Raw genomic sequence first — 87,052 nt, forward strand, 5'->3', positions numbered from 1 at the left:
AGTTTATCAAATAAAATCAGCGATATTAATAGCTTGTATAATTTGTTCTAAATTAACAATTTACAATCAAACTAACAACTTTTTTTCATTATTTCGAGCATTTTTTTAACTTCGTAAAGTAGAATTAGGTAAAACAAAAAATAAAAAGGAAATAGTTAATCTATATAATGACTTATCTGCAGAGATGCTGAATCAATGTTCAGATTCTGCATTATATTATGCGGAGAAAGCCCTGCAACTATCAAAAACATTAAAATATAAAAAAGGCACTGCATATTCATATTTGTCTTTGGGAAGCGTTTCAATTGTTGAGGGTAAGCTTGATAAGTCTTTTGATTGTTTTATGAATGCGTTAAATATATTTGAAAAAGATAATGATTCAATAGGTATAAGTAAATCATATTTAAAACTTGGCTATACATATTATCACCTTAAAGAATTTACAAAAGCACAAAAATATAATATGCTTTCGTTACAATTTTTGAAAAGCAGCGATTATAAAGAACTTCAAAACACATACAATAATGTCGGTTTGGTATATTCATCATTGGATATGCCTGATTCTGCACTATACTACTATCAAAAATCAATTAGTTCTTCAAAGAATATAAACGGCAGAAAAAATATCTTCTATGAGTTAGGAAACATTGCAAACCTTCACTTAAACAAGGGAAATTATAAAAAAGCATTAGAAACCTATTTGGAAGTTAAAAAGATGTCAGAGGAATATAGGGATAAAAGTTCTGTTTCAATTTCATTTTGTAATTTATCAGAAGTTTATTTTTTAATGGCTGAAAAAGAGCAAATTATTAACAAGAAAAAAAACTACAACCGGCTGTCTGTAAGTTATGCCGATTCTGCATTAACTACGGCCAAGTCTGTTAATTCTCTGATTTTAATAAATTATTCTTATGAGCGATTATTTCAATCATATAAAGGATTAAATGATTATAAAAATGCTTTTTTATATTTGGATTCATTTGTAACTGTTAAGGATAGTTTATTCGATATAAGTAAAATTTCTGAATTTGAAAAATTAGAGAACAAATATCAAACAGAGAAACAACATTTAGAGATAGAAAGTTATAAAAAAACTGAAAACCTAAACGAAGCGATAATAAAAAAGCAAAACCAAACAATTTTGTTCGGAATTATTTCAATAGTCATTATTCTTGGTCTTTTTTTATTCTTGATATTATCATACAGAAAAAAACTTAAAACCAATAAGGAAATCAATGAGAAAAATAAGGCAATATTAAATCAACGTTCTGAAATTGCTGCTCAAAGAGATAAAATGAGCGAATTAGCTTTTGAATTGAAAAGAGCAAATAAGAAAAAAAATAAAGCCAATAAGCGTTTGAGTGAATTGAATGAATCTGTTATAAAACAGAGAAAAGAAATTGCTTCACAAAGAGACAAAATGAGTGAGTTAGCCTTTGAATTAAAGAAATTAAACAAAACAAAGAATAAGTTTATTTCTGTGCTTGCCCATGATTTAAAAAACCCTTTTCAGTCAATTTTAGGTTTCTCCGAGTTAATTAAAGAGCAAACACTAAAAGGTAAGTTTGATAAAGTAAACATGTTTTCCGATTATTATTTATAATACAGCTGCCGGCACATATAATTTACTTGAAAATTTGTTAGATTGGGCAAAAGCACAAGCCGGAATTATGAGGTATAAACCCGAAAACATTTTATTATATGATATTATTAAAGAGAGTATTTATATAATAAGAAATTCGGCAGAAGCTAAAAATATAGATTTAAAAGTGCTGTGTGATAAATCAACGGAAGTATTTGCCGACAAATCTATGATAGCTGCTGTTATAAGAAATTTGGTTACTAATGCGATTAAATTTACTGAGCGAAACGGAGAAGTTATTGTAAGTTCAGAAAAAAATAATCAAGATGTAATAATAACAGTTAAAGATACCGGAATAGGGATTAAAGAAGAAAAATTTTCAAAGTTATTCAGAGCTGATTTTGATTTTTCAACTTTCGGAACAGAAAATGAAAAAGGCTCAGGTTTCGGCTTGTCTGTTTGTAAAGATTTTATACAAAAAAATGGCGGAACAATTAAGGTAAAGAGCAAACAGGGAGAAGGAAGTTCGTTTATTATAACAATACCGCTTTCAAAACAAAACTAAGTTTTCTATGTTTTGAATAGATAGTCTTTACAATATTATTCTCTTTGATAATAAACTTTCCTTATTAAAAACAGATTATATTAATTAAAATTTAAAATCGCTTTAAATCATCAAAACTGAAAGTCCATTCCGGAGTATTTAATTCTCCTGATTCTTTCAATTTATACCAAGGAGATAAATTCTCATCATTCGGGTTTTTTAGTATATGAATATCCTGTGCCGGCATATAACTTTGCGATAACATAAAAACAATTTCTCCTGTATCATTTTTTGCAACATCCATAACGCTAACAGCATGTCCGTAAGGATTTCCTTTTTGTATAAAAACATCTCCGATTTGAATATTTCTCGGCGACTCCACTTTTTTAAGCTCCTTTTTCAAAGATGCAGTATTAGCATAAGAAAAAATATAATCCATATACTTTCTGAATTTTTTATGAGAAAAATCTCCTTTTGCATAAGTGCTGAAAAATCTCGGTTTTCCGTCAGACAAGAAATTAAAATGAATGTCAGAATATCTTTTTTGCCCAAATAAATATTCTCCTCTTAATCGCATTACGGCATCTGCACATTGTTGCAAATCTCTTGTTCCTGCATCAATTTTCAGTACGGCAAATTGTACCGATTGATTATATTTCGGAATTATAAATTAATTGGGTTAATTGCTTTTTTTAGTTGTCATGCTTAATTTTACTAATGTTTCAAACATATCATCATCTTTACGATTATTGAATTTAAAGACTGTTTCTGCAACATACAAATGTAGTTTCTTTTTTGAAACGTGATGATGTTGCCCCATTATCTGCCTTTTTATAAAAGCCCAAAAACTCTCTATAGTATTTGTGTTAATGCCTCTGTATGAATACATTTCAGAATGTTCAATTTTAATATGTTCTATTATTTTGCTAAACTGGCTATACCCTTTAAATTCATCAGTTATAACAAGGGATTCATCTTTATTCTTAACATGCTTTTCGACTAATTGCTTTAATTCTTTGTATGATAATTTTTTCATTACTTCAGCAACAACATTTCCGTCTCTCTGTACTAAACCAACAACCGGTATTTTCTTTTGAGAGCCTCTGCCACGTTTTATATCTTTATCACATGCAACATAACGCTTTGATTTTGTTTCAAAATTAAAACCTTCTTTTTTATATTCTTTGATTTTTTCATCTAATTCTTTTCGCTCTTTTGGTTCTAAACATTCATCGTTTGACATCGGACGTGGTTTGCCTCCGACAAATGTTTCATCTTGTTCTAAAATTCCTTCTAATTTAACTTCGTTGTTTTCTAAAATCATCATTTCCCTTATTTTATGATAACTATTAAGGGCAGTTGGATAGCTAATATCAAGATTTCTTTGAAGTTGTAATGCTGATAATCCTTTTTTTGCATCTGATATAATACTAAACATAAAAAGCCACTTTTTTAATGGTATTCTTGTATCGTGCAAATATGTATTTGTAGTAACAGAGAAAGATTTTTTACAATATGTACATTTAAACCTTTTGTCTTTATTTCGGTTTCCTTTATGCAGTTCCCCACAATAAGGACATTTACGTTTATTTTTCCAACGAAATGATTCAAAATATTCAACTGCATCAATGTCAGTAGTAAATTTTTCTGTTATTTGGATAATGTTCATTTTATAGTTTTTCCTTCATATATCGTTTGTACTAATTTTTTAATTTTAGATGGTTTTTCATCTAAAATATTTGTTGCCAAATTTTCAACATCCTTACATTCTAATTCAAGATAGTTTTTATATTTTTTATTTATAAATTCTCTCCTTTGTTCTTCGTTTGCAAAATCAAGACTGTCTAAATCAGATTTAAATAAATTTCTATTTCTAATATCATATATAATTTTTGTTATTTTTAATTCTGTTTTTAACTTTTCAATTTTGTAGATTAAAAAGTATGCTAATAAAAATATTCCAATAGCACTTATAGCCTGAAATATCCAGTATGTTTGTCCATCTATTTGAATTATTTCCATTTCTTGATTATTTATTGTTAAATTGAATAAAGACCATAAGGATTCTATTTTTGTTAGAATTACAATTACTATTGATGCTTTAATTGTGAAATTTTTCATAGCTTTGGATTTTAGATTAAAACCACTAAATTAGCTATAAAAACACTAACGCCCAATTAATTTATAATTCCGTTATATTTTAATTCTCCGGTATATAAATACACTATGTTATCTTCGGTTTTTAATTCAAGATTTCTTAAATATTTCCCATAAGAATCGGAACCAACTTCAATTCTTGTGTACCCTTTAGGAACAGGTATTGATTCAACATTCGTGTATTTTGCTGTTTCCTGCTGTTCAATGGTGTTAAAAACAACTTTTTCAATAATCAAAGTGTCTTTTGTCTCTTTTTTATTGTCAGAATTTTGCGAATTACAAGAAATTGTTATTGTGCCGGCTGCGAGCAGAATTAAAATAATGTTTTTCATATTAAAAAATGCTAATTGGAATAATTCTGTTTTATACAAAACTAAAATTTATTTTAAATATTCTTTGTGTTTTAATAAATTTTACGGTCAATCAAATTGAAAGAGTTTTGTTTTTTTATTTACATTTGTGTTATAATCAGTATTTAAAATGAATAAAAAATACATCCTCGCATTAGACCAAGGAACAAGCAGTTCCAGAGCAATAATTTTTAACAAAGAACAAAACATTGTAGGTGTTGAGCAACAAGAATTTAAACAATTTTATCCGAAAGCGGGTTGGGTTGAGCATAATCCGCACGAAATTTGGGAAAGCCAATACCTTACAGTAAAAACACTAATAACCCGCTTAAAAATTAATCCCGAAGAAATTGCCGGAATAGGTATTACAAATCAAAGAGAAACAACCGTAATTTGGGATAAAAACACCGGAGAGCCTGTTTACAACGCAATTGTTTGGCAAGATAAAAGAACTTCCGCTTTATGCGAAGATTTAAAAAATAAAGGTCTTGAAAATTATGTAAAAGAAAACACCGGATTGTTGTTAGATTCATACTTTTCCGGAACAAAAATAAATTGGATTCTTGAAAATGTTGAAGGGGCAAAAAGCAAGGCGGAACAAGGCAATTTGCTGTTCGGAACTGTCGATACTTGGCTTATTTGGAAGCTTTCAGGAGGTAAACTTCATATTACAGATTATTCAAATGCATCGCGAACTTTAATCTACAACATTAAGAAATTGCAATGGGATAAAAAAATGCTTGAAATTTTAAATATTCCGGAGGTAATTCTTCCCGAAGTTAAAAACTCAAGCGAGATTTACGGAACAACAACAAAAGAACTGTTCGGTTGCGAAATTCCGATTGCCGGAATTGCCGGCGACCAACAAGCTGCACTTTTCGGGCAACAATGCTTTTCGGAAGGCGAAGCAAAAAACACATACGGAACAGGTTGTTTTATGTTGATGAATACAGGCAAAAAACCGGTTAGTTCAAAATCGGGCTTGCTTACAACAATTGCATGGGGATTAAACGGAGAAGTGACTTATGCACTTGAAGGCAGCGTTTTTATTGCCGGTGCGGCAATTAAATGGCTTCGTGACGGAATAAAAATTATAAACTCTGCTCCCGATACGGAAAACATGATTAAAAAAACAAATTCAAGCGAGGGTATTTATTTTGTTCCCGCTTTTGCCGGACTCGGAGCTCCGTATTGGGATATGAATGCAAGAGGAATAATTACGGGACTTACGCAAGGAGTAACAGAAAATCATTTTGTGAGAGCAACTTTGGAATCATTGGCATATCAAACAAAAGACATTCTTGATGCAATGTCATCCGATTCAGGAATAGAACTGAAAGAACTGAACGTTGACGGCGGAGCATCCGTAAATAACTTCTTAATGCAATTTCAGGCTGACATTTTGAATGAAACCGTAATAAGACCCGAAGTTGTTGAAACAACTGCTGCCGGTGCCGCATCTCTTGCAGGACTTTCAACCGGTTTTTGGACAGAAAAAAACTTAATGGTAAAACGAAAAATTGACAAAGAATTTAATCCGAATATGGAAGATTTAAAACGTAATGAACTTTATGCCGGTTGGAAACTTGCGGTTCGGAGGTGTATGTTGAAATAATTATTTTAAAATGAAAACAAGCCAAAAAAAAGCATACATATACGCAATATCTGCCGTTTTACTTTGGTCAACAGTTGCCGTATCTTTTAAAATTGCTTTAAGGTATGTAAATTTTTTGCAACTTCTGTTTTTTGCATCTGCTGTAGCTTTATTTACTTACCTTATAATAAGTTTACTTTCCGGAAAAATAAAAACGCTTTTTACAATAACGAAAAAAGAATTGCTGTATTCCTCATTTATAGGGTTTTTAAACCCCTTTTTATATTATGTGATTTTATTTAAAGCATATTCCTTGCTGCCGGCACAAATTGCACAACCCCTAAACTATCTTTGGCCTGCAATGTTGGTGCTTTTATCAGCTCCTTTACTGGGGCAAAAACTGAAAATAAAAAGTTTGCTTTCTGTTTTTTTTGGTTTTTTGGGAGTATATGTAATTGCTACTCAGGGTAATGTGTTTGATTTCAAAGTTGAGAAACCTTTCGGAGTTATTCTTGCAGCCGGAAGTTCTGTTATTTGGGCATTATCTTGGATATTTAATCAAAAAGATAAAAGAACAGGCGAAAAAAAGTTGTTTTGGGCATTCTTTTTCGGCTTAATTTATATTTCAATAAGTATATTCTTTTTTTCAGAATTTAAACTTCCGAAATTAAATGGAATTTTAGCAGTAATTTATGTTGGTTTATTTGAAATGGGAATTACTTTTTTCTTATGGTTAAAAGCACTACAAATAACAGACAGAAACGACAGCATAAGTAATCTTGTGTTTTTTTCTCCTTTTTTTGCTTTAATATTTATTCATTTTATTCTCGGAGAGAATATATATTACACAACTTTTATAGGTCTTATTTTTATTATATCAGGAATTTTTATTCAACAAATTAAAAAAAAACAAAGAAAATAAACATCTTTATCAAAAAAATAACGATTGTCAGAAACTAAAAGCATATTAGGAATAGATCCCGGAACAATTTTTACGGGTTGGGGGGTAATTAATATCGTAGGGAAAACACCCCAACTAGAAAGTTTTGGTTATATTGATTTGTCAAAAATAAAAGACCCTTATGAGAAGTTAAAACTGATTTTTAACAGAACAGTTCAACTAATTGATGAATATAATATTTCGGAAATGGCAATTGAAGCACCTTTTTTCGGAAAAAATGTACAGTCGATGTTAAAATTAGGCAGAGCACAAGGCGTATCCATTGCTGCGGCACTTTCACGAGATATTGCTGTTTTTGAATATGCACCCCGAAAAATAAAAATTGCAGTAACCGGAAACGGAAATGCCTCAAAAGAACAAGTTGCAGTTTTTCTTCAAAACATATTAAAATTTAAAGAAATTCCTAAAAAACTTGATGCAACTGATGGTTTAGCGGTTGCCCTTTGTCATAATTATCAATCAAAAATAATAGGTGGCGGTTCATATAAAAGTTGGAAGGAATTTATAAACAAAAATCCCGGAAGGGTTAAAAAGAAGTAATACGGTTAATTTAAACAATAAAAACCGGTTGAAAAGTTATTGTTTAAATATTATTTATTAAGTTTGTATTAGAAATATGTAAACAGTGCATTAAAAAAAGACAAAATTTACATACAAAATGTTATTTCCGGCAAAATAATTGTTTGCTATATAAAGTATTTATTTAAAAACCATAATATTATGAAGTTTACTAAGATTTTATTTATCGGACTAATCTTTTTTCTGTTTTCGGGCGGAGTTTTCGGACAAGAGTTAACTTATTCAGCTGCAGAAGGTTTGTTTAATGAATCTCAAAAGAAAGTATTAGAAAAAGCAGAAAAGTATATTGAAAAAGGAAACAAAAAAATAAAGCAAGCAGAAACAATCGAATCAAAATATAAAAAGCCGGAAAAGAAAAAGAAGAAAAAAAAGAAAAAGAAGAAAAAAAATAAAGCAAGTAAAACTGATAAAAAAACTTGGGAAGCAAAAAAACTAAGAATTCAAGCAGAAAAAGACTATCTAAAAGCATACCAAGATGCAACAACAGTTTATTCCGAAATAATTGTAGGAGCAGATTTTTTTGATGACGGAGACCACACAGAAGCACAAGCATTAAATGATGATGCCGTCAGCTTAATAGAAGATGCCGATAAAAAAATGGCGAAATACAATAAAAAAACCGGAGATAAGAAAGCATTAAAGAAAATGTCTTCTTCCAAAGTTAAAGGAGCAATAGGCGATGCAAGAAGATTAAAAGAAGATGCTTACGACAAACAAAAAGAAGCCTTAGATATTGTTTTAAACCAAGGGCGAAAAAAAGAATCTGTTGAAAAAGATAAAGCAGCATGGGCAAATGCTCAAAGCATTAATACAATTGCAGCCTATGAAGATTATATAGATAACTTTCCTTCAGGAAAATATGTAAGCAGTGCAAGGTCAATGATACGAAAATTAAAAGCTGAAGAAGAAAAAAATAAGCAACCCGTAATTAAATCAAACTATATTTTTAAAGTACAAATTGCAGCTTCAAAAGTGGCATTGTCAAATTATGAGTTAGCTTCTAAATACAGTAATACTGCAGAAATTGAAAAAGTATATGCAAACTATTATTATAAATACAGAGTCGGTTCATTCTCTACTTATTCACAAGCAGCAAGCCTAAGAGACAGGCTGTTACAATCTTCTGTTTATGATGCATTTATAGTTGTATTTGATAAAAACGGAAATCAAATTGAAGTTACTGATGATATGAAAAAATAAACTTCTGAACATTGTTTAAAAATATTTTAAAAAAAAGATTGTCATTAAAGGCAGTCTTTTTTTATACTTTTACAATAAATTTAACTTTATTATGGCAAAAATACTTGTAATTGACGACGAAAAAGCAATCCGAAACTCCTTGAAAGATATTTTAGAATATGAAAAACACGAAGTTATTCTTGCAGAAGACGGAAAACAAGGCTTAAAAGAACTTGAAAATAATGAATTTGAAATAGCCCTTTGCGATATTAAGATGCCAGGGATTGACGGTATTGAAGTTCTCGAAAAAGTTATTGAAAAAGGAATTGATGTTCGATTTATTCTGATTTCAGGACACGGAACGGTTGACACGGCAGTCGGAGCAATAAAAAAAGGTGCTTTTGATTTTATTGAAAAACCCCTTGATTTAAACCGCTTGTTAATTACAATTAAAAATGCTTTGGAAGTAGGTAAATTAGTTACCGAAACAAAAGTTCTGAAAAAACGTGTAAGCAAAAAATACGAAATGGTGGGCAATTCGGAAGCTTTACAACATATAAGAGAAATGGTTGACAAAGTTGCCGAAACTGATGCTCGTGTTTTAATTACCGGCAATAACGGAACCGGAAAAGAATTAGTTGCACATCGTTTGCACGAAAAAAGTAAAAGATGTAAACAGCCTTTTGTAGAAGTTAATTGTGCGGCAATTCCTTCGGAACTTATTGAAAGTGAGCTGTTCGGGCATGAGAAAGGTTCTTTTACTTCGGCACACAAACAAAGAACAGGAAAGTTTGAACAAGCTAACGGAGGCACAATTTTTTTGGATGAAATCGGAGATATGAGCCTTTCGGCACAAGCCAAAGTTTTAAGGGCTTTGCAGGAAAACAAAATTTCACGTGTAGGAAGTGATAAACAAATTAAAGTTGATGTAAGAGTTATTGCAGCTACAAATAAAAATTTAAAAGACGAAATTGCCGAAAAAAGGTTCAGAGAAGATTTATATCACAGGTTAAGTGTAATTTTAATTCATGTTCCTGCATTAAACGAAAGAACAGAGGATATTCCGTTACTTGCTGAACATTTTATGACACAAATTACAAAAGAACATGGTACTGCAAAATTAAAATTTGATAAAGCTGCAATAAAGGAACTTCAAAAAATAAATTGGACAGGAAATATTAGAGAATTCAGGAATGTTATTGAACGTTTAATTATTCTTTGTGATGAGAAAATAACAGCAAACGATGTGAAAATGTTTGCACAACCTATCGGGAAACAGTAAAACAAACCTGACAGGTGTTTAAAACTTGTCAGGATTTGAGCTTAGTGAATAAACCGATAAGATATTTTTATTAAAAATACATCAAGGGCATTTACCTTAAACATATCTTTTAAATTGTTGCCTAAATTAAATGCTCCGTCAGAACTGAAACCGGTTTTATCTTGCGACCAAACAATATATAATAAAGACCCCGGTTTATATTCCCACCTTAATACTAAATTTGAACGAAATTGCTGATAATTAAAATCCGGTTTTCCGATATAATAATCATAAATACCGTTACCGTTTTCAGATATTCCGAATATCTCATCATTTAACAAATAGTTTATTTCATTTTCCGGAAATGTATAAAACCTATCTTCATAATTGCTGTTTCTTGAATCTGTAATCTTTTTATAGTCAGAATATAAGCCTGCACTTATAAAGGGAGCACCGTAATATTGAACAGTAAAATCCGGTGTAAGATTAAAATTAATTCTAATTGTTGCAGAGAAAGTTTTTTGATTTATCGTACCGAATAAATACCTATCTTCGCCATTATAATTTTCGGTAGAAATATATTGAAGTTCGGTATTATTATAATTATACCTCGGAGATATTGAAACAGACAGCACATTTATCGGTTGATAGCGTATATTGGCAAATATTCCGTAACTTCTCGATGACTCGTCTTGTCCGTAATTATCCCAAAAACGAGTGTTAATGGTAAGTTTCTTTGTAGAATTTGTTCCGAGTCCGAAACTGTAATTGAAACCTCCCGGTGTAATCATTGCCGGACCTCCTCTTAAAATAGAATTGTCAACATTCTTTCGTTCAAAAGTAGCATTTAAACTTAACGTCCAAAAGTTTTTAAATTGCAACCAACTGCCTAATTGCCCGCCGAGAAATGTGCTTGTTCCGCTGTAATCCCAACCCGACCATTCGTTAGCATTTAGTCCTACTTGATTGAAAATTGAAAAAGGGTCGGTTATTTTATAACCTGCCCAAACATATTGAAACAATGTGTTTGCCCTTCTCATATATCCGATGTCGTTTAATTCAATTCCGGGAGAACGCCAAGTAAAATTTGCAGCATATCGCAAGCCTTTACTTGCTTGTTTTCCGAAGTTAATATTTCCGCCGTAACCGGATAAAACTGTTCTTGTTGAATCATAATTCATGTAATCGGCATCAGGTCTTTGAAAATATCTTCGAGAAGATAGCTGCTGCTCGGAAATGGCTGTTGTACTTCCTTCAATTCTGCTTCCTGCAAATTTTGCCGAAAAATAGTATTTTTTATTCTTGAAAAATTGCATAAAATCTAAACCGCCGGTTAAAGCTGATGAATTTAAGAAATCTAAATTTTTGTTATCAATAAATCGATATGTTGAAGTCATCATTCCTCCGAAAATTGTATTTCCGTCATTCATATCTTTTTGTAATCTTGCAGCTAAAAAATTTGTATATGGTTCAACTTCCTCGTTTCTTTCAATTCCGTTGAGGTTTATTTTTGCAAATTCTCTGTTTGTTAAACTTTCTATAATTCCTATTGAAACTCCGGACTTTGTTTTGCCGGTTAATTTAAGGGCTCCTATAATTCTTGTGTTTTCAGGCATTTTTACATATTCATCCCTGGATGTTTCCGGATAATATTTAGGGTTTGAACCCAACCTTCGCGAATAAAATAGATTATCTCTCGACCAAGGACTTCCTCCGGGTGTAATTTGATAATCAGTTATATTATTTCCTTCAACAAAAAACGGTCTTTTTTCGCTGAAAAATGTTTCAAATGCCGTTAGATTTACCTCCGAAGGGTCAGCTTCTACTTGTCCAAAATCCGGATTTACGGCAAAATCAAGTGTGAGGTTATTTGTAATTCCGATTTTTCCGTCAATTCCGGCATTAAATATTAAATCTTTTCCGTCGGCATAAGGGTTTCCGTATTCTTTTTCATATAATTCAAGTTTTGTTGAAAAATAAGGAGAAATCTCGATTTGCCTTTTCGGACTTAAGTCGTGAATACCGTTTAGTTCTCCGAAGTTACTTGTCCAACTTGATGATTCTTTCGGAATATATTGCCATATACTCCACTCTTTATTTCGGAATATATATCTTACAATTTCTAAACCCCAGGTTTGATTTTTCTTATTGCTGAAACGTAGCTGACTCAGAGGTATTTTCATTTCAGCTGTCCAACCGTTTTTTGTTTTTGTAGTTTTTGTTATCCATAGAGGATCCCATGTGTCATCTGTGTCTTCAATGTTGTCATTAACAGAAACAGCATCGGATCTAACACCCGAAGCACTAACGGCAAAAATAAATGCTGTTTTTTTATCATTATAACTGTCAATTTGAATTGCAACCAAATCTCCGTCCCAACTATCTCGCCTCGACATTCTTTTTTCAATTTTTTCGGGTTCGGAATCTAATGCATTAATTGCAACATATAAATTGTTATCGTCATATAATATTTTAAATTCTGTTTTTTGTGTCGGGTTATCAGCTTCATTTGGTTCAAGTTGAGTGAAATTATTTCCCCAACTGACTTTTTCCCATTCGTTTTCATCAATAATCCCGTCAATTTTTATTGATGATTTGTGTATTTTTTCAGTAGTGTATGATGACTTTGTTTGCCCCGAAACAGAGACATATAAGATACTGAAAATATATAAAAGGAATATGCATTTTTTCATTTTGGTTAAAGTGTTTTAAAAGTTAAGATGTTTTATTAATTATGCCAAATATCGTATTTTATCATTAATAATATAAAAGAATGTGCCAAACAAATTTTATGAAATAACAAACAGCGATAACAGATAAATATAAGCAGTTCGTTGTTCTTAAGTTTGTGTTTGTAATATAGAAAGCGTCTTTTCGGGAATATAAATACATCCGTAATTATTTTTAAGTTAAATTTGTAAAAATAATTGTTTTCGTGACGTTTTCAGAAAAAATAAAAAATATTGACTATAAAAGAATTGCATACCATATATTGTTTTGGTCTGTAGTTACTGTTTCTTATGATGCGGTTTCGTCTTTTATTTATGACAGACCTTTTCTGCAAACACTATTGCATGATATAAAATATTATACTCCGACTGATATGTTGGGAGTCTATTTTATGTTGTATTTTTTAATACCGAAGTTTTTATTGAATAAAGAATATTTAAAATTTTCTTTATTTTCTTTTCTGTTTTTTTTCATTTTAATATTTATTGCAACTCTCCCTTTTCAATACTTCGGGCATTTTGTTGATTATACCGATTTTTATTTAGCCGAGGGGAAACCGTTTCCTACATTTGAATCGTTTGTTTATAAGAACTTTGTGCAAGCCCTGACTGTTAAGTTGATGTTAGTAGGAATTGCATCCTCAATTAAAATAGCAAAAGTTTGGGTAAAGTCTCAAAAAAGACAACAGAATTTATTAAAAGAAAAACTGGAAATAAACCTTCAATTAAAAGAAGCCGAGTTAAAGTTTTTGAAATCACAAATAAACCCCCACTTTCTTTTTAATTCTTTAAATAATTTATACAGTTTAACACTTGAAAAATCCCCGAAAGCACCTGAGGTTGTTTTGAAAATTTCATCATTGCTGGATTATATGTTGTATAAATGCAATGTGCCGAGTATCGAGTTAGATAATGAAATTGAAAATATAAGAAATTATATTGATATTCAAAAAATAAGATACGGGAACGATACAAATATTGAAATAGACATAAAAGGAGACACCTCAAATATTAAAATTGCTCCTTTGTTGATACTGCCTATTGTAGAAAATGCTTTTAAACACGGCTTGGATAAAAATGTAGGGAGAGGTTATATAAAGATTCTTATCGAGGTTGCTGAATATAATGAATTTCATTTATCTGTCAGAAACAGCTTAAGGGGCGAAAATAATCACAACGGAGAAGGTATAGGAATGAAAAATCTTAAAAAAAGGCTTGAGCTGCAATATCCCGAGAAGTTTATTTTATCAGTTAAATTCTCTGATAATGAGTATAAAACAGTAATGCGTTTAAATCTTACATAGACTTTTAAGAAAAAGAAACGGTTTACGTTAAAAATTGTTAAAAGATTTTAATGTAATTATTTATCTATTTTGTTGAAGGTTAGATGTTAATCATTTTTAATCCTATTAATATCTTATTTGTTTAAATGCAGAAAAGCACGAATAATTTTGTTTTTTTTGGAGAATTAATTTTCTTTGCAAATTACAAATTAAACTTATTTATTAATTAAAATTTAGTATTATGTCAGACATTGCCTCAAGAGTTAAAGCAATAATTATAGACAAATTAGGAGTTGAAGAAAGTGAAGTAACATTAGAAGCCAGTTTCACTGATGATTTAGGTGCAGACTCACTTGACACTGTTGAATTAATCATGGAATTTGAAAAAGAATTTAATATTGCAATTCCGGATGATAAAGCTGAAACTATTGCAACTGTCGGTAACGCAGTAAGCTATATCGAAGAGAATTCAAAATAAATGTATTGTTTGAGGGTTATGTTTTTTTAAGAATATAGCCCTCACTCTCTTTTTATTAAAAAACAATTTATGGAATTAAAACGAGTTGTTGTAACCGGTATCGGTACAATTAATGCTTTGGGTCATAATCTCAATGAAACTTGGGAAAATATGATTAAAGGAGTTAGTGGTGCAGGACCGATCACAAATTTTGATGCAAGCAAATTTAAGACAAAATTTGCATGCGAAGTTAAAAATTATGACCCGCTTAAATATTTTAAAAAACCAGTTGCTCGAAAATTAGACAAGTTTACTCAATATGCAATTATTGCTGCCGATGAGGCAGTTATAGATGCAAAATTTGATTTTGAAAAAATTAATTTAGACAGAGCAGGTGTAATTTGGGCATCAGGGATAGGCGGTCTTCAAACTTTCAGAGATGAAATTGTTGAATATACTCAAAGAGACTTTGACCCAAAATTCAATCCGTTTTTTATTCCGAAAATGATTGCAGATATTGCAGCAGGTCATATTTCAATTAAATATCAATTCAGAGGCCCTAATTATGCAACAGTTTCTGCTTGTGCGTCTTCTTCTCATGCACTTATTGATGCTTATAATCTTATTCGATTAGGTAAAGCAGATATTTTTATTTCAGGAGGTTCAGAATATGCTGTGACAGAAGCGGGTGTCGGAGGGTTTAATGCCATGAGAGCACTTTCAACCAGAAACGATGATCCTAAAACTGCTTCCAGACCTTTTGATGCCGGAAGAGACGGGTTTGTTATCGGTGACGGCGGAGCAGCTTTAGTTCTTGAAGAATATGAACATGCCGTGAAACGCGGAGCCAAAATTTATGCAGAATTTGCAGGCGGCGGAATGACGGGAGATGCCCATCATATTACAGCTCCGCATCCTGAAGGAAGAGGAGCAACAATGGTTATGAAAGCAGCTATTGAAGATGCCGAATTAACCCCGGAAGATATTGATTATGTAAATTTACACGGCACATCTACCGGTTTAGGCGATATTGCTGAAACTAAGGCAGTTGCCAATGTTTTTGGAGAGCATGCTTATAATTTAAGTATCAGTTCAACAAAATCAATGACAGGTCATTTGCTCGGAGCAACAGGAGCAATTGAAGCTATGGCATCTATTATGGCTATTAAAACAGGAGATATTCCACCGACTATTAATCACTTTGAGTTAGAGCCGCAAATTGATTCTAAACTTGATTTTACCTTTAATAAATCAAAACATCGTGAAGTAAGAGCTGCATTGAGTAATACATTTGGATTCGGGGGTCATAATGCATCATTAATTTTTAAGAAATTTGAATAATCAGGTTTTGTGACGGGTTCTTCTAAAAAAAGTCCTTGTGTTAACAGAAGATTTATAAAATCTTTAAAAAAACTTTTAGGCTTTAAACCTAAGGATATTAATTATTATGTCTTAGCATTTACACATAAATCTGCTGATTTTAACGAATGTTATGAAGTTTCTCTTCAAAACAATGAACGTCTTGAATTTTTAGGAGATGCAATTTTAGATGCAGTGATAAGTGAATTGCTTTATAAAAGATTTCCTACTGCGAATGAAGGTTTTTTAACTCAGATGAGAACAAAAATAGTTAACGGAAAAAAGTTAACGGAACTTGCTAAGAAATTAAATATAAACAAGCTGCTATTTGTAAAATCTGAAAAAAGCATTTCTGAGAGGATATATGAAGATGCTTTTGAAGCTCTGATAGGAGCAATATATCTTGACCGAGGATTTAAATATGCGAAACAGTTTGTGTCTCAGAAAATTATGGTTGAACATATTGATTTGAATAAACTTAAATTTGTTGATACAAATTATAAGAGTAGAATTATTGAGTGGTCGCAAAAACATAAAATTGAAATAGAGTTTTGTACAGATTTTATTTCGGAAGTTTCAAAAGACTTTAATTCGCAACTAAAAATTAACGGAAAAATAATAGGAGAGGGGAAAGCATATTCAAAAAAAGAAGCTGAACAGTTTGCATCTAAGCAGGCACTTGAGAAAATTAAAGAAGGATCGTTTAATCTAAAACCTTGAAAAAAATAAGATTTAAGCCGGAAATTATTCAAAAGAATGAAGTTATCGGGATTTCATCTTTATATGCCGATTATAAAATTGCTTGGTCTTTGAATGATACTCTTAAAATTAGCTTGTCAAAAGTTGAGGATATCTCTGTTGAGATGAAAAGAAATGAAAAAAACGAAATTTTGAATTTTTCTTTGTTTTCATTTTTTAATTCTGATGAAGATGCTTTTTTATTATTGTCAAACCAAGATAAGGGAAAAAAATTATCTTTAAAATACAAAAACATTGATTATTTTCTTTTCGTTAAAACTGATTCTGTCCAAATGAGAGAGATACTACAAAGAATTAGTAATTCCGATTTTATAAACGGCAGTTTTATACTGCAAGCAGATAATGTTTTAAAAAAGATAATGAGCAAAATATTTGAAGTTTAAAATAACTTTCGAGGAAAAAATCAGACTTAGTTTAATATTTCAACACTTTTTAAAACCATAACATCTTCATACTCGTCTGCAAGACCTATGTATCTATTTTCTATTTTCCAGAATAACTTAAAAACTACATCTTTAATTTCCGGATTAGAAACTAATTCAGGAAAAAATGAATCTTCAACCTCTTTATACGAAAATAAACCCTCCTCAACAGGATCAATATCAGAATAATAAAAATCAATGCTTTTCTCTGTATCTTTTTCAATAAAATGTAATCCTATTTCTCCCTCAACCATACTTGCACTGATAAAATTTGCAAGATAAACACCGTAATTTTTAGTTTCTACGGGCTTACTAATATAATCTTTTTCTGATTCAATAATTATTTCTTCATTCTTTGTGTCATTTGCCGAGTCAATATTATTTTGTTCATCCTCAACATTAATCGGAACAGTATTTACTGCAACTTCCGGTTCGGATGTGTTCTCTTCTTTATTCTCAGTATTGCAAGCAACAGAAAACAATAAAATTATTAACAAACAGATAACTGAATTTTTCATATTTTTTGGTTTTCACAAATTTAAGTTATTAAAATCATAATTTCAAATGAAATTTATATTTAGCCTATCCGCCCCAACTATCCCTGTCCAAGCTTCTGTATTGGATAGCTTCGGCAAGATGTTCCGATTTAATTTTTTCGGAAGATGCCAGGTCTGCAATTGTTCTGGATACTTTTAATATTCTGTCGTAAGCTCTTGCTGATAGTCCGAGCCTTTCCATAGCATTTTTCAATAATGCTCCTCCTGCCCCATCAATTCCGCAATAAATACGCATCATTTTCGGAGTCATTTGTGCATTACTGTGTATCTCTTTAAATTCTTCAAAACGTTTTTCTTGAATATTTCTGGCTGCAATAACTCTTTTTCTTACCATTTCTCCGCTTTCTCCCGGTTCTGCATCATCTAATTTTGAAAACGGAACAGGAACAACTTCTATATGAATATCAATCCTGTCAAGCAACGGTCCTGAAATTCTGTTTAAATATTTTTGAACAGCACCGCTTCCGCAAACACATTCTTTTTCCGGATGATTATAATAACCGCAAGGACACGGGTTCATAGAAGCAACCAACATAAAACTTGCAGGATAGTCAACCGTAAATTTTGCTCTTGAAATTGTAATTTTCCTGTCTTCCAAAGGTTGTCGCATAACTTCCAGAACAGTTCTTTTAAATTCAGGCAATTCATCAAGAAATAAAACACCGTTGTGTGCCAAAGAAATTTCACCGGGTTGTGGAAACTGCCCTCCGCCCACAAGAGCAACATCACTAATTGTATGATGCGGAGACCTGAATGGTCTTTGAGTTATAAGAGAAGCATTTTTTTCTGTTTTTCCGGCAACTGAATGGATTTTGGTTGTTTCTAAGGCTTCTTGTAAAGTCAAAGGAGGCAATATTGTAGGTATTCGTTTTGAAATCATTGTTTTTCCTGCTCCGGGAGGGCCTATCATAATAATATTATGTCCGCCGGCTGCGGCAATTTCAAGAGCACGCTTTACGTTTTCTTGTCCTTTTACATCTGAAAAATCTAAATCGGGAAGTGCTGTGTTCTCATAAAATTCCTTTCGTGTATCAACAATCGTTTGCTCTAATTTTACTTTCTCATCAAAAAAATCAATAACTTCCTTTATATTTTCAACACCGTACACTTCAAGATTATTAACAACTGCAGCTTCTTTGGCATTTTCTTTCGGAAGAATAAAACCTTTAAATTTCTCTGCTCTGGCTTGGACTGCAATCGGCAAAACTCCTTTTATCGGTTGTAATGTGCCGTCAAGGGAGAGCTCTCCCATTATAACGTATTTATGAATTTCATCTGATTTTATTTTTTCATCTGCAGCAAGTATTCCTATTGCAAGGGTCAAATCATAAGATGAACCTTCTTTGCGGATGTCTGCCGGTGCCATATTTATTACAACTTTTTTTCCGGGTATTTTATAACCGTGAACCCTTAATGCAGATTCAATTCTTTGTTGGCTTTCTTTAACTGCAGCATCGGGCAAACCGACTAAATAAAAATTTGCTCCTCTTGAAATATTAACTTCAACGGTAATAGTTGTTGCATCAACTCCTTGAACAGCACTTCCGTATGTTTTTACAAGCATTTTATAGAGATTATCATAAAGTGTGAAAGTTAATAAGAAAATATTAAACCAAAAAACAACGGTTAAGAATACCGTATAATTTACAAAAATACATTCTTAGTTTACGTTTGGTATAATTTATGTTTAATTCTAACTAAGCAAATCAATTAAACATCAAAAAATTAAATATTTATACTTGGTATGCTTTTTGATTTAGTAAAAAACATCAATCTATAAGAATGGAAAATACTATACGAGTAGAAAGAGCAAAAAAAAGAATCACACAGGCTGAGTTGGCAAAGCAAGTTGAGGTTTCACGACAAACCATTCATGCTATTGAAACAGGCAAGTTTGTTCCTTCAACGGTTTTAGCTCTTAAAATTGCACAATATTTCGGAATAACACTTGAAGATCTTTTTAAATTAGAAAATTCTGATTTTAAAAATAAATAATTCTCGCAATTCTATGAATCCGGTCATCTATGAATTCAAAATTAAAACGAAAACTATATGATATAGTTTTTGAAGCAGATACTCCCGCCGGAAAGGCTTTTGACATTTTCCTTCTTTTTGCCGTACTTTTAAGTGTTTTTGCTGTTATGCTTGAAAGTATTGATAGTTTTAGCGGTAAATACCCCCAATTTTTAAAAGTTTCAGAATGGTTTTTTACGGTAATTTTTACAATTGAATACATTATAAGAATAGCAATTGTAAATAAAAAGTCAAAATACATACTTAGTTTTTACGGAATAATTGATTTGTTTTCAATATTACCGACCTATGTAGGAATAATTATTCCCGGAAGTGCACACAGCCTTGCTGTAATACGTTCTCTCAGATTATTACGTGTTTTCAGAATATTCAAACTTTCTCGTTATGTAAATGAAAGTCAATCTTTAATGAAAGCATTAATTGCAAGTAAACAAAAAATCGGCGTTTTTTTCTTCTCAGTAATAATGATCGTTATATTACTCGGAACAATTATGTACCTTATTGAAGATAAAGAAGGTGGTTTTACGAGTATTCCGCAAAGTATTTACTGGGCAATTGTTACTTTGACAACCGTGGGGTACGGAGACATCGCTCCTGTTACTGATTTTGGAAAATTTATTGCAGGTGCGGTTATGATTCTCGGTTATGCAATTATTGCAATACCTACCGGAATCATTACTTCTGAAATGAATAAAGTAAATAAAAGCAAGGGGATAAGCACACAGGTTTGTCCGAATTGTTTGAAAGAAGGACACGACCCTGATGCTGTACATTGCAAATTTTGCGGAACAGAAATTAATCCGGATATTATTCCTTAATTTCAAATATTATCGTATATTTATGTTTTATAATACAAAATGTAAGATATGAAAAATCCGAATATTGCAGATAATAAACCTTTGATGTTTGAAACAGAAGCCGGAAAGAGTTATGCGTGGTGTTCATGCGGATTAAGTAAAAAAGAAGGCGGAGCTTTTTGTGACGGTTCACATATAGGAACAGATTTTACTCCGCATATTTTTGTTGCGGAAAAAACCGGTAAAGTTGCAATATGTATGTGTAAACATACCGGGAATAAGCCTTTATGCGACGGAACACATGCAAAATTATAATTAAAGCGATACCATTATTGCAATGTTTATTTTACGTTTTGAAAAGGTCGTTAATAATCATGTCTTCAACCAAATTAGGAACAGTAACTTTTAAATCGGGAGTTCTTTCCATTTCCCTTTTTAGAGCAAATAATGCTTCTTTATTTCTTGCCCAGCTTCTTCGAGCTATTCCGTTATTTACATCATAAAATAACATTTTTTTCAGTTTTGTTTCTGCTTCCTGTGTTCCGTCAAGCAGTATCCCGAATCCACCGTTTATAACTTCTCCCCAGCCGACTCCTCCGCCGTTATGAATTGATACCCATGTTGCTCCTCTGAAACTGTCTCCTATAACATTTTGTATAGCCATATCAGCTGTAAATTTACTTCCGTCGTAAATGTTTGAAGTTTCCCTGTAAGGCGAGTCTGTTCCGCTTACATCGTGATGGTCTCTTCCTAAAACAACAGGTCCTATTTTTCCTTCGGCAACAGCATTATTAAAAGCTTCGGCAATTTTAATTCGACCTTCGGCATCAGCATATAAAATACGAGCTTGCGAGCCTACAACCAGTTTGTTTTTTTTTGCATTTTTAATCCATTTAATATTATCTTGCATCTGCAATTGAATTTCTTCGGGAGAATTTTCCATAATTTCTTGCAGAATGTTCATTGCAATTTCATCGGTTTTGTTTAAGTCTTCCGGTTTGCCCGAAGTACAAACCCAACGAAAAGGACCGAATCCGTAATCGAAACACATGGGACCGAGTATGTCTTGCACATAAGATTTGTATTTAAAATCAATATTGTTTTCATCCATAACATCAGCTCCGGCACGTGATGCTTCTAAAAGAAACGCATTTCCGTAGTCGAAAAAATAAGTTCCTTTTGCAGTATGTTTATTTATTGCAGTTGCATGCCGACGTAAACTTTCTTGTACTTTTTCTTTAAAAAGTTCCGGTTTTTTTCGAATTAACAAATTTGATTCATCGTAAGTAATGCCGACAGGGTAGTAACCTCCTGTCCAGGGAATATGCAATGAAGTTTGGTCTGTGCCCACATGAACAAAAATATTTTCCTCATAAAAAGCTTCCCACACATCAACAATATTTCCGATATAAGCAATTGAAACAACTTCATTGTTTTTCTGTGCCAGCTTTACTCTGTTTATTAAATCTTTCATCTTTTCTGTTAAAACATCAACCCAAGCTTGTTCATGTCTTTTTTTTGCTGCTTTCGGGTTAACTTCGGCACAAACAGTAATACAGCCGGCAATATTCCCTGCTTTCGGTTGGGCCCCGCTCATTCCTCCGAGCCCGGCTGTTAAAAAAATTTTTCCTGCCGGGGTTTCATTTTTCGGAAGTATTTTTCTGAAGGCATTCATTACGGTAATGGTTGTTCCGTGAACAATTCCTTGCGGTCCGATATACATAAATGAGCCTGCGGTCATTTGCCCGTATTGTGTAACTCCGAGAGCATTAAATTTTTCCCAATCGTCAGGTTCAGAATAATTTGGAATCATCATTCCGTTTGTAACAACAACTCTCGGAGCATCTTTCGAAGAGGGAAACAATCCCATCGGATGCCCCGAATATAAATTTAAAGTTTGCTCATCTGTCATTATTGACAAATATTGCATAGTTATTAAATATTGTGCCCAATTTTGAAATACGGCACCGTTTCCTCCGTAAGTTATCAGTTCTTCGGGGTGTTGTGCAACTGCAGGGTTCAAATTATTTTGAATCATCAACATAATTGCAGCAGCTTTTTGAGATTTTGCAGGATATTCATAGATAGGACGAGCATAAAAATCGTAGCCGGGTTTAAAACGATACATATATATTCGCCCGAAATTATTTAACTCTTGTGCAAATTCTTGTGCAAGTTCTTGGTGCCATTTTTTTGGAAAATAACGTAAAGCATTTCTTACGGCAAGTTGTTTTTCTTCTTTTGATAATATGTCTTTTCTTTTCGGAGCCCTGTTTATTCCTTCGGGATATTTTCTTTTAGGGGGTAAGTTTTTCGGAATTCCTTGTTGAATTTGTTCTTTAAAAGTCATTGTCATTATTTGTTAAATCTATTTTTATTCCTATCTCAGATATTTTCGGAAGGTCTTTTTCTCTCATTCCGTGCATAAGGTTAAAAGTATAGATTCCTTTTTCCGGAAACCTTATGTTTGATTTGTATAAGAACTTATTTTTTATGATTTTTCCGCTTTTGGTGCCGTACCATTTACCTGTTTCATCTGCAATATAATATTGTAATGTGTCATTTTGGGTATTGCCGGAAGGAGATTGTGTGCGAATAAAAAGCCATAAGTTGTTTGTTAAAAAGTCTTCATTAATATTTATTTCAATATAAAAATTACAAAATTTGTTAATATCAGTAATTTCTGCTTTAAATTCAATATCTTCGTCAATTTCCCATATCTCCGATTCAACTTTTCTATTTTCAGAAATGACAACATTGTTATTGCATGAAGCAAGTGTTAAGAATAAAGCGGAAATCGTAATAAAAAGAGTTTTCATTTTAATAAATTAATCATTGTTGTTTCTTGGTTTTCGGTTTGAGTTTCCGGGGTATTTATTTCGGCGTTTATTGTACCTTTTTTTCTTCTTTTTATTATCAAATCTTGTAATGCTTTCTTGTCCGACGACATCGTCATAACCAAAAGAAACTATCGTTGAAACTCCTGCATCTTTAAGGGTGTCAGGTTTTTTTCCGTTTTTATTTAACTCTAAAATTTCAAATGCTCTTTCTACTGATATTGCAGTTACATTTTCAGAGCCGTATTTTTTGAAAGAATACCAAATTAATTTTTTGAATGTATCAATTTTCATAAAGTAGGCTGTTCCGGCTTCTGTTTCGAGGTTTGTTTTCGGAGGAAATGCTTTTATTGCATCTTTGTAACTTTCTTTTTCATAATTGATGCAACATTTTAATTTACCGCATTGTCCTGCTAATTTTTGCGGATTCATTGATAATTGTTGATCTCTTGCGGTATCAGTAGTGACAGATACAAAATCAGACATCCACGAAGCACAGCACAATTCCCTTCCGCACGACCCGATACCGCCTATTCTTCCGGCCTCTTGTCTTGCCCCTATTTGTCTCATTTCAATACGGATTTTAAATTCATCGGCTAAAACTCTTATAAGTTCTCTGAAATCGACACGTTTATCTGCTATATAATAAAAAATTGCTTTTGTTCCATCGCCCTGAAATTCGACATCTCCTATTTTCATATCAAGCTTGAGCCGTTTAGAAATCCTTCTTGTTTCAAGCATAATTTTATCTTCTCTTGCTGTTGCATTTTCCCATTTCTCAATATCAGCAGGTTTAACTTTCCTGTAAACAATTCTTAATTTGCTTTCAATAGGGATGCTTTTACGTTTCATTTGTTCTCTTACTAACTCTCCTGTTAAAGAAACTGTTCCGATATCATGCCCGGGAGATGCTTCCACGGCAACCATATCTCCATCTTTAAGGATTAGTTGGTTAACATTACGATAAAAAGCCTTTCTTGTATTTTTAAAGCGTACTTCAACAACATCCGGAGTATTGGATGTTTTCGGTAAGCCTCTTAAATCGTTAAATACATTTAATTTGTTGCAACTGTGAGGATTACATTTTGCACCTTTTTTTATTGCCTGTGAAGCACATCCTCTTAAAGTATAATCTTCTGTCTTCATTATTACTGTTTTGTTAAACAGCAAAGAAGGTATTTGTTCCTTTCCGGGAATTATTTAATTAATATGTTGATGTTTTTCTCAATTCTTATTTCTTAATTAAATATTATATCGTTTCATTTTTTATTTTCGGAACAACCAACTTTTTACTGTGGTTTAATTTTTAATAATCTTGCTGTTTTTAGTGCAAGATCTAAAAAAATGAGTTTTCCGTAACCGTTTCGCTCTATATGGTTATACGCTTGGGTAAACTCGTTTGTAATCTTTAAAATATTATCTTTATGTATAAACTTATAAAATTTTACAGAGAATTTTTTCTCTTTATCGGTCAAAAATACAATTTTATTTTGATTTTCAGGATTAATATTTAAAATAAAGTTCTCTCTGAATATTTGCAAAGTATATTCTAAAAACCGTTTCTGCACTTCTCGTCCGGCTTTTGACATTTGGTCTGACCAATTTATTAATTCGTTAATTTTTACGCCGTATGATAGTCTCATCAGTTCAGAAAACCATATAAAATTATCTGTATCAATATTATTGTCTGAATTACTTGTTAACTCATTTGCTTTTAAAAAATTTCCGTCTGAAATTCTTACAATTTCATGAACTTTATCATCATTAAACTCATATTTGTTTTTTATGCTTTCAAACATACTTTCTCGACTTATTTTAGGTATTTTTATTAACTGTACTCTTGAAAGTATTGTTTTGATAATATTCTCAACATCTTCTGCAACAAGGATAAATAATGTTTTGGGCGGAGGTTCTTCAATCATTTTTAAAAGTTTATTTGATGCCGTTACATTCATTTTCTCAGGTAGCCAAATTATCATTGTTTTATATTCTGATTCATAAGGTTTAAAACTCAATTTTTTTATTATTTTGCCACTTTCCTGTGCAAATATACCGGCTTGCTGATTCTCTGTTTCTAATTTTTGCAACCATTTTTCAAATCCGTGATAAGGACTTTCTAAAATAAAATTTCTCCAAACTGAAATGTAGTCATCGCTTACAGGCTTTGTAAACTTTTTTGTTCTTACAACCGGAAAAACAAAATGTAAGTCGGGATGAACTAATTTTTCGTATTTTTTACAAGAAGAACATTTTCCGCATGAATCATTTTCTCCTTTATTTAGGCAGGATAAATATTGAGCATAGGCAATTGCCATAGCCAGCTTCCCGTTTCCTTCCGCCCCGGCAAATAACCAAGCATGGCTCATCCTTTTTTGCTTGATAGTGTTCAGCAAATTTTCTTTTATTCTGTTATGTCCTGTAATATCTTTAAAAAACATTTACTTTTGTTTTCAAGTTCAAAAATAGAATATTTTATGTTTAATAAAAAATGAAGTATATTTTGATATGACAATTAATGATTATATTTTAAATCACACAGAAGAAGAAGACCAAACTTTAACTGAGTTATCGAGAGAAACTTACATGAAAGTTTTACGACCAAGAATGTTAACCGGCCATTACCAAGGTAAGTTTATTCAAATGCTAAGTAAAATGATTTGTCCTGAGAATATACTTGAAATAGGAACATATACGGGTTATTCTGCAATTTGTTGGGCAAAGGGTTTGTCAAGTAACGGAATTATTGATACGATTGAAATAAATGATGAGTTAGAACCGATAATTAAAAAACATTTTAAAAAAGCAAAAATCGAAGAAAAAGTAAAATTACACATAGGAGATGCTTTAAAAATAATTCCGGGAATCGATAAAAAATTCGATATAGTATTTATTGATGCAGACAAACCAAATTATTTAAATTACTATAAATCTGTCTTTAATAAAGTTAAGACCGGAGGATATATAATCGCAGATAATGTTTTGTGGAACAACAAAGTAATTAAACAAGATTTTTTTAAAGATGAGTCAACAAACGGAATAATTGAATTTAATAAATATGTTCACCATGATTCAAGAGTCGAAAATTTCTTACTCAATATCCGAGACGGCTTAATGGTTTTAAGGAAAAAATAATTCAAATCAACAATAATATATTACCCTTACTTTTTATTAAAGTAAAAAATTACTATTTTTGAAAACTTATATATAATAGTTTTATACCTTGATTATGGTTTTGAGAAAAACTTCGTCATCATTAATAATTGGAATAATACTGCTCTGTATCATTATTCTCAGTTTGCTTCACTTTCAGCTATCAAGGATTCTTGACGCCAAGCAGCAATATTTATCTAATTCAATAAAATTGCTTAAAACAAATGAACTTATTTTACAAAAAACAGATGTTCTTTCCGAACTTTTTTATTTGAATCAGATTAGTTCGCAAAATGAAGCTCTTGCTGCGGCAGATTTATTTGACTATACATTGTCAATTTTGATTAACGGAGGCAATATATCGGAATCGGGTAATATTGTTTTCATTGAAGTTCCTGATTCTGAAAAGTTGTTAAAACTAAAAGAAATTGAAAGTAATTGGCAAACATACTTTAAAATATTAAATCGCTTGTCGGAAAGCCCTGAAAATGAAGGTCTGTTAAGGTCGTTAAAAAAGAACTATAACTCTCTGTATTCATTTATTGAAAATATACAAAGCATCTATAATTCTGATTTGCAAAACAAACAAACATCGGCACTTATTATTAATATCATTGCAGTTCTTTTATACATAATATTAAGCATACTACTTTTCATTTTAATAAAACGCCGTTTTGTAAACCCGATAAAATCAGTCGAGTCCGTTATAGATGATATCACAAAAGGACGCTCTGTTTTTGAGCCTTCAAATTTGAACAATGAATTTTCAGTAATACATAATAAACTTGCAAATTTGTATTACAAAACAAATGAAATATCTGCTTTTGTAAAGCAATTAGTTGATGATGATTACGAAGTGAGATTTAAAAAATATAATAAAAAAGACATTCTGGAATTCTCGTTGGTTCAACTGAGAAATAAGTTGAAAGCAAATATCGAACTGAACAATAAGCGACAAGAAGAAGAAAAAACAAGACAATGGTTTGCAGAAGGACAAGCAAAATTTAATGATATTTTAAGAGAATCTTCTTCGTCAATCAATCTTTTAGCAGAAGCATCCATAAAAAATATTGTTAAGTTTTTTAATGCAGCACAAGGAGGCTTTTTTATTTTAAAAGAACAAGCAGAAAAAGTATTTCTTGAACTAAATTCAGCTTTTGCTTATGACCGAATAAAATCCTTAAATAAAATTATTCCTATAGGCGAAGGCTTAATAGGAATGTGTGCTCTTGAAAAAAATACAATTTGGATAAATAATGTTCCCGAAGATTATATGGAAATAGAATCCGGTTTAGGAGAAGCTCCGCCTACAAATATCCTTATTGTTCCTTTAAAAACCGAAGAAAACATTTTGGGAGTTATAGAAATTGCTTCATTTGAAGAATTCACTAAAAATGAAGTTGAATTTATTGAAAATATTGCAGAGGATATTGCTTCAACACTTGAAACAACAAAGATTACAGATAAAACTTCAGTATTACTTGATGAATCAAGAAAAAAAACAAAAGAACTTGCAGAAAAAGATGCCGAGATAACAGAAAAAATGCAAGAACTGAGAGAAATACAAAAAGAAGCCAAAAGAAGTGAAACCGAAATGTTCGGGTTGATAAAAGCTGTTGATAAAACATTAATTAAAATTGAAATTACAACAAGAGGGAAAATTACCTCTGTTAATAATCTTTTTGTTAAAACTCTTAATTCTCGAAAAGAAGAGATCAGAAATGTAAATCTATTTGAGATTATAAAGAATAAAGATGAAGGATTTATAAACAGTATATTGTCAAAAGTAAAAAAAGACGAATCAATTGAGCAAACACTAACATTTATCTCGAAAAATAATTCTGAAATATTTGTAAAATCTTTATTTACTCCCATAAAAAACGAAAAAGGACAAATTGTAAGAATATTGATACTTGCAAGCAATATCAACGAAACAGAAAAACTGACAAAGGAAAAAGCATTTTTAATAACAGAAACAGAAAAACAAAAAGAACAATTGTTAAACATTCATGTTAAAACAGAAAAAGATATAAAAGAATATCAAAAGAAAATAGAAAATTTTTCAAAAGAATTGAATTCTTATATTGAAAGAGAAAATAAGATTAAAGAAAAATTTCAAAGTGAAAAAGACAAAAAATATTTTCAGTGGTTAGGTAGCTTCAAATCATAAAGCTGTAATGAGCAACAAAAATCAAAATAAAACTATATTTATTGTAAGATATACAATCGCAGGATTTATAACAGGTCTGATTTTTCCTGTTTTTGGCTGGTCTTTTTATTTTTTTTTAGATAAATATGCATTTAACGTAATTGCTATTAAAACAATGCATATAAATAACCCAATGTATTTTATTCTTGACATAACACCTGTAATTTTAGGAATAATTTCATTTTTTATTGCCCGAAAAATAATCAAAACCCGTTCACATTTAATAAACAAAATAAATTCCCAAAAGAAAATTATTAAACAATATGAAAATTTTGCAAAACAAATAGGAGAGGGGGAAATTGCAGTTGAAAAAAAAGAATATACAGGTAATTTTGAGACAGATAAAACTTTATTGCTTATGCAAGAAAATTTTATCGAAAAACAAAAAAATGAAAATGAATTAAATTGGGTTACATCAGGGAAAGAGAAAGTTGCAGATATTCTGCGTAAACACAATGACCTTAATAACCTCATTAAAGATGTCTTAATCAGCCTTATAGAATATACCGGCTCTGTTCAAGGAGCATTTTTTTTATTTAATGAAAGTGAAAATAAATTAATTAACTCTTTTTCGTACGCCTACGGAAGAGAAAAACATATTGAGCAAAAATTTAAAATTGGAGAGGGAATTGTAGGGCAATCTGCCTATGAAAAAGAATATATATACAGAAGAAATTTGCCTAAAGATTACATTACAATTTCATCCGGATTATTAGGGGAACAAAGCCCTGGAGCACTAATAACACTACCCCTTATCGGAAATGAAAAAATACAAGGAGTAATTGAAATCGCCGGATTAAAAAGTGAGTATTCCGAAAAAATTATTTCTTTTCTTATTGAACTGAAAGAAATAATCGGACAAACCCTCTTTAATTTCAAAGCGAACCTGACGACAAAAAAACTTTTGGAAGATGCAAGAAACTTAACAGAGCAATTGCAAAAAAATGAACAGGAACTTCGCGAAAATGCAAACAAAATGGAACTAACTCAAATTGAGTTGGAAAAATCTAATATTGAGTTAGCCTCAAAAATTTCGGAAGTTGAAACAGGGCAAAAAAGATTGCATGCATTATTAGAAAATGCATCAGAAGTTATTACAATATATGATACAGACGGAATAGTTCAATATGTCAGCCCTTCCGTAAAAACTATATTAGGATTTACACCCGATGAAATGCTGGGGATTAACCGCTTTGAGAGGGGTGATAAAATATTACAAGAAGCATTTAACGAACTGTTGATAAACCCCGATATTGAGAAAATCATTGAATATCAATATACTAATAAAAATAAAGAAAGAGTTTGGCTTGAAACAAGAGGCAGGAATTTATCAGATAACCCTGCAATTAACGGTATTATCTTTAATACACGAGATATTACAATAAAAAAAGAAGTAGAAAATGCAAAGAGGCTAAGCAGTGAAATGCAAGCACTGTCTGAAAACAGTCTCGATATGATTGTAAGAGTAGACCAAGCCGGAAATTTCTATTATGCAAATCCGATGACAGAACAGTTTATCGGGAAAACCTCTCAAGACCTAATACATAAAAACATTAACAATGTTGATCTTGACCAAGAAGTTCTCGGTTTCTTTAAAGAAATAATAAATAAAACAAATATTGCAGGAGAAGAAATTCAAGTTGAAACAACATTCATGATTGGTAATAAAAAAAGAATTGTCCAGTTTAACTCAATCCCCGAAACTGATGAAAAAGGTATTATAAGAACATTCTTATTCGTAGTTCATGACATAACAGAACAAAAAGAAATTGAACTTGAAATTGAAACGAAAAATAAAAACATTACAGAAAGTATTAATTATGCCCAAAGAATTCAATCTGCAATTGTACCCGATATAAATATAATTAAAAGATACCTTCCGGAATCATTCGTTTTTTATAAACCGAGAGATGTTGTCAGCGGAGACCTTCCTTGGTTCTATGCAAAGGATGACGAAATTTATATTGCAGCTATTGATTGTACAGGTCACGGAGTTCCCGGAACACTTCTTTCGTTTATAGGTTACTTCTCATTAAACAACATAGTAGGCAAAGAAGAAAACCTGACGACAGGAGAAATACTTGACGAATTACATTATCAAGTGAGAAGAACATTAAGGCAAGATTCACCCGACTCAAAAGCGAGGGATGGCATGGATATTGCCATATGTAAAATAAATTCAAAGAAAAACACTTTAGAATTTGCAGGAGCACATAATGCATTATTTCTTCTAAGAGGAGAAAATGTAACCAGATATAAAGGAGACAGAAAGGCTGTAGGAGGAAAACCTATTCGCAGCAAAAGAGCTGAAATTGAAAAAAAATTTACAACTTTTAAAATTGATATTGAAAAAAAAGATAAAATATTTATATTTACAGACGGATTACCGGATCAAATAGGAGGAGAAGAAGGCAGAAAGTACCAAGCCGGTCGAATTCAAAAACAAATCATTGAAAAAAATAATTTTTCAATGACACAATATTATGATTTCTTTGTAACCCAATTTGAAAACTGGAAAAAAGGTTACAAACAAATTGACGATGTACTTTTAATAGGTATAGAGTTTTAAAAATTGTTTATATGGAAAATGAAATGCAAAATAATACAGACTTTAACTTTGTATATGATTTTTACACAAAATTAAAAGACAATAATATAAGCTTTGCTTATGAAGGGGAAATTTCACACGAAATTACAAAAGCATTCAGCTCTCTTGCAGAAAGCCATATTGCTATTGATAATGAGCCGGGTATTATGCAGAAAAAAGTTTTCCACATTATGGTTGAATCTTTGCAGAACATAAGTAAACATTCAGGAGAAAAAATAGATATAAATTCAGCTACCGACGGGCAAGGAATATTCTTTATCAGTAAATCTGAAACTGAATACACAATTACTACCGGAAATGTTATTGATAAATATGAAGTTCCCGGATTAAAACTGGTAATAAAAAAGATTAACGGCAGTAATAAAAACTCTTTAAAAGAGCTTTATAAAGAGCAAATAAAAAAAGGTCGACTTTCCGATAAAGGAGGTGCCGGGCTTGGCTTTATTGATATTGTAAGAAAAACAGGACAGCAACTTATATATTCTTTTTTGGACATTAATGAAAAAAAAACATACTTTGTATTAACATCTACAGTTTCTAGAATAAAATAAATAATAATTATGCGAGTAATAAAAATTGAAGGCACAGACGATACTCCTCAGGTTACATTAGACGCAAACCCTGAGAATCCTTTTATGGAAATTTCCGGAAGATCACTTCCCGAAGACGTTGTAGCATTTTACGACCCGATATTGGAATGGTTGGATGAATATGCTGAAAATCCGCTGGAAAAAACAGTTTTGAATATTAAATTAGAATATTTCAATACTGCATCTTCGAAACTTTTATTAGATATTCTTCTAAAGCTTGAAGATATGAATGATGCAGGAAAAGATGTATTAGTCAGATGGCATTTCCCTGATGATGATGAGGATATGGAAGAAGCAGGAGAAGAATATGAAGATATTGTCGAAGTTCCTTTTGAGCAGGTCAGTTATTCAATAGATTAAAGCATTGCGTACATTTTAAATCAGTTTTTTGTTGTTTATAATGTGCGGAATATATTTAATACTCTCTTTTTCTATTAAAAATTTACTAATTTCTAAAAAATGAGTGAAGAAATACTAAAGGCTCTGATGCAACTTTTTGCAATCATTGCAAAACAAGATGACGGTGTTGTTGCACAAGAAGAAAGTTTTGTCAGAACATTTCTTGCGTCCCAACTTAGCAAAACCCAAGTAACCGAATACTTAGATTTATTCATTCAAAATACTGAAAAAGAGGAAAAAAAGAAACAACGAGCGGAGAAGAAAAAAGGAACAGACAGCGGGCAGGTTAAAATGGTTGACTCTGTCAGGGTTATGGGAATTTGTAGAAAAATTAACAAAACCCTTAACCATAAACAAAAAGTTATTGTTTTAGCTCGTCTTTTTGAGCTCATAAATACCGAAAAGAAATTAACCGAGCAACGAATGGAGATTATATCTGTTGTTGCCGATGCGTTTAACTTAACACCGGAAGAATACTCTGAAATTGAAAACTTTGTTATAAAAGATGATTACAGAGAATTAGATTCGGAGTTTATTCTTATTATTAACGACAAAGAACAATCACAAAAAAAATCACAATATATTCAATCGGAGAGTTTACACGGCAGTGTAATAATTCTTCATTTAAAAAGTGCAGACCTTTTCTTCCTGAAATATACAGGCAAGCAAGATGTTTATTTAAACAGTACTGCTGCATATAATAATCGTATTTATCTGTTTGCTCCCGGCAGTGTGATTAAGCTTCCTAAAGGGAAACCCATTCATTATAGTGATATTGTTGCAACATTTATGCAAGACCAGGAAATTTCAGGTCTTTCGTTTATTGTAAGTGATGTTCAGTATAAGTTTAAAACCGGCGACATAGGTATAAGAGATATAAGCTTTTCGGTTGATCACGGAAAACTTGTAGGCATAATGGGTGCAAGCGGTTCAGGTAAAACAACAATGGTTAATACCTTATCCGGAATTACAACACCTTCTCAAGGGACCGTAAAGATTAACGGTATAGACCTTCACCATAATAAAGGAGAGCTCGAAGGTGTTATAGGGTATATTCCGCAAGATGATTTACTTATTGAGGAACTTACCGTTTTTCAAAATTTATATTATAACGCAAAACTTTGTTTTAAAGACCATAGCGAAGATGAGCTTAGTGCTCTTGTTGTTAAAACATTAAAAGATTTGGGACTTTACGAGAAAAAAGATCTCAAAGTCGGAGACCCGATGAATAAAACTATCAGCGGCGGTCAAAGAAAAAGACTGAATATTGCTCTTGAACTTATCAGAGAACCTTCAATTCTTTTTGTTGATGAACCTACTTCCGGTTTGTCATCTCGCGACTCTGAAAATGTAATGGAGCTGTTGAGTGAATTAACACAAAAAGGAAAACTGATTTTTGTTGTAATTCACCAGCCGTCATCAGACATATATAAAATGTTTGACAGAATGTTGATATTAGATCAAGGCGGTTATATGGTTTACTACGGAAATCCGGTTGAAGCAGTTGTTCACTTTAAAGCCATTGATAATCAGATTAATGCTGATGTCGGAGAGTGCGGAATTTGCGGTAATGTTACTCCTGAATTGATTTTTGATATAATTGAAGCAGAGGTAGTGGATGAGTTCGGACAATATACCGAAGTTCGTAAAATTTCACCTGTTGAGTGGGAAAAACATTACCAAGAAAAAGTTCCTAAAGAAGATATTGAAGAAATTAATGACGAACCTCCTGCAACTTTAAGTATCCCGGGTTGGTTTAAACAATTTAAAATATTCCTTACAAGAGATTTGCTGTCAAAAGTCAGTAATACTCAATATATTGTATTAAATTTACTGGAAGCACCTTTGCTCGGATTTATTTTAGCATTTTTAATCAGATATATATCCGATCCTACATCCTCAACGTATATCTTTTTTGATAACGAAAATATTCCGCCTTATATATTTATGAGTATTGTTGTTGCTTTATTTTTAGGATTAACAGTAAGTGCAGAAGAAATTTTCAGAGATCGGAAAATTTTAAAACGTGAAAAATTCTTACATCTCAGTCGTTCCTCATATTTAACCGCTAAGATTTCAATCCTTATCGTTATTTCTGCAATACAAGCGATTCTTTTTGTTTTAATCGGCAACTTTATTCTAGGAATTCAAGGAATGTATTTTGAATATTGGTTAGTACTGTTCTCTACCTTTGTATTTGCAAACTTTATGGGATTAAATATTTCATCAGCTTTTAATTCTGCTGTTACAATATATATTTTAATTCCGTTATTAATGATACCGCAAATGGCTCTCGGCGGTGCTATGTTCAGTTTTGATAAATTAAACAGGCTCATCGGAAGTGTTGATAAGGTGCCGCTTATTGCCGATATTATGGCTTCAAGGTGGGCATACGAAGGTTTAATGGTTCAACAATTTAAAGAAAATAAATTTGAAAAGCAATACTATATTTACAATCAAGTAAAAAGCACGGCAAATTTCAAACAAGATAAATTAATCCCTAAATTATCAGAAAGTATTGAGTCTTTTGAAATATTACAAGATGAAATAAATGATAAAGTCGGGGATAAAGATTCAATTGTTGAAATTCAAGCAATGGAACTCGCACTTCTTAAAAATGAAATTTCAAAAGAAAACAGAGAGATATTCAAATTAATAAATAAACTAAAAATATATAAAGCCGGAAAAGGTGTTAAAAAAATAAATTTTGATGTGTTTTTTGACGGTTTTGATGCATTAACTGCTGATAAAGGTGCAATTGAAGAAAAGCTGATTATACCGGACAACCTTATCAATACACTAAACATAAAAGATTATGATGTTGAAGAGCACGGGTATGAGTTAATGGATAGGTTAGAGGTAATTAAAGATTTTTATTTAGCTGTATACTCAAGTGCAAATGAGTTAAAAGAAGATCTTATTAACTTCCAAGACCAACAAAAACCCAAATATTATGTAACGTTCAGAGATAAATTTCATAATGAACATTTGGATGATATCGTAAGAAATATATATGAAAAAAATAAAATATTACGATATAAAGACAAGTTAATAAGACAAGAAGAACCGATATATTTGGAGCCTGACGATTCTAACTTCATAGGAATACGTTCTCACTTTTATGCACCGAACAAATATTTTATGGGAAAATATTACAGTACGTTTTGGTTTAATGTTATTTTTATTTGGGCCATGTCAATTTTATTATACATTCCTTTATATTATGACCATTTAAGAAAAATTATCGGTTTTTTCGGTAATTTAAAGTTTAAGAAAAAAAATAACAATAACATTGTGTCAGACAGTTAGTTGGACATATCAAAAACAAAAACAATGAAGTATATTTTTTTGATATTTAAATTTTTAATACCTTTGATTGTTAAATAGCCTGAACAGATTGAAAATTATGGCAAAAAAGATATTGTTTTTTATAGTAATCACAGCAATTTTTACTTCCTGCGGAGGCGGAGGTGATGATACAATTGATGTTCCGATTGGTGATGATACCACAAAACGTGTAGAAATTAATCCGGAGAAAATAAACGCATTAATTGAAAGTTTTCCTTCTCCGATTGAAATGGCAGCAACAATTGAAGACATGCAAGTGCCTTATTCTAAGAAGAATTTGGTTCCTACCGAAAACGTAGGAGATTTTGAAGTAAATTTTGAAAAAGCTCTCGGTTTAGGAATGTTAAGTGCTGATTTAGGATACCTTAATGTTTACGGCAGAAAAAATGCAATTGTTGAATATTTAACTTCAATAAAAAGACTTGCTGATGCCTTAGATGTTGACCAATTTTTTGATTTTCAAACATTAAAAAGGTTAGCAGCAAACAGTTCAGACCTTCAAGAATTAATGTATCTTTCTGTTACGAGCTATCATGACATGGATGAGCATTTAAGGAAAACAAGAAGAAGTGATTTAAGTGCATTAATGATTACGGGTGTTTGGCTTGAAGGTCAATATCTTGCGGGAAAAGTCAATCAATTTAGAGCTGACAAAAGAACAGAAGAAATAATTGCAGGACAAAAAGATATTTTAAAAGAACTATTAGATGTGTTGGATTTCTTTAAAGATAAAGCAAGATTTACAGAGATGAATAAACAATTTCATGAACTGTTATTACTTTACGGTAATGTTGTTATTGAAATACACGAGGGGGAAAATAAGATTATTATAGAGGAAGACGGTACAACCGTGATTGACCCGGGAGAATATACAACAATAGAATATACACAAGAAGATTTAGATAAAATAATAAATAAAATAATTCAAATTCGTAACAATTTAATCTCACTATAATGAAGAAAATAGCAATTCTTATAGCAATAACAAGTTTTTTCATTTTTGCACCGAAAGAAGAAGCAAAAGCTCAATGTAAACAACAAAGGGTATATCAATGTGCAAGACAAGGAGGTAATGCTATTTATCTGCGCGATTTTAACACAAAGTTAAGAGCTGTCAGATCATCAGGCAGTATTAACGGAACAAAATGGCCTGTTGTTTTAAACAGAGGGACCAGATATAGGTTTATTTTATGTACTCCTCCGGGATACGGAAATGATGTTAAATTAACCCTTTTTGACAGCAGAAACCCGGAAACAAAACCTTGGAATTCAACGGAAAAAAGCGGAAATGATAAGTTTGACTTTATCTGCAAACGTTCGGGTGTTTACTATGTTTCAATAAGGTTTAAAGAGGGAAGGGGGAAAAGAAAAACTTGTGCCGTAGGAATTCTGTCTTTTGTCGGAAAAAATCAATAACCTTTTATTTTTATAAATTAAAAAAAGTCGATTTTTAAAAATCGACTTTTTTATTTTAAACAACATTTATCGAAATAAAAGCTTAATCAGCTTTATCATGTAAATAAGAATTGTTTTCGTTCAAATTAATTTCGCCGTTTTCGTCAGAAAGTGTGAAACGAGAATATTGCCTGTTGTCAGGGAAGTTATTTTGATCAATTATTATCCCTTTTCTCTTGTATGCAGGTACATTTTCCAAATCATTTAGGTGTTTTAAGTAATTATTAACTTGTAACTTTTTAGAGTTTGTTTGCTTTTCCTCAAAAGTTATATCATTAACTTGCGGGGTTTCAACAAATTCAAACTCAGAATCATTTTCTTTCTTTTCTTCGTCATTAACGGCATTATTGAAAAAAACAATATCTTTTTCTTCTTCCGTTTTACTGACTGTTTTAACGGTTATTTTCTGGGGTTTTTCGTAGTTTGAGAAGAAGTCATCAGTTTCTGCAACTTCCTTTTGCGTATTTTCTTTTCCTATTTCAATTATTTCTTTTTCTGTTTTTGTTTCTTCTTTTGAGTTTAGCATTCGGTGAGAATACAGTTCAGGTATGTCATGAGTTCCGAAACCTGTTGCAATAACGGTTACAGCTATCTTATCTCCTAATTCCTCGTCAATATTACTTCCCCAAATTAAATCGGAACGATTTCCGGCATCTTTCTGAACATATTCATTTATGAAGCTTATTTCATCTAATGTTGCTATGTTTTTGCCGGAAGAAATATTTAGGAGTATGTTACTTGCTCCTTTTATATCTGTATTATCCAATAAAGGTGAATTTAGTGCATCTTTAACCGCAACTTTTGCACGATTCTCCCCTTCTGCAACGCCTGTTCCCATTAAGGCAATTCCGCTGCTTTTCATAACTGTTTTAACATCAGCAAAATCTACATTAACGTGTCCTTCAATGGTAATAATCTCTGCTATTCCTTTTGCTGCAACAGTCAGTACTTCATCAGCTTTTCCTAAGGCATCTGTTATTGCAAGGTTACCGTATATTTCTCGAATTTTTTCATTATTAATGATTAAGAGGGCATCAACATGTTTTTCCATTTCTGCAATACCTTGAATTGCCGACTCAATTCTTTTGCTGCCTTCGTATCTGAACGGAATAGTTACAATTCCTACAGTCAGAATGCCGAGTTCTTTTGCGGCTTCAGCAATAACGGGTGCACCTCCGGTTCCTGTTCCGCCTCCCATTCCTGCGGTTATGAATACCATTTTTGTACCTGCTCCGAGAACTGTTTTAACATCTTCAATGCTTTCAATTGCAGCTTCTTTTCCTACATCGGGTTTATTTCCTGCTCCTAAACCTTCAGTAAGTGTTTTCCCGAGTTGAATTTTTGTTCTGACAGGGCTTTTTTCAAGTGCCTGGATATCAGTATTAGCAATAATAAAATCAACACCTTCAATTCCTTGACGGAGCATGTGATTTACGGCATTACTTCCTCCTCCGCCGACTCCGAGGACTTTTATAATTGAAGCAAAATTTGTCGGTAAATCAAAGGGCAATAAATCGTCCATAATAATTAGTTTTGTATTGTTATTAATCTTTTTTTGTTTAATATAAGTTGACATCAAATATTTAATACGGCTATACTTATTCTATTACAGTATCGTCATCATCAAAAAAGTTAATAGCTTTTTGTTTTGCTGATTGAGAAATTTTATCAAAGATTCCTTTTATTCCTAAACCGTTTTTATTTGTTTTTTCTTTTTTTCTTTTCTTTTTATTCGGTTGCTCTGCCTTTTCAATATTTTCAAATCCGAGAATTACTAAGCCTACTGCCGTTGAAAGTTTCGGGCTGTTTACTCTTGCTCCTCCCGAAGATGCAGTCATAGGAGGTTTTGAAAGTTTAACATCAAGCCCCGTAACAAATTTCATTAATTGAGGTAATTTATCCAATAATGAACCGCCTCCGGTAAGGGCAATACCTGCTGCTAATTTATCTCTGTATCCGGAGTTTATAATCTCAAAGTTAATTATGTTAATAATTTCTTCCATTCTGGCTTGAATAACTTTTGAAAGTTCAACCAAAGAAATTTCTTTTGAATCTCTTCCGCTAATCCCCGGTATTACGGCTAAACTGTCTTTTTTTGCAAATTCGCTTAAAGCGGTTCCGCAATCTGTTTTTAATTCTTCGGCATGTTTATGTAAAATTTTATATGCTTCTTTTACATCTTTTGTTATAACATCACCTCCGAACGGAATTACGGCAGTGTGTCTTAAAATGCCTTCATAATAAATTGCTAAATCGGTTGTGCCTCCGCCTATATCAACTAATGCAACACCGGCTTCTTTTTCGTCTTCTGTTAAAACAGCTTTTGATGAAGCAATAGGTTCAAGGTATAAATCGTTTACTTTAATGTCTGAAAGCTCGACACAACGTTTAATGTGCTTTGCTGCGGTTGTTTCGCCAATTATTATATGATAATTTCCGGATAATATTTTGCCTATTCTTCCTACCGGTTCATCAATACCGTTTTCTTTATCAATTGAATAGTTTTGCGGAATAACATCGAGAATCTCCTCGTTTGCTTCAAGCGACAGATTTCTTATTTCTTGGGTCATTCTTTCAACATCATCTTTTGATATAATATTTTCGGGCGACTTTATTACGATAGAATGGTTGTTGTGCACACTTTTAATGTGATGCCCTGCAATACCGATAAATGCGGATGTAAATTCGATGTCTGATGTGTTTTCTGCTTTTTGAACAGCCTCTTTTATTGCTTTAGAAACTGTTTCGATGTTTTGCACAACCCCCATTTTAACACTTTTTTGCGGAGTAGGTACTGTTCCTTTTGCTAAAATTCTGATTCTCCCGTTTTCGTCACGCTCACCTGCAAGAGCTACAATTTTAGTTGTTCCGATGTCAATTGCTGTTATTATTTCTTTCATGTGTTTAAAATTTACTGAGTAATTAATATTGTGTGAGTTTGCCTGTTTTTTTATTTGTTGCTTTTAGTACAAACAATTTGATTTTTATATTTCAGATTAATATATTTATACTTTCTCCAACCTTCTTTTTTCAGGATATTTATGTAAAAATGCTTTAAATATTTTATTTTGTTTTCATAATTATAAATGTCGCCCAAGAGTACAATGTGGTTTCCTACTTTCGGTATTAGTTCATATTCGTTATTTTGTTTTATGTAAATCTGTTCTGTTTGGGCTTTTAAAAATTCATCCTCTGATAATACTTTTGCAATTTTATAAATTTCTTGAATATGCTTTGTAATCGTTGTATCTTTGCCGACAGTAATTCTGTTGTTTTTATATTTAAAATTTATATTTCCGTTTGCAACAAGTACCCTGGCACTTCCTATCTTAGAAACAGGCATTAGCGAGCCTTCTTTATCTATATAAAAGTTTTTGCCGGTTGTCGGCATTATTCTTACAATAGGCACTTTTTGTTTTAATTTCACGACTAAAATACCATTAATTTTCTTAAAAACTTCAGCATTTTTGACGGAAGGGTGAGATTCTATCTTTTTTTCTAATGATGACAAGTTAACTATACTAATAGGGCTTCCTAATAAGTTTTTGTATTCTTTAAAAATAATCTTTTTTATGTCTGATTCATCAATAATGCATTCTTTTTCATCAGCTGAGATTTCAACTTCTACTGCTTTGCAAATTGTTTTGTCGGAAAAAATAATATAAGCCCCGATTATTAAAATAATCAGTACAATTCCGGATATGCTTATTATTTTGCTTTTTCTGTTCATTTATTTAAATCAGCAATATTGTTTTAATGTTTTTTTTATCGGGTCAACAAATCTGTCAATATCTCCGGCACCTATAGTTAAAAGTATTTCCGGTTTTTTATTTTTAATTGTTTCTAAAAGCTCTTCTTTTTTTATCAGTTTTTTGTTTTTAAGGTTCACTTTGTCAAAAATTAATTTTGATGTTACTCCGGGTATTGACTTCTCTCTTGCAGGATAAATTTCTAACAGAATTAATTCGTCGAGTAAACTTAGGCTTTGAGCAAATTCTTCTGCAAAATCACGAGTTCTGGTAAAAAGGTGAGGCTGAAAAATGCCTGTTATATGTTTTTCTTTATAAATACCTCTTATCGAATTTATAAAACTTTTCAATTCTTCCGGGTGATGTGCATAATCGTCAATATAAATAATTTCGGGTGTATTAACAATATATTCAAAGCGTCTTTTAACTCCTGTCCAAGACATTAATGCCTTTCTGATGTTATTTTCTGAAACTCCTTGAATGTCAGCAACAGATATTGCTGCAACAGCATTTTCAATATTTAAATTTCCCGGTATTTGGATTGTAACATCTTTTATTGTTTTACCGGGACATACAAGGTCAAATGTGCTTTTGTTTGCGTTAGTTTTAATGTTTTCGGCATAATAATCTGCTTTTTCATTTAAAGAATAGCTGAAAACATTTACCGGAAAATTTGCTTTTTCGATTTCAACACCTTTTTTTATGATTAAATAACCGCATTTATGAATTTGACTTGTAAATTTTCCGAATGTTTTTTTCAAATCGTTGATGTCTTCGTAAATATCTAAATGATCTTCATCAACAGAAGTAATAATGCCGCACCAAGGATGCAGACTTAAAAAAGAACGATCAAATTCATCGGCTTCTGTTACTGCATATTCAGCTTTATTCGGGGTTTTGCTTAATATTAAATTTGAATTGTAATTTTTTGAAATTCCGCCGAGAAACGCATTGAAATTTACTGCGGACTGTTTAAAAATATGTGCAATTATTGTTGATACGGATGTTTTTCCGTGTGTTCCCGCAACAGCAACCGTTTTATATTGATTTGTTATTAAACCCAAAATTTCAGAGCGTTTTTTTATTTCGTAACCTTCATTTATAAACCAATTTAATTCTGAGTGATTTTTTGGAATAGCAGGTGTATAAACAATAAGAACTTCTTCTTTTTTTAATGATTTAATTTTTTTGTTTATCAGATTTACAGCATCTTCAAAATGGATGTTTATTCCTTCTTTTATTAAATTATCGGTTATATTGCTTTGCGTTTTGTCGTAACCTGACGTTTCTATGCCTGTTTGATTAAAATATCTTGCAAGAGAACTCATTCCTATTCCGCCTATTCCGATGAAATATGTTGCCTTAATTGATTTTAATATGTCATTCTTTTTTTTTGACATTTATCTTTTATTTTTTTTTACAAGTTTTAAAACCTCTTTTGCAATTTTTGTGTCTGAATTTTCAACTTTTTCTTTTGCAATATTTTTTGAAAGGCTATTTATTTTTTCCGGATTTTCAATTAATTTTAAAGCTTCGCCTATTAATTTGTCTTTAGCTTCAATATCAAGAACCATTATTGCTGCATTTTTTTCTTTTAATGAGATTGCATTTTTTGTTTGATGATCTTCGGCAACATTTGGTGAAGGCACTAAAATTGTAGCTTTTTCAAGCAAACACAATTCGGAAATTGTTCCTGCTCCGGCTCTTGAAATAACGATATCGGCAGCCTTAAATGCTAAATCCATTCTTGTAATAAAGTCGTAAACGATTATGTTTTTTGCTCCGGCTTCTTCAACTGCTTTTAAAGAGTCTTCGTAATAATTTCTTCCGGTTTGCCAGATAAAATAAAAATCTTTTTTTGCTATTTCATTAATGTTTTGTTTAATACTGTCGTTTATGCTTTTTGCCCCTCCGCTTCCTCCGAGGCTCAGGATTACTTTTTTGTCGGGTTCTAAATCAAAAAAACCTAAAACCTCTTCTTTCGATATGTTCGGGTTAGTAATTTTTTTCCTGACAGGATTTCCTGTGTTAACAATTTTTTCTTTCGGAAAGAAACGATCCATTTTACCGTAAGCAACACATATTATTTTTGCTTTTTTAGATAAAACTTTATTTGTGATACCCGGATAAGAATTTTGTTCTTGAATTAATGACGGAATTCTTTTTTGAGTTGCCGCATAAACTAACGGACCGCTTGCATAGCCCCCGACACCTACAACAACATCCGGTTTGAATTTTCTTATTATTTTTTTTGATTTTGAAATGCTTGAAATTAAACGAAATATATTTTTAATATTTTCTAAAGAAAACTTTCGCGCAAATCCTTTTATATTCAGCAATTTTATTTTAAACCCTGCTTCGGGGACTTTCTTTTCTTCAATTTTCCCTTTTGCACCTACAAATAAGATTTCTATGTCAGAATCAATTCTTTTTAATGCTTGTGCAATTGCAATAGCAGGAAAAATATGTCCGCCGGTTCCTCCTCCGCTTATTATTATTTTTGTTTTATCCATAGTTAATGCATTATAATTCTTCTGATTGTGTTAATTCTGTTTGTCTGCTGATATTTATAATAATTCCGAGAGAAAAGCTTGTTACCAACAATGAAGTTCGCCCCATGCTAATTAAAGGTAATGTTTGTCCTGTAACGGGTAATGCTCCTACTGACACTCCGATATTTATAAATGCTTGTAATACAATTGCCATTGTAAGCCCCAGAGCAAGATATGCCGCAAACAGGCTTTTTGTTTTTCGTGCAATTCTGATACCTCTGTAAAACAAAATAAGATATAATAAAATTATGAAAACAGCCATCCATAAACCATATTCTTCAATAATAAATGCAAAAATAAAATCGGAATGAGATTGGGGCAAAAGATATCTTACATTTCCGTTGCCGGGAGTTGCTCCCCAAAGTCCGCCGTTAGCAATTGCCATTTTTGCAACATCTAATTGATATGTTTCATCACTGCTTAAGTCTTCTTTGTCGCCAAAAAAAACTTCAATTCTGTGTTCCCATGTTGATATTCTTCCGGGCCATTCAAATACTTCTGCCATAAGCACATAAATCACTATTGCTCCGACAGCTATTAACAGTATTATATAAATTTTTATAATTTTAACACGTGCAATAAACATTATTGTAGCAATAATAGCCGTAATCATTAATGCGGAAGATAAGTCTGCGGGAAATATAAGCCCGACAGTTATTACGAAAGCCCAAGTTGCAGTTTTTACTTTTTTATCATGGATTTCTTCATCATTTCTCTTTGATGCCAGCAAACTTGTAACTAAAATAATTAATGCAATTTTTGCTAATTCCGATGTTTGAATTTCTATTCCGATACCCGGGAGCTCAAACCATCGTTTTGCATTGTTATGTGAAGTTCCGGAAAAAAGTGTAAGAATCAATAAAAATAATACAACAGGGAAAACAATTTTAATTATCCCGAGGTAATTTTTGTAACTGATTTTTGAAAACATTAATACAAAAAAGAGAGCAACTGCTACAGCAATAATTTGTCTTACTAAAAAGTGCATATCTCCTTGATAGGATTTGTTTGAAATCATTGCAGACGCACTGTATACTGCCGGTATTGACAATAACAGTAATAAAAGTGTAATAATCCATAGTACACTGTCGCCTTTAAATATTTTTTTTATGTTTATTGTTTTCAATTTACTTTATTTATCTTAAATTTTCAAGAAGACCTCCGGGCTTTTCTCCGGTTTTACAGGTCTCTTATTGCATTTTTAAATTGTTTTCCTCTGGCTTCGTAATTTTTAAACAAATCAAAACTTGCACATGCCGGCGACAATAAAACTGTATCGTCTTCATCGGCTAATTGATATGCTGTTTTTACCGCTAAGTTGATTGAGTCTGTATCATAAACAGGTAGTACATCTTCAAAAGCTTCAAGAATAGGTTTATTGTCAATTCCCATAGCTACAATTGCTTTTACTTTTCGTCTTACTAAATCTTTTAATATTCCGTAATCGTTGCCTTTGTCAACTCCGCCCATTATTAACACAATAGGAGCAACAATAGTTTGTAAAGCATACCATACAGAATTTACATTAGTTGCTTTAGAATCGTTTACAAATTGAATACCTCTTACTTTAATGTATTTTTCAAGGCGATGTTCAACTCCTGCAAAGTCGGAAAGACTGTTTTTCAAGTCTTCATTACTTATTCCGCTGAGCAAAGTTGTTATGCCGGCAGCCATTGAATTGTACATGTTATGGTCGCCTTCGAGTGATAATAAACCGTTTTCCATTTTGAAGTTTCTTGTGTTTATGTCAATAAATATATTTTCTGTTGTTTTATATGCTCCCGGTTTTATTTTTTTCTTTACGGAAAAAGGGAACATTTGTGCTTTGATATTTCTTTTTTTAATTTCTTTCAGAATTATTTCGTCATCTTCGCAATAAATAAAAGCATCATCTGAGGTCATGTTTTGGGCTATTCTGAATTTTGAGTCTGTATAGTTTTGAAAATCATATTTGTACCTGTCTAAATGGTCGGGTGTAATATTTAGTAAAATTGCAATATCTGCTTTGAAATTATGCATTCCGTCAAGTTGAAAGCTGCTTAATTCAATAATATAATAATCGAAATTTTCTTCTTCGGCAACTTGCATTGCGAAAGATTTACCTACATTTCCTGCTAAGGCAACATTCATGTTTGCATTTTTAAAAATATGATAAATAAGTTCGGTAGTTGTTGTTTTTCCGTTGCTGCCGGTTATACAAATTAATTTTGCATTTGTGTATCTTGCTGCAAATTCAATTTCTGAAATAACAGGAATGTTTTTTTCTTTTGCAGAAATAATAATATGTACTGTATCGGGAATTCCGGGACTTTTTATAATTTCATCGGCATTAAGAATTAATTCGGAACTGTGTTGTTTTTCTTCAAATTTGATTGTATTATTATTCAGAATTATCTTATTTGCATCATTAATTTCTCCGAAATCAGAAACAAAGACATCGAATCCCTGCTTTTTTGCAAGAACCGATGCTCCTATTCCGCTGATACCTCCTCCTAATATGACAATTCTTTTTCTCGGCATTTTTTATCTCACTTTTAATGTTAAAATTGTTATAATAGCTAATAAAATTCCTACAATCCAAAATCTTGATACTATTTTAGATTCGGGAATCCCTTTTTTTTGAAAATGATGATGCAGCGGAGCCATTAAAAATATTCTTCTTCCTGTGCCTGTTTTTTTTCTTGTATATTTAAACCATGCAACTTGTAGCATTACTGATAAGTTTTCCATTAAAAATATTCCCGCCAATAATGGAATAAGAAACTCTTTTCTTACAATTATTGCAAAAACGGCAATAATTCCGCCGAGGGTTAAGCTTCCGGTATCGCCCATAAATACTTGTGCCGGATATGAATTATACCATAAAAACCCGATGGTTGCTCCCATAAATGCACTTGCAAAAATAACTAATTCGCCTATGTGCGGTATGTACATTATATTTAGGTAGTCGGCAAAAATTAGGTTACCCGAAACATAAGCAAAAATGGCGAGTGTTGCTCCGATGATTGATGATGTTCCGGTTGCGAGGCCGTCCAAACCGTCGGTCATATTTGCCCCGTTAGAAACTGCGGTTATGATAATAATTACCGTCAAAACGAAAACAATCCAGGCAGCATCTTTTTTATGTTCTCCCATAAACCAAACAAGGGATTCGTAATTAAATTCGTTGTTTTTTAAGAACGGAATTGTTGTTTTTAACGGCTTATCTCCGTTAGTCGGGTATTCAAGATCTGTTGAGATATTTGTTTCGTAAAGTATTGATGCTTCGGGGTTTTCTCTAATTTGAATATCATCGCTGAAATAAAATGTCAGTCCGACAATCAGCCCTAATCCTACCTGTCCGATGATTTTATATTTTCCGGCTAAACCGGCTTTGTTTTTCTTAAATGTTTTTATATAGTCGTCAATAAACCCGATTATTCCGAGCCAAACGGTTGTTATGAGCATTAATGTAATGTAAATATTTCCGATTTCGGCAAAAAGTAATACAGGAATAAGAATTGCAGCAATAATAATGAGACCGCCCATTGTCGGAGTTCCTTTTTTTGCATATTGACCTTCTAAACCGAGATCTCTGACAACTTCGCCCACTTGTTTTTTTTGTAATAATCGGATAATTCTTTTTCCGAAAATCATGGAAACAACAAGAGAACTTACTGCAGCCAGTGCAGCTCTGAAAGATAAATAATGAAATAAACCTGCTCCGGCAATGTCCATTTTGTCTAAATATTCGAATAGGTAGTAAAACATATTTTTTGTTTTGCGAAACATCCTGCAGGATTGTTTCTATTTTTTACTTTTTAAAAATTCTTCTGCTGTTTCTTTATCGTCAAAATGTATTTTTTTATCGTTAATTTCCTGATAATTTTCGTGTCCTTTTCCGGCAATCAAAATAATATCTCCTTTTTTTGCCAGAATTATTGCTGTTTTAATTGCTTCTCTTCTTTCCGTAATTTTTAACACATCCATTTGGTTATCCTTCACACCTGTTGCCATATCTTCAATAATTCGCTCGGGGACTTCATTTCTCGGATTATCAGAAGTTAATATTAGTTTGTCGCTTCCGTTAAGTGCAGCTTTTGCCATTAAGGGGCGTTTTTCTTTATCTCTGTTTCCGCCGGCACCTACAACGGTTATTAATATTTGCCCGTTTTTTCTTAATTCATTAATGGTTTGAATTACATTTTGTAATGCATCCGGTGTGTGAGCATAATCTATAATTGCCGTTATATCGTTATTAATTACGATTTCAAACCTGCCTTCAACAGCTTTTAAGGTGCTCAGAGTTGTCAGAACTTCGCTTTTTTCTAAACCTAAAAGCAGGGCTGTTGCATAAACAGCTGTTAAATTGTATGCGTTGAAAGTTCCGGTTAACAAAGTCCAAACTTCTGTGTTGTCTGTTTCCAGAAGCATCCCGTCTATATGTTTTTCAATTACCTTTGTTTTAAAATCGGCAAAAGTTCGTAAAGCGTAAGTGTATTTTTCAGCTTTTGTGTTTTGTAAAATTATATTTCCGTTTTTATCGTCAATATTTGTAAGAGCAAAAGCATTTTCAGGCAGATTATCAAAAAACGTTTTTTTAACTTTAATGTATTCTTTAAATGTTTTGTGATAATCTAAATGATCATGTGTAATGTTTGTAAAAATTCCTCCGGCAAATGTTAATCCGCCTATTCTATTTTGATGAATTGCATGTGAACTGACTTCGGTAAAACAATATTCACAATTTGCCGAAACCATTTCATTAAGTAATCTGTTAAAAGTTATTACATCGGGTGTTGTGTATCTTGTTTTAATTTCTTTTTCGTTAATGTAATCCTTTACGGTTGAAATCAAGCCGACCTTATAACCGGATTTTAAGAATAATTTATAGAGCAAAGTTGCTGTTGTTGTTTTTCCGTTAGTTCCTGTTACCCCTATAAGTTTAAGTTTTGCAGAAGGATTATTATAAAAGTTTGATGCTGCAATTCCTAAATTTTCGTTACTGTTTTTTACTTTAATAACAGTAATAGTTTTGTCAATTTCTGTATCATGTTCGAGCATTATTGCAGAAGCCCCTGATTTAATTGCATTTTTAATAAAACTGTGTCCGTCGGCATTAACGCCTTTTACGGCAACAAACAGATGTCCTTTTTTTGTTTTTCGAGAATCGAAACTTATGCCTGAAATTTTTGTGTTAACAGAACCGGAAATTAATTCGTGCTTAATGTTATTTATGATATGTTTTAATGTTTTTTGCATTAATTATTTTAGTTCTAATTTTATTTTTGTTCCTTTTTTAATTTCTGTTCCGGCAGCAATTGATTGATAAATGACAAAACCTCTGCCTGAAATACAGGGATTCATACCCATAGTTTCTAAAATATAAACTGCATCTTTTGCTCCCATATATTGTAAGTTCGGCATTTTATCATTTTCAAAAGTTCTGTTTTTAAATATGATTATATCTTTTTGCGCCTCTGTTGTAACCCATTTTGAACTATTCTCATTTTTAACAGGAAATGAAACCGAAGCCAAAACACGTTTTAAATCATCACTGTTTCCGTTTTTTGAATACGGAGTTTTGTTTGAACCGGATAAATCTTCTTTCGGCGGATTAATATCTCTGTCTTTTGAAAATATTTTGTCTGCAATTTTTTTAAAAACAGGAGCTGCTGCTAATGCACCGTAGTAATCTGTTTGCGGTCTGTTGATTACGACAATCATTGAATATTTAGGATTATCGGAAGGAAAATAGCCGGCAAATGATGCTCTGTATTTTTCGTTGTGTGTTCCGGTTTTTGAATCGTAATATTCTGTTGTTCCGGTTTTTCCGGAGATTTTGTATTCTTTTGTATTAATTAACCTTGCCGTGCCGACTTCAACAACATCTCTTAATATTTTTTGAGCTTTAAGGATTGTTGATTTTGAACAAATTAAAGGATTTAGTTCAACCGGTTTAAATTCTTTAACAGGCATTCCGTCTTTTTCAATTCTTTTAACTATTTGAGGTTTAACCATTATGCCGTTATTTGCAACTGCATTATAAAAGGTTAATAATTGTAAAGGTGAAATTTTAACTTCGTAACCGTGAGCTATCATTCCGGGAGTTGATGCTGCCCATGCAGGATGTTCGGGAGTTTTAATAAAGGGTTTATTTTCCCCGTAAATATCTACCCCGGAAATGTCACCTATTCCGATTGCATTCAGTTGTTTTAAAAATCTTTCAATTCGACCTTTCTTCACATAATTATCATCAATTATTTTTAACATTCCTACATTGGAAGATTTAGCAAAGACTTGCCATACCGGAATTTTTCCGTAACCGTGACCGCCGGAATCATCTACGGGAACACCGTGATACATGATATGCCCGTTTCCCGTATCAATTATGTCTTCTAAATCAACGTAACCGTCTTCTAAAGCTGCCATTAATACCGGTAACTTGAAAGTTGATCCGGGAGCAAGATTTTCGCCGACTGCATAGTTTAGTTCTTCTGTAAAAGTGTTATTGTTATACCTTTTAATATTTGCTATAGCTTTAATATATCCTGTTTCAACCTCCATTACCACAACAGAACCGTAGTCTGCTTTTAGTTTTGATAATTGTGCTTTTAAGATATTATCAACATAGTCTTGCAAATCAATATCAATTGCGGTAATTAAATCTAAACCGTTTTCTGTTTTAAGAACTTCGCCTCCTTTAATGTTCATCCAATTTCCGGAAGCAATTTTTTTCATATAAGATTTGCCTGCTCGTCCTCCGAGTTCGCGGTTATATGTATATTCTAAGCCGGCTTTGCCTTGAATGAGTCCGGTTCCTTTATCTTCGCCCAAGAATCCGATTGTTCTTCTTAATAAATTGCCAAAAGGTCTTTTTCTGTACGTTCTTTTTTTACTTATGAAACCGCCTTTATTGCTGCTTAATCTGAAAAGAGGGAATTTTTTGATTTCAGAAAACTCATCGAATGTTAGGTTTGTTGCAATCTTCAGATACTGAACAGAATCTTTTCTTGCTTTAATAAGTTTTCTTTTATATTCCTCTTTCGATTTATCTTTTAAAAAGTCGGATAAACGAAATGACAAAGAATCAATGTTTTCGTTAAACCTTTTATCCGTCAAACCCCCTGCTCTTGTATCCATGTGAATGTCAAAAAAACTGACAGAGGTTGCCAGCAGTTTTCTGTTTGCGTCATATATATTTCCTCTGTTGGGTTTGCTTTCTCTTAAATCAACAGCAAATGAGTTTATTTTATTTTCCCATTGATCTTTTTCAACAATCATTACTTGAACCATCTTAACAATCAGGTATATTGCAAATATTATCAATGCAATATAGACAACGGCTGTTCGTGTTATTATTTGCTCCCTGATATTTAGGTTGTTATCTGCGGACATGTATAAAGTTGTTAATTCAGCTTTTCAATTATTATTTGTTTCAACGGGGTTTCGGGAAGCTTAAGACCTAATTTAATTATTGTACTGTCTTGTGCTACCTTTCTCTCTGTTCCGAGAATCATTAATTTTGTTTCAATTTTTGTGTGTTTTGAATGTAATATTTCCACATCATTTTTTAATGTTCTTTTTTTGATTACAAGTTCTTCGGTTCTGTATCTGTTGTAAATGAGAAAAATAATAAGGGTAACAACAAATAATATATAATACATATTTGCCGGTTTTATTTCTGAACCGAGCCACTTACCTGTTAAAATATTACGTATTATTTTATTTGTATTTGCCATTTATATTTTTTCTGCTATTCTGAGCTTGGCACTTCTTGCTCTGTTATTTTGTTTAATCTCGTTTTCATCGGGCATTATTACTTTCTTTGATATTTCTTTGAATTCTTTATGCTGTTTTCCATATATGTCTGTGATTCGGTTGCCTTCAAAATTGTTAAATTTCAGAAAGTTTTTAACAATTCTGTCTTCTAATGAGTGATAACTAATAATTACGAGTCGCCCTCCTTTTTTTATTATTTCAGGGCACTGCAACAGTAATTTTTTTAGAACATCAAGTTCTTTGTTCGTTTCTATTCTTAATGCCTGATATACTTTTGCAGTGATTTTAAATTCTTTATTCGTTTTTATTGCATTGTTAATAATTTGGTTTAGCTGTTCTAAGTTTGTTATTCTTGATTTTTCTCTGAAACTAATAATTTCTGCTGCTAATTTCCGAGAACTTTTTAGTTCTCCGTAATTTTTGAAAAGCAGAGAAAGTTTTTCTTCACTATAATTGTTTAATATGTCGAGCGATGAATGTTTTGCTTTTGTATTCATTCTCATATCCGGAATGCCCCCTAACCTGAAAGCAAAGCCTCTTTCTTTATTGTTAAATTGATGAGAAGAAACTCCTAAGTCTGCCAAAATTCCGTCGACTTTATCATATCCTGCATATTTAATAAAGTTTGACAGGTATTTAAAGTTTCCTCGAAAAAAAATAAATTTGTTTTTTAATGAGTTGTCTGATAATATTTTATCTGCATTTTTTATTGCATCTTCATCTTGATCAAGTGCTATTAACTTTCCTGTTGTTAATTCGGGTAATATTTTTTTTGTGTGTCCACCTCCTCCGAATGTAACATCAACATAAACCCCGTCGGGCTTAATATTTAATCCTTTTACCGAATCATTTAATAATACAGGAATATGATATTGATTTGACATTTTTATTTATGATAAATCTGATGTAATGTTATAATTCCGGCAAATCACCTCCCATTATTTCTTCTGCAAGATTTGCAAAATCATTTGCTTCCATGGCTACCTTTTCGTACTCTTCAATTGCCCAAAGTTCAATTTTTTGATTTTGAGCTAACAGTTTAATGTCTTTTTTTATGTTAATTTCTTCAAGCAATCTTGACGGAATTAATATTCGATTATTGGAATCAAGTTTTAGTTCTGCCGTTCCTCTATAAAATTCTCTTAAAAATGCAGAGTGTTTTTTGTTATACGGGTTCGTTTTTTTATTAATTATTGATGTTTGCCTGTCCCATTCGTCACTTGTATAGATAATTAAACATTTATCATATATGTCTTTTTTAATTACAAATTTTTTCTCAGAACTTTCCGACATCTGCTTAATGTATGCAGACGGAAAATTAACTCTCCCTTTCGAGTCAATTTTTGCCGTAAAGTCACCTATGAAATTTGCCATTAATTTTTTTTTAAATCTTAAACTACAAATATAATACATTTTTACCACTTTATCCCACTTTGCCCCACAACAAACTAATCGTCAAGTTATTAACATAGTTAACATTTAATGTATATTGCTCTATGTTAGTAAATTATGTGTTTTATTAAAAGTGAGGTGTTTAAAAAAAAAATGATATAAAAAAATTTGAGCTAAGAAAGTGATTATATATATTTGTATTTTATTTCTTGAAAATTATTTTATGAAGAATTCAGCACAAAATAAAGAAGAAAAAAAACTGATAGATATTGACAGAATAATTTCCGGGAAAAATCCTAAATTATATAAAAAGCTTCCCGAATTTATTATCAAATATATAAAAAGGACAATACACCAAGATGTATTAAATAATTTTATTCAAAAAAATAACTTAAGCACAGGGAATGAGTTTCTTGAGAATTCATTTACAACTTTTAATGTTTATTCAAAAATAATTAATGAAAATAATCTTCCTGATAACAGTAATGTAATTTTTGTGGCCAACCATCCTATCGGTAGTTTTGACGGTCTTCATATTATAAATATTCTTTTTAAAAAATACGGAAAAGTTAAGGCGGTTGTAAATGACATTCTTTTAAATGTTAAAAGTTTAAATGAGTTTTTTGTAGGCGTTAATAAACATGGTATTACTCCTCGTGAGCAAATTGCCCTTTTAAATGATATTTTTAATTCTGATTATCCGTTTTTCTTTTTCCCGTCGGGCATGGTTTCGCGAAAGAATAAAGGGAAAATAACAGACGGAGATTGGAAAAAAACATTTGTTACAAGAGCAATTAAGCATAAAAGAGATGTAATACCGATATATATTGAAGGGAAATTAAGTAATAAGTTTTACCGCTTTGCAAATATTCGAAAGTTTTTAGGAATAAAGGCGAATTTGGAAATGTTTTACTTAGTTGATGAATCAATTAAACAAAAAGGGAATACGTTGAAAATTACGATAGGAAAGCCGATAGCATATTCTAAATTTGATAAATCAAAAAGCCATTTTGAGTGGGCACAAGAAGTAAAAAAACACATTTATAAAATAGGCGAAGACATTGAACCGGAATTTTAACATATGAAAAATAAAACATTTTATTATTTTTTTGTTTAAATTTGTAAATTATAGAATTTTAAGATATCAAGAATTAATGAAAGATATTATACCTGCTGTCGATAAAGATTTATTGATTTCCGAATTAACGGAAGATAAGTTTATGCGAAGAACAAATTTCGGAGATAACGCTATTTATGTATGCACAGCACACGATTCGCCAAATGTTATGAAAGAAATAGGCAGATTAAGAGAGCATGCATTCAGGAGAGCAGGCGGAGGCTCAGGGAAAGATGCAGATATAGATGCTTATGATACCGCAGAAATACCTTATAAACAATTAATTGTTTGGGACGAAGAAGATAAAGAAATTACAGGCGGGTATCGATTTATTGATCTCAGTAAAATTCCGGCTGAAAAGCACGAAGGTATGAAACTTGCAACACAGGGCTTGCTTAATTTTTCAGATAAATTTATAAAAGAATATATGCCTTATACCATTGAGTTGGGGCGTTCTTTTGTACAACCTAATTTTCAATCGGGAAGTATAACCAGAAAAACTCTTTTTGCATTGGATAATCTTTGGGACGGTTTAGGTGCTTTATTGAATAACAATCCGAAAATAAAATATTTCTTCGGTAAAGTTACAATGTACACACATTTTGAAAAATTTTCTCGTGATTTAATTTTATATTTCATGAATAAACATTTTAAAGACCCCGAGAAATTAGTTTCCCCTATTAATCCTTTGCCTTATCATCATAATGAAACTGAACTTGCAATGGTTTTTCCGAATGATGATTACGAGAAGAATAAAAAAATATTATCAAAAGAAGTTCGTGTGAGAGGCGAAAATGTACCGCCTTTAATAAACTCTTATATGAGTTTATCCGGAACTATGAAATGTTTCGGAACTTCAATAAATACAAATTTCGGATATGTTGAAGAAACAGGTATTTTAATAACAGTTGATGATATTTATGAGAGCAAGAAAAAAAGGCATCTTGAATTTTGACAGAACTAATTTCCCTAAATTGGGTTAATGCTTTAAAATGTATGATGGTAAAAAAGAAAGCATATTTTCTGATTTTTTTCATTATATTAAATAACTTGTTTATTTTCTCACAAGAATATGACCCTTATACATACCAGAACATTAAAGAGGAATCGACTTTAAACGAAAAAATATTCTTCGGAGGAGGTTTCGGTCTTCAATTCGGCACATCAATTGTTTTAAAGCTGACACCGGAGGCGGGATACAGAATATTGCCGAATGTTGAAACAGGTATAGGCGGTTACTACTTATATGCGAAAAATTATTCTTATAATTTATCTGATAATGTTTACGGCGGAAAAGTTTTTTCCAGACTTTTTATTTATAATGACATCTTTTTACAAAGTGAATATGAAATGTTAAATATTGCTGATTATGATATCAGCACCTATTATTATACGGGTGAGCGGATTTTTATTCCCGGTTTTTTGGGCGGTATAGGCTATCGCCAAAAAATAGGTAAACGCACTGCATTTTTGTCAAGTATATTTTATAATTTTTCAATAAATGAGAAAACACCTTACCGAAACCCTGTAATAAGATTTACAATGATTTTTTAAACAAAATTATTCATCCTTCAATAATATATTTCGAATTTCAGAATATTCATCTGAAACATAAAATGAGAATAAATGTGCGATTCTTAAAGCTATGTTCTGGTTTTTGTAAGAACCGTTACGATTAACTTTTAAAAGGAACTCATATAGAGAGCTTTTTTCAGCTTCTTCAAAAAAACCGAAATTATATTTTCCGGTCAAGAAAATTGTTCTGACAGCAGATTTGATGCTCCCGCATATTGCTAAGCCTGCTTTGTCAGCCGTAAATTGCATTAATCTTGAAGCTGCTAAAAGTTTTTGTTCTTTTTCGGTTTTGCTGTCCGGTTTAAAAGTTGAGCTGTAATATTCAGATAATCTGACGGCTGCATTATAAATATTTTTACCTTTCTCAATATGATTTGAACTTTTAAGAATATTTGTAAGGCGATTTAACTTTTGCGAATTTTGGATAGACTTTCCGGCTAAACCTGCAACCGGCACAACTGTTAAAAGAGCATCTAAAAGAGTTACTCCCTTATCTGCAACACCTCTCCATACGTCTTTTGACGATATTCTTGAATGTTTAAAAAATATATGAGCAATTTCGGAAGCTATTGAAAATTGAAGTTCTCGATAGTTTAAAAATAACCCAGAATTAATATCTAAATGATGTTGACCGATAATAATAAAAGGCGGGTTTCCTTCATATCCGATAATGCTTTTTGATTTTTCACCTCTCGAGATGTAGAATTCAAGATTTTCGATGCCGAAAATTTGTTGTATGTTTTCAAAAATCTCGTACAATTTAGAATAGTTTGATTCGTCAATTTTTTCGGCATATTCTTTTAATGATGAATAGTCATCGGCTTTAATTTTAGAAATCCATTTTTGAACAGAATGAAAACTGCCTTTTTTATTTGTTGCAGGATGTCGTAATTTCGCATTTAATATGTTTTCGGGAATTTTGTTATACTTCCTTACGGGAACTTCTTTTGAGATATTTGTTAAGCCGGTTTTTTTCAGAAGGATATTGATTTTTTCAGCTTTGCTTTTCAAATCATCATTTTTTGCTTCCGATAGTTGAACTAAGTTATTTTTGTTAAGGGGTTGTAACTGAAACAGTTTCTGAATTTCATTTTCGGATTTGTTTTTACCTTTTGCAAGTGTTAACAAATTTAATATTTTAATTTTCAGAAGTTGACCGCTTTCAGAACTTGATAAGTTTAAATTTTGCGGAGGTAAAATATCAGAAATTGTTTCATCGGGAAGATGCTTCATTAATTTATTTAATATTTTAATTGCTCGTCTTTTTTTATCGGAGTCAATTAAAAAATCAGCATAGTTAATATCAAATACTGTTTGGTTTATTAAATCTTTATTCTTTTTTTTAAATTCAGTTCTTATTGTTTCATATAAGGGCATTATTTTTCTTTTTTCGTCTGGGTTATCTGCGGTTTCAACGAATAATTCTAAGAAGAAAGTTTTTTCGTTGTATGATACTTGCCACCGGTTTAATATATTGTTAATATCTTTCTTTGCATTGTCACTCAATAACAATTTCCGAGAAATTATTTTGAATTCATTTTCGGGAAAATAGTTCTGAATTGTAGTTTTGTCATTTTTGACTCTTATAATCAAAAGAAGTAAATCATTAATAGGGCTGCTTTCTTTACATTTGATGTAAGATATTAAACGTATTGCTGTATTATAATTTTTGTTTATGTAGTTTAGCCTTGCGATTTCTCTTATTCTGTCAAAATTTTCATAATCCTGAATGTTTTTTAGGAAATTAAACAGTTTTGAATTTTTTCTTTTAGGTTGCCAAACTATATCATTATACAAGATTAAATTTTTTGTGATTCTTTTTTTTATCTCAAATTTATCTTCTAATTTTTTAAAAAATATACATTCGCCTGCTTTGTTGAAGCCAAAAACAGCAGTTGATTCTTCAGTTACAATAAATGTTGAATTATAAATGTTGTTTTCTTTGTCCTGTTTTTCGGTTTTTAATGCCGACAGATTTAGTTTGACTAAAAGATGTTCCCCTTCTGTTATGTTTTTTATGAAAACTCTTTCGTTAAGATGTGTTTTTTCAATAAAAGTATTGTCAAAATCAATTTTTTCGACAATGTTTTTCTTCAGGTAATTACTATAAACAGTTTCGTATATAAAAATTGTGATTTCTTTTTTATGCGAATCATTTAATAGTGAAGATAAGCCCAAATTTGTTTGTTTTTTTTCTGTACCGTCAATGTTTTCTGCAATAATTATATCGAAATAAAGAAGCCTGCCGGTTTTAAAAAAGATAATAAGAAAGTCAGTATTTACATTTATTTTTCCGGCAAAACTTTTTGGCGAGTTAAAACGAATTTCGGTAAAGTCTTTTCCGTAATTTTTGGTATCTGTTTCTTGTTTTAGTTCATTGTGTAAAAATATTTTAACAGAACTTGTAAAAGCATCAAAGTTAAAACCGTCATATAAATAAACAACTTTAGCGTTTGTGAATATGTGGTTTAATTTGTTTAATTCCGGGTTTTCGGATGAGAGGTTTTTAAATTGCTTATTTTTTTGGCTTAATGATTCTTCAAAAATATTGTGCATACAAATTTGTTTTATTACCAAAGATAATAAAATTACCAAAATTTCTTATGTTGTTTAGAGATTATTTATTGTCTGATGTATTACTTGATGCAGCAAATCCTGTTTCCCAAATTTTTATATTACTTTCGTCACAAGAAACAATATATTTCCCGTCTTTACTGAAAACTACATCGAGTACAGGAGCCGAATGAGATTGGATTGTTTTAATACTTTGATGTGTTGATACATCCCACAAAATAAATGTGTTGTCCCAAGAACTGCTGACAATATATTTTGAATCAGGGCTTATATCAACTTTTTTTACATGCCACATATGACCTCGCATAACTGCAATATTATCAAAGGTTTCCAAGTCCCAAATTTTCACGGTATTATCTTTTGCCCCTGTTACAAAAAACTTTTGGTTCGGGCTTATTGCTAATGTTGTTATAACATTTGTATGACCTTCTATTGATTTTACCTGAAGTTGTTTTGAAATGTCCCATTTTTTTATTCTTCGGTCGCCGGAGACACTTATAATATATTTCCCGTCATTAGTTACTTTTAAAGCATATACTCTGTCTTTGTGTCCCCAAAGTGTTCTGTATCTTTTTGTAGATACTAATTCCCATACACTGATTACTTGGTCTGTTCCGCCTGTTACAACATAAATTCCGTTAGGTGTGAATTCTGCACTCCAAACTTCGTCTCCGTTTCCGGTGTATGATTTTAATTGTTTTCCGGTATTAATGCTCCAAACTACGGCAGTTCTGTCTTGACCGGCAGAAATAAAATATTTTTCTTTTTTATCAAATGAAATGGAATTTATTTCACCTGTATGTCTTTTTAACGAATATATAATTTTGCCCGTAAAAGGCTCATAAGCAACAATTTCTCCTGTGTTAAAGCCGCAAATAATTTTTTGATTGTCCGGCGATATATTTACGGCTGTAATAAACTTCCCTTCAACGCTTATGGTGTTTATTTCTTTAAGGTTTTGACTGTTAATTTGCAGAAAATTCAATAAAAACAGCAAGGTAATTATATTGATTTTGATTATTCGGGATTTCATTTTTTGGCTTTTTAATTAATTTCGGTTAAAATACGACTACTTTGTCAGTTGACCAAATTTCTTTGATAAAAGTTGCTTTCATATTTGTTAAATTTGCAAAAGAAGTTGTTTTTTATGCTTTTAAAAATTCAATAAAGAACTTTGTGCCTTTGTTTACTTTTGATTCAAACCAAATATCGCCACCTGCACTGTTTACAATGTTTTTGACTATTGCCAACCCTATTCCCATACCCGTAGTTTTTGTTGTGAAACTTGGTTCAAAAAGACGGTTTTTTTTATCATTTGGTATTCCTGCTCCGTTATCTTCAATAATAACTGTTACTTTTGTTTGACCGGTCAGTAATAAAACTTTAATTTTCCCTTTTCTTTTTTTCGGTATTGCTTGTATTGAGTTTTTTATTAGGTTAATAAAGACCCTGGACACTTGCTCTTTGTCAGCAATTATATAAATATTATCATTTTTCTTATAATCAAAGCTTATATCAATATTCTCGGTGTTTTCAAACAAACCGGTAACAGTTTTTAATTTTTGTATAATATTTACTTCTTCGTTTCTTGCTTTGGGCATTTTTGCAAAAGCTGAAAATTCAGATGCAATTGATGATAATGTATTAATTTGCTCTATAAGAGTTTCAGAAACAGAGTTTAATCGCTTTTCAAAACCTTTAGTATCGTCTATTTTATCGTACCATGTTTTTTGAAGTAGCTGAATGCTTAATTTCATGGGTGTAAGCGGGTTTTTTATTTCATGAGCAATTTGTTTTGCCATTTCTCTCCACGCACTTTCTCTTTCAGACTCTGCCAGCTTTTTAACACTGGTTTCAAGCTTACTTACCATTAAATTATATTCTTTTACGAGTGCACCTATTTCATCATCCTTATTATAAATAATCTCTTGTTGTTTTTTTCCAAGTTGAACTGCTTTAAATTTGCTTTGCAGCATTCTTAGGGGTCTTGTAATTTCTGTTGAAATAATAAAAGCTAAAAATATTGTTAATAAGAATAATACAACATATAGGTTTAGTGTTGTGATAAGAACATCTGATATGTTTTTTTTAAGTTTGTTGGTTTTAATAAAATAAGGCAAATTGATATATGAAATAATTTTGTTATTATCATTTTTAAGTGGGATATAAATTGATGAATACTCTAAATTGCCGATTTTTTCTTTGTGAATAAACTCTGTTTTTTTATATAAAGACATCGCTTTAAAAGCTTCTGAGTCCATTTGTTTGCCTATTAAACCTTTATTGAAAATTTCAGACCTTGAAGTTGCAAGCAGATACCCGTTTAAATCGTATAAGTTAATATCAGAGAAGAACACTTGAGAGAATTTAATTAAAAGTTCGTCAAGGTGATCATATCTGTCGGTGTGCCATGCCGGCGTAAGTTCTTCCTCATCTTGCAACTTATGTTTTAATTCAACTAAAACAGATTGGATTTTATCTCCTATTTCTTTATCAATGGTTTCTTGATATTGCTTAACTGTATAATAAACTGTACCGATTCCAAAAATAACAAATGAAATAACAAGAATAAATATCATTGCAAACCTTAGTTGATTTGTAAAATTAAATTTTAACTTTTTAACTACAAATCTGTAATCTGAGAAAAGAATAGAAATAAATACAAGAAAATTGTAAAAAACGAATAAATAGGCAAATGAAATTATTAAATCAAAAGTCTTTGTTTTTTCCTTACTTAATACAATTCTTTGTCCTTTTTTATCGGACAAGACCAAATGGTTGTAGCCGTTTAATTCTATGCTATACCTCTGGTCTGAGCTAATTGCGAAATCTTTATCTATTAAGTCATAAAAATATTTGCCGGATTTAACGGAGAGAATACCGTTATTATATTTTGCATAAGAATAATTTTCATATTCTGTTTTTGTTTGTGTGCTTTTATCAATTAATAATTTCGGATACCCAAGGCTTTTTGATATAAGCTTCTCGTTTAGTGTTATATATAAGGTTAGATCTCTGTTGTCAATATATTCGGGAATTTTTATAACACCTGTATATATTATTTTTCCCGAATTGTCATTTAAGAACCAAAATACTGTATTCTCAACTTTTTTACCAAACTCATTAAATTTGTTACTATAGTATCCTTGACAATTTAAAGCTTGGTTTGCCGATTCATAAAATTCGGTATTTCCGCACAAGCTAAGTGAAAGGTCATATTTTTCCCAAAAACCGTAAAAGTATTTTCGTCTTAAGTATTCGTGAATAATTAAGTCTTGGTCAAAACTGACATTTGTAATCTTATTTATTAAAACCGTATCGTTTACTAACCTGTTGTTGATTTCTCGTAAAAACCGTTCAGCCATCTCATCTCTTTCATCTGCAAGCCGATTTATTAATATACTTTCTTTTTGTGCTTCTTTTATTCGATTGTCAGAATGTTCAAAAATGACTATGAAAACAGAAAAGGCAAAAATTATGCTGATAACTGAATAGTATGAATAATCCTGTTTGTAATAACGAATGAATATCAGAATGACAATAAAAACAATGAATGACAGAACTTGAAATGTGCAAAATTCATTAATAAAATAATAATTTAATATTACGAGAATTAATGACGAAAAAAGCAAAGTTACTATCGTATTAATTGCTTTTGTTATTCGGCTTGTAAGTTTTATAAAGTGATCCGAAATAATAATAAATGACAAAAATGCAATGCCGATTAAAAGGTGTGCAAAAAAGGCGTATATATCAAATTCTTTAAGGTTTTGAATGTTGACAGTAATTGTAGAATTTAATAAAAATGCAGAAATTGTTTCGTATATCAATAAATAGTAGTAAAAAATAACTAAAATGTACCCGAAAATGAATAAATAAATAAAACTTTCATTTTTTTTATTAAGCTTATCAACAATACTTTCGAAAGGTATTACCCTAAATAAATTTACAGAAATAAAAACAACGACAGATGCATATATTAACAGTTTTGCAAAAGAAGAAAACGGAAATGTTCCGCTATACAGTTCCCTTGAATTAAAAGTATTATCAATTAAAAAACCGTTAAACGAAAATTCTGAAATAATTATAAGAATAACAGAAATCCCTACGGTTATTGCAGCACTGATTAAAAAAGAGTTTTTTTTATCGGAAATAAATTTTAATAAAATCGTAAAAAAGAATAAAACCGAAATTATTGAAAAATAAAACAGTAAAAACGGTAATTCCGAAGTTTCATATTCCGAATCAAAATTTTTAGAAGGGATTAATGAAAAAAGATATTTTCCCTCTTTGTTATTGATGTCCCTTCCTATGCTGATAGGTGAAGTTGACAAGATTACGGAAGAAGGAATATCTGCACCGATTACAAATTCTGTTTTTAAATACTGATTGTCATAATAATAATTATTCTTAATTTTTAAAAGACCGATAATATTACAATCTTTCAAATTAACTTTTGCAACTTCATACCAGCCGTTACCTAATTTAACAATTTTACTATCCCTGAAAACAGAATCATTATAAATATAAGGAATAGGTACAGTATTGCTTGTCCAAAATTTCAACGAATCATTCTGGTATATTAAAACAGTAAATTTCGAATTTTGATTATTCGTAATTCCTTCAAATAACAATCTTATATTACTATCGGAAGAAATGCTTTTTGCAGTTTTTGAAACTATTGTTTCAAGCTCATCTTCAAGGGGATGCAAAATCGACTCAATATATTCTGTGTCAATAATATAGTTCAATTTACTTTCTTCGTATTTATTTACCAAATAAGATGAAATAAACAAAACTGCAGGAATAATTGCTAATATTATGAGTTTCCGATTTTTAGTCATTATGGTATGGCTCTCCTTTTATAATAGTAAATGCTCTGTATAGTTGTTCTGCAAATAAAAGTCTTACGGGTTGATGCGAGAAAGTCATTTTAGATAATGAAATTTTTTCGTTTGCTCTTTTGTAAACTTGCTCCGAAAAACCGTAAGCTCCGCCTATTAAAAAAATAAGATGTTTAACGCCCGTGCTGTTTTTGTGGCTAATAAACTTTGCAAATTCTCTTGATGTAAATTGCTTGCCTTTTTCGTCAAGTAAAATTAATATGTCATTTTCTTTAATATACTTTAAAATTCCCTCTCCTTCTTTTTGTTTTACCGTTTTTAAGGGCATGCTTTTGCTCGCTTTTAAATCTTTTATCGTTTTAATTTCAAAATCAATATAGCGGTTTATTCTTTTTTCATATTCCTTTATTCCCTTTTCAAGATAATCAGATGAGGTTTTCCCTGTAAAAAATAATGATAATTTCACGGTTTACTGTTTTATACGATAAAGAATTAATACGAAATTAAGTATATTTTCTTAATGCAAACAAAAAAAAGGATAATTTCAGAACTTTCAGCCGAAATTACCCTTTATCACTTTTTTATAGTTAATTTATCCTCTTCTTCTTTCTAACAGAAGCATCATCATACTTCCGAGTAGAATCCTTAATTCTTCTCCCGATTCAAATTCGGCAAGTTTATCAATAGAAAATTTTCTGCCGAAAAAAGATTTTTCTTTTTTTATTCTTGCGACAAGTGTTCCGTCAGGTCTTGTAACTGTGTATTTCGGATTAAATAAATACCCTGTTAACATTCCTAATAAAGGAACTTCCGAAAGCATTGCATCCATAACTTTTGCAAAAGGATTTTCTTCTTGAATTACTAAATCTTGTCGGTCGTTTTCATCATAAAGCTCATATTTTGCTTTCCATAAAGATTTCCAGCCTTTTCTGGCAACTTTGCCGAGGTTTGTTTCTTCTGCATCAGTAAAATTATATGCAGTATTAAAATCTAACCACTTATTGGCTTTAATATGATATTTTTCTGTTGATTTAGTTTCGTCAGAAAATACCACCACTTTTTCTTTAAGTTTAAACATTTTTTGTCTGACATAAGCAATTGTTTGGTCATTAGCATCTTTTGCCGTAAAATCGTTTGATAAAGTTCCTATTTTAAAGGTAAATTTTAAAGGGTAGTTTAATGTGTCCATTTTTAGAATATTTAATTAAGAAAACAAAGATAGTTTATTTATGGATAGTTTGCAGAATTTTCCTCCGAATAATATTCAAATATTGTAATTTAAACATTAAAAATCGCATTTGATAGTATTTATTACAGAATTATATGAACTTACTATATATTTGCAGCACACAAAACAAATATGGAAATACTAAGAACACAAAAAGTAGTAAAGCAATTTGAAAATCACAGAGCTTTATCCGAAATAAGTATAAGTGTTGAAGAAGGAACCGTTTTCGGCTTGTTAGGACCGAACGGTGCAGGAAAAACAACTTTAATAAGAATAATTAATCAGATAACTGCACCCGACGAAGGTGAGGTTTTTTTATTTAACGAAAAACTGAAACCGGAACATATAAAAGATATCGGTTATCTTCCGGAGGAAAGAGGTTTGTATAAAAAAATGAAAGTAGGAGAGCAAGCAATGTATTTTGCACAGCTTAAGGGAATGTCAAAAAATGATGCAAAAGCAAAGCTTAATAGTTTATTTGATAAATTTGAAATTAACGATTGGTGGAATAAAAAAGTTGAAGAACTTTCAAAAGGCATGCAGCAAAAAGTGCAGTTTATAACAACGATTGTTCATGAACCGAAGTTGTTAATTTTTGACGAGCCCTTCAGCGGTTTTGACCCGATTAATGCCGATATTCTGAAAAAAGAAATTCTTGCTTTAAGAGATAAAGGAACTTCTGTTATTTTTTCAACACACAATATGGCTTCGGTTGAAGAAGTTTGCGACCATATTGCTCTTATAGATAATTCGCATAAGATACTTGACGGAAAAGTTTCAGAAATAAAAGAACAGTTCAAATCAAATGTTTTTGAGATTGTTTTTGACGGAAACTTCAATAAATTTTCTGCAAGCTTAACGGCTGACTATGAGCTAGTAGAAAACATACAGCAAAACGGAACATCAATAGTAAAAGTAAAACTTTTGAATAAAATAAGTCCGAATGAATTGCTTTCGAAAATGTTGCAATTCGGTAAAATAATTTCGTTTAATGAAGTTATTCCGAGTATGCATGATATTTTTGTTAAAGCCGTTAAAGGGAATAATCAATAATTTTTTGTTGCGTTGTTCAATACTAATAAAACAATATGTCGAATAACAAACCAGGCTCATAGCTTCTAAATAATACTAAATAAAAAAACATGAATAAAATACCGTTAATCATAAAACGTGAATATCTTACAAGAGTTAAGAAAAAATCTTTTATTATAATGACGATTGTCGGACCGATATTAATGGCAGCACTTTTTATTGCTCCTGTTTGGCTGGGAATGATGGATGATAACGAAAAAAAAACAATTTCGGTTTATGATGAATCCGGTAAATATAAAAATGCTTTTGAAGATACCGAAACATTAACATTTCGTTTTTTGGATGAACCGGACATTAAAAAAAGAGAACAAGATTTCTTAGAATCGGGAAATTATGCAATGTTGACAATTTCAGATACAATTAAGAACGAATTTGTGCTCTACTCTGAAAAAGCTCCTGATTTAAGTGTAAAAGAACAGATAACGGGAAGAATGGAACGGTTTGTCGAGGCTGAAAATTTCAAAAAACTAGGCATTAATAAAGCTGAAATTGATTCTGCAAAAGTTGACATTTATCTCGAAACTTACACACTTACAGAAGAAGGAGTTGAAAAAAGTTCAGCTGAACTGGGAATTGCAATCGGATTTATTTCTGCATTTGTCATCTATATTTTTATTTTTATGTACGGTGTGCAAGTAATGAAAGGTGTTATTGAAGAAAAAATTAACAGAGTAGTGGAAGTTCTTATTTCTTCTGTGAAACCCTTTCAGTTAATGGCAGGTAAAATTATAGGAATTGCTTTGGTTGCATTAACACAGTTTGTTTTGTGGGCTGTGCTTACCGGAGTAATCGTGAGTTTTGTATATTTTGCTTTCGGAGAAAGTATGATGCCGCAAGGTCAGGATTTAAGTCAAATTCAAAATATGTCAACTCAACAAATGGAAGAGCTTGTCGGAAATAATCAGTTTTCAGACCTTATTGTCGGATTAATAAATTTTAATTGGTTTGCAATAATCAGCACATTTTTGGTTTTCTTTGCCGGAGGATACTTGCTTTATTCATCACTTTTTGCAGCAATAGGTGCAGCTGTTGATAATGAAACAGATACACAACAGTTTATGCTTCCGGTAACAGTTCCTCTTATCTTAGCAATTGTATCAGCTCAAGGGATTGTTAAAAACCCCGACGGAACTTTAGCTTTCTGGCTTTCAATAATTCCGTTTACGTCTCCGATAATAATGCCTTTACGTGTTGCCATGGGAAGATACGAAGTTTGGGAACTTCTGTTATCGGCAGGTTTGTTGACAGGTGCATTTATTGCAACAGTTTGGCTTGCCGCAAAAATTTATAAGGTCGGAATTTTAATGTACGGAAAGAAAGTTAGTTATAAAGAACTTTGGAAGTGGTTGAGGTATAAATAATATAACAATATAAGATGAAAGACAGAATATATATAAAACAATGGTTAAAATTAAAACCTGAACGAAAATCAAATATAACCGACAGTTATTATTTGAGATTAGCAAATAAAATAAAAAAAGAAATAAGTCCGAAAAATACTTTTTTATTTCGTAATTATTTGGGAGAAGAAGATTATAATTTAATGTTTTGTTTCCTCTCTTCATATTTTGAGGATGTAATTTCGGGTGTAAATATCTGGAAAACATTTGTAAAAAAACATAATGAATTATACGGTAAAAAATTACCGTTTTATAATACTGAAGAATATTTTGATGATGAAATAAACATTCAGGATGTTCAGTTATTAATTTGGTATTTTATTAACTCATATGTTGAAGATATGGTAATAAGCCCTTTTAATGATTTTATTAAAACTACCGCAACAGAAGTAATGGGTGTTTTTGAAAAAGAATATGAATACGCACCTGAAAATTTGGTGTTGAAAAAACATTATCATATAAATAAAACAGAAGAAGATTATTATAAAATAAGAGCAGTCATTGATAAAATACTATACCAAACATGGTTGTTTTATCCTAACACAGGATTGAAATTAGATATCAGAGAGAAAGAGATTATTGAGGAAAATAAAAAAGAAGGTAATGTAATGAGCTATCTTCAAGAAAACAGAGATATCAGTGTTCATAACGATAAAACAACATTGTTAAATATGAAAGGCAATGAATGGTTAGCAGAAGTACTTGGGGAAAAGCACCCTTTGTATAAAGATATTTTAGACATTACACAAAAAATAAAAGGCTTCTTTTATTATAAGAAACAAGATGGCAGATATATTTATTTAGAGCATATAGCAACAGGCAAGAAGTTTAACTTGTTAAAGTCAACATACGATACACATTATGAGCTGATTGTAAAAAATACGGTTCTTTATATCGGATTGGTTAAATGGCAAAAGGAATGGTGGTTTTCCGGAATAACATTTATTAATGAATACAGTGCAGAGATTATTAAAGAACAAAAGAACAATTTACACGCAAAAAGAGAACTTGATTTCTTAGATTATGATAAAGATGTTCTTATTGACAACTTGAAAAACCAATTTGATGTGTTTTTGAAATTTAATAACGGTTCTCCCGTTAAGTTTTTATCTGCATCAGAAATAAATAACTTCTTATCCGAATATTTTTCATTTTTTAACAATTCTTTGAAACTCTCTGAAAAGGAAGAAAAAAAATCAAAGAACAAAATAAAAAATAAAGGATATTCTTTTGATAAAGATGACATGGATTTTTCAGAAGATTCGGAAAACGCTTTAATTTTTTTCAACGAAAAATCCGGCATTGAGTTAGCATCGGATATAAATAGTGCATTTCCTTCAAAAGAAAATCCTTATTTTGTTGAGGAAGAAAGCAATGAAAATATAACTTTTTTAATTTTTTCCGATAATTTTTCGAAAGAGTTAGTTCTATACTGTATAAACAATTTTAAAGAAAAATTAAGTTATTTTAAAAGTAATCCGGGTAAATTATATTTAAAAGACCTTGATTTTTTAATGCGGTTTTATAAAAATGAGAATTATGCTTCAAAACCAAGTATTACTTTAATTTAAAAGGAGTAATATAAAACTTATATGAAAAAAACAGAACTGCTCCTGCCCGTCGGAAATACAGAAACATTTTATGCTGCTCTTGAAGGCGGAGCAGATGCCGTATTTTTGGGTTTGAAACACTTTAATGCCAGAGGTCGTGCGTTGAATTTTTCAAACCGACAAATTCCGGTATTAATTGATTTGGCTCATAAAAAGAACTGTAAGGTTTATATTACTTTAAACACCGTTATAAAAAACAATGAACTTCCTGAACTGATTGACGTTTTGGATTATCTTCAAAATATAAAACCTGATGCGGTTATTATTCAAGATTGGGGCATTTATCACATTATAAAAAAATATTTTCCCGGATTAACGGTTCATGCCAGTACGCAAATGGCAAACCATAACAGCATCGGTGCAAATTATTCTTACGAAAAACAATTTGAGCGTGTTATTCTTGCAAGAGAATTAACTTTGCAAGAAGCAGCAGATGTAAATAAAAAAACAAAAATCGAAACCGAAGTTTTTATTCACGGAGCCTTATGTTATTCATTTTCAGGAATGTGTAATTTTAGCTCTTATCTCGGAGGGCACGGAGCAAACAGAGGAATTTGTTCACAAGTTTGCCGAAGAACTTTTGATACAGGAAAAGATGCAAAATATTTTTACAGCCTAAAAGATAATCAGCAAATAGAAAATATACATAATTTAATTGATGTCGGAATTGATTCTTTGAAGATTGAAGGTCGAATGAAGTCATCAGATTATGTTTATAAAGTTGCACGAGCATATCGAAAGGTAATGGATGATAAAAAGAACCTGCCGCTTGCACAAGAAATGCTGAAAACTGAAACCGGCAGAAAAAAAACCGGTTACTTTCTTGCTAACGATTTAAGTGATGCGATTACTTATAAAAGTCCTAATACCGGTTTGTTTATGGGCACAATCAATAAATTGACCAAACAAGGTTTTGAGTTTGAAACAGATTTTGATTTGAACAATGATTTCAGAATACGAATAAAACATCCCGTAAGAGATGAGCAACAAAACCTGAAAGTTAAAGAGTTTACACAAACAGGAAAGAACGTTAATGTAGTTGCAGAAGGTAAATTTGTTGAAAAGAGCACTGTGTATTTGTCCGGTATTATTGAAAAGAAGTTTTCTTCCAAACTTCCGGAAGGAAAAGGGAATGTAAAATTTGGTGTTTCTTACGGAAAAAAGAAAAATATTGCAAAATCATTTGCCGCAACTCCTAAAAAGAAAAGTTTTACTTTATTTGTGCGAATAGATTCTTTGGCTTGGATGCGAAAAATACGTTTTGATGCCATTGATAACATCATTTTTTCATTCACACAAAAAGAGCTTGATACATTAGACCCTTCTGCAAATTTAATTCAAAAGTTTAAGCAAAAAATATGGATAGAATTTCCTCATTTTATTCCGGAAGGGAAAATTGAATATTACAAAAATATTGCTAAAAAATATAGTGAAAAAGGTTTGAGTAAATTCTTTTTAAGTCATATTTCACAAAAGTTATTGTTGCCGAAAAATGCAATATTTGCCGGCAACGAGAATATGTATGTCTACAACGATGCTGCAAGTGATTTTTATTATGAAGAAGGAGCAAAATTAATAAGCTACCCTGTTGAAAATGATGAAGAAAACATATTCTCATATCAAAATAAAAAAGGAATAATGCCGATATACTTTTATCCTCGTTTATTTATTTCTCGTATGCCGATTAAAATAAGGGAAGAAGAAAGTTTTAAAGATGATACCGGCAACATTTATAATAAATACGTTATTGACGGAATTACCTACACCGTTCCCGAAATACCCGTTTCATTTATGCAGTATGTTTCAAAACTCAAGCAACACGGATTTAAAAATTTCTTAATAGATTTAAGTTTTGAAAAACCTTCAAGCAACCGAATTAATACATTGATAAAACGTTATAAAGCATCGCAACAAATACAGCCTTCGGTTAATTTTAATTATAAAAGAAGCTTAAAATAGTTCATCTTTTCTTAATAAAGTAATTTTATTTTTGTATATTGTTCAGAAATAAAAACTAAAAATAAAAAATTATGGTATTAAAAGTTATCGAATTAATGGCAAGTTCAGAAAAGAGCTGGGAGGATGCAACAAGAAATGCAGTTGAAAAAGCAGGTAAGTCAGTGAACAATATAAAATCGGTCTGGGTAAAAGATCAAACTGTAACTGTTAAGGATGGGAAAGTAGCTGAATTCAGAGTTAATGTTAAAATTAGTTTTAGTGTAGAGTAGTGTTTACCCTTCTCACAAAAGCACCTTTAGGTTTTTCACTTAAAGGTGTTTTTTGTTGAAAAGGGCAGTAAACTTAAACAAATTTGTAAATAATTTTGACAGTTTTGATATTCAACCACCTGTTAAAAAAGACTGACTATCCGGGGTTTTGGCTGTTAAATTAATTTTACCGGAGAATAAAACTTAAAAAATGTTAAAAAATTAATAAAAAGTGGTAATTTTGCTTTAATAGTTATAACTAAAATGAAATTTAAAAAGCTCTCAATAATAATATTGTTTTTTTTGTCAGGTGCTTGCAAACAGCAGGAAAAAGTGCCGCCGGCAATTCCTCCTGTCGAGAGTATAAATTTTGATTTTTCATATTTTAAGCAAACAAATAAAGGTAATTTAAACTATACACTTGCTGTTGATAGAATTAATTCTTGGAAATTATATATTGAGGATTCAATAAATATCCACTATAATTCTCTTAGTGAGGCGTCATATAATGAATTTAAATACCAAAAAGACCAAACATGGTTAATGAACTATCTTTTCAATGTTGATAACGTAAGTTATAATGCTGCCTTTTTCGCAATAATTGAAGCAGATACTGTACTTTATAAAACATTCCTTTCTTTTGATACTGATACGATAATGTTTTTAGACGGTAAGTTCTACAATAATACAAAAGCAGGAAATTGGACTTTAAACATTCCCGTAACTAATGAAGAAGACAGTACTTTAACAGAAATTAAATTTTTAAGTGTAAATTGGTCTGTTGACTCTTTAAACAATAAGGAGATTAAATTTACTAACAACAAAGTCGGAACAGAAAACTTAAACTATATTTTATATAAAGACTCTGTTGATGCTCATTATAACTCATATCTGAATATTTATAATATCGGGCAAGATAATCATAGTATAATCGAATGGAACAAAACAACAAAAGCCGGCAGGATAAAAGATCCTTTACATTATAATAATGAAGATTGGCATTGCTGGGATGAAAAATATCAAGATATTGATTGCAATTAATTTCGTTAACCTAATGAACCTTAGTTATGAAACATCTTAAATTAATTTTTTTTATTTTTGCAACAGTAAGCTTTCAATCTTGCAAAAAAGATTATGAAAGACCTCCGGACATACCGCCGGTGTCATCGTTTATTGCAGATTTCTCGGATTTTGATAACAGTAAATATTTTAGCAACAAAACATCGGAGAACTGGACACATTCCGCCGCTAACGTAGGAACTTGGAACACTTTAATTACAATAGGACTTGCTGTTCCTGTTGCTTCTTATGTTGAAGCTGTAAATAATCATACCCCCGTTTATCAATCAAATAATACTTGGTTGTGGGAATATTCTTTTAGTGTGGGTGCAAATACTTTTACTGCAAAATTATACGGTACAATAAAGGACGAAACCGTTGATTGGGAAATGTATATTAGTAATGAAGGTGTTTATGTTGACTTTTTATGGTACACAGGAACAAGCAGAATAGACAGAACAGAAGTTGATTGGGTATTATATGACGATGCAAACAGTGCAACAGAGCTGCTTTCAATTGAATATAACAAAACTTCTGATAATACCGGAAACATAAAGTATATGAATATTGTTCCGAGCGGTGCTGAAAACGGAGGCTATATTAAATATGGAAATGACAGCAAAGCAGCTTTAAATTCATACTATTTAATATATAATAAAGGACAAGATAATTTAACCGAAATAGAATGGAGCCAAACTTCAAAAAACGGCAGAGTTAAAGATGTAAGTAAATTTGGAGATACTTTATGGCATTGCTGGGATGAAAACTTGCAAGACATTAATTGCAAATAAAATAATTTTTAATTAGAATAAAAGGCTGCTGTTTAACGGTAGCCTTTTGTAAGTAATTTAAGTTCGATATAAATAATAATTTTAACAGTTTGAAGAATCCGATAAAGTCAATTTATATATTAAATCGTTTTTACTTTGCAATAGGTGTACTTATCGTTCTTTTTATCTTCGGCAATTATTCTGCTTTTATTTTTGCTTCGGCAAAAGCATTATTACTGTTATTTGTTGCTCTTATTTTAATTGATGTTTTACTTCTTTATAACAGCTCTGAATTTAAAATAAAAGCCGAAAGAAAAACTCCGAAGAAGCTTTCGAACGGAGATAAAAATAAAATAACAATTTATCTGAAAAACAATTACAGGTTTTCGGTTAAAATCAGTATTATAGACGAAATTCCGCATCAATTTCAAAAAAGAAATTTTTTAATTAACAGAAGACTGGTTGCAAATCAAGAAAAAAACATTACATATATTTTAAGACCGGTAAAAAGAGGGAATTATATTTTCGGGAAATTAAATATTTATGTGTCAAGTGTAATCGGGTTAATTCAAAGACGCTTTACTTTTAACGAAGGGCAAGAAGTGCCGGTGTATCCGTCTTTTATTCAGCTGAGAAAATATGAATTATTAGCAATTTCAAACCGTTTAACGGAGGCAGGAATAAAAAAAATCAGAAAAATAAGTAATAATAATGAGTTTGATCAAATTAAAAATTATGTGAAGGGTGATGATTTCAGAACAATAAACTGGAAAGCAACAGCCAGAAAGTCCGGACTTATGGTTAATCAATATCAAGACGAAAAAGCTCAACGGATATACAGCATTATTGATATGGGCAGAACAATGAAAATGCCTTTTAATAAGATGTCTTTGCTTGATTATTCAATTAATGCAGCCTTAGTAATTTCAAATATTGCAATTTATAAGCACGATAAAGCAGGTTTGATTACTTTTTCAAAAGGAATTCACAGCATTTTGCCGGCAAACAGGAAAAACTCTCAAATGTTCAGGATTTCGGAATTACTTTATAAACAAAAAACAAATTATGCTGAATCTAATATTGAATTGCTTTACGCAACAATAAAAAGAAAATTAAGGCAAAGAAGTTTGCTCTTGATATATACAAATTTTGAAGGATTGGTATCTTTAGAAAGGCAATTACAATACTTTAAACAGCTTGCAAAAAGCCATTTAGTTGTATGTATCTTTTTTGAAAATTCAGAACTGAAAGAAATAACAGAAAACAGGCCCAAAGATACCGAAGATGTTTATATTAAAACAATTGCCGAAAAATTTGCATACGAAAAGCGGTTAATAGTAAAAGAGCTGAAAAAACACGGTGTTCACTCTATTTTAACTGAACCGAAAAATCTGACGGTTAACACAATAAACAAATACTTGGAATTTAAGGCATTAGGAATGATTTAAGAATAGTTGTTCCGGAGTTTTTAGTGTGTTTGTTAATGCCGTTTTACCTCGGAACCTCAACACTTTCAACAATTTCCTTAATTATTTTCTCAACAGATACTCCTTCCATTTCCTTTTCGGGGCTCAGTAATAATCTGTGTCTTAATACCGGATATGCAACAGATTTAACATCATCCGGAATAACAAAATCTCTGCCGCTGATTGCCGCTGCAGCTTTACTTGCAACCATTATATTTATAGATGCTCTCGGAGAGGCTCCGAGAAATAAAGCATTATTATTTCTTGTTTTTGATATAATTTGAACAATATATTTCATTAAATTTTCATCAATATAAAGTTCTTTTACTTGACATCTAAATTTTATAATTTCTTCTTTTGAAATAAACGGCTCAATTTCAGAAACTTCATCTGCACCTTTTCTTTGATGCTTATTTTTTAATATCGTATATTCATCATTAATACCGGGATAGCCAACTTTAATTTTAAAAAGAAAACGATCTGATTGTGCTTCCGGCAAACGATATGTACCTTCCTGGTCAACAGGGTTTTGGGTAGCGAAAATAACAAATGGCTCTTCCATTTTGTATGTGTTTCCGTCAACGGTTACCTGCTTTTCTTCCATTACCTCAAAAAGAGCAGCTTGGGTTTTTGCCGGCGAACGATTTATTTCATCTATCAAAATTATATTTCCGAAAATTGGGCCTTTATTAAATTCAAAGGATGAGGTTTTCATATTAAAAACTGAGGTTCCCGTAATGTCTGACGGCATTAAATCCGGAGTAAATTGGATTCTTGAAAATTCAGCAGAAATACTTTTTGCAAATAATTTTGCCGTTAATGTTTTTGCAACACCCGGAACTCCCTCAATCAAAATATGTCCGTCGGAAAGTAAGGCAATCATTATTTGCTCAATCATTTCTTCTTGCCCGATTATAATACTTCCTATTTTTTTCTTTATTTTATTAACGGTTTCTTTTAAAGATTCAAGGTTTGTGCGGGTGTTAAATTCTTGATTTTCCATGGTTTATTTTTCTTTTTTTTCATTTTTCTTTTTCCTCTTTTCTTCCCCTTTCTTCTTTTTATCTTCAATTTTTTTTAATCTTATTTCTTCTTTTTTTTCTGATTTTTGTTTGTTTTTTAAATCCCTTAATGCCTGTGCTTTTTTTATTTTTTCTTTTTTAGCTATTTGTCGTTCATAGTTTTTAGTTTCTTCGTCATAATTTTTTGTCCATTTTATTTTTACAAATTCTCTTTGTATTTCTTGGAAACCACCATCTTCATCTTTTTCGGCATAAATAAAAACCATATTCAAATCAAATTGAACATCTTTAATATTTTTAAAGTTTTTGTGCTCCGGTGAGTAAATTTTTTCAATATTTCGATAAGCCAAAAATCTTCCGGCATCGGTTTTTTGAATTTCTTCGGCATCAGTTTTCCCTTTTTCCCAAATTGTTGCTTTTTCGTTATATAAGTTTATTGTCCCTTTGTTTCTGAAAAAGGTTTCCAAATTGTTTGTTTCGGAAAAAGCAGGGATAAAAAACATCAGCTTTCCTACTTTGGCTTGGTTATATGTGTTTGATTTATACGAAGCATTTACAAACAAGTCAAGCGGTTGGGTGTATTCAACAAATATTGTAAACGGTTGCTTTTTCAGTTCAATTTTTGCATTTTCAATATTGATTCTTTTGTTGTTTTGCTTGAAATACACATAAAACGAGTTTGTTTGTGCATTACTTTGCTGAAAAGTTATCATTCCTGTTAACAGGATTGTAATTATAGGCTTAATCAGTTTATTTACATTCATCATAAAAGTCTTCTATGCAGTTATTAAAAAAATTTAATTGTTCTTGTGAAATTTTCTCAAGTTTATTAATTTTTGCGTAAGCCAACAAAACTTTTTTTGTTAGGCCTTCATTAACGCCGGTTTTTTCTGATATATATGAATATTTATTTTCATCTTCTTGCTCCGGTTTAATATTATACTTGGAAAAAAGAAAATATTTAAAGTAGTGATATTTTTTCAAAGCAATATCTTTGTGGTTTTTAGAATTATAATAAACTCGCCCGATTGTTTCAACAAATTCAACAGTTCTGTTTTTAAACGGTTTAATAACCGGTATTATTCTTTGCCTTCGTTTTATTGTGAATAAAACAAAAATAACAGTTGTAATGAGAAGCAAGATATATGCTGCTCTAAAACGGCTATTATCAAAAATTACGCTGAGTTCGGTTTTATTTAATTTACGAAAAGGTTTGTAATACTCATCCCAAACAATGTCTTTATCGGGCAAATATGAAAAACATTTGAAAGCATATTCGTAATTTTTTTCTGTTATTAATGCGTAATTTGTAAATGCCTCGGGTGTTGTATTTATAAAAAGAGTTCCTTTTCCGAAATTTTGCTTAATAAATGTCGGGCGGTCTTTTTTTGAAAATGCCAAAACGTTAATGTTTGTTGTGTCAAAACTATTAAAAAAGTAATTTGCTGCAGTTTTTTGAAAAAAGTAAGGTTTTTTCCTTTTTAACTTTTTGTTATAGAAATTTAAGTTTGATGTTGTGTCAAAAAATGTAGAGTTATCTGTTGAAAAGCCTAATGTGTCAGAAAAAGCATTTGAAAAGTAATGTGCCGAAATAAAAACTGTGCTGCCTTTTTCAAGAAAGTTGAAAATTGTTTCGGTTTCAAGTTTGTCTGCATTAAAATTATCCGAAATATAAATAAATGTTTTGGGTTTTTTATTGTTTTTGTTGTATTCGTAGGCCGTTCTTTTATTTACGGTAATCTTTTGATTCGGGAAAAGTGCTTTTAAATTATTAAACAAAATATAAGTTCCGTATGGTTCTTTTTTTGCTGACTCGAGAAAGAAACTCCAATCTATAGGTTTTGGTTTTGTTAACTCAACAATAATCGTAATTAACAAAATTACGGCAATAGCAGAGTAATATTTAATGTCTTTTTTATTCATTAAAAATCGGCAAATATTTTTTTGTAGTTTTTTAAATATTTATTGTATTTTATTTTGTTAATTTCAAATTCTCCGTACCACACATATTCATATACTAACGTAAGATGTTTAAATGCAGAAAAGTATTTTGTTTTTTTAAGTTCATTTTTATAATCTTTATTTGTTTTATTTATTTCCCATTCGATTAATTCATTATTTGCTAATATTTTTAGAAATTTTATATACAAGTATCGAATAGCTGTTCTGTAATTTTCTTGGTTTTCAGCATCTTCGATTAGCTTATCGAAATCAGTATTGTAAATATCTTCGTCAAATATCTCAAATTCAGAGCTTGCTATATTTTTGCTTTTCAGAATTAAACCTTGGTAGTTAATTCCGAGAAGTTTTGTTATTGCAATAATCAAGATTATAATAAGAACGGCATAAAATGTATAAGAAACGGGTTTTCCGCCGCGTTCTAAAAATTGAAAAAGTTTACTCACTTTCCGCCAAAATTTTTGCCAAATGCTTTCTGTTTCAACAGGTGCTTCGTTATCATAATTGTAATAATCATCGTTTAAAAAATCATTAATGCTTTCAGATGTTCTTATTTTAATGTTTGAATTAAGGTCATAGTTAACCTTTTCTTCTGCTTGTGAAAAAACAATAAGATTAAGAAAAATGAAAATATGTAAGAAGAATAACCTTTTCAAAATTGTTTAATTATTTTCTGTTAAGTCGGAATTAATCTGACTTATTTTTTCAAGTAAATCAGGATTTTCTTTTTCGGAAACAAAAGAAGCATAAAGATATGCCGGTAATATCGTAAATATTGCAGACAAAGCAACAGAAATAAGCGAAGTTAACAGTGCGGCAATAATACTTGCAACTGTTCCGGCAGATACCATTAAAGCTATTTTTTCAATAATTATTGCAACCAATAAGTTTGAAACTCCGAGAATTAATGCAAAAACAATTACAATTCCGAATATAAACCATCTTTTTTTCTTTATAACAAACAGTGTTCGAGAAAATGCTTCAAAAACATTTTTCTTTTCAAAAACAATTATAAATGTTAACAGGTATGTTGATACCATTACATAGCTTATCCAAATAATTATAAGCAAAAGAGACAGGCTTATACTTCCGGATAATGCAATAATAAATGAACCGATAAAAATTGCCGTGAAAATAAGAATTTGGCCTAATGTTACATTAAAGATACTTGCTGAAACAATTTTCCAAATTTCCGATAATTCAATGTTATTTTTTTCTTTGTTAATTCTCAGTTTGATATATGCACTTACTGTTGTTACCAGTAAAATGTTTTGGAAAATGCCGATTAACAGTAAATAAAAATATTGAAAGGGAAAGCCGGAATAGTCTTGTGTTTTAATAAAGTTTTCTGTCCATAATTCAAGGGAAGCTTGATGTTTAAAAGCCAAGTATGTATTTATTGCTATAAAAGGACCGATGAAAACAAGTAAAACTTTTACTAAGACTTTAAAGTCCTTAATAAAAAAATTAAATGTGTCGCTCATTACCTCTCCGAAGTCTCTGTTTTTAATAAAATTTGCCATTGTATTGCTGTTAGTTTTTTAATATTTTGGTTTAAACCTGTCATTTTCATCATCTTCCTCAAATCTGTTCTTTTTTTGACTGTTATCTATTAACTTACTCCATTCGTCTTCTGTTTTTGGCTCGTCTTCTTCTTTATTTATTTCTTCATCTTTTTTGTTCTGTTCCTCTTGTTCATTCGAGATATTGTTTTCATTTACTTCAAATATATTACCTTTTGTTTCCGAATCCCCATCATTTATTGCCGAAATTCTTTCCGATAAGTTTACACCCTCTTTTCGTGCAAGCAGATTAAAATATTGAAAACTGAATAAAGTATTCATTGCCGCAATTAACATTATGTAAACGAAAAAGATAATAACTGCAAACAAAATAATCATTACAACCATTCCCCCTCCGGAAGTTAAACCTGCAAGCGGCGTAATTACCCCTACAAGTACCAAAGGTATCATTGCTGCATACATTGTAAAATATATGATAATAAAAAACAAGATATATAAACCGAATGAAAACCACCATTTCCCCTTAATTAACTTAAAACTTCTTGAAAACGCAGTTCTGATTCCGACTTTTTCATGTGCAATAATAAACGGAAACAATGATAAATTTACGGACAAATAAGACATACCGACAAAATATAAAAGTATGCCTATTACCGGAATCAAAGCCAGCAGGAACATTGCTAAAACAGATAAAACACCGAAAATAACAGAGGCTCCGAGAATTTTAAAGATTACGGGAAATAATTCGTCTCCGACATCTTTTATTGTAAAATTTCCTTTTCCGTGTTTTTCATAAACTGATATATAATTATAAGTAACAGCAATAATTGTATGAATTGCCAATATAAAAATAAGCCAGACAAGTATAAAAGCAAGGGTTATCTGATTTTGAGAATACATTCCTCCTTGCAAAGGAAAATCATTGAAGGCATCTTTTAGAAATATAACGCCCAGTAAAATTGCAAATGCAAATAAAGGTCCGGCATATTTCAAAACCGAAAGAATAATTCCTTTAAATTCTTGAAAAATAAATGCAAAAGGAATTCCTATCATATCTCCGAAAGTTCTTTCTTCTAACGGAATAACAATCTTTTTTTGTTTTGTTTGTGTACCCATAGTCTTTTATTTTAACAGTTCCAGGTTGTTTAATTTATTTTTTATTCGTTGAGGGTATATAAAAAAGTAGTATATAATCAGTATAAACGAACAGGCAATAATTCCTATCCTGATAATATTGTTCCATTCTGTATGTCGTGTAACAAAGCCTTCAAGAAATGCTGCAATTATTATAAAAGGAATTAATGCGACAACGATTATTGCACTGCTTTTTGCACCTCTTAAAAAAGATTGTTTCACAGAATAAGTTCTCGGGAATAATATGCTGTTTCCGAGCATGATACCGGCACCTCCGGAAACAATCAATGTGAAAATTTCTATTGTTCCGTGAATCCATACGGTTATAAGGGATTCTTCCAAAACATTGTATTGATAAAAAATATAATGAAATGTACCAATCATTATACCGTGTTTAAAAATATAAAAAACAGAGCCGGCAGATAAAAGTAAGCCCAATAAATAAACTATTATCATAACTTTTATATTATTATATGCAATAAAAACAAACATTGACATACGCCCCGCATCTTTATAAACCCCCATAGGATCTCCTTTTTCTATGTTATCTATTGTCATATTAACATAATAATCTCCCAAAATCAGTCGAGAATATTCTCCGTCATTTGCAGAAGAAACCACCCCGATTAATACTGTCACAAGAAAAATTATTAACGAATAAAAAATATATCTCCTCGATATTAAAAAGTGCTTTGGAAGTTCATACTTCCAAAAAAAAGCAAACCTTCCCTGTTTCTCTTTTTTATTTTTATAAATTTTATGATGTGTTTCAGATGCAAGAGAGTTCAGGTATGCCTCTGTTTCACTTCCGGGAAAATATGTTTGGGCATAAGATAAATCGTCTGTTATTTTTATAAAAAGCTCTGCTTGTAAATCGGGGTTGCTATATCCGCTTGAATTAATTATTTTTTCAAATTCTTTCCACCGAGACGCATTTTTATTTAAAAAAACGATTTCTTTCACCTGCTTAATTTTTTATATTTTACAAATCTAATAAAATCGCTTAATTTTTTTGTTATTTTTGCATACCTTAATTTTATTTTCCTTGAATATGCAAAAATTGAATGTTGAAACAGGACAAAATGTAGTTATAAGAAAAGATTTGGCAAATGTTGGCGAACGCATTGCTGCACAGCTCATTGATTATGTAATTATGGTCACATACTATTTAATTCTTTTGTTAATTTCAAATTTATTTTCAAATTACTCTAATCAAAATGTTTTTGTAATAATATTTCTTATTCCGGTTTTCTTTTACGCTCTTTTATCCGAAATATTTATGCAGGGACAAAGTTTGGGAAAAAAGGCGTTAAAAATAAAAGTTGTAAAAGTGTCGGGAGCTCAACCTACAATAGGAAATTATATTATCAGATGGCTGTTTAAAGTTATTGAGGGTAATTTTGCAATTCTTTTCGGTTCACCGGCAATAATAACAATTGCTGCAAACGGCAAAGGTCAAAGATTAGGAGATTTGGTTGCTAAAACATCGGTTGTAAGCCTAAAGCGAAAAGATTCTTTGGAAGATACTGTTTTTGTTGAACTCCCGGAAAAATATAAACTGATTTACCCTGAAGTCGAAAAGCTTGAGCTTTCAGACATTAAGACAATTAAAGATGTTACCAAACATTATAAGAAAAACATAACAAATGCTGCTGCTGTTTCTATGCTTAAAGATACTGTATTTGCTGTTAAACGAAAAACAGGTATTGTTTCTGCGGAAGTTCCGTTAATATTTTTGCAAAATATACTTTCCGATTATAACTATTTACATAAACCCGGAAAATAAATTAAATGTTTTGTAAGTGTCAATATTTCTGCTGACCTGAGTTCTTCGTTTTTTCTGTTCTTATTCCCCGTACATTTCAATTATTTCATCTTTTGCTTTTCCGAGAATATTAAATTCTTTTCCTATTTTGATAAAAGCATTAATTGCCTTATTCAAATGCTCTTTTGTATGTGCCGCTGAAAGTTGAATTCTAATTCTTGCTTGACCTTTTGCGACAACCGGATAATAAAATCCGATTACATAAATTCCCTCATTCAATAATTTTGCAGCAAAATCTTGAGATAATTTAGCATTAAACAACATTAGTGCAACTATAGCAGAATCTGAGGGTTTAATAATAAATCCGGCATCTTCCATCTTTTTTCTGAAATACTCGGAATTGCTCATTAATGTATCGCGAAGTTCTGTTGATGTGCTTAATAAGTCGAATACTTGAATTGCTGCTCCTGTAATAACCGGAGCTAAGGAGTTTGAGAACAAATAAGGTCGTGAGCGTTGCCTTAATATCTCAATAATTTCTTTTTTGCCGGTTGTAAATCCTCCCATTGCACCTCCCAATGCTTTTCCGAGGGTGCTTGTAATTATATCTACCCTGTCAATTACATTATGATATTCATGTGTACCTTTTCCTGTTTTTCCGATAAATCCGGAAGCATGACTGTCGTCAACCATAACAAGAGCATCATATTTATCTGCTAAATCACAAATCACATTTAACTTTGCAATGTCTCCGTCCATTGAGAAAACACCGTCTGTTACAATGATTTTGTGTCGTTGTGCTTGCGACAATTTTAACTGTGTTTCTAAATCTTCCATATCGCTGTGCTTGTATCTATAGCGTGCAGCTTTACAGAGACGAACACCGTCAATAATCGAAGCATGATTTAATTCGTCTGAAATAATAGCATCCTCACCGGTAAATAACGGTTCAAACACTCCGCCGTTTGCATCAAATGCGGCAGCGTATAATATTGTGTCTTCTGTTCCGAAGAAACCGGCAATTTTTTGTTCAAGTTCTTTATGTATGTCTTGTGTTCCGCATATAAACCTAACGGATGACATTCCGTAGCCGTGTGTATCCAGTGTTTTTTTGGCTGCTTCTATTACTTTCGGATGTGAGGATAATCCCAAATAGTTATTCGCACAAAAGTTAATGACAGACTCTCCTGTTGTAAGTGATATATCTGCATCTTGCGGTGTTGTAATTATTCTTTCATTTTTATATAAACCTGCATTTTCAATTGCTTTCAGCTCATTTTTGAGATAACCTTTTAATTTTCCGTACATATCGTTTGTATTAATTTATTTAAGCCCAATTTTAAAGATTCAAAATTATTAAATTTACCCGAACTTTTTTGATTTAAGATTGTTTTATATAACATCTTAACAATAGCTATGAGTTTAATATTTCTAATGTTTGAGATGTAAAAAACGACACTTTACTTAAAGTGTCAGCAAAACAGCAGTTTTTGGCTTGCTATCGTTTAACAATTCCGTACAGGACGATGTTTAAAACACCTTCTGCTTTTTCTTCCGATAAAGTACTGTGGGGGTTCGGCAGTAAAGTTGATTCAATGCCTCTCATAGCCATTACTATTCCTACGGCAGCATTTTTTATGTCATAAATTTGAAAATAACCGGTATCTACACCGCTTTGTAAAATTTTTCTGAAAATACTGTATTCTTCTTTATCATACAGTTTTTTTAATTTATCTACAAATTTGATGTGTCTTAAATTTGGATCTCGTAAAGCATTATGAAAGTTTGAGAGAATTTTGTTCGTTTGCAACCTAATCAGAATATAAGATTTTAACTTTTCTTGGGGGTTGTTTGTTTTATTAATTGCAGATAAAACTTTGTTTCTGTAAATTATTGCTTCTGATAAAATAACTGATTTAAATATTTCCTCTTTGCTTTTAAAGTAATAGTATATTGAACTTTTTGCATTTCCGCTTGCATTTGCAATATCTATCATTGTTGTTTTTTTGTAAGCAGATTTTTTAAAAACGGAGCGAGCAGTTTCTATTATTTGTTCCCTTTTTATACGTTGCTTTACAGTTAATCCCATAGCTTTTGAAGAAACACATGAATATGCTGAATGTTTTTGCTCAAAAAAGCCGCCTTGAAAAAGGCGGCTTTTTTATTAAATAATATTATATTTCAATTCCCACAACTAATATGTCATCTACTTGTTTATAATTTCTACCGCTTTTGTCTTTAAATGACATCCAGTAGTCAAGGTATTTAACCAACTCCTCTTTTTGTGCGTCCATTGATTTTTTATTGTTTTTCAGCAATATTTCTTTAAATACATTTGAACGTATTTTTTTATCTTTTTCTCCTCCGAATTGGTCAACAAAACCATCTGAGAATATGTATAATAAATCTCCTTTTTGAATATCTACAACATTATTTGTAAAAGATTCTTTTTCTCTCAAATAAATTCCGATAGGCATTCTGTCCGGTTTAATGCGTATTATTTCATCATCTCTCAGTATATATAACGGATTATACGCACCTGCAAATTGTAATTGCATATTATCCATGTCAATAATACATAAGGCAAGGTCCATTCCGTCTTTTGCTTCGTTTTCTTTTCCTGTTTGTCTGAGTGAACGTTTAACATTTTCTCTTAGCCTGTTAAGGATATGATTTGCTTGTAATATTTCTTCTTTATTAACGATTTCGTTTAAGAATGAAATTCCGAGCATACTCATAAAAGCTCCGGGAACACCGTGTCCGGTACAATCTGCTGCAACAATAACTGTTTTGTTTCCTCTTTGTGTTGCCCAGTAAAAATCACCGCTTACAATATCTCGAGGTTTGAACAGTACAAAGTGATTCCCGAGTATATCTTGTAAATAATCATCAGGAGGTAAAACAGCTTCTTGAATCCTACTTGCATAGTGAATACTGTCCATTATATGTTTTTGTTGCTTTTCAATTTTTTCTTTAGATTTTTCAACCTGCTCTTTTTGTTCCTGGATTTCATCTCTTTGAGCCGTAATTTCTTCGTTTTGCATCCTGATTTCTGCGGTTCTTTCTTTTACGGTTTGTTCGAGCTTTTCATTTTCTCTTTTCAGCTTTTTTGTGTATAATTTTATTATTACAAATATTGCAAGGATTCCGAGAACAAAGAAAACAAAATACGCCCAAAGTGTTCTGTACCAGGGAGGTAAAATTGTGAAGCTGTATTGTGCAACACTACTTTCTGTATCATAAATATTTCTTGCTTTAACTTCAAATGTGTAATCACCTTCAAAAAGATTTGTATATCTTGTATCACTTTTTTTAGTCCATTTTGACCACTTTTCGGTTTCGCCCAATAGTCTGTAACTATATACTGTTTGGTCGTTTCTTTCAAAATATGCCGCAGCCCATTCAAAAGCAATTTTATTATATTTAAAACTTAAAACAGGTATAATTTCTTTTTGCTGGAAAGATGTTATTGCCGGAATATTATCTATACTTTCGGAATAATTGCCTAAAAATAAGATTGAGTCACTTCCGGTAGAAACTTTTGATATTAATGTATTAAACTCAACCGAGTAATTTTTTATTATTGTTTTATCAAACTTAAATAAACCCTTTTCGTTCCCGATCCACACATAGTTTCCGTCAGGATATATACACAAGCTTGATTTTTGAGGCAATATTTTTGAGAAAACAGAGTCTTTTTCTAATTTGTCCTTTCCGATAAACCGTATTAATTGATGGTTTGCATTATTTGTATTTGTTTCGTAAATTGACATCCAATAACCGTCAGTATCTTCCCGGAAATTAAAAACGCCTTTCGTTGTATCTGCAAATTGTTTTCCGAAATCAAATAAATGAACAGCAGTTGTGTCTGTTGCATCCAAAGTATATAACCCTGCTCCGGAAGCAATTAATAATTTACCATTATATTTTTGCAAAAAATAGTCTTGTCCTAATAAATGTAGGTTTCTTGTGGAATCAACAACTGTTATTGAGTTGTCAAAAAAATCATCAAGAATTATTACCCCGCTGTTTGCTCCTAATGCTAAAAAATTTTCATCCTCATAAATACTTTTTATTTGATAATGAATACTGTCATGCTTCCCTTCGTTTGTCCATGTTCCGTTTTCATATTTAATTAAATATAATCCTTCAATACTGCCGACATATAAATATTCGGGGTTTTTAGTGGATTGATATAATTTATATGCTTGTTGAAGTTCAACTATTTGATTTAAACCGGTAGGACTGACATCAAAAACACCTTGTGAACTTCCCATCAGTAATTTTTTTTCTCCGGTTTCGGGAACAATAAATTCTGTCATATCCCAACCCTCAGAAACATTATCGATTTTTACGAATTTTTCAACTGTTAAACTGTCTTGCAGATAATATATTGCATTAATTGTTGTCAAAAACAATTGACCGTTGTGCCTTATTGCGTCTGTAACAGAACCTCCCGGTAATCCGGTATATTCATTCCATTTTTTAAAAGGTCCTGTGTAGTCGGCACAATATATTCCGTCATCATCATTAAAAAACCAAAGTGGTGCATTATCTATTTCTTGGTTGCAAAATGTTGAATAAATATAGTGAGAAGTCAAGCCTCCTGTTTCTTCATTCAGGTGTTGAGTAATATTCCCTTTTTTATCAAAAACGATAATTCCGTTATTAAATGTTCCGAGAGCGTATGTTCCGTCATGAAGCATTTCACACGAGTATAAAGAACTTCCTGCAATTAGCTCATCGTTACTTGTAATAAAAGGGCTTATTGCATTTTTATTTTTTGATGTGTCGTACAGAAAAAAACCGGAACTTCGAGTAACAATTAATATGTTATTTTCATCATAAGGTAACATTCCGTATATTCTTGAATATGCAAATTGTTCTCCTCCGGGTATTAGTACTGCCTTGTCATCTTTTATAATTGAGAGACCTTTTTCCCACTCGCGAATGTATAATTTATTATTAACCGAAAAAGATAAGTGAAAAATTGTTTTGTCAGGTTCTATGTGTCGTATATGATTTAATAATTTTCCGTTTGCATCAATTTTTAAAGGTAAATCCATATAAAAAATTTTCTCAAAACTTTGAAAATAAACCCTGTTGTCTGCGATTAAAGTTTTCCAAACAGAAGAAAAGTCTTGAACGGTATTTTCCGGATAATACTCAATGAACAATGAATAAAAATTTATATTTCCTGACGAATCGGGTAATAGCACTCCGAAGTCGCTTTCAGAGCCGTAAAAAACAAGATTATTATCCGTAACGGCTAATGATTTAATTATTGTACTGTAAGGATTGTTATAACTTTTCCAAGTTTTTCCGTCGAAGGTTTTGAGTCCGTAGTTACAACCAAAGTACATAACACCTCTTTTATCTTGTGTTATTGCCCATACTTGTCCGGCATCTCCGTAATCTTTGTCTGTGTATTTTTCAATAAAAGGTAAGCCGTCTTTATTAATCTGAGAAAATGACATAATCGGCATAAGACCGACTATAATTATAAAAAGAAAAAACTTTTTCATATATTTTATTTTATTTAAGCTTAAAGGCTTAAAAGTGTTCCTTAAATACTTTACTTTAATACAATACAGACAGAAAATATCTGTTATAGTTGCATATACAACAAATGTCATGCAAATTATTCTATAAAAGTAAAAAAAAAATAAAAATTTAATGCTTCAACACATTTTTTTTTGATAATAACCTGAGTTCGATATAAGATTTGTTCACAGTTTCAAACAATTAGCTTCTAAACAAAACATTTTTTTGCAGTATTATCGGGATAATTCAAGAAAATTTGGTGAAGTTTAGGAGTTAATTATTTGAAATCTTTAAAAGAAAAAACAAAAGCACATCATCTTTGAACAGAAAACCTTTCATAATAACCCGTTATAATTTCTTGATTTTCAATTCAAATCTAACGTAGGGCTTGCTGATTTTCTCGGCCTTAAAAACAGCTTATTTCTGATTTTTTTATTTTATCATCACAAAAATACAAGTCAAAAATTTGGATTTGTGTTTTTGTAAAATTTAAAATCGAAAAATATAGC

Annotated in this window: 74 protein-coding genes; 35 read left to right on the plus strand and 39 right to left on the minus strand. The window is 31.1% G+C overall.

The features are described 5' to 3' along the window. Window positions 1–184 precede the first annotated feature (184 nt). On the plus strand, window positions 185–1,603 hold the full coding sequence (locus L3J35_05900) for a tetratricopeptide repeat protein (protein MCF6365719.1): 1,419 nt from the start codon (window positions 185–187) through the stop codon (window positions 1,601–1,603). A gap of 34 nt (window positions 1,604–1,637) precedes the next feature. Further along, entirely contained in the window at window positions 1,638–2,147 is a 510-nt protein-coding gene (locus L3J35_05905; GenBank protein MCF6365720.1) for a HAMP domain-containing histidine kinase, read from the plus strand. A 91-nt stretch (window positions 2,148–2,238) separates the two neighbouring features. Here L3J35_05905 and L3J35_05910 read toward each other — a convergent pair whose 3' ends face one another. The 4 genes from L3J35_05910 to L3J35_05925 all read right to left on the minus strand — a co-directional run bounded on the left by L3J35_05910 (window position 2,239) and on the right by L3J35_05925 (window position 4,615). Further along, entirely contained in the window at window positions 2,239–2,727 is a 489-nt protein-coding gene (locus L3J35_05910) for a DUF4846 domain-containing protein (protein MCF6365721.1), read from the minus strand. Between the two features lie 78 nt (window positions 2,728–2,805). After that, window positions 2,806–3,795, minus strand: a complete 990-nt coding sequence (locus L3J35_05915) for an IS1595 family transposase (protein ID MCF6365722.1) — start codon at window positions 3,793–3,795, stop codon at window positions 2,806–2,808. Next, the gene (locus tag L3J35_05920; GenBank protein MCF6365723.1) at window positions 3,792–4,247 is read right to left on the minus strand and encodes a hypothetical protein; all 456 of its coding nucleotides are present in this window, start codon (window positions 4,245–4,247) and stop codon (window positions 3,792–3,794) included. Before L3J35_05920 ends, L3J35_05915 begins: the two co-directional genes overlap by 4 nt. Before the next feature lie 56 nt (window positions 4,248–4,303). Further along, on the minus strand, window positions 4,304–4,615 hold the full coding sequence (locus L3J35_05925) for a DUF4846 domain-containing protein (GenBank protein ID MCF6365724.1): 312 nt from the start codon (window positions 4,613–4,615) through the stop codon (window positions 4,304–4,306). 148 nt (window positions 4,616–4,763) lie between these two features. On the opposite strand from L3J35_05925, the gene glpK reads away from it, so the two are divergent. The 5 genes from glpK (at window position 4,764) to L3J35_05950 (ending at window position 10,228) form a co-directional block, all read left to right on the plus strand. After that, the gene (gene glpK, locus L3J35_05930) at window positions 4,764–6,248 is read left to right on the plus strand and encodes a glycerol kinase GlpK (protein MCF6365725.1); all 1,485 of its coding nucleotides are present in this window, start codon (window positions 4,764–4,766) and stop codon (window positions 6,246–6,248) included. Between the two features lie 10 nt (window positions 6,249–6,258). Beyond that, window positions 6,259–7,149, plus strand: coding sequence for a DMT family transporter (locus L3J35_05935; protein ID MCF6365726.1), 891 nt, complete (start codon window positions 6,259–6,261; stop codon window positions 7,147–7,149). 24 nt (window positions 7,150–7,173) lie between these two features. Continuing rightward, window positions 7,174–7,728 carry a crossover junction endodeoxyribonuclease RuvC gene (ruvC, locus tag L3J35_05940; GenBank protein MCF6365727.1) on the plus strand — a complete coding sequence of 185 codons (555 nt, stop codon included), beginning with the start codon at window positions 7,174–7,176 and terminating at the stop codon, window positions 7,726–7,728. A 180-nt stretch (window positions 7,729–7,908) separates the two neighbouring features. Continuing rightward, complete coding sequence (locus L3J35_05945; protein MCF6365728.1) at window positions 7,909–8,967, plus strand: SPOR domain-containing protein; 1,059 nt, start codon at window positions 7,909–7,911, stop codon at window positions 8,965–8,967. Between the two features lie 91 nt (window positions 8,968–9,058). Then, window positions 9,059–10,228 (plus strand): sigma-54 dependent transcriptional regulator, encoded by a 1,170-nt coding sequence (locus L3J35_05950; protein MCF6365729.1) that lies wholly within the window; start codon window positions 9,059–9,061, stop codon window positions 10,226–10,228. A 41-nt stretch (window positions 10,229–10,269) separates the two neighbouring features. Here L3J35_05950 and L3J35_05955 read toward each other — a convergent pair whose 3' ends face one another. Then, window positions 10,270–12,900 carry a carbohydrate binding family 9 domain-containing protein gene (locus L3J35_05955; protein MCF6365730.1) on the minus strand — a complete coding sequence of 877 codons (2,631 nt, stop codon included), beginning with the start codon at window positions 12,898–12,900 and terminating at the stop codon, window positions 10,270–10,272. A 242-nt stretch (window positions 12,901–13,142) separates the two neighbouring features. Here L3J35_05955 and L3J35_05960 point away from each other — a divergent pair, with 242 nt between their 5' ends. The 5 genes from L3J35_05960 to L3J35_05980 all read left to right on the plus strand — a co-directional run bounded on the left by L3J35_05960 (window position 13,143) and on the right by L3J35_05980 (window position 17,177). After that, window positions 13,143–14,240 carry a histidine kinase gene (locus tag L3J35_05960; protein ID MCF6365731.1) on the plus strand — a complete coding sequence of 366 codons (1,098 nt, stop codon included), beginning with the start codon at window positions 13,143–13,145 and terminating at the stop codon, window positions 14,238–14,240. A gap of 220 nt (window positions 14,241–14,460) precedes the next feature. Further along, complete coding sequence (locus tag L3J35_05965; GenBank protein MCF6365732.1) at window positions 14,461–14,697, plus strand: acyl carrier protein; 237 nt, start codon at window positions 14,461–14,463, stop codon at window positions 14,695–14,697. A 69-nt stretch (window positions 14,698–14,766) separates the two neighbouring features. Continuing rightward, a complete protein-coding gene (gene fabF / locus L3J35_05970) occupies window positions 14,767–16,017 on the plus strand; it encodes a beta-ketoacyl-ACP synthase II (protein MCF6365733.1) in 1,251 nt (416 codons plus the stop codon). Window positions 16,018–16,026: 9 nt separating this feature from the next. After that, window positions 16,027–16,755, plus strand: coding sequence for a ribonuclease III (rnc, locus tag L3J35_05975; GenBank protein ID MCF6365734.1), 729 nt, complete (start codon window positions 16,027–16,029; stop codon window positions 16,753–16,755). Further along, a complete protein-coding gene (locus L3J35_05980) occupies window positions 16,752–17,177 on the plus strand; it encodes an IPExxxVDY family protein (protein ID MCF6365735.1) in 426 nt (141 codons plus the stop codon). The genes rnc and L3J35_05980 overlap by 4 nt, the downstream gene beginning before the upstream one ends. Before the next feature lie 26 nt (window positions 17,178–17,203). Here the strand turns inward: L3J35_05980 and L3J35_05985 are convergent, their stop codons facing one another. Both L3J35_05985 and L3J35_05990 read right to left on the minus strand, forming a co-directional pair. Continuing rightward, the gene (locus tag L3J35_05985; GenBank protein ID MCF6365736.1) at window positions 17,204–17,734 is read right to left on the minus strand and encodes a hypothetical protein; all 531 of its coding nucleotides are present in this window, start codon (window positions 17,732–17,734) and stop codon (window positions 17,204–17,206) included. 64 nt (window positions 17,735–17,798) lie between these two features. Beyond that, window positions 17,799–19,337 carry a YifB family Mg chelatase-like AAA ATPase gene (locus tag L3J35_05990; protein MCF6365737.1) on the minus strand — a complete coding sequence of 513 codons (1,539 nt, stop codon included), beginning with the start codon at window positions 19,335–19,337 and terminating at the stop codon, window positions 17,799–17,801. A 218-nt stretch (window positions 19,338–19,555) separates the two neighbouring features. Between L3J35_05990 and L3J35_05995 the strand changes: the two genes are divergently transcribed. From L3J35_05995 to L3J35_06005, 3 genes are read left to right on the plus strand one after another with little or no spacing between them, the layout of a single operon-like run. Next, complete coding sequence (locus tag L3J35_05995; GenBank protein ID MCF6365738.1) at window positions 19,556–19,768, plus strand: helix-turn-helix transcriptional regulator; 213 nt, start codon at window positions 19,556–19,558, stop codon at window positions 19,766–19,768. A 29-nt stretch (window positions 19,769–19,797) separates the two neighbouring features. Further along, the gene (locus L3J35_06000) at window positions 19,798–20,625 is read left to right on the plus strand and encodes an ion transporter (GenBank protein MCF6365739.1); all 828 of its coding nucleotides are present in this window, start codon (window positions 19,798–19,800) and stop codon (window positions 20,623–20,625) included. A 48-nt stretch (window positions 20,626–20,673) separates the two neighbouring features. Further along, window positions 20,674–20,919 carry a CDGSH iron-sulfur domain-containing protein gene (locus L3J35_06005; protein ID MCF6365740.1) on the plus strand — a complete coding sequence of 82 codons (246 nt, stop codon included), beginning with the start codon at window positions 20,674–20,676 and terminating at the stop codon, window positions 20,917–20,919. 31 nt (window positions 20,920–20,950) lie between these two features. On the opposite strand, the gene L3J35_06010 is transcribed toward L3J35_06005, so the two are convergent. The 4 genes from L3J35_06010 to L3J35_06025 all read right to left on the minus strand — a co-directional run bounded on the left by L3J35_06010 (window position 20,951) and on the right by L3J35_06025 (window position 25,879). Next, window positions 20,951–22,960, minus strand: coding sequence for a urocanate hydratase (locus L3J35_06010; GenBank protein MCF6365741.1), 2,010 nt, complete (start codon window positions 22,958–22,960; stop codon window positions 20,951–20,953). Continuing rightward, on the minus strand, window positions 22,944–23,423 hold the full coding sequence (locus tag L3J35_06015; GenBank protein MCF6365742.1) for a gliding motility lipoprotein GldH: 480 nt from the start codon (window positions 23,421–23,423) through the stop codon (window positions 22,944–22,946). The genes L3J35_06010 and L3J35_06015 overlap by 17 nt, the downstream gene beginning before the upstream one ends. Window positions 23,424–23,432: 9 nt before the next feature. Continuing rightward, entirely contained in the window at window positions 23,433–24,587 is a 1,155-nt protein-coding gene (locus tag L3J35_06020) for a hypothetical protein (GenBank protein MCF6365743.1), read from the minus strand. Window positions 24,588–24,730: 143 nt separating this feature from the next. Next, entirely contained in the window at window positions 24,731–25,879 is a 1,149-nt protein-coding gene (locus tag L3J35_06025) for a DNA polymerase III subunit delta (GenBank protein MCF6365744.1), read from the minus strand. Between the two features lie 67 nt (window positions 25,880–25,946). Between L3J35_06025 and L3J35_06030 the strand changes: the two genes are divergently transcribed. The 8 genes from L3J35_06030 to L3J35_06065 all read left to right on the plus strand — a co-directional run bounded on the left by L3J35_06030 (window position 25,947) and on the right by L3J35_06065 (window position 37,161). Continuing rightward, the gene (locus L3J35_06030; GenBank protein ID MCF6365745.1) at window positions 25,947–26,573 is read left to right on the plus strand and encodes a class I SAM-dependent methyltransferase; all 627 of its coding nucleotides are present in this window, start codon (window positions 25,947–25,949) and stop codon (window positions 26,571–26,573) included. 229 nt (window positions 26,574–26,802) lie between these two features. Next, complete coding sequence (locus L3J35_06035) at window positions 26,803–28,761, plus strand: GAF domain-containing protein (GenBank protein MCF6365746.1); 1,959 nt, start codon at window positions 26,803–26,805, stop codon at window positions 28,759–28,761. A 7-nt stretch (window positions 28,762–28,768) separates the two neighbouring features. Beyond that, complete coding sequence (locus tag L3J35_06040; protein MCF6365747.1) at window positions 28,769–31,369, plus strand: PAS domain S-box protein; 2,601 nt, start codon at window positions 28,769–28,771, stop codon at window positions 31,367–31,369. 11 nt (window positions 31,370–31,380) lie between these two features. Then, a complete protein-coding gene (locus L3J35_06045) occupies window positions 31,381–31,959 on the plus strand; it encodes a SiaB family protein kinase (protein ID MCF6365748.1) in 579 nt (192 codons plus the stop codon). Window positions 31,960–31,968: 9 nt separating this feature from the next. Further along, on the plus strand, window positions 31,969–32,358 hold the full coding sequence (locus L3J35_06050; protein ID MCF6365749.1) for a DUF1987 domain-containing protein: 390 nt from the start codon (window positions 31,969–31,971) through the stop codon (window positions 32,356–32,358). A 99-nt stretch (window positions 32,359–32,457) separates the two neighbouring features. After that, window positions 32,458–35,706, plus strand: a complete 3,249-nt coding sequence (locus tag L3J35_06055; protein MCF6365750.1) for an ATP-binding cassette domain-containing protein — start codon at window positions 32,458–32,460, stop codon at window positions 35,704–35,706. 97 nt (window positions 35,707–35,803) lie between these two features. Further along, window positions 35,804–36,700 carry a hypothetical protein gene (locus tag L3J35_06060; protein MCF6365751.1) on the plus strand — a complete coding sequence of 299 codons (897 nt, stop codon included), beginning with the start codon at window positions 35,804–35,806 and terminating at the stop codon, window positions 36,698–36,700. Further along, window positions 36,700–37,161: a hypothetical protein gene (locus tag L3J35_06065; protein ID MCF6365752.1), complete on the plus strand. Its 462-nt coding sequence runs from the start codon at window positions 36,700–36,702 to the stop codon at window positions 37,159–37,161. The genes L3J35_06060 and L3J35_06065 overlap by 1 nt, the downstream gene beginning before the upstream one ends. 82 nt (window positions 37,162–37,243) lie before the next feature. Here the strand turns inward: L3J35_06065 and ftsZ are convergent, their stop codons facing one another. The 13 genes from ftsZ to L3J35_06130 form a co-directional block, all read right to left on the minus strand. Continuing rightward, the gene (gene ftsZ, locus L3J35_06070; protein ID MCF6365753.1) at window positions 37,244–38,722 is read right to left on the minus strand and encodes a cell division protein FtsZ; all 1,479 of its coding nucleotides are present in this window, start codon (window positions 38,720–38,722) and stop codon (window positions 37,244–37,246) included. Between the two features lie 76 nt (window positions 38,723–38,798). Continuing rightward, on the minus strand, window positions 38,799–40,100 hold the full coding sequence (gene ftsA / locus L3J35_06075) for a cell division protein FtsA (protein ID MCF6365754.1): 1,302 nt from the start codon (window positions 40,098–40,100) through the stop codon (window positions 38,799–38,801). A 50-nt stretch (window positions 40,101–40,150) separates the two neighbouring features. Further along, window positions 40,151–40,930 (minus strand): hypothetical protein, encoded by a 780-nt coding sequence (locus tag L3J35_06080; GenBank protein ID MCF6365755.1) that lies wholly within the window; start codon window positions 40,928–40,930, stop codon window positions 40,151–40,153. A 9-nt stretch (window positions 40,931–40,939) separates the two neighbouring features. Then, a complete protein-coding gene (gene murC / locus L3J35_06085; GenBank protein MCF6365756.1) occupies window positions 40,940–42,349 on the minus strand; it encodes a UDP-N-acetylmuramate--L-alanine ligase in 1,410 nt (469 codons plus the stop codon). Beyond that, window positions 42,350–43,462, minus strand: coding sequence for an undecaprenyldiphospho-muramoylpentapeptide beta-N-acetylglucosaminyltransferase (gene murG, locus L3J35_06090; GenBank protein ID MCF6365757.1), 1,113 nt, complete (start codon window positions 43,460–43,462; stop codon window positions 42,350–42,352). A gap of 10 nt (window positions 43,463–43,472) precedes the next feature. Beyond that, window positions 43,473–44,627 (minus strand): FtsW/RodA/SpoVE family cell cycle protein, encoded by a 1,155-nt coding sequence (locus tag L3J35_06095; GenBank protein ID MCF6365758.1) that lies wholly within the window; start codon window positions 44,625–44,627, stop codon window positions 43,473–43,475. 53 nt (window positions 44,628–44,680) lie between these two features. Next, window positions 44,681–46,021, minus strand: coding sequence for a UDP-N-acetylmuramoyl-L-alanine--D-glutamate ligase (gene murD / locus L3J35_06100; GenBank protein ID MCF6365759.1), 1,341 nt, complete (start codon window positions 46,019–46,021; stop codon window positions 44,681–44,683). 3 nt (window positions 46,022–46,024) lie between these two features. Beyond that, complete coding sequence (gene mraY / locus L3J35_06105; protein MCF6365760.1) at window positions 46,025–47,251, minus strand: phospho-N-acetylmuramoyl-pentapeptide-transferase; 1,227 nt, start codon at window positions 47,249–47,251, stop codon at window positions 46,025–46,027. Between the two features lie 36 nt (window positions 47,252–47,287). Next, window positions 47,288–48,742, minus strand: a complete 1,455-nt coding sequence (locus L3J35_06110; GenBank protein MCF6365761.1) for a UDP-N-acetylmuramoyl-L-alanyl-D-glutamate--2,6-diaminopimelate ligase — start codon at window positions 48,740–48,742, stop codon at window positions 47,288–47,290. A 3-nt stretch (window positions 48,743–48,745) separates the two neighbouring features. Continuing rightward, window positions 48,746–50,878: a transpeptidase family protein gene (locus L3J35_06115; protein ID MCF6365762.1), complete on the minus strand. Its 2,133-nt coding sequence runs from the start codon at window positions 50,876–50,878 to the stop codon at window positions 48,746–48,748. A gap of 11 nt (window positions 50,879–50,889) precedes the next feature. Then, a complete protein-coding gene (locus tag L3J35_06120; GenBank protein ID MCF6365763.1) occupies window positions 50,890–51,222 on the minus strand; it encodes a hypothetical protein in 333 nt (110 codons plus the stop codon). Then, window positions 51,223–52,146, minus strand: coding sequence for a 16S rRNA (cytosine(1402)-N(4))-methyltransferase RsmH (gene rsmH, locus L3J35_06125; protein MCF6365764.1), 924 nt, complete (start codon window positions 52,144–52,146; stop codon window positions 51,223–51,225). Window positions 52,147–52,174: 28 nt separating this feature from the next. After that, a complete protein-coding gene (locus tag L3J35_06130; protein ID MCF6365765.1) occupies window positions 52,175–52,636 on the minus strand; it encodes a protein mraZ in 462 nt (153 codons plus the stop codon). A 241-nt stretch (window positions 52,637–52,877) separates the two neighbouring features. On the opposite strand from L3J35_06130, the gene L3J35_06135 reads away from it, so the two are divergent. The 3 genes from L3J35_06135 (at window position 52,878) to L3J35_06145 (ending at window position 55,325) form a co-directional block, all read left to right on the plus strand. Then, entirely contained in the window at window positions 52,878–53,732 is an 855-nt protein-coding gene (locus L3J35_06135; GenBank protein MCF6365766.1) for a 1-acyl-sn-glycerol-3-phosphate acyltransferase, read from the plus strand. Between the two features lie 76 nt (window positions 53,733–53,808). Then, window positions 53,809–54,726, plus strand: a complete 918-nt coding sequence (locus L3J35_06140; protein MCF6365767.1) for a GNAT family N-acetyltransferase — start codon at window positions 53,809–53,811, stop codon at window positions 54,724–54,726. Window positions 54,727–54,767: 41 nt separating this feature from the next. Then, window positions 54,768–55,325, plus strand: a complete 558-nt coding sequence (locus L3J35_06145) for a hypothetical protein (GenBank protein MCF6365768.1) — start codon at window positions 54,768–54,770, stop codon at window positions 55,323–55,325. A 6-nt stretch (window positions 55,326–55,331) separates the two neighbouring features. Here the strand turns inward: L3J35_06145 and L3J35_06150 are convergent, their stop codons facing one another. The 5 genes from L3J35_06150 to L3J35_06170 form a co-directional block, all read right to left on the minus strand. After that, window positions 55,332–57,902, minus strand: coding sequence for a hypothetical protein (locus L3J35_06150; GenBank protein MCF6365769.1), 2,571 nt, complete (start codon window positions 57,900–57,902; stop codon window positions 55,332–55,334). Window positions 57,903–57,963: 61 nt separating this feature from the next. Then, window positions 57,964–58,953 carry a WD40 repeat domain-containing protein gene (locus L3J35_06155; protein MCF6365770.1) on the minus strand — a complete coding sequence of 330 codons (990 nt, stop codon included), beginning with the start codon at window positions 58,951–58,953 and terminating at the stop codon, window positions 57,964–57,966. Window positions 58,954–59,065: 112 nt separating this feature from the next. After that, entirely contained in the window at window positions 59,066–62,764 is a 3,699-nt protein-coding gene (locus L3J35_06160; protein MCF6365771.1) for an ATP-binding protein, read from the minus strand. Further along, window positions 62,757–63,230, minus strand: a complete 474-nt coding sequence (gene rlmH / locus L3J35_06165; GenBank protein MCF6365772.1) for a 23S rRNA (pseudouridine(1915)-N(3))-methyltransferase RlmH — start codon at window positions 63,228–63,230, stop codon at window positions 62,757–62,759. Before rlmH ends, L3J35_06160 begins: the two co-directional genes overlap by 8 nt. Window positions 63,231–63,356: 126 nt before the next feature. Further along, window positions 63,357–63,953 carry a hypothetical protein gene (locus L3J35_06170; GenBank protein MCF6365773.1) on the minus strand — a complete coding sequence of 199 codons (597 nt, stop codon included), beginning with the start codon at window positions 63,951–63,953 and terminating at the stop codon, window positions 63,357–63,359. 171 nt (window positions 63,954–64,124) lie between these two features. Between L3J35_06170 and L3J35_06175 the strand changes: the two genes are divergently transcribed. From L3J35_06175 to L3J35_06210, 8 genes are all read left to right on the plus strand, one after another. After that, window positions 64,125–65,045 carry an ATP-binding cassette domain-containing protein gene (locus tag L3J35_06175; GenBank protein MCF6365774.1) on the plus strand — a complete coding sequence of 307 codons (921 nt, stop codon included), beginning with the start codon at window positions 64,125–64,127 and terminating at the stop codon, window positions 65,043–65,045. A gap of 89 nt (window positions 65,046–65,134) precedes the next feature. Continuing rightward, on the plus strand, window positions 65,135–66,445 hold the full coding sequence (locus L3J35_06180) for an ABC transporter permease (GenBank protein ID MCF6365775.1): 1,311 nt from the start codon (window positions 65,135–65,137) through the stop codon (window positions 66,443–66,445). Between the two features lie 14 nt (window positions 66,446–66,459). Next, a complete protein-coding gene (locus L3J35_06185) occupies window positions 66,460–68,055 on the plus strand; it encodes a DUF3843 family protein (GenBank protein MCF6365776.1) in 1,596 nt (531 codons plus the stop codon). 21 nt (window positions 68,056–68,076) lie between these two features. Then, entirely contained in the window at window positions 68,077–70,053 is a 1,977-nt protein-coding gene (locus tag L3J35_06190; GenBank protein ID MCF6365777.1) for a U32 family peptidase, read from the plus strand. Between the two features lie 71 nt (window positions 70,054–70,124). After that, a complete protein-coding gene (locus L3J35_06195) occupies window positions 70,125–70,322 on the plus strand; it encodes a dodecin family protein (GenBank protein MCF6365778.1) in 198 nt (65 codons plus the stop codon). Between the two features lie 243 nt (window positions 70,323–70,565). After that, window positions 70,566–71,342, plus strand: coding sequence for a hypothetical protein (locus L3J35_06200; protein MCF6365779.1), 777 nt, complete (start codon window positions 70,566–70,568; stop codon window positions 71,340–71,342). 26 nt (window positions 71,343–71,368) lie between these two features. Beyond that, window positions 71,369–72,151, plus strand: a complete 783-nt coding sequence (locus tag L3J35_06205; GenBank protein ID MCF6365780.1) for a hypothetical protein — start codon at window positions 71,369–71,371, stop codon at window positions 72,149–72,151. An 89-nt stretch (window positions 72,152–72,240) separates the two neighbouring features. After that, on the plus strand, window positions 72,241–73,578 hold the full coding sequence (locus tag L3J35_06210) for a DUF58 domain-containing protein (protein ID MCF6365781.1): 1,338 nt from the start codon (window positions 72,241–72,243) through the stop codon (window positions 73,576–73,578). A 43-nt stretch (window positions 73,579–73,621) separates the two neighbouring features. On the opposite strand, the gene L3J35_06215 is transcribed toward L3J35_06210, so the two are convergent. The 7 genes from L3J35_06215 to L3J35_06245 are packed head-to-tail and all read right to left on the minus strand — an operon-like array spanning window position 73,622 to window position 80,197. After that, on the minus strand, window positions 73,622–74,599 hold the full coding sequence (locus L3J35_06215) for a MoxR family ATPase (GenBank protein ID MCF6365782.1): 978 nt from the start codon (window positions 74,597–74,599) through the stop codon (window positions 73,622–73,624). 3 nt (window positions 74,600–74,602) lie between these two features. Next, window positions 74,603–75,385, minus strand: coding sequence for a hypothetical protein (locus tag L3J35_06220; GenBank protein ID MCF6365783.1), 783 nt, complete (start codon window positions 75,383–75,385; stop codon window positions 74,603–74,605). Beyond that, window positions 75,369–76,541 carry a hypothetical protein gene (locus L3J35_06225; GenBank protein MCF6365784.1) on the minus strand — a complete coding sequence of 391 codons (1,173 nt, stop codon included), beginning with the start codon at window positions 76,539–76,541 and terminating at the stop codon, window positions 75,369–75,371. Before L3J35_06225 ends, L3J35_06220 begins: the two co-directional genes overlap by 17 nt. After that, entirely contained in the window at window positions 76,541–77,233 is a 693-nt protein-coding gene (locus tag L3J35_06230; GenBank protein MCF6365785.1) for a hypothetical protein, read from the minus strand. Before L3J35_06230 ends, L3J35_06225 begins: the two co-directional genes overlap by 1 nt. A gap of 6 nt (window positions 77,234–77,239) precedes the next feature. Next, window positions 77,240–78,100 carry a hypothetical protein gene (locus L3J35_06235; protein MCF6365786.1) on the minus strand — a complete coding sequence of 287 codons (861 nt, stop codon included), beginning with the start codon at window positions 78,098–78,100 and terminating at the stop codon, window positions 77,240–77,242. A gap of 18 nt (window positions 78,101–78,118) precedes the next feature. After that, the gene (locus tag L3J35_06240; GenBank protein MCF6365787.1) at window positions 78,119–79,216 is read right to left on the minus strand and encodes an EI24 domain-containing protein; all 1,098 of its coding nucleotides are present in this window, start codon (window positions 79,214–79,216) and stop codon (window positions 78,119–78,121) included. 6 nt (window positions 79,217–79,222) lie between these two features. Next, window positions 79,223–80,197 (minus strand): stage II sporulation protein M, encoded by a 975-nt coding sequence (locus L3J35_06245; protein ID MCF6365788.1) that lies wholly within the window; start codon window positions 80,195–80,197, stop codon window positions 79,223–79,225. 88 nt (window positions 80,198–80,285) lie between these two features. Between L3J35_06245 and L3J35_06250 the strand changes: the two genes are divergently transcribed. Continuing rightward, a complete protein-coding gene (locus L3J35_06250) occupies window positions 80,286–81,020 on the plus strand; it encodes an RDD family protein (protein ID MCF6365789.1) in 735 nt (244 codons plus the stop codon). A 60-nt stretch (window positions 81,021–81,080) separates the two neighbouring features. Here L3J35_06250 and kbl read toward each other — a convergent pair whose 3' ends face one another. The 3 genes from kbl to L3J35_06265 form a co-directional block, all read right to left on the minus strand. Next, window positions 81,081–82,307: a glycine C-acetyltransferase gene (kbl, locus tag L3J35_06255; GenBank protein MCF6365790.1), complete on the minus strand. Its 1,227-nt coding sequence runs from the start codon at window positions 82,305–82,307 to the stop codon at window positions 81,081–81,083. Window positions 82,308–82,497: 190 nt separating this feature from the next. Further along, entirely contained in the window at window positions 82,498–83,088 is a 591-nt protein-coding gene (locus tag L3J35_06260; protein ID MCF6365791.1) for a TetR/AcrR family transcriptional regulator, read from the minus strand. Between the two features lie 85 nt (window positions 83,089–83,173). Then, window positions 83,174–86,524, minus strand: a complete 3,351-nt coding sequence (locus tag L3J35_06265; protein MCF6365792.1) for a SpoIIE family protein phosphatase — start codon at window positions 86,522–86,524, stop codon at window positions 83,174–83,176. Window positions 86,525–87,052: the final 528 nt, after the last annotated feature.

It is taken from the genome of Bacteroidales bacterium (assembly GCA_021648725.1).
Lineage (GTDB): Bacteria > Bacteroidota > Bacteroidia > Bacteroidales > JAADGE01 > JAADGE01.

Excerpts from the sequence above, each read along its gene's own strand:
- L3J35_05900 (MCF6365719.1), top strand. The coding sequence starts at position 185 with ATGCTGAATCAATGTTCAGATTCTGCATTATATTATGCGGAGAAAGCC.
- L3J35_05915 (MCF6365722.1), bottom strand. The coding sequence starts at position 3,795 with ATGAACATTATCCAAATAACAGAAAAATTTACTACTGACATTGATGCA.
- L3J35_05920 (MCF6365723.1), bottom strand. The coding sequence starts at position 4,247 with ATGAAAAATTTCACAATTAAAGCATCAATAGTAATTGTAATTCTAACA.
- L3J35_05925 (MCF6365724.1), bottom strand. The coding sequence starts at position 4,615 with ATGAAAAACATTATTTTAATTCTGCTCGCAGCCGGCACAATAACAATT.
- glpK (MCF6365725.1), top strand. The coding sequence starts at position 4,764 with ATGAATAAAAAATACATCCTCGCATTAGACCAAGGAACAAGCAGTTCC.
- L3J35_05935 (MCF6365726.1), top strand. The coding sequence starts at position 6,259 with ATGAAAACAAGCCAAAAAAAAGCATACATATACGCAATATCTGCCGTT.
- L3J35_05945 (MCF6365728.1), top strand. The coding sequence starts at position 7,909 with ATGAAGTTTACTAAGATTTTATTTATCGGACTAATCTTTTTTCTGTTT.
- L3J35_05950 (MCF6365729.1), top strand. The coding sequence starts at position 9,059 with ATGGCAAAAATACTTGTAATTGACGACGAAAAAGCAATCCGAAACTCC.
- L3J35_05955 (MCF6365730.1), bottom strand. The coding sequence starts at position 12,900 with ATGAAAAAATGCATATTCCTTTTATATATTTTCAGTATCTTATATGTC.
- L3J35_05965 (MCF6365732.1), top strand. The coding sequence starts at position 14,461 with ATGTCAGACATTGCCTCAAGAGTTAAAGCAATAATTATAGACAAATTA.
- fabF (MCF6365733.1), top strand. The coding sequence starts at position 14,767 with ATGGAATTAAAACGAGTTGTTGTAACCGGTATCGGTACAATTAATGCT.
- L3J35_05985 (MCF6365736.1), bottom strand. The coding sequence starts at position 17,734 with ATGAAAAATTCAGTTATCTGTTTGTTAATAATTTTATTGTTTTCTGTT.
- L3J35_05990 (MCF6365737.1), bottom strand. The coding sequence starts at position 19,337 with ATGCTTGTAAAAACATACGGAAGTGCTGTTCAAGGAGTTGATGCAACA.
- L3J35_05995 (MCF6365738.1), top strand. The coding sequence starts at position 19,556 with ATGGAAAATACTATACGAGTAGAAAGAGCAAAAAAAAGAATCACACAG.
- L3J35_06000 (MCF6365739.1), top strand. The coding sequence starts at position 19,798 with ATGAATTCAAAATTAAAACGAAAACTATATGATATAGTTTTTGAAGCA.
- L3J35_06005 (MCF6365740.1), top strand. The coding sequence starts at position 20,674 with ATGAAAAATCCGAATATTGCAGATAATAAACCTTTGATGTTTGAAACA.
- L3J35_06010 (MCF6365741.1), bottom strand. The coding sequence starts at position 22,960 with ATGACAATGACTTTTAAAGAACAAATTCAACAAGGAATTCCGAAAAAC.
- L3J35_06015 (MCF6365742.1), bottom strand. The coding sequence starts at position 23,423 with ATGAAAACTCTTTTTATTACGATTTCCGCTTTATTCTTAACACTTGCT.
- L3J35_06020 (MCF6365743.1), bottom strand. The coding sequence starts at position 24,587 with ATGAAGACAGAAGATTATACTTTAAGAGGATGTGCTTCACAGGCAATA.
- L3J35_06025 (MCF6365744.1), bottom strand. The coding sequence starts at position 25,879 with ATGTTTTTTAAAGATATTACAGGACATAACAGAATAAAAGAAAATTTG.
- L3J35_06030 (MCF6365745.1), top strand. The coding sequence starts at position 25,947 with ATGACAATTAATGATTATATTTTAAATCACACAGAAGAAGAAGACCAA.
- L3J35_06040 (MCF6365747.1), top strand. The coding sequence starts at position 28,769 with ATGAGCAACAAAAATCAAAATAAAACTATATTTATTGTAAGATATACA.
- L3J35_06045 (MCF6365748.1), top strand. The coding sequence starts at position 31,381 with ATGGAAAATGAAATGCAAAATAATACAGACTTTAACTTTGTATATGAT.
- L3J35_06050 (MCF6365749.1), top strand. The coding sequence starts at position 31,969 with ATGCGAGTAATAAAAATTGAAGGCACAGACGATACTCCTCAGGTTACA.
- L3J35_06055 (MCF6365750.1), top strand. The coding sequence starts at position 32,458 with ATGAGTGAAGAAATACTAAAGGCTCTGATGCAACTTTTTGCAATCATT.
- L3J35_06060 (MCF6365751.1), top strand. The coding sequence starts at position 35,804 with ATGGCAAAAAAGATATTGTTTTTTATAGTAATCACAGCAATTTTTACT.
- L3J35_06065 (MCF6365752.1), top strand. The coding sequence starts at position 36,700 with ATGAAGAAAATAGCAATTCTTATAGCAATAACAAGTTTTTTCATTTTT.
- ftsZ (MCF6365753.1), bottom strand. The coding sequence starts at position 38,722 with ATGGACGATTTATTGCCCTTTGATTTACCGACAAATTTTGCTTCAATT.
- ftsA (MCF6365754.1), bottom strand. The coding sequence starts at position 40,100 with ATGAAAGAAATAATAACAGCAATTGACATCGGAACAACTAAAATTGTA.
- L3J35_06080 (MCF6365755.1), bottom strand. The coding sequence starts at position 40,930 with ATGAACAGAAAAAGCAAAATAATAAGCATATCCGGAATTGTACTGATT.
- murC (MCF6365756.1), bottom strand. The coding sequence starts at position 42,349 with ATGTCAAAAAAAAAGAATGACATATTAAAATCAATTAAGGCAACATAT.
- murG (MCF6365757.1), bottom strand. The coding sequence starts at position 43,462 with ATGGATAAAACAAAAATAATAATAAGCGGAGGAGGAACCGGCGGACAT.
- murD (MCF6365759.1), bottom strand. The coding sequence starts at position 46,021 with ATGCCGAGAAAAAGAATTGTCATATTAGGAGGAGGTATCAGCGGAATA.
- mraY (MCF6365760.1), bottom strand. The coding sequence starts at position 47,251 with ATGTTTTACTACCTATTCGAATATTTAGACAAAATGGACATTGCCGGA.
- L3J35_06110 (MCF6365761.1), bottom strand. The coding sequence starts at position 48,742 with ATGCAAAAAACATTAAAACATATCATAAATAACATTAAGCACGAATTA.
- L3J35_06115 (MCF6365762.1), bottom strand. The coding sequence starts at position 50,878 with ATGTCCGCAGATAACAACCTAAATATCAGGGAGCAAATAATAACACGA.
- L3J35_06120 (MCF6365763.1), bottom strand. The coding sequence starts at position 51,222 with ATGGCAAATACAAATAAAATAATACGTAATATTTTAACAGGTAAGTGG.
- rsmH (MCF6365764.1), bottom strand. The coding sequence starts at position 52,146 with ATGTCAAATCAATATCATATTCCTGTATTATTAAATGATTCGGTAAAA.
- L3J35_06130 (MCF6365765.1), bottom strand. The coding sequence starts at position 52,636 with ATGGCAAATTTCATAGGTGACTTTACGGCAAAAATTGACTCGAAAGGG.
- L3J35_06135 (MCF6365766.1), top strand. The coding sequence starts at position 52,878 with ATGAAGAATTCAGCACAAAATAAAGAAGAAAAAAAACTGATAGATATT.
- L3J35_06140 (MCF6365767.1), top strand. The coding sequence starts at position 53,809 with ATGAAAGATATTATACCTGCTGTCGATAAAGATTTATTGATTTCCGAA.
- L3J35_06145 (MCF6365768.1), top strand. The coding sequence starts at position 54,768 with ATGATGGTAAAAAAGAAAGCATATTTTCTGATTTTTTTCATTATATTA.
- L3J35_06150 (MCF6365769.1), bottom strand. The coding sequence starts at position 57,902 with ATGCACAATATTTTTGAAGAATCATTAAGCCAAAAAAATAAGCAATTT.
- L3J35_06155 (MCF6365770.1), bottom strand. The coding sequence starts at position 58,953 with ATGAAATCCCGAATAATCAAAATCAATATAATTACCTTGCTGTTTTTA.
- L3J35_06160 (MCF6365771.1), bottom strand. The coding sequence starts at position 62,764 with ATGACTAAAAATCGGAAACTCATAATATTAGCAATTATTCCTGCAGTT.
- L3J35_06170 (MCF6365773.1), bottom strand. The coding sequence starts at position 63,953 with ATGGACACATTAAACTACCCTTTAAAATTTACCTTTAAAATAGGAACT.
- L3J35_06175 (MCF6365774.1), top strand. The coding sequence starts at position 64,125 with ATGGAAATACTAAGAACACAAAAAGTAGTAAAGCAATTTGAAAATCAC.
- L3J35_06180 (MCF6365775.1), top strand. The coding sequence starts at position 65,135 with ATGAATAAAATACCGTTAATCATAAAACGTGAATATCTTACAAGAGTT.
- L3J35_06185 (MCF6365776.1), top strand. The coding sequence starts at position 66,460 with ATGAAAGACAGAATATATATAAAACAATGGTTAAAATTAAAACCTGAA.
- L3J35_06190 (MCF6365777.1), top strand. The coding sequence starts at position 68,077 with ATGAAAAAAACAGAACTGCTCCTGCCCGTCGGAAATACAGAAACATTT.
- L3J35_06195 (MCF6365778.1), top strand. The coding sequence starts at position 70,125 with ATGGTATTAAAAGTTATCGAATTAATGGCAAGTTCAGAAAAGAGCTGG.
- L3J35_06200 (MCF6365779.1), top strand. The coding sequence starts at position 70,566 with ATGAAATTTAAAAAGCTCTCAATAATAATATTGTTTTTTTTGTCAGGT.
- L3J35_06205 (MCF6365780.1), top strand. The coding sequence starts at position 71,369 with ATGAAACATCTTAAATTAATTTTTTTTATTTTTGCAACAGTAAGCTTT.
- L3J35_06215 (MCF6365782.1), bottom strand. The coding sequence starts at position 74,599 with ATGGAAAATCAAGAATTTAACACCCGCACAAACCTTGAATCTTTAAAA.
- L3J35_06220 (MCF6365783.1), bottom strand. The coding sequence starts at position 75,385 with ATGATGAATGTAAATAAACTGATTAAGCCTATAATTACAATCCTGTTA.
- L3J35_06225 (MCF6365784.1), bottom strand. The coding sequence starts at position 76,541 with ATGAATAAAAAAGACATTAAATATTACTCTGCTATTGCCGTAATTTTG.
- L3J35_06235 (MCF6365786.1), bottom strand. The coding sequence starts at position 78,100 with ATGGCAAATTTTATTAAAAACAGAGACTTCGGAGAGGTAATGAGCGAC.
- L3J35_06240 (MCF6365787.1), bottom strand. The coding sequence starts at position 79,216 with ATGGGTACACAAACAAAACAAAAAAAGATTGTTATTCCGTTAGAAGAA.
- L3J35_06250 (MCF6365789.1), top strand. The coding sequence starts at position 80,286 with ATGCAAAAATTGAATGTTGAAACAGGACAAAATGTAGTTATAAGAAAA.
- kbl (MCF6365790.1), bottom strand. The coding sequence starts at position 82,307 with ATGTACGGAAAATTAAAAGGTTATCTCAAAAATGAGCTGAAAGCAATT.
- L3J35_06260 (MCF6365791.1), bottom strand. The coding sequence starts at position 83,088 with ATGGGATTAACTGTAAAGCAACGTATAAAAAGGGAACAAATAATAGAA.
- L3J35_06265 (MCF6365792.1), bottom strand. The coding sequence starts at position 86,524 with ATGAAAAAGTTTTTTCTTTTTATAATTATAGTCGGTCTTATGCCGATT.